The sequence below is a fragment of the Ilyomonas limi genome (assembly GCF_005233845.1).
Classification (GTDB): Bacteria; Bacteroidota; Bacteroidia; order Chitinophagales; family Chitinophagaceae; genus Ilyomonas; species Ilyomonas limi.
In genome coordinates this window covers 192843-308185 of the sequence record NZ_SZQL01000004.1, presented here as the reverse complement: position 1 = coordinate 308185, position 115343 = coordinate 192843, and the positions used below count along the sequence as shown (strand labels likewise).

The following is a 115343-nucleotide window of genomic DNA, read 5'->3' as shown; positions in this document are numbered from 1 at the left end:
CCGACAACTCTTATTTCTCAAAATTCTTTAAGAAATATGAAGGAATAACACCGGAAGTATTCAGAAAACAAATCATAAAAAAATAAAAACATGGAAACAATAACATTTCGTCAAACAAACAATATTGATATGCCACACAGCGAACCTAAACCCAGTGTCTTTAATCTCTTTTTGTGTAAATGCCCAAGGTGCAGGCGTGGAGATATGTTTCAGGATAAAAATCCGTGGCATTTAAAAAACACCATGAAAATGAATAAAGAATGTTCCGTTTGCCGTCAGCCTTTAGATATTGAAGTAGGCTTTTATTTTGGCTCCAGTTATGTGAGCTATGCGTTTACCGTTGCGTTGAGTGCAGCTACGTTTATTTTGTGGTGGCTTACTATTGGTTTTTCGCTCTATGATAACCGCATTTTTTACTGGCTTGCTTTTAACGCTGTATTCTTAATAGCCATGCAGCCTTACCTGATGAGAGTTGCACGTACAGGCTGGCTTTCTTTCTTTGCATGGTACGATAAAAACTGGAAAACAAATCTGCCACAGCCGCTTGAAAGAACCAATAAAGACCAACAGAATAACTGGTAAGTATCTCATAAATCAGTTTCAACTACAACTGCTGATACTACGTTCAACTAATCCATCCGGGAAACTTTAATAAATGGACAGTATTAGTTTTCACTAATGTAAAAATGGACTCCCGGGTAATATGAAATAAATGACAGGCTTTAGTTTGGGTAAATGCCCGTGCTAAAGCCTGTCATTTATTTTTCAGCTCCCATGCTCCTTCATCTCCCAATATTCCCCTTATTAATCGTTGTACATTACCAAGAAATAGTACGTTACAGCACTGCAGCAACAACCATTATACTACTGCTAACACCATGCTTTTTAGCCAACCTAATAACTATGAAAAATAGCATTGTGAAAATGATATCATTACCTTAATGATGCGCAATTACAAAGGAAAAAATATCCCTTGCATGCCAATACACCGCTTTCTGTAAACAGGCAGTCTTATAATTTCTACTTCGGCATATTAAGTAATCTAACAGGCTTATAACCAAGAATCATTTACAGCTGCAAATAAAATGGCTGCTACGCTAATTTGCATTGCAGCCGACAGTAACAGATAAATTTAATTTGTCAAATACTTTATCTACATTTGTTATCAAAGGAAGGAATCATTCCGAATTACAAGCCAGGATAAGCTGCACAACCAAAGTACACTTTCAGAAACATCATTGCTATAAACATACCTCCTCCCTTATTACCCCTATTATTGCAACTTCCGGTAATGGATTAAATGGCACTGTTACAAAAACATGAAGCAGCACTTATTTTTTCATCTGAAAGATAAGATTGCCTAAAAGAAGTATAGATGAGTTGCAAATGAAAGGTTGCGAATTTTCTTCATCCATACAAACCAATCATTATGAAAACAACACACTTTCTGCTGATGGCAGCTACTGCTATGCTTCTTTTTGTGCAACAGGCGCATGCCAAAATATGGCGTGTAAACAGCAACTCCAACTACAACGGCACTTCGCTGTGGGGCGATAACTTTGGCGGCACTTCTGCCAATCCGGTTTTTAAACAATTAAGTAATGCTAATAGTTCCAACCTGGTATCGGCTACTGCCGGCGATACGCTTTATATGGAAGGCGCTGCGATAGATTATTCTGCTGCTACGATTACCAAAAAGTTAGTTATCATCGGGCCGGGTTATTTATTAAACGAAAACCCGAATGTATCGAACGATGCACTTGCTGCACGGCTGGATAATATTGCATTTAATACCGGTTCTGCAGGCTCTCAGCTGATAGGCGTTTATGTGTATGGGTTTTATGGCATTACTATTAATGTAAGTAATATTACTATCAAAAGATGCAGAATAGACCGGTCTATCACCCTTGCTAATGCAATCTCAGATATTCTTGTGTTGCAGAACTTCTTTTCTAATTCCTATAATCCCAATGATGCAACCAGTGCTATATTACCTAACTTTTATGGCTTTCCTACCGATTTTGTATTTGATAATAATATTTGTAAAAAGACCCTTATTCTCAATTCTAATAATACGGTTCGTACAGCACAGGAAGTAAACAACAATACTTTTGACTGCCTGGCTATCAGCGGTAAGCCTTCTATTCAATTAAACACTGGTTCCTTTAAAAACAACATTCTAAAAACGCCAACCGCTACGGTGGATATAAATAACCATACCAATAATAATGTGAGTTTTTGTGTAAGCTCGTCGAGCACCGGGCAGTTTGGAACAAGCAATAACAACAAAGTAATCACTAGCATCAGCAGCATATTTGTAACATCGGGCACTACCGATGGCATATACCAGTTGAAGAGCGGCTCTGCAGCCAGCAACAATGGCTCCGATGGTACCGACAGAGGTGCATTTGGCGGAGCCATCACCAACCATTATACGCTTTCAGGCTTGGCGCCCGTGCCGGTCATTTACCAGCTTACAACTTCGGGTGTAGCTACTCCTGCTTCCGGCTTATCTGTTACTATTAAAGCAAGAACTATAAAATAAACCCTATGAAAACATGCATCATCACGCTGCTACTGGCGTGCGCCGGGCTGTTTTCGCTGGCGCAAAATATAATGCAGGCAGAGTACTTTATTGATAAGGATAAAGGCATAGGAAAGAATACAAAGCTAAATGTAACACTCGCTGCCGACAGCAGTTTTGCCTTTAAGATTAATCTTGCCGGCGTTGCTCCTGGTTATCATAAATTATACATACGCACTAAAACAAGCAATAACAAATGGAGTTTTCCGGTAAGAGCAAACATTGAAGTATTCCCTTCACAAACAACCGCAAACATTACTGCCGGAGAGTATTTTTTTGATACTGATCCTGGCGTTGGTAAAGGTAAAGCAATTGCCATAGGAAGTGCAAACACCACCTTAACACAAACGTTTACTGCCAAAACAACCGGCTTATCGCCCGGCTATCACAAGTTGTATATACGCATGCTGGATAGTGACGGGCACTGGGGATTGAATGTGAGAAGAAATATAGAAATCATTAAGAGCCTTGATACTGCAAAAATTACAAAGGCAGAATATTTCTTTAACAACGATCCGGGCTTTGGCAAAGCTACCGGACAGGTATTTGCGACGCCAAGCGCCAACGGAACATTTAAATTTACAATTCCTTACAACAAAATACCAGCGCGTGCAGATACCTTGTTTGTGCGTATGCAGGATGCAAACTTTACATGGTCGCTTACCAAACTTGCCCGTTTCTCGGGTGCACCCGCACTTGCACCGGTTATCAATAACCAGTCGCTGATAACAGATGCTAACAAGCTATCGTTACAGCAGTTCAATGTTTCGGTAAGCCCCAATCCGGTAAGTGGTAATGCGCTTACGCTAAATATTCAGCACACAAAACAAACTGGTTTGCAATTAATGGTTTATAGCCTTGATGGTAAAGCCATTCTATCCCAGCAGTTCGAAGGAGCAGGCAGTTTTAGCAGGCAAATAAATATTAGCACACTTGCAACAGGTACTTATGTTCTTCATATAAGTGATGGACTGGAAATACGTACTGTTCAATTTATAAAAGAGTAGTTTATTGCATTCATTTCTATGGCAAAGGTCTTCTGCTTAACCGTTGAAGACCTTTACTGTTATTGGTGGTGATGAACTACAATAAATTTATTTGTTGGCAAGCTTTAGAAATAGTTCTTCTTTATAAATCTTTGTGTATTTGCAAGAGCATGTTATACTGTTTTATAGAATGAAAGCCGCAAGCAGCAGTTTATCTGTTAGGCGGGATAGTGCTTCGTAAGGCAGCTTTTTTGGGGATACATCATTTGTATGCATTACTGCTGTTGTGTCTTGTTGAATATTGGATTCTAATTATATAATAAAATTACAAAAGTATTTATTGGCACTAAAAAGTATAATTGAATAAATACTCTTGCAGATGAGATACATAAAGGTTATGCAGCAGGAAAAAATGCTATAAAAGCGGCCGTAAAGTAACTTGTAGTTAAGTATATTTTGATTTGATTTTGGATTCCGGGAGTTATAAAACATACTGTATTAATTGCATTATTAAAGTGTTCTGCTTTGCTGCTTGCGGCTTTATAATATCTCTATTATTATGTAGTACAAAATAAAACAAAATACAAATAAGTAGCTATAACAGAACAACCTGATATTTTGTAGTATAAATACACCCTTTCTGTAATATTCTTTCTACAAAACTGATATTGGAACAGTCTTATTTATTGAATAATGGAAGCAACCAGCGCAGGTAATTTTTCAAAATCGTTCGATTTATCCAAAAAGTAGTGGGCACCTGATTCGAGACAGAGGTTTTTATAAAAATCATCACCCTGATTGGTAACCATAATGACGGTTGTGCCAGGATAAAGCGCTTTGATGTGTTTAAGTAAAACAATGCCGCTTTTATCGGGCAAATTAACATCCAGCAGTACTACTGCCGGCTTGCAAACAGCAAGCAAATCAACCGCCCGGGCATATGTGCCACAACTTTCGATAGAAGTAATACCCTCCACTTCTTCCAGCCATTCACTTATCTTTTTTACAATAAGCGGAGAATCGTCCACTATGAGCAATGGCTTAGCAGGTTTGCCGGTATAAGTGTTTGCAGGTGCCTCCTTTACATACAAAGTAAAATGTCCTGTACAATAATGTATATTCATAAGAGAAGTACACTAAACTCGATGAGGTTCAATAAAGCTGTGCTGATGCTTGTGCAGTAAAAATAAAAGTATATAACATAGCAAAATGTAGAAGGATTTTACAAAATGTGTAGTATCGCAACTACAACATACTGAGTGCTATATCAGTTTGTATTCCATAGCATACTGCGTAAGCTCAGCATTGGCTTTTACATTCATCTTTGCCAGTATCCTCGACCGGTAAGTACTTACGGTAGTTACACCCAAGTGCAATATATCACCAATCTCGGAAACTGACTTGCCCACAGCCAACATTTTAAATACTTCAAACTCGCGGTCGGACAAATGCTCGTGGGGTAATTTTTCGGAGTGAAAATCTACGGCAGATGCCAGCTTTTCGGCTACTACCGGCGTAATGTATTTTTTGCCCGAAAGCACCCTATTAATGGCAGTTACCAGTTCCTCGGGCGCCATATCTTTATTGAGGTAGCCGGCAGCCCCCGCCTTTAATACACGCACACCATATTGTTCTTCGGGATACACACTTAGTACCAGTACCGGCAACTTTGCATCGTATGCTTTAATCTGCTGCAGCGCTTCCAGGCCGCTACGCCCCGGCATAGAAAGGTCGGTAATAACAATATCGTATTGCTCCTTTATTACTTTTTGAACCAACTCTTCTGCATCGCACACCTCTGCTATGGCTGCCGTTGGAAAGGCATCCAGCAAAATATCTTTTAATCCCCTTCTTACAATTGCATGGTCGTCTGCAATTAATATTCTCAACATGCAAAAAAGTTTATCACAACAATCATGTGAGTAGTGAGTGATCAGTTGTGAGTTAGTGAATTGTCAATGGTGTAAGAAAAGTGTAGCGTGAGAAGTGAAAATAAGGATGTAACATAAACACTTTTTCATTCACCATTCACCGTTCACAAAAGTAGTATTTATCCGTCCACTTCCTGAATAGCTCCTATCTCAGGGGAATTTCAACCGACACTGTTGTTCCTTTGCCTGGGCGGCTTTCAATGCTGTATTTACCATTGAGCATAATGGCCCTTTCTTTCATGCCCAGCAAACCAAGTGTTTTTCTTTTAGCTTGCCCGTTTATGTCAAAGCCAACCCCATTATCTTTAACGGTAAGGCAAAGCAAATTATTTTTCTTCTGCAAATTGCATAACACTTCTGTTGCGTTGGCATGGCGTGCAATATTGGTGAGCGCCTCCTGAAAAATCCTGAAAATAGCAATGGAAATGGCAGGTGGAAATTTATCGTCCGGCACACCGGTAGAACAGGATACTACAATGCCCGTACGGCTGCTAAACTCGTGACTTTGCCAGGCGATAGCTTCTGCGAGTCCCAGATCGTCCAACATGCTGGGACGAAGCTGTGCAGCTATTCTTCTTACCGCACTAATGGTACTGTCTGTCAGTTCTATCGCAGTTTTGATTTTGTTGCGAATATTTTCGTCACCGGCAGTTAATTTTCTGCCAATCCACGAAATATCCATTTTTAATGCCGTAAGCTGTTGTCCCAATTCATCGTGTATCTCGCGTGCAATATTGGTTCGTTCTTCTTCGCGAATATCCTGCAGATGCGATGTCAGCTCGCGCAGTTGCTGCGTAGTGGCAATCAAAGCATCTTTGGCTTTTTCCTGTTCTGTGCGATCGAGCACGATTGCCATTCGCGCCAGCTTGTTTCCATACCAAATGGAGTTGGCAGTCACTTGCACTTTCATTAACTCTCCGCTTTTCTTTTTGTGAAGGGAGTAAAATTCCATTGTTTCGGGCCAATTTGTTTTGTTCATAGCAGCCAGTTCAAGCGCGTTTTTCTTTGGCCTAATCTCTAATAAACTCATAGAAAGAAACTCCTCCCGGCTATAGCCATATTGCTTAACCGCAGCAAGATTCACCTCCAAAAACCTTAGTGTCTCCTCGTCAAAAATCCAGTGTGGTAAAGGGCTTTTCTCAAACAAGGCACGGTATTTTTCTTTCGATTCAACCAACAGCCTTTCCCGTCTTTTCTGGCTGGTTATATCGGCACTTACACCTAATAACTGCGTTACGTTTCCCCTCTCATCTTTTATAGGACTTATAGTAAAATCAAAAATGGCTTCTTCGTTATTCATCCACAAGGTATTGGTAAACTTTTGCACTGCCCCGCTTTCCACACAGGCTTTGTACCGGGCGTAAACATTTTGATATTCGTTAGCGCTAAATATTTCATCTACCGAACGCCCAAGCAAATCTTCTTTATTCACGCCGCCGAGGTTTACAAAAGCCTCATTTACCAACAGTATACGAAAGTTATTGTTTGCTTCCACTTTCAGTAGCCACATGGCATTTTCGGTACTGTTGAATATGAGCGAAAGCTGTTGCTGTTTTTGCTGTAAACTTTGCCTATATAGCAGTTCCTGCGTAATGTCCCACCCGGCTGCCAGCCATACTGCTCTGGCATTATAAGTTATCAGGTTAGCATTTATTTTTACATATATAATATCCCCGTTCTTCTTCCTGTGCTGCACTACTTCTTCCAGCCGCTTTATGTCTTTGCCTCTCTGCTTTAGTATTTGCAAAAAAGGATGTTCTTCAGGTACTTTCAGGTCTTTTGCATTTAAGCCGATGAATGCATCTTTTGAATAGCCATATTGTGCAACGGCGGCATGATTTATATCTATAAATGCAAAAGTATCCGCATCGGTCATCCACAACGGAACCGGATTTTGTTCGAATAATAAACGATAGTTTTTTTGTGACAAAAACAAAGCCTCCTCCACCCGCTTCTGCTCGGTAACATCCTGTACCATACCGGCAAGTTTCACCAACTGGCCGCTTTTATCCCTTATTGCTTCTCCTACCTCGTGCATATAACGGATGGCGCCACTTTTTAAAACAACCCGGTAAAAAACATCAAAATACTTTGAATGCGAAATGGCAAGTGCAATTTCGCGCAGCAGGCGCTCTCTGTCGTCCGGATGTACAGCATTTATAAAAGTGTGATAATCTGGTTTGGTTGTTTCCGGGTTCAGTCCGTATATTTTATATATTTCATCAGACCAGAAGAATTGATTGGTAATTAAATCCCGCTCCCAATGTCCCAGCTTTCCGTGCGATTGTGCTCTTCTGTACCTTGCTTTACTTTCCCTTAACCTGTCCTCTATTCTTTTATACTCGGTAATGTCTGATGAAACCCCGATAATACCCGATAATTTTCCTTGTTCATTATAAATGGGTGTATGCGTTACAAACACGGGAAAAACAGTTTCATCTTTTCGCCGCACCTCCAACTCTCCCGACCAGGTGTTGCCTTGTTTCAGTACTTCTATTATTTGCATTGCCAGGTCCCTGCTTTGGTATGCGGGTGTAAGTTCAATAATATTTTTATCCATCGCTTCTGCTTCGCTCCAGCCATAGATGCTTTCAGCCGCTTTGTTCCAATACGTTACTATGCCCTGCAGGTCGGTAGCTATTACTGCCTGGCCAATAGTATTTAATAAATTGGCTTTAAACCTGTTTCTTTCTTCGGCCATTTTACGTTCACTTATATCTAATACTATTACCAGCGCTCCCTTGTACTTGCTTTTTTTAAATAATGGAACGGTTTGCAATAAAGTGTAAACAGGCGAGCCATCTTTTTTAATGAAAGTAAATTCGTGCTGCCGTGCTATTCCTTTTTTTCGTTCTTCCACCAGCTTCTGCGCCTGCTGTTTGGCTTCCTCACTCATAAACTGAAACATCGAAGCATTAATCAGTTCTTCTTTAGTATAACCTAATAAAGCAGTCATGAAATTGTTGACGAAAGCAGTGTTGCCCTTTTCATCAATCTGCCAGATGCCTTCGTGCACCGTTTCTACAATGGTCCGGTATTGCAATTCACTTTCTGCCAATGCCTGTTCTGCATTTTTTTTATCCGTAATATCATGAAAATACACCGACAGTCCCTGGGGTGAAGGATACAGCACGCCCTCAAACCACTTTTGAAAAATATCAACGTATTCCTCGGTACGAAAAACCTGTTGATCCTGCATGGTTTTATGATACTTATGGTATAAAGAAGTTCCAACTAATTCGGGAAATTCCTGCCATATATTTTTCCCGATCATTCCACTGGGATCACGACCAATAATTTCGGCGGCTTTTTTATTGATATAAGTATAATTCCAGTCAGCATCAAGCGCAGTAAATCCATCCGATATGCGGTTGAAAACATTAGTCAGTTCTTCCGTTTTGTGAATAATATGCTGTGCTGATTGCTCGTTGAAATCCTTTAATTGCTTTTCCAGTTGCTTTGTTTCGGTGATATCCCTTATTACAGAAACCGTCCCGGTCATTTTTCCATCCTCATCCTTTAATACACCAATAGAGATAATGGCAGGAAACGCATCGCCGTTTTTTTTATGTGTGGTGATTTCGCCCTTCCAGGAGCCTTTTTCAAACAGTTGCTGTTGCACTTGTTCCTGCATTGCATGAGAGAAAATTGTATTCGTCCATTCACGTGCATGTTTGCCTATCGCTTCCTCTTCCATCCATCCAAACATTTCCCGGGCATGCTGGTTATAACTCGTTATGCAAAATCGTGCATCGGTTGCAACAACAGCATCGGAAATACTGCTAAAAAGCGTAGCATGAAATTGTAGCTGCTCCTGTGTTTTTTTCAAAACAGAAGTATTAGCAGCAGAAGCCAGTATATAGGTTTTGTTGTTGTTGGTAAAGCAACTCAGGTATATCTCAATTTCGAAAGTGCTTCCATCTTTGCGGCGGTGCACTGCCGGAAATGAAGCATGTTGTTCTTTGCTTTTAATAATGCCATCAAATCCGGCTGCTATTACTTCGTTGCTAAATGAGGCATCAATATCCTGTGGTGTTTTGCTTAGCAATTCTTCCTTTGTATAACCTAAAGAGCGGAGTGCCGTTTGGTTGGCATTTACAAACCGCATTGCTGTTGGATCAATGATATAGATGCTGTTTGGCGAGCACTCGAAAGCCTGTTGTACCAACTGTGCATCTGCATTCTGACTGTTCACCAAATCTGTTGATATTGGCATATAAAACGTGTTATTCTAAAATAAAAAAATTACCGGCTGACAAGTAAACTGCGAGAAGAGAAAACATCTGCTGTAAAACCACTCTTTGCGTATTAGTATTTAATAAAGGTCCCGCATTTTACAGCCGGTTTTAATTTTCACCGGGGTTTAACCAAACCACTTTCTGGTCGGGCGTATGCGGCTGCCCAATGATGTCGCGGTATAAATCGGGCCTTCTTGCTTTTTTGTAGCGGTAGCCGCCGGCTTTGGTAAGTGCATCGGGGTTCAATACCGCCGTTTGCACTTCGTTACCCAGCTTCCGGCATTCGGCAATCACATCGCCATACGGATCAATAATCATTGAGCATCCATTCTTTAACTGGTCGTCATCCATACCTATTGGATTGGAAAAAACCACATATGCGGCATTGTCGTAAGCGCGGGCCGGCAACCATTTCATCAGCCAGTCACGCCCTTTCATACTATCAAATTCGAGGCGCAGTGAAGTAGGATCATTCTCCCGATTTTTCCATAATGCAGGATCAACAAATCCTGCCCCCGGGCGCGTAGAAGGCGTGCACATAGTAACGTGTGGCATAAAAATGATATCGGCACCAAGAAGGCTGGTTGCTCTTACATTTTCAATTACATTGTTATCATAGCAAATGAGAATACCGCATTTCCAGCCATACAATTCAAACACACAATATGCATTGCCGGGTGTAATATTAGGATTGATAAACGGGTGCAGCTTGCGGTATTTTGCTACCAACCCATTGCCATCCACGCATACACAGGCTTTATATATTTTGTTTTCGCTATCTTTTTCAAATAGTCCTGCAAGTACTGCAATGTCCAGTTTTTTGGCAATTGCTGTTAATCGTTTTATGCTATCGCCTTCGGGTATAACCTCCGATATATCCAGCAATTCTTCCTTGCTAAGATGCCTTGCAAAAGTATAGCCGGTGATAGAACATTCGTGAAATGCTACCACTCTGGCGCCTTCTTTAGCCGCCTGTTCACTCAGGCTTTCTATCACGCCCAGGTTGTACTGTTTATCATTGCTTTTATTTTCAAACTGTGCGGTTGCCACTTTTAGTTTTTGCATAAAAAAATGTATTTACTACTGTAAACAATTAAAGTTAAAGATAGAATAAGCTAATTAAAAACCAGTTTTGAGGATGTGATTGGATATGAAGTTTTTCGGGCAATAGTGTACATTTTGTACACTGTAATTTCTAAACAACTAAAAAGCCGCATATACGGGTAATTTAAAGCGGTATATTTAGGTTTATAGCACAAAAATTAGTAGCTTTATAGCAAAACGATTGATATGCTGGAAACAATAGATATACTAAGAAAAAAAGAGAGAAATATAATACATGCAGATAATCAATCAGCAATTGATTATCTGCATCTGCAGTATCCCTGGTACACGCAACACCAAATTAAAGAGGTAATTAAAACTGCCGGGCCGCTGTACACTAATATTGAAAGAGTATTAAGACAAAAACATGTTGTTACTACAGCTGAATAAAATGTTTTTCTTACTTAAATAATGTAATTTCTTCCGGGTGCCTGCCCGTGAAGTAATAGTTTTTTGTGCCATACCACTGCGTTAGTTATTGCAGTGGTTTTTTATTATAGAACAATATCTACCCATACTTCCTCGCTGCAAAAATTTAAGGTAAATAAAATCCTCATGCCTACCCTAAAATTCTGTAAATCATTTCCATAATTGTATAACAGTATCGCCTGATTATGAAGATAGCTTTGTACTATCGAAATAAATAATAAAAACACTCCTAACCAGAAGTGCTGTGTATACTAAAGATCAGTATGAATTTTGTACTTATTGCAATGGCTGTTGTTTATTGTTTATTAAAGCGTATAAAAGGTAACGTAACAGTACCGGCGTTACAACAGTTTTCAATGACATTATTTAAGTAAAAAGCTTTTTAAATGAAAAAATTGTTTACAGCCCTTATGCTGCTTGGCATTGCTGCAGGCAGTCGTGCGCAGGAGCACAATACGGATAGCATGAAAATGGATCACATGAATATGCACCATATGCACGATACTATGCCCATGTACGATTCTATGAAGAGCATGCACAACATGGATATGAATAGCGATATGAATATGCCTGGTATGACACATTCTTTTTCCCTTTCATTACCTATGAACCGCAATGGCTCGGGCACGTCCTGGTCGCCAGACAATAACCCGATGTATATGCTGATGGCTCACACCAAAAAAGGCATGTGGATGTTTCATGGAAGTGTATTTGTGCGCTACAATACGCAGCAATTAACCAAGAAAACTTCGCGCAGCGATGCACAGTTTGATGTGCCCAACTGGTTTATGGCAATGTACAACCGCAAAGTAGGCAAGAATGGCTTGTTCAACTTCTCTGCCATGCTCAGCCTCGACCCGTTGACCGTTACCGAACGTGGCTATCCGCTCCTGTTTCAATCGGGTGAATCGTATAAAGGCGAGCCGCTGGTAGACCGGCAACATCCACACGATTTTTTTACAGGATTAACAGTAAGCTATACGCAGCGGCTGAGCAACAAGGTAGATGTGTTTGGCTACTTGGGCTACCCCGGCGAGCCGGCCATCAGCGCACCTACTTTTATGCATCGCATCATTGCATTGAACGATCCGGACGCACCTTTAAGCCACCACTGGCAGGATGCAACGCATATTACATTTGGAGTGGCTACATTAGGTGTGCGCGTGGACAAATTCAAGCTGGAAATATCAGATTTTAACGGCAGCGAACCGGACGAAAACCGCTATGATTTTGATAAAATGAAATTCAACAGTTATACATGGCGGCTATCCTATAATCCAACGGAGGCGTGGGCTTTGCAATTTTCACAGGCATACATCAAAAGCCCCGAAGCATTGCATCCTGAGGAAAACATCTGGCGTTATACAGCTTCGGCAATGTATGCAACTCCGGTAGCTATGAACGGCAGCTATTTTGTTTCTACATTGGTGTGGGGCATGAATGATGCAGGTAAAAACCACCGCGAACATTCTGTATTGCTCGAAGGTGTACAGCAATTGCCTAAGCAGGCGGTGTATGGCAGGTATGAATTTGTGCAAAAGTCGGCAGAAGAATTGGTGCTGGAAGATGCGTATGACCATAAGTTATTTAATATTCACAAGCTTACGTTGGGCACTAACAGACGCCTGTTTAATGTAGGTCCCATAGAATTTTTAGCGGGTTTACAGGCATCTGTAAATGTGCCGCCCAAAAGCCTGCAAAGCCTCTACGGCAAAGCACCAATGAGCGGTCAAATTTATCTGGATATACGGCCACATTTGATGAAGCATACAATGCATGACATGCACAGTATGAAGCCATAAAGAACTATATCATTTTTAAAATAAATTACTATGAATACATATCAGTTTAAAACCAACATCATGTGCACCGGCTGTATTGAAAAAGTAACGCCTTACCTGGAGTCTAACAACGAAATAAGAAGCTGGCACATTGACATAAATGACAAGAACAAAATTCTTACGATTGAAACCGATAAGCTTTCATCGGAGATAGTAACGGAGATTATAAAAAATGCAGGGTACAGTGCAGTGCCGCTGCAGGAGCGCAGGTAAAAATTTGTGTGGCGCACTTATCTATCGGCAGAAAAGATTTTCGCAGCATAAAACTTTTTATGTAAACTTTGTTTCTTTAGCGCTCAACAATGAGAGAAATTTGCTTGTAAAAATTTTTATTTGCGTTATCTAATATTTGCGAATGATAAAAGGTAGTTTTTTTATTGCAGTCTTGCTCCTGTTGATTATCAGCGGCAGTGCCCAGGAAAAAACAGTGATTGCTGCCGGGCAAATGCCTTCTATTACAAAAGACAGCCATCAAAATATACATGTGGTGTATGGCAGTGGCGATAGTATTTTATACACTTTTTCAAACGACAAAGGTGCTTCTTTTGCGGCTTCACAATTGATTAGCATTTTACCCGGCTTGGTAGATTATGCTACGCGCGGACCACAGATAGCTGCTACCAACAATGGCGTTGTAGTAATTGCTGTAAACAAACAGGGCAATATTTTTTCTTATATAAAAAATACAGCAGGCAAATGGACTAAAGCGAGCAAAGTAAATGATACGGATACGACCAATAAAGAAGGTTTTTTAGGATTAAGCAGCGATAGTGAACATACATTGTTCGCCATTTGGCTGGATGTAAGAGGCACACATCACAATCAGGTATATGGCGCAAGGTCGGTAGATGGCGGTAAGTCGTGGCAAAAAAATGTATTGATTTATGCTTCTCCCGATGGACATGTGTGTGAGTGCTGCAAGCCTTCGGTAGCCATACAGGGCAACAATGTATTTGTAATGTTTAGAAACTGGCTGCAAGGCAACCGAGATTTATATCTTGTCCAATCTACCAATGGAGGACAAACTTTTGGGAACGCACAAAAACTGGGCAATGGCAATTGGCAATTAAATGCCTGCCCCATGGATGGCGGCGGTTTAGCCATTAATGATAAAGGCGTGGCAGAAACAGTCTGGCGCCGCGAAAATACCATTTATGCATGCGAACCGGGCAAAGCGGAAATAGCGTTAGGCATAGGAAAAGGCTGTTCCATAGCAACTGTAAATAACAAAAATGTGTATGCCTGGTCTGCCGGCGGCAACATTACTTGTCTGCTGCCCGATGGCACCGCAAAGGTTATCGGCAAAGGAGCCTTGCCACTCCTAAAATCTGTAAGCAACGATGCCGTTGTTTGTATATGGGAAAATAACAAGCAGATAGAAAGTTCAGTTCTGCACTTATAGTTCATTTTAAAAAATACAGGGTTAGTTTTTTATAGTAATTCAATTTAATCCAAGGCTTTAGATAAGCATACGCTTTAGCTAAAGCCTTTTGTTTTTTTGCCATTCCAAACCCAACACTCACTTATAACTTTCTTGCTCTACTTCTTTTCCCTTTGCGCCATAGCGTCTCCGTGGTAAAAGAAAATTGTATCAAAAGCAGACAGTTTTTGTTCGCTTTGGTACATTTTCTTTTAGCTACAATTAAACGCTTATCGTTTTACAAACTAAAGACTTAGCCACTCATATATCCGCTCACACCACTGCTCCTTCTTTTCCGCCACTCATCGCTCACATGCGGCATTGGCACCGGCTGATGGTACGCCTTTGTAATGTTATTAAGCATCATTACAAAAACAAAAAGTCATGAAAAAGCTTATCATTATACTCCCGGTTCTTATAGCAGTTATTATTTGTTTATCATTTGCTACAAAGCCCCACCCAACAGAACAGCCGGTTAGTAAGTCCATAAACCTGTCTATTTACAGCAATAACAATTATTCTTCGGCAGCATACGACAGCACCATAGCATCTGTACACATAACAGTTTACAAAGTAGTTGGTAACAAATACATCTCTGTTTATGAGAAAACATTAAACGGTATGCAGTTGAAACAATATCCGGATATGCAGAACGCCACTAACAGCAGCCTCACAATCCCTAATCTGTTAAACAGCAGAGAAAAGCTGCTCATCAATTATGCTGTTACTTACAATACACAGGGCAGTGAATTAACGCTCAATAATTATATGGTTACCAATGCTGCTAAAAAGGAAGATTTAAAAATTAATATTTAATACAACATTCATCAACATACTCCTAAAATATTCAACCATGAAAAAACTATTCATCTTCGCATCCATTTTATTGCTGGCAATATCCTGCAACACCGGCAAGTACATCAGCACATCAGCTATCGGATTGGTAAACTTACAAAACTATGCTGCAAAAAGTGCAATAGATTTACCCTACACCTACAATTATATGGTGATTACCAATCAGCAGGATTTTGACAACACGTTTGGCATTGCCAAATCGGGCAATATCAATATTACTTACCCGGGTTTTGCCGGACAAACAGTGATAGCTTGCGTTGCACAACCCACTACTAACAATGTAACCATTCATTTTGATAAGGCAGAAGTGGCAGGCAAAGAGCTTAATGTGTACTGCACTACTACCGAAGGCAGCGAACATCTTAAAAACGCTATCATTCCTGTAGCAGTAGCAACCGTGCCTAAAGTGATGGATGTAAAAAAAGTGGTTTTTTATACCAATGGCGAAAAGGTTATGACCAAAGCAGTATCGTTTAAAGAAAAGGAAGAGAAGGAAATAAATACTGCAAATGAAAATAATACCAATGATACAAAACCTGTAGTTTTAAAAAGAATGATGCGCAGACCGGCAGTGATATAAAAAAGTTTTTCTTTTTAAAACGAATTATTATATATTTACCAAAGGAAACGGCAAGCCCCGTAAGGCTTACGCTTCCTTTTTTGTTGTATATACCTTCGCAGCTTTTAACACTATTATTTCAATGTTTTGCAGCATTTTACACGCATGTTAAGAGTGTTTACCCTACTGGCTTTAAGTGTTGTTATGTGCCTGCACCTTTTTGCACAAAAAAAGAACGATAAACAATTGCAAAAAGCACAGGATGCGTACGATGCTGCCATGCTACAGTTGCGCGATGGTTTGGTGCGCGATGCTGTGCCGTTGCTGGGCAAAGCCATTGAATACAATCCGGCTTTTACCGATGCTTACCTCTCGCTTGCCGGTGTGTATGGCGAGATGAAAGACTATGCAAAAGCGGTGGGTTATTTTCGTAAGGCACAAGCCATAGATAGTGCTTACGCAAAATATTATTTACTCCCTTGCTCTATCAATCTGGCTGCTTTGGGTAAATTCAATGAAGCACTGGCTGCAGTTGATAGTTTTTTAATGATAAAAAATTTGGGTGAAAAAAGCATTAAGGCTGGTAATTACCGAAAGGAATGTTACCAGTTTGCCATTGATTATGCAGCTAAACATCCGAATACGAATTATGTTTTTGCACCGCAAAATTTAGGTGATAGCATCAACTCCAAACAATCGGAATATTATCCTTCTTTTACGATAGACGACAGCACGTTTGTATTCACGCGCCGTGGCGAAGGCATACGCGAAGACTTTATCGAAAGCACCAAAACAAAGGATGGCTATACTGCTTCGCAGGCTATTAATGGTGATATTAATATAGAGCCATCCAAAGGCGCCATCAACATTTCGCAGGATGGAGAATGGTTATTATTTGCAGGTAATTTTTCGGGTAAAGGCTTTGGCAATTTCGATATTTATCAATCATATAATACCCCCAAAGGCTGGAGTGAACCATTTAATTTGGGCACGAATATTAATACCGAATTTTGGGAAAGCGGACCAAGCTTAAGCCCCGATAAAAATGCATTGTATTTCAGCAGTGACCGCCCCGGCGGCTATGGTGGCAAAGATTTGTATGTGAGCTATCGCCAGTCCAACGGCAAGTGGGGAGCAGCACAAAATATGGGACCAAGCGTAAACACTGCCGGCGATGAATTAGCACCTTTTATTCATGCCGATAATCAAACGCTGTATTATACTTCCAATGGCTTGCCCGGCTATGGTGGCACTGATATTTATATGCTTCGGAAAAACGGCATTCAATGGAGCGCACCGGAAAACCTGGGCTTTCCAATCAACACAGTTGATAACGAAGGCAGCTTGTTTGTTGCAAGCGATGGAGTAACGGCTTACTATGCCAGCGATCGCGCCGATAGCCGCGGCGGACTTGACTTATACAAGTTTGAACTGGATAAAGCAATACAACCTGCTAAAACGTTGTATGTAAAAGGGTATGTAACCGATGCCGCTACCGGCAAAGGTTTACCTTCCGCTGTAGAGTTGACCGATGATAGCAATGAGCAGGTAATAAATAAAGTGCAAACCGATGGAACGGGCTTTTATTTTATTACATTGCCTGTTGGAAAAGATTACACCTTTACGGTGAACCGTAAAGGATATTTGTTTTATAGCGATGTGTTTCCATTGAGTAAAAAACAACCGGATAGTACGTACCAAAAAGATATTCAACTGCAGCCGCTACAACTAAATGCAGCAGTAACATTTAAAAACATACAGTTTCAAACAAACTCTTACCAGTTGGAACCGGTGAGTATGATAGAATTGAATAAGTTGCTGCAACTGATGACTGAAAACCCAACCATTAAAGTGCAGGTAAACGGGCATACAGATAATGTAGGCACACCGGCTGCTAACCTTAACTTATCTACCAATCGCGCAAAAGCCGTTGTGGATTATTTAATAAGCAAAGGCATTGATGCCAAGCGCCTGCAGTATAAAGGTTTTGGCGAAACAAAACCCATTGCAGATAACAACAGCGAAGAAGGTAAGGCAAAGAATAGAAGAACGGAGTTTGTGATAACAGGGTTATAATTGAATTTATTTAGGATAATACCTGATTTAGAATAATGGTTAAATTGATGTGAAGTGATGTTGCTGATAGGCTTATACAAAAGTAGTATCGGTATCAATTATAAAATAAAATAAGCCCTGCTTACTTCTGTAGCTCCAAGGGTGTCTTGCCGCTACATTACTACATTATAAATCGCACATCATAATTCGTAGATCTAAAAAATTAGCGCTTCAGTCTGTCTCATCCGTGTGTCATGCTGTGCTAATAATCAACCACCAAATAATAAAAAAGTTGAAAAAGCAATAAGCACAATCCTTTATCTTTCGCACTTTATTCATCATTTTAAAAAATCATTGCCATGAAAAGGTTTGCCGGCTTCTTATTGCCCGCATTGTTGCTCGCGTTTATATCGTGCAACAGCAACAGTACTTCTACTACCAGCGACAGTACTGCTACATCAGAAAATGACACCTCTGCCAGCAGCGGCAGCACTGCCAATTTTAAATTAGGGGTGCAAATGTGGACGTTCAGGATGTTTTCTTTTGCCGATGCCCTCAACAAAGTGGACAGTGCAGGCATTAAAAATATAGAAGCATACTGGGGTCAGGATTTAGGCGGTGGCATGACCGGCGCTTTTGGTGCCGACATGAATGCCGATACCCGCAACAAGCTGAAACAACTGCTGCAATCAAAAGGCATACAAATCGTTGCAATGGGTGTCATTACTCCTAAAGATAAGGCGGAATGGATAAAGGCATTTGACCTCGCCAAAGATTTCGGGTTAAGCTATATTACATCTGAACCCATCAAAACACAGTGGGATATGGTGGACAGCCTTGCCGGTGTGTACGGCATTAAAGTAGCCATACACGACCATCCAAAACCCAATCCATACTGGAGCCCCGACTCTGTGCTGGCCGCTGCACAAGGACATCCAAACATTGGCTCTTGCGCCGATATTGGGCACTGGGCACGCAACGGTATAGACCCGGTAGAAGCACTTAAAAAATTAGAAGGTCATGTAATTGGCGTTCACCTTAAAGATATTGTGAAGTTTAACGACACAGAAGCCGCAGACACCGTTGTAAGTAAAGGTGTAATTGATATTCCTGCCGTGCTTAGAGAGTTAAAGAGGCAGAACTTTAATGGCATGCTTTCCATTGAGCACGAATCTAACTGGTACCACAGTTTACCGGATATTATTCTTACCAGGAATTATTATGAAGAGCAGCTTAACAAGTTGCAATAACAACGTTGTTTGTTGTAATAAAAACGCATCATTTCTTTAGTGAAGTGATGCGTTTTTATTAGCAGTAAGAACCAAAGAGCGCATAAATACACTTCCTTTGTACGCCATAAGCTAAGTTTTACCAGATATAATTACAATCTATGAATAATCATCCGCCATTCACCAGCATGGGTTCTGTTGCTATACATGCAGCACATGCATTGTCTGCCGCACATGCACATCTTACACCTATTTTTGCTACTTCCACGTTTACATTTGATAGTGCTGGTCAAGGTATGGCCCGCTTTAGCGGCAATGAGCCGGGCTATATCTATTCGCGCTTTGGCAACCCCACCATAACTGCTGCCGAAGAAGTAATTGCCGCCCTCGAAGCATTCAACCTGACTGACGATGTTGGTAATCCTCTGCAATTAAAAGCATTACTACATGCCAGTGGTCAATCGGCTATGGCTACTATGTTTTTGTCGCTGCTGTCAGCAGACGATACGGTGTTGTCGCATTATTCATTGTACGGCGGTACACACGAGTTTGTATATGGCTTTTTGCCACAGTACAACATCAACGCATTGATAGCTGATTTAAGAGATCTGAACGCAGTAGAAAACATTATTCAGCAAACACCAACGCTAAAAGTTATACATCTTGAAACACCTGCCAACCCCATGATGCAGTGCTTTGATATAGAAAGCATTTGCAAACTGGCAAAACAGTATAATATACTGGTAACGGTAGATAACACTTTTGCCACCCCTTACCTGCAGCAGCCATTTAAATATGGGGCAGATTTTGTTTTTCATTCCACCACCAAGTTTCTCAATGGTCATGGCACTTCCATTGGAGGCGTATTGGTAGGTAAGGATATTTCTTTCATGAGAACAAAAGCTTACAATACCTATAAATTATTGGGTGGTACCAGCAGTCCTTTCGATGCATATCTGCTCATACAAGGCATGAAAACGTTGGAATTGAGAATGGAAGCACATTGCAGCAATGCGATGCGGGTAGCTCAATTTCTCCAGGATCACCCGGCGGTTGCGCAAGTTAATTATGCAGGTTTACCCTCGCACCCCGATGCAGCCACGGTGCAAAAGCAAATGCGGTTGCCCGGTGCGGTACTAAGTTTTGAATTGAAAGAAGGACTGGAAGGCGGCAAGCGTTTTATTGACAAATTAAATATGTGCGTGCGTGCCGTGTCACTTGGCACCGTAGATACATTGATTTCGCATCCGGCCTCTATGTCACATTCCGGTATGCTGCGCGAAGACCGGTACAAAGCCGGCATTACGGATGGACTGATACGTATGAGTGTGGGACTTGAAAATATTAATGATATACTGCAAGACCTCAGCAATGCTTTAGCATAAATAAAAACCAACAAAAAACCACCTATATATCAGGTGGTTTTTTGTTTAAATATATTCATTAACAATTTAAAAGATAATAAAAATACTACGAAAAAGGGAATCTGTAAATCTGCACACATTTACCAGTTTCCCATCTGCTCTTTCACTATGCGCTCAGGGTCTTGTATAGGATGCGCTTTCCAGTCAGGATCGTATTTTACAAACCAGCTCAGCCATAATGTGCGCGATAGCCGCATAAATACCGGCTGCAATAACACCAGTAATACTGCATTAATACCCAGCCACCAAAACAACCTGTTATCGTATATAGAAATACCTATCAACGCCCACCAGGCTATAAATGTAGCCACCGAAAACGCAACTGTAAGTGCATAACTTACATAGCTGGTGCCATAGTAAAATCCTACTTCTATTTCGGTTGGCTGCCCACATACCGGACAGTGATCGTACATTTTAATGTATTCGTGTTTTTTGAAAGCATACGGGTTATGGCTTTTGAACAGGTGACCTTCGCGGCAGCGGGGACATCTGTTACCAAGTACGCTTAACAGGTAACCAGGGTTATTTTTTTCTTCACTCATTGCATTGTATTTGCGCTACAAAGGTAACAAATGCGCGTGGCAAAAGCTCGTTAATTCGTTCAGCTTATCACTTTTTCCATCTGCATGGCACGCGAGCCTTTTACCAATATGGTGGCATGCGCTAATTGCTGCTGCAGCAGCCATTCTTTGGCAGCTTCTGCATCGGGCAAGTGTATATAATGATGGGGAATGTTGTTGAAATATTTGCCAACCAGCACTACACTTTTAAAAGGATATTGGTCAATCAGGGCAACCAGTTGTTGATGCTCCCGTTCACTGTCATTGCCCAGTTCTGCCATCCCGCCTAATAGCATTACTTTATTATCGCCCGGCATGACAGCAAAGTTTTCTATCGCCGCTTTCATGCTCGATGGGTTGGCATTGTAGGCGTCCAATATCACGGTATTGCTGCCCAGCATTATTAATTGCGAGCGGCTGTTGGAAGGCAAATAACTTTCAACAGCGTGTTTTATTTTCTCTTCGGGCACGCCAAAATATTTGCCTATCGCCACTGCACACAATACATTGGGCAGATTGTAAGTGCCCACAAGCTGTGTTTGCAGTTCCGCAAAGGAAACGCCTTTAGTAAAAGTAACACTTAAGAAAGCATCGTGCTTGCCTGCATGTCCAACGATGTTGCCGTTTTGCGTGCCGTACCAATATATTTTTTCAATACCGGCACTCATGCTGTGCAGATAATCATAATCATCAAAAGCAAAAATGCTTCCGCCATTAGCTCTTATGAAATCGTACAGTTCGCCTTTGCCTTTGCGCACGCCCTCGGCGCTTCCAAAACCCTCCAGGTGCGCTTTGCCGCAATTGGTGATAATACCATGTGTAGGTAAAGTGTATTGACAGTAGCCTGCAATTTCCTGCAGGTGATTCGCACCCATTTCTACCACTGCCATTTGCGCATCTCTTTTTACCTGCAGCAGCGTAAGCGGAATGCCTATGTGATTGTTGAGATTGCCTTTGGTGGTATACGTTTTATAATGGGATGATAACACAGCATGAACCAATTCTTTGGTGGTGGTTTTGCCATTGCTGCCGGTAATGGCGATGAACGGAATATCCAACTGCTCGCGGTGATATTTTGCCAATTGCTGCAAGGCAGTCAACACATCGGGTACCTGCAATAGCTGCTTATTATTTGCATCTATTTCCTCATCCACAATGGCGTAGGCAGCGCCTGCCTGTAAAGCCTGCAGGGCAAATTCATTGCCATTGAAATTAGCTCCTTTCAATGCAAAAAACAAGTCGCCGGGTTGCAGTTTACGGGTGTCGGTTTGCACCTGCGGATGCTGCAGGTAAATATCGTAGAGTTCGTTTATCGTAATCACAAAAGCTGAATTATTAATGTGCGCAAAGTAACAAAGATGTTGGCTGGCAGGTGTACAATTATTTAATAAACAGGATGACAATAACCTGCACCCGAATACATTAGAATCATCTTTATTATCTATCTTTTTGCAAAAGAGATATCTTAACTAAAATTTAAAAAAGAATAATTACACTTTATGAAAAGTACTACTTTAGGTGCGGGAATTCAATTTTTTTAGAATCTTAATATTATCTGCTGATATTTATTAAACAACCATCACTCAAATGTTTATGGAAGGGGATGTATTGTACGACAACGAGGATGCCGGCAAAATGTTTCGCTCGTTCAATCTTATATCCCAGCATTTTGAAAACCAGGAATCCGATTTGCACCAACACCTTTTTACGAAGCTGCCGGTCGCCATACTTGTTTTAAAGGGCGACCATTACATCATTGATGCCACCAACGATGTAAACCTGGCCATTTGGGGCAAAGGGCCCGAAGTAATCGGCAAGCCTTTGCTGGAAATAATGCCCGATTTTAGCGAACCAAATCATCTGCACATATTAAATGATGTATATAAAAAAGGGCAGTCTTTTTACTTTAAAGAATTACCTATTACACTTACCAGGGAAGGCAAACTCACCACAAGTTATTATACTGTAGAATACCAGCCCCTGCGCGATGTAGATGACAATATCACCGGCATTGTAGTAGCAGGTTTTGATGTAACCAGTCATGTGGTGGACCGGCAGCAACTGGCAAAAAGCGAACAGAAATTTAAGGACATGATTACGCATGCGCCGGTAAGCATTGCTATTTACAAGGGGCGTAATGCTGTGTTTGAATTTGTGAATGAAGATTACCTGAAAAGAGTAGATAAGCGCTATGATGAACTGATAGGTAAGCCCTTTTTTGAAGTATTACCAGAGTTTGCAGGTCAGGGACTCGAAGAAATATTTGAGGAGGTATTTACTACGGGCGAGCCTTACTATGCCAAAGCATTTTCGGCCAGTTTTACCCGCTATGGAAAGAAAGCCAACTACTATTCCAATTTTGTATATTATCCCATACGTAACGCTAATAAGGAAGTGGATGGCATAATGGTTATATTAAACGACATTAGTGATCTTGTTCAATCTGCCAAAGCCACTGAAGAAAGTGAGCAGCGTTTTCGCAATCTCGTTATGCAATCTCCTGTAGCTATGGGTTTTTTTAAGGGCCAGGATTTAATAGTAGATATGGTTAACGAAGCCATGCTAAAAATGTGGCAGCGTACCGATGCGGAAGTAATGGGAAGAAGGCTGGTGGATATTTTTCCGGAATTGAAAGATCAGCCTTTCCCGGCATTGCTGAATCAGGTATATGAAACAGGCAAAATTTACAAAGATGATGAAGCGATTACTTATGTAAGAACACCTACCGGAGAATTGCAGGAGAAGTATATGCAATTGCAATACCTGCCTTTGCAAGGCGCATATAAACAAACAACAGGAATTTTAATTACCATTAACGACATTACAGCGCAGGTAAGGGCGCGCAAGCAGGTAGAAGAAAACGAACAATATTTCCGCAAAATGGCAGATAATGTGCCGGTAATTATCTTTTTGTGGAAAAGTGATGGCTATAGCATTTACAAAAACAGGCAGTGGTACGAATATACCGGCGCCAGCGAAGAAGAAGCACAAGGCTTTAGCTGGCTGAATTATGTGGACATTAACAGCCGCCCCGAAGTGCAGCAAACGCTCTTTAATGCTATTAAGAATAAGACCAGCCTTAAGGTAGAGTTTCAATTAAGACGGAAAGATGGTAAGTACCGCTGGTTTGAAAAAGCTGTGACACCCCGCTTTGATAACAATGGGCAAATTGAAGGCTATATAGGTACGATGAGCGATATACATGAGCGTAAACTTGCCGAAGAACAGTTGAAAGATGCCGAAGAAAGATTACGCCTTGCAGCCGAAGCTACAGGCATGGCTACTTTCGATATGGACATGCAAACCTACAACATCATTTATTCGCCCCGCCTGCTCGAAATTTTTGGATATGCCAATACAGAAGATCAAAATGTAATGCCACGCTCTAAACTGTTCGAAAGGATACATCCCGATGACTTGGCTATCGCTGAAAATGCAATGAACCGGGCTTATCAAAACGGATCTTATACTTACGAAGCGAGAATAATATGGGCTGATAAGTCTATACACTGGATAAAAGTAGAAGGCAAAATTTTCTATAGCCCATCCAACAAGCCTATGCGTATGATAGGCATGGTAGAAGATATAACACGACGCAAACAACTGGAGCAGCATAAAGATGATTTCATGGGTATTGTAAGCCATGAGCTAAAGACACCCGTAACCACGCTTAAAGTTTATACACAATTGCTGCAGGAACAATTTAAATCGGTGAGTGATGCAATACCGGGTAATATGGTGCACCGGATGGACAGCCAGATAAATAAGCTAAGACTGCTGATAAAAGACCTGCTGGATACTGCACGCATAGATACCGGTACCCTGCAACTGGATTATCAGTTATTCGACCTGAATAAAATATTAAACGATGTAGTGGAAGAATTGTCTGTCACGAACCACACGCATCGCATCATTAAGCAAAGCAGCCAGTCTTTTATGATAGTGGGCGATGCCGCACGCACCTCGCAGGTTGTTTTTAATCTTATCAGCAATGCCATCAAGTACTCGCCCAATGCACAGGAAGTTATTATTAATGCTCAGCAAAAAGAAAAGTTTGTATGGTGTTCTATACAAGACTTTGGAGTAGGCATTATCCCCGATAATCTGCCCAATTTATTTGATAAGTATTTCCGCATCAACAACAAAATCCTGGGCACCTATCCAGGCTTAGGACTTGGCTTGTTTATTTCTGCCCAAATTATCCGTTTGCAGGGTGGCGATATATGGGCAGAGAGCGAAGAAGGCAAAGGCTCCACATTTTGGTTTAGCCTGCCACTGGCTAACATTCATAATGAGTAAGCATTTCCTTTCAAACGATAATTGTACATACAGGCTGCTAAATGTTATTTAAGCTAAAATGCAATACTGCTCCGTTACTGTTTATCATTTCAATGCAATAAGCCGCTTTGTACCGGCATTTCAATCAACAGGAAAAATCCCTGCAATAGTAACAAACTGAAGATGCGGGCTGCCTCCTGTCCTTGACAAGACAGATTTCAGATTCCAATTTATGCTGTACATTGCCAGCCTGCATTCCTTTTAGTGTAAAAACATTATTATCAAATCAGTGAATAATACCGTTTTCCTATGCAACTCAATCAATATATAGATCATACGATATTAAAACCTACTACTACCAGTGCCGACATAGAAAAACTGTGCAGCGAAGCCATACAATATAGCTTTGCAGCCGTATGTGTGCCGCCGCCTTTTATAAAAAAAGCTAAAGAACTTACCGCTGGTACGTTGGTACGCGTAGCTACGGTAATTGGTTTCCCGTTTGGCTATTCTGCTGTGGAGGCCAAGCTTGCGGAGATACTGCTCGCCATTGTGGATGGAGCCGATGAACTGGATGTTGTTATCAATCTGATTGCATTGAAGAATAACGACTGGGAATATTTAGCCAACGAAATAAACCATATTATGCCCATAGCCAAACAGCAGGATAAAGTGGTAAAAATTATTATTGAAAGCGGCGTATTGACTACCGAGGAGATTGCCAAATGTTGCGAGTTGTATGACGCTGCGGGCATAGATTATTTAAAAACCTCTACCGGCTATGCCGAAACAGGCGCCACACTGGCAGCTGTACAGCAAATGCGCGCAAACCTGCCTCCAGAGGTGCAAATTAAAGCTTCCGGCGGCATACGCACGTATGAATTTGCCAAACAATTGATAGAAGCTGGTGCTACACGCCTCGGTTGCAGCGCCAGCGTAGCTATTGTAAAAGGCGCACCGGCAGAAAATGAAGGATATTAAAATTAGACTGTTTTTATCGCAGAGCAATAAAAGCACTGGGTTTATACGGAGGACTTAAACATTGCAGAATGTGTATGTACCGCTTACCTTTTGTCTTTCCGGTAAATAAAACCAAATAAATCTCCGCGCAATCTCCATTCACTCCTGTTCGCCGCAGTGATTAAAACCAAATTAAACTTTCATTCCATTATTGCACTCTAACTTTGCCAAAAAGAAAGGTTGACTTAATGAAAGCAATTATCAGTTGTATTTTTTGTTTATATACCGTGTGTGCATTTTCGCAGGACAGCATTGTGGTGCGTAAAGACAGCAGGCTGGATATGCTTAATGCCAAGCAGGCGAGCCTCAATAAATTTGCATCTAAGTTTACCAGCAATGGGCTGTACCGTGGTTATCGCCTTCAGGTATTGAATACCCGGAGCCGCGATCAGGCTTACAAGATGAAAGCAGAACTGTTACAGCGCTTTCCCGAACAAAAATCGTATGTTTTATTTCAGGCACCTTATTTCAAAATTCGTTTTGGCAACTTTACAGATAAAGAAGATGCCTTACGTTACAAAAACATTTTAGCAGCTATTTATCCACAGGGTATTTACGTTGTAAATGACGAGGTGGAATATAAGCCACCCAGGGAAGAGGAAACAGATGCCCAATAAGCATCAGAAAAATCTGCATAAGAGGATTGCCATACAATCTGTTTAATACGCATCAGTAAAATATTTACGCTCTATTATTTATTACAACAGCAATATGCTGAAAGAAAAAATACAGGCACTTGCACAGCAATACGCTGATGAATGCCTTTCCATTCGCCATCACCTGCACGCCCACCCCGAGTTGAGCTATCAGGAATACCAAACCAGTGCTTTTGTACAGGCAAAGCTGCAAAGCTGGAACATATCTTTTACTACTATGGCGCAAACCGGCGTAGTAGCCATCATACAAGGCAAAGCGCCCGAAAGCCGCACCATAGCCTTGCGTGCCGATATGGATGCACTGCCTATTCAGGAGCAAAATGAAGTATCATATAAATCGCTTAATGCAGGCGTTATGCATGCGTGCGGGCACGATGTACACACCACCTGCCTGCTGGGTGCCGCCAGAATTTTACAAACCATCAGGCAAGATTTGCAGGGCACCATAAAACTTATTTTTCAGCCTGGCGAAGAGCGCAACCCCGGCGGCGCAAGTATTATGATAAAAGAAGGCGTGCTTACCAACCCGGTGCCGCAAGGCATTGTGGGCATGCATGTACATCCAGGTTTGCCTGCCGGCAAATTGAGCTTTAGAAAAGGCAGGGTAATGGCAAGTGCCGATGAATTGTATATTACTATTAAAAGCAAAGGCGGCCATGCAGCCGCGCCGCATCTTACAGCCGATACCATTTTGATAGCCTCACAGTTAATTGTAAGCCTGCAGCAGATTATCAGCCGCAACAACAACCCATTGTCACCTTCGGTACTGTCTATCTGTTCTATCCAGGGCGGACACACCACCAATGTTATTCCGAGCGAAGTGAAACTGATGGGCACTTTCAGGGCGATGGATGAAGCCTGGCGTTTTAAAGCGCACGAACTGATAAAAAAACAAACCAAAGGGTTGGTAGAGGCCATGGGCGCCGAAGTGGACGTGCATATAGATGTGGGTTATCCAACGGTGGACAACGATCCGCTGCTCACCGACGAAGCCTGGCAACTGGCTGCTGAATACATGGGCGATGAAAATGTGGAAGAAACAGAAGTGCGCATGGGTGCCGAAGATTTTGGCTATTATACGCAGCAGGTGCCGGGTTGTTTTTTCAGACTGGGCGTGCGCAACGAAGCGCAGGGCATTGTGCATAATGTGCATACACCTTACTTTAATATTGATGAATCGGCCATACCTACCGGCGCCGGCATTATGGCGTGGCTGGGTGCTACGCTAAAAAGCGCACTGCCATTGCAATAACACTCACATTAAGTATTAAATAAATAAACAGAGTGCGTATCTTTACACTTTGTCCGCTGCATACACTTAAAACTCACTGAAAGTATTTTGGATAATAATATGAAAAAGAGAGTGCTTATTTGCGATGATGATACAGATATTCTTTTTATCTGCAGCTACATCTTTGAAAAACAAGGTTGCGAAGTGCATACCCGTACCCACTGCAACAATATTATTGACATGGTAAAGGAAATAGGACCCGATGTTATACTAATGGACAACTGGATTCCTGATTCTGGCGGTATTGTGGCTTCGCGCACCATTAAAAGCGATGAAGCACTGCAACACATACCCATTGTTTATTTTTCTGCCAACAACGATATTAAAACACTGGCGCAGGAAGCCGGTGCCGATGCTTTTCTTGCCAAACCCTTCGACCTGGAAGAGTTGGAAAGAGTAATAGAAAGACTGATGGATAAAAGGACAGAAGCAGGTACCGTGTAAGCATTAACATATATTTTTTATTTACCATTATTAACAAAGCCACAGCAGTAAAACGTTGCGGCTTGTTGCTTTAGTAAAGAACCACATTCAATAATTTATCTGTTTTATCCGGTTTAATTCTACAATCCTTCTTTAGCATTGTTATCTCGCCATTTACGGGGCGCTGCATTTGAGCTTAACTATAAATCAAAGTTTTATCAAAAGTGACTTACTTGTAACTCACAGGTCTCTATGTTTTTTACTGCAACCTTTAATATCAGGAGCATTCTAAATTCTGTAAGCGCTGGTGCATTTTACTAATCTTGTAAAACTTATAACGTAAAACGTAAATGATAGAACCTTGCCCTTTCGTACCTTTGCACCCGAAATTTTATAAGACAGATGAGTGATGTAGCAACAGTACCGGAGGCAAAGCAAAAGCCTGCCGTTGCGCTTACAGCAAAAGATTTTGCCACCGACCAGGAAGTACGCTGGTGCCCCGGCTGTGGCGATTATTCCATATTGGCACAGATACAAAAGGTAATGCCTACACTGGGCATTCCAAAAGAAGATATTGTGATTATCAGCGGAATAGGTTGTAGCAGCCGTTTTCCGTATTACATGAATACGTATGGCATGCACTCCATTCACGGGCGTGCAACGGCAATTGCCAGCGGTTTAAAAGCCACGCGTCCTGAGTTGAGCATTTGGATTGTAACCGGTGATGGTGACTCGCTGAGCATTGGCGGCAATCACACCATCCACCTCCTGCGCCGCAACTTTGATGTGAATATTATGCTGTTTAACAATCAGATTTATGGCTTGACCAAAGGACAATATTCACCTACATCCGAAACGCAAAAGGTAACAAAAAGTACACCGTACGGCAGCATTGACCATCCGTTCAACCCACTGGCTTTGGCTATGGGTGCCGATGCTACTTTCATTGCCCGCAGCATGGACCGTGACCCTAAGCACCTGCAAAGCATGTTGCTGCGCAGCCATGCACATAAAGGTGCTTCCTTTTTAGAAATCTATCAAAACTGCAACATCTTTAACGATGGTGCTTTTGAGATTTTTACCGAAAAAAGTACCAAGCCCCAAGAAACATTATTCCTGGAACATGGCAAACCATTGGTATTTGGTACTAGGCAACAAAAAGGCATCAAACTGGATGGACTGAAGCCGGTAGTAGTAACCATTGGTGAAGAAGCGAGTGTAGATGATTTATGGATACATGATGAGCATGATTTTTACAAAGCCCAACTGCTCATCCGCATGTTTGACGACCCTCGCGTGGAAGGTCATTTTCCGCGCCCGTTTGGGGTATTTTACGAAACCGAACGCGCCTGCTACGAAGATATTATGCGCCTGCAGATAGAAGAAACCATTGCTACCAAAGGCAAAGGGGATCTTGATAAATTGCTGAGAGGTAAGGAAATTTGGGAAATTGCATAAGGTTTATCATTTACCAATAAAAACATCCGGTAAACTGTTTTGGTTGCCGGATGTTTTACTTTTTGGAAGAAAATTATTTCTTCAAAGCAGCCTGTGATGCTGCCACTTCCATCAGCAATTCAGGCTCATTGGTAGTAATAAAATTAAATCCATTATCCAGCAGCCACTGCATATCCTCCTTTTCATTTACAGTCCACGCATTCAGCACAATGTTGTTCTGTTTGGCACTTTGTATCCATTCCGGCTGCTTTCTGAAAACGGACAAATGATAATCAATCCCGTCAATCCCATCTGCCTTCACCTGCTCAGGCGACTTATCGCCATTCAGATATTGCGTAACAGCGCTTTTATCCAGCTCTTCTACCTTCTTCATAATATCGTAATCAAAACTGATATACACCACCATGGGTGCTGCCCCCAGTTGGTGTACCATTTTTACTACTTTTTCTGCCACCCGTTTGCCTCTTTCTCCACTGATGCGGGAGGGTTTAATTTCGAGCACCAGCCTTGTATGTTTGTTATTTTCTAATCCCGCTTTCAAATACCGGCGAAGGGTAGGCAATGGCTCGCCATTACTGAGCGGCACCGCAACCAATTGATTGTAATTCGTGGTTTCGATAGTTAAATGATTATAATCGGGATCGTGGTGAATGACCAAAGAGTCATCGGCGGTCATCCATACATCAAACTCCGATCCTGTACATTGCAGCCGGATGGCTTCTTTCAAAGAGGCAATGGAGTTTTCGGGAAAACTATTGTGCTTAAACGCACCGCGATGCGCTACTACAGGATTGGGAGAAAACTCCGGATTTATAATACTCTTTTTTGGTGTGGCACAGGAAGCGAGTAAGGAAAGGAGCATAAAAACAGGCAATTTTTTCATGGTGTACGATGTATTTGTTTGTAGGTTCGGACAAAAATAAGCAGGAAGCCCATTTGAGTAGCGCAATGCTGTTTTTCAATAGATACATAATATTTTTTGATGATTGGGCAAGCGCATCTGTTTAGTAAAATATTAGCACCCCGTGACTTCTACGAAGTATATCATACAATTCAGAAGTCATTTCTGGTTTTCTGCTATGGAGCAAAGAACGGCTGATGCAACATTCTTTTTTAAACAATCTCTCCTCCCCTTCCTCTTACAACCAGATAGGCAAACAATGGCCTTACTGTTTTGTTTTGTAAAACACGCTACATGTACGCTGCTGAATTATCTTTATTGCCCGATATGCATCTGTACAAAACACTTTACGATTGCTGCAGCTTGCATAGAGCAATACAATTTATTAAAAACGAGCAAGCCATTTCTTTTTACATAAAACACCAATAACAAACACATGCACCAAACCACCAATAGTATGCGAATGAAAGTAGTAACAATTTCTATTCTTCTTTTCACCATTCTCAACACCACCCTGGCACAAGCACAAAAAACGATTGCGATAACAACCAACAACAATGCACTCGTGCTGCAAACCGATGAGGACAACCGGCTGAATATTGTTCATTTTGGTCAGCGGCTTGCTGACCAGCAGGAGTATGGAGCAGTTGCCAGCCAATATAATCTGTTTGATAATAATGCGGGTATGTACAACAATGCTTATACACCTGCCGGTACATTCAACCTGTCTGAGCCGGCAATAGCCATAACCCATGCAGATGGTAATATGTCGCTGGAGTTGAAATATGTATCAAGCAATACTCAACAAATAGATGATAATACGTCGCTTACTGCTGTTGTATTAAAAGACCCGGTATATGCCACAGAGGTTACCTTGTTTTACAAGGCATGGAACAAAGAAAATGTAATAGAACAGTGGAGTGTAATTAAGAACAATGAAAAGAAACCAGTTAAACTGGAAAAATATGCTTCGGCTAATTTGTATTTTGTAGCAGGCAACTATTACCTCACCCATTATCATGGTGCCTGGGCACACGAAATGAACCCCGAAGAAGAACAGTTAACACATGGCATTAAAACTATTGATAGCAAGCTGGGCACCCGTACCAATTTGTTTGAGCCGCCTTCTTTTATGATCTCTTTTGATAAGCCTGCCGGAGAGGATGAAGGTAAAGTGCTGCTGGGACAACTGGCATGGTCAGGCAATTTTAAAATTGACTGTGAAGTAGATTCATACAACAATCTTCGATTGATTGCAGGTATTAATCCGTATGCTTCGGAATACCTGCTGGCTGCGGGGCAGGAGTTTCAAACACCCTCTTTTATTTATACTTATTCGCAGCATGGTAAGGGCGAAGCGAGCCGTAACCTGCACCGCTGGGCTACACGTTATCGCATTGTAAATGGCGAAGGCTCGCGGCTTACGTTGCTCAACAACTGGGAATCTACCTATTTTGATTTTGATGAAAACAAACTGGTTTCCCTGTTTAAAGGTGCGAAAGAATTGGGGGTTGATTTGTTTTTGCTGGATGATGGCTGGTTTGGCAACAAACACCCGCGCAATGCCGATACTGCCGGGCTGGGCGACTGGCAGGAAAATGTACAAAAACTGCCGCATGGCATTGGTTATTTGGTGAAAGAAGCAGCAGCGGCAGGCGTAAAATTTGGCATTTGGGTAGAGCCCGAAATGGTAAACCCTAAAAGTGAATTGTATGAGAAACATATTGATTGGGTGATACGGCAACCACAACGCCCCGAAATTTATTTCAGAAATCAGTTGGTGCTTGACCTTTCCAATCCTGAAGTACAAAACTTTGTGTTCCGCATTTTAGATTCTTTATTTATTAAAAACCCTGGTTTGGCTTACCTTAAGTGGGACTGCAATGCAGTTATTTACAATGCGCATTCGGCTTATTTGCAAAAGCAGGGTTTGCCGCAATCGCAATTGTATGTAGCGTATGTAAAAGGCTTGTATAATGTGATGAAAAGGTTTCGTGATAAATATCCCCAGGTGCCGGTAATGCTGTGCAGTGGTGGTGGCGGAAGAGTGGACTATGGTGCTTTACAATACTTTACCGAATACTGGCCCAGTGATAACACCGACCCGCTGGAACGAATTTTTATACAATGGGAGAACTCCTATTTTTATCCGGCTATAGCAAGCTGCAACCACGTAACAAACTGGAGCCATCTGCCCATTAAATACAGAACCGATGTAGCGATGATGGGCAAACTGGGCTATGATGTAGATGTAAGTAAACTGGAAAGCAAAGACTGGCAGTTTAGCAAGCAGGCTGTTGCCACATACGATAGCATCAAAGACGTGGTATGGCATGGCGATTTGTACCGGCTGGTAAACCCAAGGGAAAATAACATTGCTTCGCTAATGTTTGTGGACTCTGTAAAAAGCAAGGCGGTGATGTTTACCTATCTGGTATCGAGCCGCTTTGGGCAAACCAGCACGCCTTTGCCGGTAAAGTTGAAAGGACTGGATGCAACCAGGCGTTATCATATCAGAGAAATTAATTTATACCCTGATACAAAATCTTCCATAGATGCCTCGCGCACGTACTCCGGCGATTTTTTAATGACGGTGGGCTTCAACCCCGGTATAAGCCAGCGTCGCGCCAGTGTAGTGTTGGAGATTGCAGAAGAGAAATAATGGTAATATTATTTTTAAAGGGGTTGTATAAGCCGCAAGCTGCAAACCAGGCATTTGTATATCCTGCCACTTAATTGAAAGGCGCATAATAGAAAACCCTGTAAGCCCACACTTACAGGGTTTTACTTCTTTTCCCCACAAAAAGAAGTTTTACAACAGAACAAACTGTTGCTAATTATATACGAGGTTAGTAACAGATTGGTTTCAGCAACTGAAAAGATTTTAAATAAAAGCAGCATCCTTACTCTAACTTTTATAGCCCTATGGAGATCGAACACCGTACCTCTCACATCGTACATATCCACGCTCCTTCCCTGTTCGCTTAAATTATTCGTATAACTTCTGTAAAAACGGCCGATTGGTCTATTATCTGCTACCTAAAACATAAATTGGTGTATTTATGCGTTAATAAGCTGTTCTTATTTAAGTTTGAAAGAATTATTGGTACATCACCTAATTTGCACTCTTTTACAAATATTAGCTTATGAAACAACAACCTGCTGGTAATTGGCTGCCAATGGCAACAGTTATTTTCCTGCTTTGCGTAGGCTGCAGCCTCTCCTCTTTTGCGCAGTTCTCCATCGGGCTTGAGGGCGGCTACACCCGCAACTACCTGCAAACCAACAACGCCAACCGCGATTTTACCAACTATACACCGGCCAATGGATTCAACATTGGCATACCCGTGCAGTATAAAATTTCCAATTGGTTTGCCATCGCGCTTGATCCTACTTACATCCAAAAAAACTATGTGCAGCAGCGTTCTTCTTTTTATACAGGCACTTACCAGATAAGCACCAACTCGTATGCAGAACTGCCAATTATGGCGCATTTTATGTTTGGTGGCAAAAAACTGCAGGGCTTTTTTAACCTTGGTGCTTTTGGCGGTTACTGGCTTTCCGGCAATGTAAAAGGCAGGATGCCCAATGTGCTTAACCCGATAGACAGCGTAACGGCTACCAATACGGTGTATTATTATTCCACGCCTTACAACTACAACGAAAAATATACGTTTGATACACGCCGCGACAACCGCATAGAAGCGGGCTGGATAGCCGGCGCCGGCGTCAGTTATGCCATTACTGATAGATACAGTGTATTTGCCGAAGGCAGGATGAGGCAATCTATTACCGATATGCAAAAGAATTATATGATAAACCAGGTACCGAGATATAACAATACTTACAGTGCTAACCTGGGCATTATGGTAAGCTTTGGAAAAAATACAACCGATAATCAATAACCACCTTACGCAAATCTGATTATATATGAACCGCAAAACTATTGTATATATACCTGTTGTACTGCTTGTGCTTTTTATCAGTTCCTGTACAAAAAGTATTGAAAATGTTTCCCGCCCGGAGAACTATTATCCCGGCACTTTTAGTGATGTGTTTGAAGCCTTCTGGACTGGCATGAATAACAACTACATTTTTTGGGATATTGACACTACCGATTGGGATGCCATGTACAGGCGTTATCAGCCAGTGTTTGCCAGGCTGAATATCAATGACTCCGCTGATGTACGTAAATCCGTTAACTATTTCAGGCTGATGACACAAGGGCTGGTTGACTCGCATTATAATCTTAGCTTCGGCTACGGTGCTGTAGCTGACTCCAGCATAGACCCGGCGTATAGCCGCAAAATGGACACCATTCACCGTCATGTTTTTTATCCTCAATATGTGGTAGGTTATATGGATGATGGTGTAGATGGTATAGATAATTCGACGGATCCGAATGAAGTTCGCTATGCTATAGCGGGAACAATCAATAAAAATATTCTGTATTTCTATTGCAATATATTTGAGTTAAAATCCTCTTACGAGTCTTCTACAAACAATGATATAAAGAAAGTGCTTGATTACTTTTTTGCCAAGCTGGCAAATCCGGAGGGGTTGAAAGGCGTTATTATAGATGTGCGTGGCAATCCCGGTGGCGAAGTGACCGACCTTAATTTCCTGTTGGGCAAAATGGTAAGCTCGCCGCTTACATTTGGCTATACCCGTTATAAAAGCGGCAATGGCAGGCTCGATTATACCCCTTGGGCGCCGGCCGTCATTACGCCACAGGCAGGCTCCAAAGGCTTAAACATACCCGTTATTGCACTGGCAGATGCGTGGAGTGTAAGCCTTGCCGAATTGACTACCATGGCTATTCACACGATGCCTAATGGCAAGTTTATTGGTGAAACTACCTGGGGCGCTAATGGTCCGATTTCATCCAACCAGAATTATAATGGCGGACAATTTACAGCATCTGACTTTTTATACGCCTATACTTCCTCCAGCGAGTTTAAGTATTTGGATAATAACATTTATGAAGGCAAGGGTTTTCCACCGGATATTGCAGTTCCTTTCAACGAAAATTATTTAAGCCAAAAACGCGATGCTGCGTTGGAAGCTGCTATTACAGATATTTTGCAATAACTGCTATTAGATATAAATAGAGTGAGTGGTAATAAGTAAAAATTAAATACAAAAGGTGAGAGATAAAATGTAATACCATATGCTTTTTCTCTCACCTTTTACATTATGCCTGCACGCCTGTATTCTTATCTCCTTTATTCAGGCGGTCGAATAATGTTTCATCAAGGTCGTCTTCCGAAGCCTCTACTTTGGTGTTTTTGCCCGGATTTACCTGTTCATCGTGTTGTTTTTCTTCCGGTGTTTGCAAGGTATTATCCGCATCTAAGTAAACGGGTGTAAAAGTGGCATCCCCTGCGTTATCAGCATCGGTACGGTCAAGCCCCATTTCTTCTTTTTCCAAAAAATTAATGTGCTTTTCGCGGTTGGCTTCGCCGGGTGCCTGCAGGCTGATGTCTTGCTCGTTTTTATTTTGCTGTGTGTCCATAAGTTTCTGTTTTATGTAAAACAGCTTGCCAATATAGTGCCACCCATTCGCTGGCCTATATTACAAAATTGATAGGCTCTTCAAAATCCTTACTATCTTTTACAACAGTCTGGTGCTGGTGATACACTACACTATGTGCCGGTATGCTGTGTGTAAGCCAGGTATTACCACCAATAATACTGTCGTGACCAATAATAGTGCTGCCACCTAAGATGGTGCTCCCTGCATAAATTACCACATTATCCTGCACCGTTGGGTGGCGCTTGCGGGTAGCATCTTCTTTACGCACTGCCAGAGCACCGAGCGTTACGCCCTGGTAAATTTTTACATTATTGCCAATCACCGCCGTTTCGCCAATCACTACACCGGTGCCATGATCTATAAAAAAAGGAGAGCCAATGGTAGCACCGGGATTAATGTCTATACCGGTTTGACTGTGCACCCATTCATTCATCATACGGGGTAAAATGGGTACATTCATTTTGTACAACGGGTGTGATAGCCGATGTACGGTAATAGCCTGAAAGCCCGGGTAGCAGATAATAATTTCTTCGAGCGAAGTAGCAGCCGGATCGAAATCTAAAATCAACTGCGCATCCTTTAGCAGTGTATCTTTTATACCACAAAGGCTATCAAAATAAGTGGTAATAATTTCATCGTGCTGCAAGCTGTTGTTCTTATCAACCAATGCTAATAATCTGGTGAGTTGCGATTGTAATGAACCACATTGCTGCTCGTGATGCTGCAAAAAAGCCTGTGGTTCTTGTGTTACCGGAAAGACATAATGAGTGAGCCCTTCTATAAAACAATTTACCTGCTTTTTAGAGGGCAATGTATTATTTAAAATAAAGCCGGGATATTGATAGTGCATTGCTTACAAAAATTAAAAGTAGCTGCAAAAGTACAGTGGCTGTTGAATAGTTGACAATTGATAGTTGTTAGATGACAGTTGACAGACAATTGAGACGGAGAATGTGTAAGTGGTGAGTTTCTGAATTGTGAATAATGAATAGTGAATGAGAGGAAATAAAGTTGTAACTTAAATACTTTATCGTACATCGTACATCGTACATCGTACATCGTACATCGTACATCGTACATCGTACATCGTACATCGTACATCGTACATCGTACATCGTACATCGTACATCGTACATCGTACATCGTACATCGTTTCTTATTTTAGCCTCATGAAAATAACGCTCTGCAGTATTGGCAAACCGCATGAATCATACATCAAACAAGGTGTAGAAGATTTTACCAAACGCATTAACAATTACTTTACTGCAGAATGGCTCCTGGTACCGCCACCCAAAAACGCCGCTTCGCTGCCCGAAACGGAACTAAAGAAAACAGAAGGCAAAATGGTACTGCAACTGCTACAGCAAGATGATTTTTTAATACTGCTGGACGAACGGGGCAAACAAATAACCTCGCCACAATTGGCGCAACTAATACAGCAAAAAGCAAATGAAAGCTGCAAGCGCCTGGTATTCCTCATTGGTGGTGCTTATGGAGTGGATGACACCATTTTCAAAAGGGCTAATTATGTACTCAGCCTTTCGCAAATGGTATTTCCGCACATGCTGGTGCGGCTGATGCTGACCGAACAGGTATATCGCGCCTGTACGATTTTAAGAAATGAAAAATACCACCACGTGTAATTAACATTTATCTTGCCCTGCTATGGATGTAAATATTACGTTAGCAATAGTTATCATTACCTGTCTTGTTTCTATACCGGCATTCAGCAGTCAAAAGATGATTGACGACCTTATTTTTTATCCGCCTGCCATTTACCGGCGCAACCAGTGGTATCGTTTTTTTACCTGCGGTTTTATACATGCCGATTGGATGCACCTCGCATTTAACATGTATGCATTTTATGCATTTGGCAATTACATAGAAGGCGCTTTTGTACAGCTATTTGGCGGTATGGGCAGATTGATATACATCATTTTATATATCACGTCTTTGTTTTTTTGCCTGCTACCTACGTACATAAAACACCGCGACAATGCGTATTATCGTAGTCTTGGTGCATCGGGCGCGGTGTCAGCAATTGTGTTTGTGTTTATTTTTCTGTTCCCTACTGAGGGCATAGGACTTATTTTTATTCCGGGCTTGCATATACCCGGATTTATATTTGGTCTTATATACTTAATTATTTCTTCGGTGCTGGCAAAGCGCGGCGGCTCGCATATCAATCATTCCGCGCATTTTTGGGGCGCTGTATATGGTATTGTTTTTACGGTAATAGCAGCATTTGCGCTTACACCATACAACCTCCCGGCACTCTTTTTACAACAGGTACAGGACTATTTTAGTTCTTTCTAATGTTTTTGTATTAATAAAACAGTGGTTGCACCAGGTGTTATTTTAAAGCGGTCATCTATGCGATAGCCAATTACCCAGATAATTTTTTTATTCATCTCCAATACCCATATTTTTTCCTTGTCGGTTTTGGATAGTTTGAGGTCAATAAAAAACTTACTGAGCTTCTTTTTTTTCTTCATGCCTAAAGGATAAAAATAATCGCCCGGCTTCCATTTGCGCAGCAATAAAGGATAATGGATGTGTGCCGCATCGAGTGTAGCAACAGAAGAAGATGTTGACAGATGAGCGTTGACAGATGACAGTTTTTTAAAGCTTAACATACCATCCTCATACACTACTTCCTTATCTTCTTTTTCAATGAGAATATATGCAGCTACATCCGTTTGCAACGGCGCAATGATAAGCCAGTTGCGATTTTTGATGATGCGATGTGTAGGCGATGCTACATACTTTCCATTTTCTGCACCGAGCAGCTTTTTTACCTCGGCAATTTGTGCGGCTGCAAAATGAAAGTCTTTAATTATCTCCCAAATAATAGTGTTTAACGGCTCACTCTTTTGCAACTTTAATACAGGTATATGCACTTCATTGCCTTTAGCTTCCAGCAGCTTTTTTTTATGCAATGCAATTGCTTCGTTATACAACATTTCCACTTCGCCAAACCGCTGGATATTCTGCAACAAATTATCCTCCACATTGGCATACACTTCCTTAGTTGCAGGTATAATATGTTGCCTGAAAAAATTGCGCGTGTATTTATCCGAAGCATTGGAAGAATCTTCCGCCCAATTTAATCCATTATCCAATGCATACTGTTGTATCGCTTCTCTTTTTGCAAACAATAACGGACGAAGTATGTTTTTTTGTTTGGGTAAAATACCATGCAAACCGCTAATACCCGTGCCCCTGAAAAAGTTAATCAATAATGTTTCAATATTATCGTTGGCATGATGCGCAGTAACAATTCCACAGTTGACAGTTGACGGTTGATGGTTGACAAAAGAAACTTCTACACTGCCATCTGTCATCTTCCAACTATCATCTTTTTTTATCAGTTCCTCAAACCAGTCGTAGCGCAGTTTTCGCGCCGCTTCCTGAATGGCTATTTTGTGTTCAACAGCATATTCTTTGGTATTGAAATGTTGTACAACAATAGCTTTGTTGTAGTGCTGTGCCAATGCGTTTACAAAAGCTTCATCCCGCTCGCTTTCTTCGCCACGCAGTTTAAAATTGCAATGCGCTATGGTAAAATGAAAGCCACTTTTATATACCAAATCTGTAAGCACCACACTGTCTATACCACCGCTTACCGCCAGTAATAAATGGCAATTGGCAGTGGTTAACTGATTAAAATGCTCCTTCCAGTAAGCTTGAAATTGTTGCAGCAACATGCGGTAAAAGTAAGTAAATGAATGTTGTTAAAGTAAGGCGTTGTACGATAATAAAAGACAGGAATATAGTATCTTTAAAAGATTGATTATATCGTAAACAATGCAGCAGCGACTTACCAAAGAACAAGCCTGGCAAAAAATAAAACATTACTGCGCTTACCAGGAGCGCAGCCATTATGAAGCAAAACAAAAGTTATACAGTTTTGGCCTGTATAAAAATGAAGTGGAAGATTTGTTATCTAAACTGATAGAGGAAGACTACTTAAACGAAGAACGATTTGCCGAACAATTTGCCGGTGGTAAATTTCGCATGAAGCATTGGGGTAAAATAAAGATTACGCATGAATTAAAGCAAAAGCAGGTAAGTGCGTATAATATTCGCCGGGCTTTGCAAGCCATTGCAGATGCAGATTATGTTACTACGCTGTACAAACTTGCCGAAACCAAGTGGAAGCAGTTACAAGGCGAGCAATACATTGTACGGCAGGTAAAAGCTACCAATTATTTAATGCAAAAAGGCTTTGAACCGGCATTGATACAAAAAGCTATTCAGCAGCTAAAAAGCAAGGATGCGGTGTAGCTATACCATTGTGCTACGAATAAGCTTTTTTAAAATGACTATTTGTCCCAAATGATAATGAACATGTTCTACTGTACCCTGAAAGTTCTTATACGCACTGGATGTATGCGCTGCCATAGGCTCATATAATGCAGCTTCATCAAACTGCCTGATGGCAGCCGCTAATTCGTATGCAGATTGAATATTATCTTCCTTCAACTGCTGCCAATCTGCTTCGGTATTTAATGCCGGATGGTTAAAGCCGTTTGCTTCATCTACCTGCGTTACCATTCCCTTTGCACGCCGCATTATCTCACGGTTCCAGAAGGTGATGTGATGCAACAGTGCCGCAATGGTGTTTGGCGTTGCTGCTGTGCGCATGGTAGCTTCGCGCACCGATACATCTTTTACTATCGAACGGATATCAATCTCCGTCCAGTTGCCACCTTCGTGTACCTCTATCAGGTGCTGTGCAATGAGTTCTGTTATTTTCATAAGCGTATTTTTTTATTTGGCTACTAAGGCATAAAGTTTCAATCAACTTGTTTTAATTCTTTTCTCTACGTTTTAGCGCCTCAACAGTTTAATTCTTCAATAATATTTTTCCATCACCCCCAGCCCAAACAAGGCAAAATCATACTTCACCGGATCATCTGCATCCAACGTTCGTAAGTGTTGCGTGAGTTCTATTGCTGCACTCCAGTCGGTTTGTTTGCGTTGCAATAAGCCGAGGCGCTTTGCCACACGCGCCACATGCACATCTACCGGACAAATAAGTTGTGAAGGTTTTATAGTATTCCATATTCCAAAGTCCACACCATTATTGTCCTCGCGCACCATCCAGCGGAGAAACATATTAAGGCGTTTGCAATTGGAACCTTTTTCCGGTGTAGCAATATGTTTTTTTGTACGAATGGGCGCTTCTGCTAATGAAAAGAAATAATGGTGGAAATTTACTAATGCTTGCATTACCGGCTCTTCTTCATTACCATTTAAGTGCATTGTAAAAGCACTTTCCAGGCTTTGATATTTTGAATAATGATAGCGTAAAAAATGTATAAAATACAACAGGTCGGTAGCATTGAAGGTACGGTGTTTAAACATCAGTAACCGCTTCAGATCTTCTGTTGTATGATGCAGTATAAAATCGTGCGGTGCATTATCCATAAGCTGCATCAACTGCCTGCTTTTGTTGATGATAATGGTACGGTTGCCCCATGCAAAAACAGCCGCAAAGAAAGCCGCAATTTCTATGTCAGCCGGCTTGGTAAATAAGTGCGGAATACAGACAGGATCGCGCGGAATAAAGGCCGGCTGATCATACTGTTGTACCTTTCTATCAAGGAAATCTTTTAATATGAAAGCTGCCGCTGTTGACAATAATGACAAATATTTTATACACAAATTGTTGAAATACGGATTACACAAATTTGATAGCATAGAGATGACATAGATGCGGCAAGGATAAGAGGAATGTAAGTGAATGAATCAGTTTTATCAGCATTCCTCATCAGTTTAATCCTTATCCTAATTTCATCTATGCCTCAATCTGTGTCATCCATGTGCTATACCCAAAGCGTCGCCCAAAAAGTCTTTTATCAATACTTCAGCTTCAGCACAGGCTTTATCTAAATGTTGATTTACCACCACTGTATTAAAAGCATGACTGAAAGATAATTCATAAGCTGCTTTGCTGATGCGCGTTTGTACACTATCAGCACTTTCGGTACCACGACTCTCGAGGCGAGCACGCAATACTTCAATAGATGGTGGCTGTATAAAAATAGATAACGAAGTTTGCGGAAACTGCTGCTGCACATGTATGGCGCCCTGCACATCTATATCGAGCAGTGGCGTCTTGCCTTCGCTCCATATACGTTCTATCTCGCTTTTAAGTGTACCATAATATTTGCCTTCGTACACCATTTCCCATTCAATAAAAGCATCTTGCTGTATCTTTTTTTGAAACTCTTCTACGGATATAAAATAATAATCCACACCATGCTGCTCGGCACCGCGCGGGCAGCGGGTGGCAGCCGACACAGAAAATGCCAGCGATGGATATTTCTTTAATAAAAATCGCGTGATAGATGTTTTGCCCGCACCGGAAGGCGCTGTGATGATGATGATTTTATTTGTCGCCATAACAGATTAATTGGCAGCAAAAGTAGGGTAGTAAACAGAGCAAACAGGTATTTTTATCTTATTAAAGTAACTACACCTTTGATGCTGGTGATGGTTGTGCTGCCAGGCCTTTTATACTCGCAAAACCAAATATATGTGCCGGTGCCTGCCGGTCTTCCATTCATCATCCCATTCCAGCCTTTAGCTGGCATACCGGAGGTAAATACTTGCTGCCCCCAGCGATTAATTATTCTTAAGCGAAAATATTGCAGATTATAACCATTCACTACTTTAAATACATCATTTAATCCATCACCATTAGGCGTAAAGCCGGTGGGAAAAGCGATAGTACAAACCTGTTCTGTAATGTTAACTTGCTTCACAGCAGTACCGCATTGATTGCCAACAATCACGGTATAAACGCCACTTTTATGCACTACAAAGCTGCTTTGTGCAGAACCATCCTGCCATACATAAGTATCAAAAACACCGGGCGAAAGCACGATAGTATCGCCAGTGCAAAGCAATGTATCATTCCATACTTTTCTATTTATATCGGGCAATACATTCAGGTTGATTGTTTGTACCGAATCGCAGCCACTGGCAGCAGTAAATGTATGCGTATAAATACCGGAAGCTGTATATCCGTTGTAATTGCTGCCATAGCAAATGGTAGTATCTATGGTAATAGTTATTTTGTTTTTTACTGTTAAATTTAGAGTGCGTGTACTATCGCATCCGCTACTGCTTTTAAACACATCGGTATAAGTACCGGTTTGGCTATAACCTGCATAGTTTTCGCCTTCGCAGATAGATTGGTTGATAGTTGTAGTAACCGGCTTGCCAATTTTTACCGTTATACTATTAGATACTGCCGGAGTGTTACAAGGCAAGCTGCTGGTAAAAATGCAATTCACTACATCGCCGGTAAACAGGGTATTGCTGGTAAAAGTTGTGCTATTTATACCAACAGCTTTTCCGTTGAGTTGCCATTGATAAGCAGGCGCATTGCCCCCATTGGTAGTGGTGGCAGTAAAAGTTACCGGGCTTGCTCCGCAAATATAATCGGGTGATTGAGCGATGGTAATAGTACGCTGGTCTTTTGCATACACCAATATGGTGAATGGCTTTGATGTAACACGACACGATGTATTACCAATGCTGGTTGCCTGTGCAACTGCCAGCCGGTACATATAAACGCCGGCATTAACAGGCATGCTTGTATAATCAGCAGCAGTGGCGCCTGCAATATCGGTCCAGGTTGTGCCACCGTTTGTACTTTGCTGCCATTGATAGGCAGTAGATACATAGCATTCTTCAACCGATGATGAAAATTGTAAAGTATTGCTGTTGCTTTCGCAAAAGACAGCCGTATCTCTGGCAACATTAGCTGCGCTGATAGCAACGGAGGGACCAATAGGCCGAAAAGTAATATCATCCAATCCTACATCGTTGCCTACACCGCCAGGTGCATTATTGCGCATACGCAATACCACCTCCGATACCCCGGCGGGTGTTGTAAAATTAAACCCATATTGCTGCCAGGTAAGTGGATTGATAATAGGAATATCGCCGGTTTCTTTTTTTGCTAAAACAGTACCATCTGTTTTTTCTATGGTCATGGTGATGTTGGGTAGTGTGCCGGTAACACTGCACATATTGAGCAGCCAGGCAGCAAACTGATAGGTAGTGCCTTCGCATAAGCCGGTTACTTTTTGTATATAAAAATCACTGGGCTGGTACGAAGCATTGATAAGCATATAATACCCATTGCCGGTATGATCGGTGGCCGTATGCCACACTACATCGTACGGCCAGCAACCCGAGGTATAATTGAGGATAGCATAGTGACCATCGCCGGGACAATTATCAGCCTGAAAGTTCAAGCTGCTGGTTTTGCCAGGTCCGAGTGGTGGGCCAAAAGTGCTGGTGCCGGCACCAAAGGTTTCGTTTATGATAGCATCGCCCACGGAGCCGGTGCATATTTGAGCAAAGGTGAACTTAGTGATAAGGAGCAATAAAAAGGTGAAAAGAAATTTCAAGTAATCGTTTTTATGAATACAGGCTTTATTAAAAGCGTAGCTGATGATTTTGCTTCAAAAATAAAGGCTTATGGCAAACAAGACAGCATTAATCTTTATTATACAAGCTGCTTTGTATTTATAAATAGAAAATGGAATGGGTTAAAGCTATAAACTATTTACACATTTACTTCTTCCTGTACCGAAGAGAGGAGTGCCGGATTGATAGCCATCACCTTTTGTATAGAAGCCGGCAAGTAAAGAAGCTTTCTTTAATAATGCGCTTCGTATATCCATAAGAAAAGTAAGCTGTCAGACAAAAGCGTACATACTGCTGCTGTTTTGCAGAAGATAATAAAAGATTAATAAAAGTGAATAAACACTATTATTTAACCAATTTCTCCCTTCAAAAGCACACTACATTTACAATTTTATTGCTTCTTCTTATCTTCACAAAAAACGTTGCTTTTTTATGAAAAAACTATTGCCGATGACTGCTGTAATTGTGCTCATTACAAGTGTTCAGTTTAAAACGCTTGCTGCATTTAACCCTATACAAAAAGATACTGCCGAAAATACACTTACCCAACAAGAAAAAGCAGCCGGCTGGCAATTGCTTTTTGATGGTAAAACAATGCACGGCTGGCGCACGTATCAAAACAAACCGCAAAACGCATGGTATGTAAGTAATGGCGTATTAGGGTGTAAATATGACACCAGTCATACGTACCAGCATGCCGATCTGATGACAGATAAACAATATAAAAACTTTGAACTGGCACTCGACTGGAAAATAGAGCCACGAGCCAACAGCGGTATTGTTTATATGGTAAATGAAAAATATGAATATCCTTTTTTCAGCGGGCCGGAATACCAGTTGCTGGATGATGAATGGTATCTGAACAATGAGCATATTCACGCTTCGCAAAAAAGTGGCGCCAACTACGATATGGATGTCCCTGCCGTGGATGCATTGAAGCCTGTTGGTGAATGGAACCACACGGTAATAAAAGTAGATAACGGGCATGTAGAGCACTGGCTTAACGGACAAAAAACAGCCGATTATGTCATTGGCTCAGATAGCTGGAAAGCGCACAAAGCTGCCAGCAAATGGAAAGATGTAGCGGGCTATGCTGCCGACCCGGTGGGGCATATAGACTTGCAGGATCATGGCGGTGGCGTGAGTTTTAAAAATATTAAGATAAGAGAGCTATAGTATTTATTTACATTTAAATGGCTGATGCAACTACACACCAGCCATTTTGTTTTTTACAAAAACACGTTTATTCAATTAGTCGCTGCCTTTCAGGTTTCCTGTATTCAGTTCCGATTGTTCGTTATTGCTTGCCTTATCGCCATATTTTTGCTGTGTTTTTGCGATCCATATCGCCAATTCGGTCTTTGAATTTTCTATCAGCGTCTTGCTTCGAAGCTTTATCAGCTTCCGGCTTTGCACCTGTCTTACCTTCCAATGCTGTACCTGGCATAGCCGCTTAATTTAAGGTTAACAATACCATAGTTTTTGCAAACACCAGGCCAGCAAAGCACTGCATAGCGGAGTGCTTTTTTTAATTTTTCGCCTTCCGGTGTTCTTCAGCTACAAATTGCTAATGGTTATTGCTGTTGGTGAAGAACATCAATAGCAGCGAAAAATCCGACATCTCTGGTAACCTATCTATTGAATATTTGCCAAAGCAGTGTACCGGCAATTGCAGACTGCCATTTTTTCACCCTTTTACCCCATGGCATAATGATTGATAATTCTTGGCTATACATCAACTCAACTTACTTAAACGAATACAATTAAAATAAAGATATGGGAAAGATTATAGGAATAGACCTCGGTACAACCAACAGTTGCGTTGCCGTAATGGAAGGTAGCGAACCTGTGGTAATAGCCAACGATGAAGGCCGCCGTACAACGCCTTCGGTAGTGGCATTTTTAAAGAATGGTGAGCGTAAAGTAGGTGATCCGGCAAAGCGCCAGGCAATTACCAACCCGCACAATACCATTATGAGTGTGAAGCGTTTTATGGGTCGCCGCTACGATGAAGTAACGAACGAAATAAGCCACTGGAGCTACAAAGTAGTAAAAGGTGATAATAATACAGTACGTATAGATATTGACGGCCGTTTATATACGCCGCAGGAAATCTCTGCCATGATTTTGCAGAAAATGAAAAAAATTGCAGAAGATTATCTGGGTCAAGAAGTAAATGAAGCCGTTATTACCGTGCCGGCTTACTTCAACGATGCGCAACGCCAGGCCACCAAAGAAGCCGGTGAAATTGCAGGCTTGAATGTACGCCGTATCGTAAACGAACCTACTGCTGCCGCACTGGCTTATGGTTTGGATAAAAAACATGCCGACCAAAAAATAGCAGTGTTTGATCTTGGTGGTGGTACATTCGATATTTCCATTCTTGAATTGGGCGATGGCGTGTTTGAAGTAAAATCTACTAATGGGGATACGCACCTTGGTGGTGATGACTTTGATAAAGTGATTATGGACTGGCTGGCCGAAGAATTTAAGAAAGAAGAGAATATAGACCTCCGTAAAGATCCGATGGCTTTGCAGCGCCTGAAAGAAGCTGCTGAAAAAGCAAAAATTGAACTCAGCTCTTCCAGCGAAACAGAAATCAACCTGCCTTACATCACTGCGGTGGACGGCGTGCCTAAGCACTTAGTAAAAAAGCTCACACGCGCTAAGTTTGAGCAACTGGCAGATAATTTATTTGCCCGCTGCTTACAGCCTTGCGAAGCTGCTCTTAAAGATGCAGGCTACAGTAAGAATGATATTGACGAAGTAATATTGGTTGGTGGTAGCACCCGCATACCTAAAGTACAGGAAATAGTAGAAAAGTTCTTTGGTAAAAAGCCAAACAAAGGCGTAAACCCGGACGAAGTAGTAGCCGTAGGTGCTGCTATACAAGGTGCCGTATTGACCGGCGAAGTGAAAGATGTACTGCTGCTCGACGTTACGCCGTTAAGCCTTGGTATAGAAACAATGGGTGGTGTAATGACCACTATGATTCAAAGCAATACCACCATTCCTACCAAGAAAACAGAAGTATTCTCTACTGCCAGCGATAACCAGCCGGGCGTGCAGATACATGTTTTGCAGGGCGAGCGTCCAATGGCTAGCCAAAATAAAAGTCTTGGCGTCTTTAACTTAGATGGCATACCACCGGCTCCGCGCGGCGTACCGCAGATTGAAGTAACTTTTGATATTGATGCCAACGGTATCCTGCATGTAAGTGCAAAAGACAAAGGCACCGGTAAAGAACAAAAGATACGCATAGAAGCTGGTAGCGGCCTGAGCAAGGACGAAATTGAAAAGATGAAGAATGAAGCGAAGGTTAACGAAGCTGCTGACAAAGCTGCCCGCGAAAAGGTAGAAAAACTAAACCAGGCAGACAGCCTGATCTTCCAGACCGAAAAGCAGTTGAAAGAGTTTGGCGATAAAATACCTGCTGATAAAAAAGCGCCTATTGAAAGTGCATTAAATAAGCTAAAAGATGCGCATAAAAGCGGGGATGTAGCTGCAGTAGATGCTGCTATGGCAGAAATGAATACTGCCTGGACAGCCGCCAGCGAAGAACTATACAAAGCACAGGCTGCCGGTGGTGCACAACCGGGTGCTAATGGCGGTGCCCAGTCTTCGGCTAATAATGGTGGCACTGGTGGCGAAACGGTAACTGATGCCGAATTTGAAGAAGTAAAATAAGATAAGGTAATATTGTAAAAAGCCTTGCAGTGATGCAGGGCTTTTTTGTTTTGAACCATGAAGGCACAAAGGTGCGAAAGTATGAACCAGCATTTTATACTACTAGTAAGTTTAGCCAGATTGTTGAAAAAAATGATTGCTTTGTGCTCCTGCGTGTCTTAACCTCTTTGCGGTTTCATTGACGTATCCGCTTAAAAGTTCAAGGCAAGTACAGGCGTTGCAGTGAGTGATGGCGCTTTTAGAGCCACAGGCTACGCCAGCAGCTACATAGAGCACTATAGTTTGTTCCATAAAAATAAAAAACGCAGCTCTGGTGTTTTCTGTCAGTTTTGGGTAAATAGTAGTGTTAAGCTAAAACATATTGCTCCTACTATCAGTATGCTTTGGTAATATTGTTGCTATACATCTACACTATGTTTGGGGTTACTATTCTTGGCAACAATTCGGCACTTCCTGCTTACGACCGGCATCCAACCGCGCAAGTGATTACACTTAACGACGGGCTTTTTTTATTTGATTGCGGCGAAGGCACGCAGATGCAAATGAATAAATACAAAATCCGCCGCAGCCGCATACAACATATTTTTATCTCCCACCTGCATGGCGACCATTATTTTGGGCTTGCCGGTTTACTTACCTCTATGAGCCTGAGCGACCGCAAAGCGCCACTCCATGTGTATGCGCCGCAAGACCTGGAATTAATTTTAAAACTTCAGGTGATGGCTTACGATACAAAGCTGCCGTATGATTTGTTTTTTCACCCGATACAAGGCGCAGGTGTGCTGGTGGATGAACCGCAATTCAGCGTAAGTTGTTTTAAAGTGTATCACCGCATAGATGCATGGGGATTTTTAATAAAGGAAAAAAGAAAGCCCAGGAAAATTGATGCTGAAAAAGCAAGAGATTATCCTGCTATTCCGCTCCTTTTTTACGAGCATCTGCAAAATGGCGAAGACTACATTGCGCCGGATGGAACAGTTATTAAAAATGAAATGGTAACATATGCCAATATACCGCCTAAAAGTTATGCATATAGCGCCGATACTATTTTTTCGCCATCTATTGCAGAACATATTCAAGGTGTTACGATGCTGTACCATGAAGCTACCTATTTAAAAGATTTGGAAGAACGTGCTGCCAGCCGGCATCATTGCACTACGGTGCAGGCAGCTACTATTGCCAGGCTTGCCGGTGCACAAAAATTATTAATAGGCCATTTCAGCAGTCAATACGATAACGATAAATTATACCTGTTTGAAGAAGAAGCAAAAGAGGTTTTTCCCAGCGTGCAACTGGCTTTAGAAGGTGTGACGTATGAGGTGTGAGACTTGTAAGTGGATAGCTAATAAAGAGGCAAAAGCGGGAAATAGAAATAAATACAAGCATTCAATTTATTTCTATCTCCCGCCTTCTTTTATCTTTCAAGTTAAACAATGGCAGCTTAAAATTTAAGTCTTACATTCTTGTAGTATGTATCTTAAAAACTTACAGCTTTTCCAAATAATCTTTTACTTTTTGATGCAAACCTTCACTTAATGGCACCAGGGGCAATCGCAGGTTGTTTTCTATTATACCTAATTCGTTTAAAAATGCTTTTACACCGGCAGGATTGTTTTCGGCAAACAATAAATGGTAAACTTCCAGTAAAGGGTTGTTGAGTTGCTGTGCTGTTGTAAAGTCATATTGCAAGCCAGCACGTACCATCTCTGAAAATATCTTTGGAAAGCAATTGGCTGCCACACTTATTACGCCATCAATGCCACAGGCAAGTTGCGGCATCACGAGGTCGTCATCGCCACTCACTACTAAAAAATCCTTCGGACGGTTAGCCAGTATCTGCATGATTTGCACCATATTATTGCCGGCTTCTTTTATGCCGCCAATGTTTTCTACTTCGTGCGCCAGCCGCAACGTGGTAGCCGCTTCCATATTGCGGCCGGTACGCCCCGGCACATTGTACAAAACAATAGGCTTGGGCGATGCTGCAGCCAACGTTTTGTAGTGCTGGTAAATGCCTTCCTGCGAAGGTTTACTATAATACGGCGATGCACTTAACACCGCCGCAGCTTTATCTATAGGAAACGTTTCTAAATCCTTTACCAACTCGCGCGTATTATTGCCACCAATGCCTACTACTACCGGCACGCGGTTAGCCACTTTTTCAAACGTATAGTTTACAATGTCTTTCTTTTCCTGTTTATCCAGCGTTGGTGTTTCGCCTGTTGTGCCAAGGCTTACTACATATTCCACACCGCCATCAATCACAAAGTCTATCACTTTGCCCAGTGCATTAAAATCTATATTACTATTAGCATCAAAAGGCGTTACCAACGCCACTCCGGTTCCTCTGAGAATGTTTTGTAAAGACATGTTTTATCTTAATTTTCGGATTGCAGAATTACGAAATTTTACTGCAAATTGATGCATTGAATTTAAACGGAAGAAAATAGCATTACGTTTTAATGCCATGCAGCTACGGAAGAAATCGCCGGCAGCCAACCGTAAATTCCCGGTTCTACTACATGTTTATGCGGTTGTAAAGCGAAAATTCAAGTTGCAATTTTGTATCTATATTAATCCTAAACTTATCCTTATTTATGAAACAAACATTTAAACGCATTCAGTTCTTTGCTTTAACTGCCCTGTTATTAACTACACTTTTAGCCGGTTGCAGCAAAGATGGCGTTAATAAGCCAGGCAATACACCGCAAACAACTATTCCCACGCCATTTGCAGGCAATTGGTCAACTAATAGTATAGGACTTATAAGTTATTGGGATCAGGGTTCGTATGTGGGGTCCGATGGGGATATCATATTTACCGTTACGCTCAATAGCAATGGCTCTGCTGCTTTTTATGGCTATTATTCAGGTGTTTACAGCGGCACTTTCTTTTACCGCTACGCCTGCACCGCAGCTTACCAGGAAGAAAATGATGGCACGGTAACCATTACTGTTTATCCGTATGGTGGCGAACAGATGATTGCCAGCGGACCCAAACAACCGATCGGTTCCAATTCGTTGTATCCTAATAGGGTTTTTGTATTAACGCACTGTACTGTTTATACCGAAAATGGTAAGACTTACATTAGCTATTATGAGCTTGATGAAAATGGTCAGATGCCAGACGAGCCAACTGTACTAGAAAAATTATAGCTTTTGAATATCAGTGGTTTTAAACAGTAGAATGCTTTTGCAAATAGCGGGTGGTTATTGATTGGCATGATTTTACATTATAAATAAAAAATATTTTTGATGAAGAAAATAGCTTTCTGCTTCCTGCTTATGGTATTATTGGCTGAAACCGGTTGTGTAGTAAGAGTGAAACAAAGAGCAATACCTGCCCCGCAACAGCAACCTCAGCGCAGGATGTAGCACCAAGAGGAAACAGGTTAAAATATACGCAAAGAAAGTTTATATCGTACAAGTCTCAGAAGCAGAAAATATCTTATGAATTAATTAATATTAAAAATACACAAACAATCAATTAATTATTTTCAACAGAAAACGTTTAAACTTTAGATATAATTCACAAGAATTAGTGTTTTATTACAAATAATCCCGTTCATTAGCTATTTTAATGATGGCTTGTTCAAATTAAATTGTTGTTGTTTAGAAAATTCAACTACATTTAACAACTTTTTTGCTGCACATGTAGCAAAAAAACATACGAGCCTCTTCGATTGCAATGAACATAACAAACCTCCACCGGCCTCAGGTGGAGGTTTTATGTTATCATATGTTTCCAGATTGGGATGTCTGCTGATCATTTCCCCGATGAGACAGCGGAAGGGCGCTTATACCATTTCAAACTGAGTTGTGCGGATTAGTATTATTAAGCAGCTAATTTACCTCCACTGATTAACCGAGCCATCTACCTTGAAATAGTATAAGATTTATGAAGTTTTGTTTAGGAGAAAAGCGTTCGGGAATTTTAGGAAGTCCGGAAACCTTCTCCCAAACTTTTAATATCTTTTCTTTTTCCGCTTTGCCCGGCGCCTTTACTTAGCAATTTCATGGTTCAAAAAAAGTACCGTAAGCTATTATCTGTCCTTAATATCATACATATCCATCAGCTTCAGCAACACGCCGTTAGTCCAGCCAAAGCCATCCTGCGATTGATATTCGCCGCCACCGGCTTCTAAGTTGGTATCTACCACATTGTATTTTTCCATCAGCTTGCCTGTGCGATGAAATACTTTAATGTTGAGCGCCGCCCAGCGTACTGCCGCTTCTCTCGCAAGCTCGTGCTCCTCATAATTTTCCAGGCCCTTTATAGCCAGCCATTGCAGCGGCGCCCAGCCGTTGGGTGCATCCCATTGCTGACCAGTATTCTTGAGCGTGGTTATAAAGCCACCGCTTTTTAATAGTTGTGCTTTTGCAAATTGCGCTGCCGCGTGTGCCTGTTCGGTGGAAGCTACATTAAAAAACAAGGGTGAAATACCCATAATAGTTACTGCACTGCTCAGCTTTTTACCCGAAATATTATAATCGTAGTACCAGTTGTCTTTTGCATTCCACAGGTATTTATTGATTGCTTTTTTTCTTCTTTCTGCCAGTTGCGTATAGTAATTTGCCCGCAACAGGTTGCCCGTCTCTTTGTATGATTTGGCAAGTGTCAGTTCCAAATGATACAGCAAACCGTTTAAATCTACAGGTACAAAATTGGTAACTTCAACTGTGGAGAGGTGTTCGCCATCTGCAAACCAGCGGCTGCTAAAGTCTAAACCACTCTCGGCGCCCGAGCGTAAATTTTTGTACAGCATAGCGCGATTGCCTTTGTAATCAACAGCCACGGTAGAATCGTGGTAAAACGACTCCTGGCGCGGACGCGTGCCCTGATCCCAATAGCGGTTGAGGATGCTGCCATCGGGCATTGTTACTACATGCTTTGTATTGGCTGTTTTATCCATAAAATAGTTGTATTCTTTTAAGAGTACATTCTGATACAACGCATATACACTGTTGCCCTTTCTTTCTGCCAGCAAGTCGAGCATCATGGAGAAAAATGGTGGTTGCGAGCGGCTAAGGTAATACGTGCGGTTGCCATTAGGTATATGCCCGTATTTGTTGAGCATATAGGCAAAATTGTTAACCATATTCTCCAATACTTCATGCTCGCCGCTTTCCTGCAAACCCAGCATGGTAAAGTAAGAATCCCAATAATAAATTTCCCGGAAACGACCACCCGGCACAATATAAGCGTATGGTAGTGGCAGCAACGAACTGCCTTCTGCCGGCACATCAGGATTGCGCTTGAGTATGTTCCATAACTGCTGGATATGCACCTTTACGCTGGCAGCCGTATCCGATTTGTATTGGCTTGTTGGGCTTACCGGAATTTCAAAATTTTCTTCAACAAAACGCAACAAAGAAAAGCGTAAAGCAGGATTGTGCTTTGCTTTTAAATAATCGGCTACAATTGCTTTCGGGTCGCGCTTGGGAATGCAGTCCACAAAGGTTTTGTTATCAGGGAAAATCCGGTTCATCTGCACATCTACAAACAATTGCCCGTAAATCTGGTCGGGCGTTTTTGGTGTTTGTGCAAAAACAATAAGCAGTATAAACTGCATTACAACAAGCAAGAACGTTTTCTTCATTACAGCAATTTTAGATATTAGATAGCTGTAAAGTAAAAGATTTATTGAGAAAGGAAAATTATCTTTACTGCAAACCTGTCTGTTTGCACCAGGGTACGGTAAGATTCAAAGCACCATAAAGTAATTCCATACATTCTCCAATGTCATTAATCCGTTTAATCCAATAAAATCCCGGTCCACATCCTCGTTTAGAACCTTATTGCAAAGTCTTGCTTTACTTTATTTTCTTTCCTGAAATAAACAATACCGATGAAGAATAAATCTATCGTAAGTCTTACTTGTTCATGCGCTTTGATAGTGTTCCAGGCTTCTTCCATTTCGCCGCTCCAATGAATATCATCAAAAATAAGTACCGAATATTCATGCACTTTTGGAAGTAATTGGTTGAAGTAATCGAGCGTAGGTTGCAAGCGGTGGTTGCCATCAACAAAAGCAAAATCAATGCTTGCTAACTGCGCTATAGTGCCGGGCAATGTATCATTGAAATTGCCGGTAACAAGCTGTATATTTTTTAAACGCCATGATTTAAAATTTTGCTGCGCAATTGCTGCTACCGCTTTGGCACCTTCCATCGTAATCACTTGTGCATCGGCTTTTCCACAAGCTAAATAAGCAGTGGTAATGCCCAGCGAAGTGCCTAACTCGAGTATTGTTTCAGGTTGAAAATAATTAACCATGCGAAAGAGCAGCTGGCTGTATTTTTTAGGTTTAAGCGAAGAACTAGCAATATCTTTTACGCTTCTTTGCGTATGCGCATGAATGCGGGATCCGGCACCGAAGTCCTCTATCGTAAGTACAGTGTTATCGTTTTTTAATTCTTTGCGTGCGGCTTCTATTGTTTCATAACAATAAAAAAGACGTTTATCGTTGAGCACTTGGGTAATAAAGTTAAACACAAAAGGCGAATGTACTCCATGACCTTTGCTGTTGGAAGCACGCCACCAATACAGCATATATTTCTTTGCCAATTGCCACTTGCTATACATGCTGCAATGATAAAACATTTCGATGTGAGATGTGAGTTCTGTGGGATATATGACGTGGCATGTACGATGTGAAAAAAGCGTTTCAGGTACAAATTTGTACGTACTTCATTCACCATTCACAAACTCACAACCGGCAACTCACCACTCCTGTACTTCATTTTCTTTCCCACAGCTCAAAGCTGTAAGAATAGGCATGTTTGTCATCGGCATCAAAATCCTGTTTGCTCGTGCGTACCCATTTTGTTTCATCTATCGAAGGGAAAAAAGCATCGGCTTCGGGGAAAGAAGTGTGCACACGGGTAAGATAAATTTTAGTCGCTTTAGGCAGCAATTCTTTATATATCTCACCACCACCAATTACCATTGTTTCTTTATAATCGTTTTGCTCCGCAAAAAAAATAGCATCAGCTATATTATTTACAACCACAGCGCCTCCAGGCTTATAATCTTTTTTATGGGTGAGAATAATGTTAGCTCTGCCATTTAATGGTTTGCTGCCCAATGCTTCAAAGGTTTTGCGCCCCATGAGCACCGGCATTGCCCAGGTGATATTTTTAAAAAACTTTAAATCATTAGGCAAATGCCAAAGCATAGCATTGTCTTTACCAATGGCATCGTTTTCGGCAGCCGCAACTACAAAAGAAAAATTCATTTTAGCTTATTTATGTAAAAATAAAACCATCATTTTTGTCCGCTTACGGCAAGCAGATACATCGCCATAGATTGTGCGGTTGTAGCTGCCCATAACTGATAATCTTTCTCGGCATCTTCCCGCTCTTCTTCGCTTATATAACCATCACTTACCAATTGTTTTCCCCGCGTAGCGGCAACAATTGCCCAAATATTGATGTGTGTTGCAAAGTCTTTATCAGTGCTGTTCGTTATTTCTGAATAATCAGCTACCATAATATTCTTTAAGCCTGCTTCCTCAAACATAGCCGCAAGATGATCGGCTGTTTCATTATCCATGCCGGCATCTTCCCGCCATTGCAGAAAGGCCTTATAGAACCGTTGCATACTTGCCGGTATACCAGGCGACCATTGTATTTTTTTATGGTTATAATCCAATATAGAAACATATCCTCCAGGCTCTGATAAGGCTATCATTTGTATTAATATTTCTCCTGGGTTAGCAACCCACTGCAACACACGGGCAGCACTTACCACATCAAATCTTTTTTCGGGAACATATTGTGAAATATCTGCTCTTTCAAAGTGTATATTATTTACAGACTGATGATTTTCTTTAGCCAACTCAATAAGATGTTCACTGGTATCTATGCCCGTTACACCACCTGTACTACCAACCAGCAATGCTATGCCTGCAGTAATACCACCCGAGCCACAACCTACATCCAGCACGTGGTTGCCCGGCTTTACAACCGACAATAGATTTTGATTAGCATTGAAAACAGTACGATGTTCCAAAACGGCATGTGTACCTTTTGGCATCGTTGCACGTTCTGTAGCCTGGCTCATATAGTTTGGTGCTGATATTTAAAAGAAAAATTACTTTAGTTTAATAGTATTTTCCAAATCGTATGTCGTAAAACTAACATCTAAAAATTACGGCTACATCGTACATCACACATCAAACATTGTACATTATTTCACACGGCTACCGGCGCTTTTATATGCGGATGAAACTGATAATTCTCTAATTGAAAATCTTCGTACCGGAAACTGAAAATATCTTTTACCGCAGGATTGAGCTTCATTGTTGGTAGCGGGTAAGGCTCGCGGCTCAATTGCAACTTTGCCTGTTCTATATGGTTGCTGTACAAATGCACATCGCCAAATGTGTGTACAAAATCACCCGCTTCTAAATCGCACACCTGCGCCACCATCATGGTAAGCAAGGCATACGATGCAATGTTGAACGGAACACCCAAAAACACATCGGCGCTCCGCTGATACAACTGACAGCTTAATTTTCCATCCGCTACATAAAATTGAAACAGCGCATGGCAGGGCATCAGCGCCATTTTGGGGAGGTCTGCCACATTCCATGCACTTACAATAATGCGCCGGCTATCGGGTGTATTTTTTATTTGTTTAATAGCATCGCTTATCTGGTCAATTGCTTGTCCATCGGTTCCTTCCCAGCTACGCCATTGTTTGCCGTACACCGGTCCCAGTTCACCGTTTTCATCTGCCCATTCGTTCCAGATACTTACGTTGTGTTCAGTTAAATATCTGATGTTGGTTTCACCTTTTAGGAACCATAACAGTTCATAAATTATACTTTTTAGATGCAGTTTTTTAGTAGTGACTAATGGAAAGCCCTCACTCAGATTAAACCGCATTTGATAGCCAAAACAACTGATGGTGCCAGTGCCGGTGCGGTCTGTTTTTATAGCGCCGTTATCCAAAATATATTGCAGTAATTCGTGGTATTGTTGCATAAGCCTCCAGCCCTTAAAGGGGAGTTTTGAAGTTTGATTAAAATATTTTTTCTCTGTTGAATTTGCCTTCACCCTTTAGGATTGGGCATTGCCCTGCTCCCCTTTAGGGGATGGGGGCTTACTTCTCTCCTTCCTTCGCTTCAACTCTCTTTTTATTAAAGTCAATTCACGGCTCGTTTGCCCGTTGATGCTGCTGTTTTCTTGTGCGCGGCGCATAAGGTAAGGAATCACTTCGCGAATGGGGCCAAACGGCACATATTTACTCACCGAATAACCGGCTTTTGCAAGATTGAAAGTGATGTTGTCGCTCATGCCATACAACTGCGAAAAATGTACATGCGGGTGGCTATGCATAATACCTTTCATATCCAGTAGTTCGGCAGCATGGAGGTTGCTGTATTCGTTGTGCGTAGCAATCACCACTGCAATCGAATTTAAGTTATTGATGCAATATTCAACAGCCGCATTAAAATCACCATCAGTAAATGATTTATCCTGCTGTATGGGCGATGGATAACCTTTTTGCTGTGCACGCGCACGCTCTTTTTCCATATAGGCGCCACGCACCAGTTTTATGCCCAATATAAACCCTTTTTGCTGCGCAATTTGGTGCGATAACTTTAAAAAACTCAGCCTGTCTTGCCGGTACAATTGAATGGTATTATACACAATAGCCTTGTCTTTATTAAATGCTTCCATCATCTCCATTGTCAGGCGGTCTATCGGGTCTTGTATCCAGCTTTCTTCGGCATCTACAAGTACACCTATACCCCTTTCGGCAGCCACTTCACATATTCTATACATACGCTCCCGCACATTATCCCACTCCTCATTTTCCACCTCGTGGTCGTGTACGCCGCTGCGCAGGCGTGGCGCTTCATTTAAAGTTTGCAACAAACCAAAACGTGATAAACCTGTAATTTTTACGCTGATAAACGGGATATTTTTTTGCGTAGCAGCATAGTTGATTACGCGTATAAACTGCTCGGTAGTCTGCTCAAAGTTTGCTTCGCCTTCTTTGCCTTCCACTCCATAATCCAATATCACTTGTACGTGATAGTCGTTCAGTAGTTTAGCCACAGCAGCCGTTCGTTCCAGCGTTTCACCACCTACAAACTGCTTAAATATAGTGCTGCGGATAATACCATTAATAGGCAAGCCGGTCTTCATTAAAAATGGGGTAAGCCGCACGCCCATTGCCGAAAACCATGGATAGTTCATAGTAGTAAATAAAAAACGGGAAGCCTTCAGTTCCTTATCGCTTTTATAATCAAAAGCCACTTTTGTATTATCGAATGAAATATCCATAACTCAACGGGTTCGTACAGCGAATATCGGTAAGAGCACGCTAATTAAAAAGTATGTCTGCCAGATTGTGCGAAGATTGTAGGAAAAATAAATAAAGCGGCTGGTGAAATGGTACGAAAATAAACTAACTGTTTTACTGTTATTCCCTACAAATACTTCTGCATAATTTATGTATAAACGTACCCTTCGGCTTCACTTGTTTTTGTAGCCTGGGGTTATAGTATTGTAATATTTAGTCTTAGAACTTATCATTTTTACATCTTTTATCTTTCTTCAATTGCTTCTTAACTGCATTTTAAATGCGTACAGTTTACATTTTGCTATATTGCAAGCCCTTTTACCAAAAACATAACTATGAGTTTTAGAAACTTCCAGGTTCCTTACACAATTGACGATCGCTATACGAAAAGAGTTGCTTACTTCTCTATGGAGTATGCGGTGCAACAACCGCTTAAAATATACAGCGGTGGTTTAGGCTTTTTAGCCGGCTCGCACATGCGCAGTGCTTATGAGCTGCGCCAGAATTTAATTGGTATCGGCATTTTGTGGAAATATGGCTATTACGATCAGGCACGCAACCAGGACCAAACCTTGCAGGTAACCTGGATGGAAAAATTATATTCTTTTCTCGAAGACACAGGCATTAAGTTTCAGATATTAATACATGATGCACCGGTATGGGTAAAAGCATATTATTTAAATCCCGCCACTTTTAACACTGCACCGATGTTTTTATTAAGCACCGATCTGCCGGAGAATGACTATGTATCGCAAACCATATGTCACCGCCTGTACGATGCCAATGTGGCTACTAAAGTTGCGCAGTTTATCTTATTGGGCGTTGGTGGCGCCAAGCTGGTAGATGAACTGGGCTTTAAGCCTGATGTATATCATTTAAATGAAGCGCATGGGTTATCGGCTGCATTTTATTTGCTTAATAAATTCAAGAACATTGAAACGCTCCGCAAGCATTTAGTGTTTACCACACATACCCCCGAAGAAGCAGGCAATGAAAAACACGATCTTTACCTGTGTCACAAAATGAGTTATTTCTGCGGTTTAAGCATAGATGAAGTAAGGAAAATTACCGGCATTTATGATGATCAGTTCAATCACTCCTTAGTGGCATTGCGCTTTGCACGGATAGCGAATGGCGTATCTAAATTGCATGGTGAGGTATCGCGTGCAATGTGGAGCAAGTACGATAATATTTGTCCTATTATCTCCATTACCAATGCACAAAACTGGCGCTTTTGGGCAGATAAGCAGTTGTACAGAGCTATGGAAGAAGGTAATGATGTTGTATTTGACGACCGCAAAAAATACCTTAAAAAAAGAGCTTTTGATATAGTTGCCGACCAAACCGGGAAGCTGCTGGACCCGGATGTATTGACTATTGTATGGGCGCGCCGGTTTGCCGGGTATAAACGTGCCGATTTTCTGGTACAGGATAAAGAGCGATTTGAGCGGATGATGAGCAATAATATTCATCCGGTACAAATTGTTTGGGCGGGCAAGCCTTATCCGCTGGATTATGCAGCCATTTCTACCTTTAACAGCCTGGTGCAGTTGAGTAAAAATTATAAGAATGTAGCGGTGCTGATTGGTTATGAACTGGCATTGAGCAAGCGTTTGAAACAAGGCGCCGACATATGGCTCAATAACCCGCGTGTACCGCGCGAAGCATCCGGTACCAGTGGTATGACGGCTGCAATGAATGGAGCTGTTAACTTCTCTACCGATGATGGCTGGATTCCTGAATTTATTGACCAGGGGCATAATGGATTTGTAGTACCCAAAGCCGATTATCAAAACATGCATGTGCTGGAGCAGGATAAATACGACCTCGATACGATGTACGACATGCTGGAGAAGGAGATAATACCCATGTACTACGAGAGCAAAGACACCTGGCGCCAGATAATGAAAAATGGTATGCGGGATGTACGCTTTCAGTTTGACAGCAACCGTATGGCAAGTGAGTATTATGAATTGATGTATAAAAGTTAGTGTATTCTGACAGGCAAAACTTTAAGTTTAAAGATAAAAGCCCGTTTATTTAATAATAAGTGATGCCGCTAAGCGGCATCACTTATTTTATTTGGTGATGAACTATGATGCTATTGCTGAGCTTTTAAGCGAGTACATGTTTGCTAAATCACGAGCATTACAGGAGTAATTGCATAGAGAAACATGGCGATATACAGAGATTTGTTTATCAGGTAAATCGGAAAAATTGGAAAACATCGTGATCCGCTATCAGCTAAAAAATCAGTAAAATCATTATCCCGGGAATTGCCCTAAGTGTTTATTGCTTATACTTGCACACTTACTTAAAATCTATTCATGTATCCCAACTTATATTATCTCTTTAAAGATCTGTTTGGTGTAAGCCTGCCTTTTTTAAAGGTGTTCAACACTTTTGGTACGATGGTGGCTATTTCGTTTTTGGTGTGTGCCTGGATGCTTACCAAAGAACTAAAGCGCAAAGAAGCCAAAGGCCTGCTTACATATAAAGAAGTATCGATCACGGTAGGGCAGCCCGCCTCCATCGCTGACATTATCATCAACTTTATATTTGGGTTTATCTTCGGATACAAGTTCATAGGTTTGTTTTTAACACCCGGCGCATCAGCCGATCCCGCAGGTTACATCTTTTCTTCTGCCGGCAATATGCCTGCAGGTATTATATTGGGCCTGCTGATGGCTTTTTTAAAATGGCGGAGTAAAAACAAGCTAAAATTGGCCAAGCCCGAAAAACGTATTATTAAAATATGGCCGAGCGACAGAGTGGGAGACCTTGTGCTGATAGCGGCAGTTGCAGGTTTTGCAGGTGCTAAAGTATTTGACAACCTCGAAAACTGGGACCGCTTTATTCAAGACCCGATTGGCAATCTATTCTCGCGCAGCGGTCTCACTTTTTATGGGGGTTTGATTGTAGCAGCAATTAGTATTTATTATTATTTACGTAGTAATAAAATCTCCTTTATACATGTAGCCGATGCCATTGCACCGGGTTTGATGTTTGCTTATGGCTGGGGACGCGTAGGCTGCCAGGTGGCCGGCGATGGCGATTGGGGCATTATCAACAGTGCATACATCAGCAACTCCGATGGCCAAGCCTTGCTTGCAACACCGCAACAGTTTTCTTATAAACTGACACAATATCAAAGCATTTACGAAGAACATATTGCTGCTACCGGTGAGGTACAACATGCTGCAGTAAAAGCTTTTGCCGGCCTGCCCGACTGGTTGTTTGCCTTTACCTATACGCACAATGTAAACCGCGAAGGTGTTCCGCTGGCGCACTGCAACTGGGATGATTATTGCACTTATCTGCCACTGCCGGTTTTTCCTACCCCATTGTACGAAATAATGATGGGTTTGCTCTTGTGCCTGTTGTTGTGGCGCATTCGCAAAAAGTTTCATTTTGCAGGCCAACTGTTTGCAGTATATCTTTTTGTAAATGGTGTGGAGCGGTTTCTTATTGAAAAAATAAGAGTAAATACGAAGTACAATATTTTTGGTTATCACCCTACACAAGCGGAGCTTATCTCTTTTGCCTTAATTATTGCAGGTATTGTTTTGTACTGGTATGCGCCCAGGCTGAATGTAAATAAAACGAAATTGCAGAAAGTGCAGACAGACTAACATGGTTTTGTTTTAATACGAACTGAACCTGGCAACGTAACTCAGTAATGCTGCTATGCAACAGCGCCGCAGAGGGAGTCTTTGTCGCCCGTACGCAAGCGGTAAATTCCGTGTAAATAATAGCGGTCACATCCTGTTATTAACTGGGTTCCCGCTGGAAGCCCTGCTAATAACAAGCATCTAAACGTGCATTACAGAGTTATCTTTACACAATCCTATCTTACCAATACAATTGGTAATTTTTTATCAGCATTTTTGCTATACAAACTATTACCCATATTGTTTTATTAAAAGATCTTCATCATATAAGATGCCTTTTGCTTTAATAGCTACTTGCATTTATACATAGTTGCATTAAAATATTTCCTGAATAATAATGCAGGATAAATAATAAGAAAACTACAGATAGCTGCAGGCTGGAATTTGGTAAAAAGTTTAAAAAATTTTTTTTGTATAAAAAATAGTCTAATTTAGATTTCAGTAAATATATCCGACTTCATAAATAATCATAGCTGGCCATGCGTTTCCAATAGAAAGGATATTAACATTTGAAGGTTGCTTAACATATTTTCTGCTACGATTTCTTCAGCCATTGAAATGACATCCAATGCTAAGAACTGCATTAGAATTTTTGAGAGATGAACTGAATCTTTATATCAAACGTAAAGACCCGGTAAATTTTGCGGGTACAGCAGACAACGTAACGCTTTCCTCCTTAATGAAACCCGATGGAACCACCGCCATATCTATAGGCGATGCCGATGCCTTTAAAATTGTAATTACACTTATTAATTTAGAAGAAGACCGGATTGCGGAGTCGCAGATTTACCGCAAGGTAAATGATAAAATACAGGTTGTGAACCCGCCGGTAAATATTAATGCGTTTGTGCTGTTCTCTGTTTTTGCAAACAACTATTCAACCGCACTTCGTTTGTTATCGTATATCATTTCATTCTTCCAAACCAATGCTGTTTTTGATAGTGAGCAATTTCCGCAAATGAATGCGAATGCGGGTAAGCCGTGGGAGCAAATTGACAAATTGTTAGCAACAATGCACTCTACCACCTTTGAACAACAAAACAACCTATGGGCTGCATTGGGCGCTAAATATATGCCGAGCGTGATTTACAAAATCAGAACGATCAGCTTTACAGACTTTGAACCAAAGATGGAAGCGCCACCAATCACAGAAGTTACCATTTCGGATAATTAAACGATAAATAATTGAGGTAGCAGTGGCCAATGATATAAGTAAACAGATATCATTAGTTTAAATTAAAAGATAATAACCTAAGGCTTCAGCCCTGGGACTACATGCAAAGGGATGATTGGCTTTAGCCAAAGTAATTGCTTAGGTTAAAGTCATAAAGCCTTTCACTTTGGTTTCCCAAAGCTGAAGCCTTGGGTTATTGCAAACTAATCATGTTTAACTCCTTATTGATTTAGTCTTTAAGTAAATACTTCTCTTATGATTCAAATCAAGTATAAGGCATTGTTCGACCTTGAATTCCTGCATAGTTTTTATACTTCGGGTAAATGCCCGGATATAGAAATGGTGCCTACTGCTGAATGCACTTATACGATGCAACGGTTTGGTTTGAAGTTTTTACCAACAGACTTTGGAGGCAAGTTATTCGCAAAAGTAAAAACAGTCAATAATAAAGACCTTATCAACAATCCCTTACCAAACGGAGCTACATTTTCCTTTATCTTAAAACTAAAGACCAGTGTATTTGAAAATTTTACAGAGCTGAACCTGACCAAGCCAAGGACAAACCACTACTATTTTAATAACCTTGTTAATAATGTTTCGGCAGATGGCTTTCCGCTTTTGGTTGCTAATACGACCAGTAAAATAGTTTCGGATGCCGACCTGCTGCCTTTTATCAGTAACAGTTTTTCTTATACACACAGCAGTACCGTAGCAACAGTAAACAGCGAGTTGGATTTTATAGACAGCGGTGAACAATTTTCACAATCGCTCGATAATTATAATAATGTTTTCAACTTCACTTACGATCTTAAAACGGCAAAAGAAGGCAGGATAAAATTTTTTGTTGAAGGTGTGGAAAAGGCTGCTGCTTATGTGATAGCCCCTATTGATAATGCAGATGCTTTTGGCGTGGTAGAAATATTTTATAATGATGCGCTGCCGGCAGCTTACCAGTTTCAGCAAGCCGATAACGCCATCGAAACAAAATCTTATAAAATAACTTTTACCAACCGGGCTACCAAATGGAGATATATTGTTACAAAACAATTCAACCAGGCTATTACAGGAATAAGTATTGGTAAAACAAATGGAACACCCATCAATTTTACAGCTCAGCCAGGTGCGCCAGCGGGGCAATTCGTTATGGCATCCAACAACGCCTTGCCATTAAAAGAAGCGCCGGTTGCGGGTATTAAACTAAGAGATCAGGCAAATAAGCTGATTATAGCTAACCTGCCAAATCCTTCATTCAATCTTGTTAAACGGGAAGGTGCCGATACTTTCTCGGATATACTTATAACTATCTAACAATTTAAACCCATTTATATGGCAGATGTATTTAAAACCCCCGGTGTTTACATAAAGGAAATCCCTTTATTCCCCCCCTCCATTGCAGAGGTAGAAACAGCCATTCCGGCCTTTATAGGCTATACGGAAACAGCAACTATTAATGGACTAGATTTAGACCTTACACCAACACGCATCAGCTCGCTGCTGGAATATGAAAGCATATTTGGCGCTGCCCAAAAAGAAAATGCAATTGTTGTTACCATTACCGATTCGCTTAACGGTACTGCACTCAATCAGCGGACCATTACCGCCGATATTACTCCCGCAAAGCGTTCCCGCTTTAAAATGTACTATTCTTTGCAAATGTTCTTTGCAAACGGCGGCGGGCCATGCTACATTGTATCTACGGGTACTTACGGCAATACGCCTACAACCAACACATACGCCGATACAGATATTGACAGAGGTAAACTTTCTGCCGGCCTTGCTGAGGTAGCAAAATTTGATGAACCTACGTTGCTCGTTTTCCCAGATGCTACCTCGCTCAGCGATTCGGATTATAATGCGCTGATGGGTGAAGCCTTATCGCAATGTGCCGATCTGCAGGACCGTTTTGCGATAATGGATGTAAAACCGGTAACGGTTATCAATACCATCCGCGATTCAATGGATAGCTTTCGCAATGCACAGTTAATGGAAAGCAGCATTGATAAACTAAAATATGGTGCAGCCTATTTTCCTTTTCTGGAGACAGCCCTTATCTATCGTTACGACTTAGGCGATGTTTCCATTGTTTATCAAACTGTTTCAGGCACTACCACCACTACACTTACCGATCCTGCTACTGCTTCTAAAAACCTAAAGCTGGCTGATATACTCACACCACCTTCAGGTTTGGATGCCGGCATTCGCGATGGTCTTAATCTGAAGAAAAATACCCCACTCACCTCTCCCCCATCGCCTCCCGTGCTGGCCGGAAATACAGAGTTATATAATCTTATAAAAGCAGAGTTAAATAAAGTAACGGTAGAGTTACCGCCATCAGGGGCAGTAGTGGGCGTGTATGCTGCGGTGGATAGTAGCCGCGGTGTATGGAAAGCACCGGCAAATGTTTCGCTTGCTTATGTAAATGCGCCATCGGTAAAGATTTCTCACAACGACCAAATGGATCTGAATGTGGATGCCACCTCCGGTAAATCTATCAATGCTATCCGTTCTTTTGTTGGGCAGGGCAACAAAATATGGGGCGCAAGAACCCTGGCTGGTAACGATAATGAATGGCGGTATATTTCTGTACGCCGCTTTTTCAACTACGCCGAGGAATCTATTAAAAAAGGTACCGAATGGGTGGTATTCGAGCCCAATGACGCCAATACCTGGATTAGGGTAAAAGCAATGATTGAAAACTTTTTAACCAAGCAATGGCGTGCAGGTGCCCTTGCTGGCGAAAAACCTGAACAGGCATTCTTTGTAAAGGTAGGATTAGGACTAACCATGACTGCTTTGGACATACTGGAAGGCAGAATGAATGTAGAAATTGGTATGGCAGTAGTTCGTCCTGCAGAATTTATTATTCTTAAGTTCTCGCATAAACTACAAGAGTCGTGAGATACTATAAAGACAGTACAGCTGAAGCTAAACAGATAAAGGTTAGCTAACTAAAAATCACAACACAAATTCTTTTCAATCATGGCAAATACATATCCTTTACCAAAGTTTCACTTCCGCGTAGAGTGGGGTGGAGCAAATATGGGCTTTACGGAAGTAAGCGGACTAAATATAGAAAATAAAGTAATTGAATACCGCGATGGCTTATTGCCGGAATACAGCAAGATAAAAATGCCCGGCATGCGCGAATTCAGTAACATCACCCTGAAACGTGGTGTTTTTAATGGGGATAATGAATTTTACGACTGGCTGAATACCATTTCGCTGAATAATGTTGCCCGCAGAGACATTACCATTAGTTTATTAAACGAAAAGCACGAGCCGGTAGTAGTATGGAAGGTGCATAACGCTTTCCCGGTAAAAGTGCAGAGCACCGATTTGAAAGGCGATGGCAATGAAGTGGCTATTGAACAACTGGATATTGCACATGAAGGCTTAACGATAGAAAACCGCGGTTAAGCAGTTGCATATTTTCAACCTTTCAAATTAATGCTATATGAGTGTACTTGATGGATTAATATATCCACCTCTGGGTTTTCATTTTTCGGTATTGATAGAAATGTTTCCGCAAACACCACAGGATCTGCGCTTTCAAAGTGTTACCGGATTGAGCGTAAATATTCAACCCGAAACAGTAGCCGAAGGTGGAGAAAACCACTTTAAGCACCAATTCCCTACAGTGCCGCAATACGATAAAATTGTCTTAAAAAGAGGCTTATTCAATGGCTCGTTTATCGCCAGTTGGTGTAAAAATGCCATTGAGGATTTTGAATTTGAACCGCACAACGTACTCATATCGCTGCTCAATAATTTGCATGTGCCCGTTGCCACGTGGCATGTATTTAATGCGTATCCGGTTAAAGTGAGTATTTCGGAGTTTAATGCAGAGCAAAATACACTTGTAATAGAAACACTGGAGTTGGCTTATCAATATTACAAAACCATCGGTCTGGATGTATCAATAGCCGGGGGCATTGGTGCAGCCACTTCTGTAGCCGGCGGTTTAGCTGCAGCCTTATAAATTTTTATATATGCCTATCATTATAAACGAAATAGAAATAGCCGTGGAAGTTGCGCCGGGCAATAATACGCAAAGCAATACTTCAACAACTGCTGATGCGTTGCAGCGGGAAGAAATCATTAAAGAATGTGTAGAAAAAGTAATGGAAATTATTAACCAGAAAAACGAACGATAATGGCAGATGTACTTGGTGCAATAGGTGATACATTGGGATTAACCAAAGGCGGAGAAGTAACAAAACTGCTCATTGAATCATATAGTGATGTGGGTAGAGGTAAGGATAAAAAAACATTTGAAGCTTTTATCAATCCGGATGAATATTCACTCAATTACAATGTAGTGGTTGATAATACTTTTAAACCCGGAAGAAGTACAAATGACCAGGGTAATTTTCTGCAGATACAACCACTGGAGGTAACGCTTAAATTTTTCCTCGACGGCACCAATATAATCCCTGATAAAGCAACCGGTAAAAAGCTGGATGTGCCTCAAAAAATAGGTCAGTTTCACGATGCGATAGGATATGACGGGAATGTGCATCGTCCCAGATATTTAAGACTTATCTGGGGCAGGGCAGCATGGCTAAGAGCCAACCAGCTATCTTTTGATTGTTATTTAAAGTCGGCTTCTTTTCAATATAAATTGTTCGACAAAAATGGCACACCACTGAGGGTTATTATCAATGCAACATTTACAGAAGTATTAAGCGCACCTGCTGCCCAGGCCACAGATGGGAAAAAGTCTCCCGACTTAACACATATACGCACAGTTAAAGAGGGTGATACCTTACCCGCTATGTCTTTTGATATTTATGGAGATAAAAAATATTATCTGGAAGTAGCAAGGATAAATAAGTTAACCAACTTTAGAAATCTGCAACCGGGACAAAAGATTTTGTTTCCACCTTTTGATAAAAATACGAGTAAAAAGTAATGCCGGAAGAAACAACCATACCATCTGTTGAAACTGTTGCCAACTTCGTTATTAAAGTAAACGGAACAGAAATTCCTGTAACCGTTCCGGTGCTTTCTGTAAACGTTATGAAGATAATAAATAAGATTTCTTCTGCATTAATCGTATTGCAGGATGGTGATGCAGCTACCGGGGATTTTCCGTTGAGCAATGGCGAACTGTTTATTCCCGGCAATGAAATAGCAATTGCCGCCGGCGACCCGGATAATACACAGAATATTTTCAAAGGCATTATTATAAAGCACTCTTTAAGAATAAGAAATAACAGGAGTCCGCAACTGGTAATTGAATGTAAACACAAAGCAGTAAAAACAACTGTTGGAAGAAAAAACGCCTCTTTTAGCGATAGCACCGATTCGGATGCTTTTGAAAAGATGTTGCGTAATGCTGGTTTTGCATCTAACGAAATGGATATAGAATCCTCTTCCTTACAGCACGAAGAATTGGTGCAATACAATTGTACCGACTGGGATTTTATATTGAGCCGTACAGAAGCCATCGGCAAAGTGATACTCACCAACGATGAAAAAATAACCATTAAAACACCTACCGTTTCGGGCGATGCGGCGCTGTCCCTTTTATATGGCGCAACCATTATTGAACTGGATACGGAAATGGATAGCCGTAATGAATACAGCGCCGTGAAAGCTTATTCGTGGAGCATGGCAGACCAGGAAGTAGCAGCATCGGAAGCTACTGCACCGTCTCAACTGGAAGAAGAAGGCAACTTATCGGTTGATGAACTGGCAGATGTAATTGGTTTGGACGAGCTGGCATTGCAACATGCTGCAACACTTACGGCAGATGAACGTAAAGCCTGGGCGGATGCACAACTGCTGAAAGCAAGACTCTCTAAAATAAGAGGCAGAGCAAAGTTTGATGGCATTGCTGCCATCAACCCCGGAGACGTACTGGAGTTGCATGGACTGGGAAAGCGCTTCAACGGAAAAGCCTTTGTAAGCGGCGTAAGGCAGGATTATGACGGTATCAGCGGCTGGAAAACACAGGCGCAGTTTGGTCACTCACCGGAGTGGTTTGCAGAGGAAAATGCGGTTAATGCACCAAAAGCAGGCGCATTAATACCGGGCGTATCTGGCTTATATACAGGCATTGTTACCGACAATGAAGATCCTACCGGTGAAATGCGGGTAAGAGTAAAATTCCCTTTTATTAGTCCCGACGATGATGGCGGATGGGCAAGAATGGCTTTGGCGGATGCAGGAAATGAAAGAGGATTATTTTTTCGTCCGGAGATTGGCGACGAAGTAGTAGCAGGCTTTTTACAAGATGATCCGCGTCATCCGGTGATTGTAGGCATGTTAAATAGTTCTGCCAATCCATCGCCGCTGCAGCCTTCCAACGATAACCATCTGAAAGGATATACTTCCAGAGAAAAATTAATACTGCAGTTTGATGATGATAAAAAAGAAATAACGATAAAAACGCCTGCAGCAAATACAATAACCATCAGCGATGATAAAAAGGCGATTACTATTGAAGATCAAAATGGCAATAAAATAGAGACCAACGAAGATGGCATTACCTTAAACGATAGCAACGGCAGCGAAATAGTAACCATTGAAACAAAAGGGGGAAAAATAAGGATTAAAGGAAGCACCAAAGTAGTAGTGGAAGCGCCGCAAATAGAGCTGGTTGAAAACGGTGCACACCCACTGGTGTTTGGCGATGATTTATTAAACTATCTTAACCAGTTGGTGCAAATGTTCAATTCACACATGCACCCAGGGCAAATGGCTTTAATACCCGTAACACCGGCGCCGCCTGTGCCGCCTTTTCCACCTCCTACACCAGCACTACTTTCTTTTAAAGTTAAAACCGGATAAATAATATGTCATTAAAAGCAGGCTCAACAGCAGACTTTAGAAACAGCATGGCAGAGGCTATACAAACAGCATGGGACAGGGTGAGAGGTGATACGCCCACTTCAGACCAGATGAAACTGATGTTTATAGCCATTGCACAAGGCGTAGTGCAGCATCTGGTAGCACATCCTGAAGCATTTATTGTAAAACCTGAAACAGAGCTTGATTATAAGTTTGATGTGGAGATAGAAGGATCATAAATGTTAAAATGACCATTAATTGAAAAGCTGTTCAAATTTTTCAATGCTCCTCTCCAAAGGAGGGGAGCCGGGATAAGGTCAGGATAAAAAACTTAAGCATTTTAATCAGTATAACGACGAGGTAAAATGGCTACAACTGATAACAATTTATCTTTTCTTGGAAGGGGCTGGAGCTTCCCGCCCACCTTTTCTAAAACCACCAGAGAAGTGGCATTGGTTGCCGATGAAGAGGACATCAAAGAGAGCCTGGAGATTCTGTTGAGTACTACCATAGGCGAAAGATTTCTGCAACCGGAATATGGATGCAACCTGGACAACTATGTGTTTGAACCCATGAATGCCACCATCGAAACTTCTATCAAAATCGCCGTTAAAAATGCTATACTCTTATATGAACCCCGATTGCGGTTGATAAGTGTAAAACTGGATACCACATTTCTCACTGAAGGCAGAGCCGACATTATAGTAGAGTATGATATTATCACTACGAATTCAAGATTCAATCTGGTATATCCGTTTTATTTGAATGAAGCTAACAACAAAACAGCATGAGCAGCAAAGCCATTGATTATAAAATACTACTAAAACGGGATGGACAAACCCAACAGCAACGATATTCGCAGTGGCTCAATCCTGCTTTGGTTCCTGTTGACGGCAGAACAAAAGAAGACTTTTTTAATTACTTAAAACAAATAGCAAAAGCGGTCAATTTTTATGATATAAACAGACTTGGTTCAACAGGAGATTTTCTAAAGGATTATCAGAATGGTACCTGGGAAGATTTTTTCAACCTGAGCATGGATGAATATAACGCACTTATAGCCAACGCTTCATTGCCGCCGCATCTTGCTTTGTGGGATACATTCATGAAAGTATATGAATACCCGCAGCAGGTAATGAATACACTTACACAGCGGCATCTTGATTTTTACTACGGCGAGGTGTTGGCGCTGGATAAAAATAATGCAGTGCCCGATAAAGCACATGTGGTTTTTGAGTTAAAGAAAAATACGGCTGATACATTGTTGCCATCAGGAACTGTATTGCTCGCTGGTAAAGACAACACAAAAAAAGATTTACACTACCAGCTAACGCATGATATTGTAGTAAATAATGCAAAAATAGCCCAATTAAAATCGGTGTATGTTTCGCCGGTAAATAAAAATATTATCCGCTTTGCGCCGGTAGCCAATTCTTCAGATGGTTTGGGTGCAACTTTAGATGCAAACAATCCAAAATGGAGTGCTTTTGGCAATGCGGCACTCCCGCCAGCACAAATTGGTTTTTGCCTCGCAAGCCCCGTTTTGCGAATGAAAGAAGGCGACAGAACGGTGAATGTTTCACTAACATTAAAAGGCTTGCAGGAGAAAGCTAAAAGCATCAATTTTACAAGAAACCTTTTTAAAATCAGCATTACCGGTGAAAAAGGATGGATAGGTCCAAAGAATACCAGTGCTACTATCACTTCTGCTGATAATATTACTTTTATTGCTGCCTTTTCTTTTCTCATTACCAAAGACGATCCATCCGTTGTTAATTATAGCGCTGCCATTCACGGGCAAAGTTTCAGCACCATATATCCATTGATGCAAATTATGATTAATAATGAAAAAACAGATTTTGGTTATGATGATCTGAAAAATTGTGAATTGGTAGATGCAACCATCGAGGTGCAGGTGAATGGAATGAAAGACCTGCAGTTGGAGAATGATCTTGGATCGGTAAACAACAAAAAACCTTTCTTTCCATTTGGCCCTGCGGCAGATGTAAATGCCAACTTTATAATTGATTGTGAAGAAGCGTTTTCAAAACGGCTCAAAAACTTCTCGGTTAATGCAAGCTGGAAAAATATTCCTAAGGCAAGTTTGAGTGATTATTTTAGTGGCTATCCAAATACAACCAATACAAATGATTCTTTTACAGCGTTGGCCAATTTTAGTGATGGCTTCAATTGGAATGGAACGCAAACAATACAGCTCTTTAATGCATCCGATGCAAGAACAGATGTTAAATGGGAATTTAATAATCCTAATTTCCCATCTAAAATTATTTTTTACCCGCTTCCTTATATAAAAACAGGTTTTATAACACCGGGTCAAACGCTTGCTCAAAAGGTCAGTTCCGACATTAGTTATTTATCACCCAATTTTAGTGTTCTCCGGGTAAATAAAACTGTTTTTTCTGTTCTCCCTTACATACAAACACTGCTTAATACTTATCGCGACAGCCGGAAAGGGGTATTAAATATAAGACTGAATCATACCTTTTATTTTAGGGAATTTCCTGGCGTATATGCCAATGCAGTTCTGCAGTCGGTTAAACCCGGTGCTGCCATTTCTGTTCCTGCTCAACCCTTTGCACCCGAGATACAATCTGTCGCGTTTAACTATACGGCTACCACTGCCAAAACACCTTTTAACGGACTTACATTAAACGACTATGTAGATGAAGAGATTGAATTTTTCCATTATGGTGTTTTTGGGCAAATGCGGGAACATGCTTATACAAAAAGCCAGCATCCATTTCTTAATAATTCCATCGTTAAGTTATTACCATCTTATTTGAATGAAGGCGAATTTTTTATAGGTTTTAATGGCTTAGCTCCCGAAGACTCTACTTGCGTATTGTTTCAGATGGCAGAAGGCAGCGCCAATCCCGATAAGCCAAAAGCAGCTATAGGCTGGAGCGTGTTGTGCGACAACTACTGGAAAGAATTGACCAATGCAGATTTTATTTTTGATACTACCAATAGTTTTCTCACCAGTGGTGTGATAAAGTTTTTGATACCGAAAGAAGCTACTGTACAAAACACCATCATGCCCGATGGATTGCTGTGGCTAAAAGGGAGCATACAGGCAGACCCCGATGCAGTTTGCAGCCTGGTAGATGTGCAAGCCGGTGCAGCTATTGCTATATTCGAAGATGAAGCCAATGATCCCGCACATCTTGCTACCCCATTGCCGGCTAATACGATCAATAAACTGGAAAACAGCAATGCAGCTATCAAAAGCGTTAAGCAACCGTATGCTTCTTTTGGCGGGCGAATGCAGGAGGATGATGAAGATTATTATATACGCATAAGTGAACGGTTGCGCCATAAAGAAAGAAGCATCAGCCTGTGGGATTATGAAAGATTGATACTGCAACATTTTCCATCGGTGCATAAAATAAAATGTATCAATCACGCTACTGAAAACTCTTTTTATGCACCTGGCAATGTATTGGTTATTCTCGTTCCTGATTTAACCAATAAAAACGCCGTTAATCCTTTACAGCCACGGGTTGATAAAAACACGCTGGATGAAGTAACTATTTTTTTACAGGAACATACCACCAGCTGGACGCAATTGCATGTTAGCAATCCGTATTACGAAACGGTAAGCATTTCCGTTCAGCTAAAACTGAAAACAGGTTTTGAATTCAATTATTATCAAGGTGTAATTGACCAGAAGCTTAAAGAGTTTTTATCTCCATGGATAAGTGATACAAGCAGCGATATTCATTTTGGAGGAAAAGTAACCAAGTCAATGATTGTAAAATTTTTGGAAGAGCTGGAAGCCGTTGATTTTATTGCCAGCCTCCGTTTACATCACTCACTTAACAGCAGGACGCTGTTTGTTAAAGACGTAGAAGTGGTAGAAGCCTCCAATCCAGCCGCCATTCTTGTGTCAGCCGATCACCACCAAATAACCAGTTATTGAGTATGCAGGCGCCTGTGACCATATCAACGCAAAAACCGGAAAATCCTGCCTTCGATTATGAAGCATTGAGGGAAATAGGCATTGCGCATATTGAACAAACTGCCTCTTCCATCTGGACAGATTACAACATTCATGACCCCGGTATTACCTCGCTTGAATTGTTGTGTTATGCTATTACCGATTTAAGTTATCGCGCCAATTATTCTATCCCTGATCTACTGGCAACCAAAGAAAATACAGTTCAGAATATTCATGATCATTTCTTTTCTGCCAAACAAATTTTTCCGAATAAAGCGGTTACGCTCAACGATTATCGAAAATTAATTATTGATATTGATGGCGTACAAAATGCATGGCTAAAAAAGAGAAGTGAAACTGTTTTTGCAGACATCACCCATAAAAAACTAACACACCTGCAGCCCGAAAGTAAAAAGTGGGAAACGGTTGCTATAAACGGCTATTACGATGTATTGCTGGAATATGATACAGACATTCCCGACAGCGAAAGGGAAGCCACTAAAAACAAAGCCCGCGCATTGCTGATGGCAAACCGCAACCTGTGCGAAGACTTTACCAACATCGATGAAGTTGCCAAGCAAGACTTCCGTATATGCAGTGAAATAGAAATTAAATCAAACGCCAATCCCTTTGACACGCTGGCGCAGATCTTCTTTAATATTCAATTGCATCTCACGCCATTAATCCGCTTTTATTCACTAAAAGAATTGCTGGATGATAAAGTTAGTGCTGATAGAATTTTTGAAGGTACACTGCTGGAGCATGGATTTATTAAAGAAGAAGAATTGAAAGCATCGGAGCTAAAAACCGAGTTGCATTTGTCGGATATAATGGAAGCAATACTGAAGGTAGAGGGTGTGGTAAACATACTGGATATTATTTTTAATCCGGTTGACCAAATAAAGAGCTTGCCCAACAAATGGATTATTGATGTAACGGATGGTATGCAGCCAATACTAAACATTGCGGCATCCAATGTACTGCTATATAAAGATGGTATTCCCTTTCGTCCGGACCTGGGAGATTTGGGACAGGTAAAAATGAAGTTCGATACTTTAATGTCCAACTACATTACAGCCAATGATTTGGTAACAACCGAAGACATTACTTACCCTACAGGCAGCTTTCAAAACGTAGAAGCGTATTATTCTGTTCAAAACGAGTACCCCAAAAATTACGGCATTGGTCTTTGGGGATTGCCCGCCAATGCTTCGGATGCACGAAAAGTACAGGCTAAACAATTACAAGCTTATCTGTTATTCTTCGATCAGCAACTCGCTAATTATTTATCGCAACTGACTCACTTACGCAACCTGTTTTCTTTGCGCGACGAGCAGCACACTTATTTTACGCAGGTGGTAAATACCATTAAAGATGCAAACGAGCTGTTCAGTAATCCTTCAACAATTGCTGATAGCATCCAAACTGCTGCCGAAACAACGGCTTCAAGTTCTTATTACCAGCGAAGGAACCTGTTTCTCGACCATTTATTGTCGCGCTTTGCAGAGTCCTTTTTTGATTACGTCAACATATTGCAATTTGTTTTTCCAAATGCCGATCCAAAAGCAACAGTTGATGTCAAAATGCAGTTTCTGAAAAACTATCCTGAATACAGCAGCCAACGTTTTGCAGCTTACAATTATACTGATGCTTTAGCATTATGGGATACGGATAATATGAGTGGGTTGGAAAAAAGGCTGGAAAGATTATTAGGTTTTAAAAATATTAAACGCCGCAACCTTGTGAATGTGTACACTGCTATCCTGCAAGAGGTGAATGAAAGTAATGTTACCGTTTTTTGGTTTGAAATCATTGACAACAGAAGTAATCAGATATTATTAAAATCAAGTGAAACTTTTGATAGTGAGGAAACAGCAGCAAACAACCTGGAAGCTGCATTTGAATATGTAAACAACATTGCTAATTTCTCCATTATCGAAGACACTGCTGCTCACACGTTCACTTATCAGTTAAAAGACAAAGCCGGAAACATTATTGGCGTTAGTAACAATACTTTTACTTCCACCATTTTGGCACAAACAGCCATAAACAACTTCGTCACTTTGATGCTCGAAAATCAGTCGGAAGAAGGAATGTTTGTCGTTGAAAATTTATTACTATTTGATAAAGCGGGAACTGCACTGCCTTCATCTCCTCCTGCATCGCCCGTAGAACCTCCAACCATTACAGATGAAGATTTATTGCCAATTTGTGTAGATGATAATTGTGATGAATGTAACGACACTGATCCTTACTCATTCAGAATAAGTATTGTACTGCCTGCCTATGCAAAACGGTTTTTAAACATGGATTTCCGGCGTTATTGCGAAAGAGTAATCAGGACAGAAACACCTGCACACCTTTTTCCAAAAATATGCTGGGTAAGTAATGAAGACCTGCGGGAATTTGAAATGGCTTATAAGGATTGGCTGCAAGTAAAAGCAGGCATATTGGAGGATATTAATAAAGCAATCACCATACGATTTATAAAAATACTTACCGCACTTAAAACGGTGTATCCGAAAGCACGTTTGGAAGACTGCAAAAACACAGAAGAGCGTAAGCTATTTTTATTGAATCAGAACACTTTAGGCTCACTTAAAACCTAACATTATGGCTAACGTATTAGCTGCTGCCACTAAAGATAATACCCGGTTTACCATTTTTGAAAACGACCAGGTATTAACGGCTGACCAGTTGAACGATTTGTTCAACTACCTGGATGTACAAACCAGATTAACACGTACCAGAGGGCTTGGTATTGGCATTATTTGCGGGCTGGAAATTGGTCAGTTGGAAAACAAACAAATTGCAGTATCAAAAGGAACTGCCATTACCAGCGATGGCGACCTGCTGCATATAGATGCAGACCAGGCGTTTGACCGATATGCCCTTTTTGAAGATAACAATGCCAGGTATCCTTATTTCCGCATGGATAATGAGCAAGTGGTTACTATTTATCAGTTAAGCAGCAGTACAACAGATACCGACACCGGTGACGATTTTACAAAGTTTGAAGAAGTAACCAATACGTTAGTAAAGGATTATGTAGGTGTATTATACCTCGAGGATTACCAGAATGATCCTGATGTATGCACCGGTACCGATTGTGATAACAAAGGCGCACAAGCTGTAAGAGAACTCAAAGTTTTACTGATACATAAAGACAATCTGAGCGCATTATTGCAAAGCATTCCACCACTGAACAAAAATTATTTTGCACTGGATGATATAGCTATGCCAAGGGCTATTATAACTACGGCCATCTCGCAATATGCTGAACTGAACACTTCTTTTACCAATACATTCAGCATTAGATCGGAAATTAAAGAAAAACTGGTGAAAGCTTATCAAACCTGTCAGGTTGTTTTACAGGATGAATTTGACGGAGTAGACCCAACAAGCGAATGGAACCAGTTGCTTGACACGCATTTCAATATAGGCACATCCATTTATGCCCAATACGTGTATGATTTTGCAAGAGATCTTACCTGTGCATATAACGAAATGCGCGAAGTGCTTTTTGGCGATAACATGATGTGCTGCCCCGATGTTGCCCTCTTTCCTAAACATGTTTTATTAGGAACTATCAGAACCGCAGCGGTTGCGAATGATACAGGAGGAAATATTCCGGCTTCGCCGCCTGTTTCTTTGCCACGTCCACCCATATTTCTTCCTCCTGTTATAGGGCGCTTACGGTTTGATATTGGTTTACTAATAAAACGGTTTACCCCTATACTGATAGATAATCAATATCGTCATTCATTTTATGAATCACCGGTATTAAATAACAAAGAGGAGAATATGGAGAAGATAAAATTTTGTTTCATGCGCATTCATTCCATGATACACAATTTTAAAATTCCAACCACCGCTACACTGCCTCCTGTAACTGAAAGTATTAAAATAACACCAGGCTATTTTGAAGACCAACCTTTGGGAAAAAGAAGTCTGCCTTTCTACTATGACATTAATACCAATCTTCCTGCAAACTTATATTGGAGCTACGATGCCAATGTGCGAAAAAAAGAGAACGAAATATTGTCGTATGCTGCTAATAAATATGCAAGTAAATCTTCTGTTTTTTCTCCATTGTCGTTCAATATATTGCCTTATACTTTCTTTAGGATTGAAGGGCATATCGGCTTCAAATACCAGGATGTGGAGAGAGTGTTGAATGATTTGATTGTAAATAATAACCTGCCTATTAACCTTATAACAGTACAAGTTGAACGCGATATTAACACCATTCCAATAAGACCCTGGAACTTCCCTTACCTGAATCTTCATGAAGCTTTTGTACGAAACACATTAAACGATCACATGAACCAGGTAGACCTGGTGAATTCGGGTATGTTGAGCCAGATTAGTGATACTGAAACTACAAAGCCTATTATTGCCTCGGCAGCCAATGGTTTCACAAATGCTAAAAATAAAGTGCTTGCAGATGGAGCTATCACCGGCACAGGTTTCAACTTAGAAACGTATAAAACTGATGTACAAAATGCTATCACCTCTGCCAATTTTTTCAAACAAAATACCCAGCAATTTACATTCTCCAATACGGCGCCGCCCCACGATTTTGTTATCAATACAGATGTGATATATAAAGCTGATTTGATTGATGATTTGTTCAAACAACATTTTGACCAAAAAAGGCAAGGTTTGATGCTTGGAAATTATCTCGCCAAAAACCCGGGTTTGGAACACGCCGGCGGTGTATTGCGTGGCGGTACTTTTGTATTGGTATATACGGCTAATGACAGTGCAGTAGTTGCCGATTTTATGCTGCCTTATGCCAACATTGATAATGATATTGTACCTGATCCTATTGTTGTAAAACCACTGCCATTACCTCAGATTCCCCAATTTGATGTACCCAAATTGTTCGAAAAAATTCCTACTTATCAAAAATTGTTCAAGGCTCAATTAGATCCTATTGCAGAAAGCCTGAATACAACCATCACACAAACCGATGTAAAAATACCGCCTATAGTAAAAATTCCGATTAATACTACAGCAGACATAGGTAATATCTTAAGAAATACCACTGGTATTGGTTCTGTAGTGTTCACCGGCGGAGGCACTACCAATCCTGCAGATACCACTGGCTCTAATCCCGTCGTAAATGTTGCCGGAGCAGATGTTTCAGCAGTGCTGGAAGATTTTCGTAATAAGCAGGAGGAGGTAGCAAAGTTGCCCGCCGATGCGCCAGACAGGCAGGCAAAAGAACAGGCATTGCTGCAGGCTGCTTCCGCTTTAACAGAACAGCTCAACAAACCGGAGGTAACAAATAATCCCAATAACGCTTTGGTTGTAAAAAGTATATTATCGGATGTACACTCAAGCACAGGTCTTGTACAAACAGAAGCCCTGAAATCGGAGGCTGCTAATGTTACTACTATAGCAAATACTATTAACAGAGGGTTTAACCTAAGGCAATGATATGACAATTGATGTAACCATACGAAAGCAAAAGATAAAAGTAGTAACTACCAGCGAGCAGTATGCACTTCAGATACGCAAGCACTTGAATGATCGGTTGCAATACGATTTGATAACCGTTTTAGAGACCATTTTTTCGGGCAAACTTTCATCAGATGAGTACATTACTATTGATAAATTAAAGATTGATTTGGGAACGATAACACCCGATGTTTTTGAGCAACATTTTGTAGAGCTAATAGCGCCAAAGCTGAAAACAGCATTGCAAAAACTGGCAGAACAAAATGGAAGTTCATTATTTAATGAGGAAACAAATGCAGCAATTGCTGGTTTACATTCCAATTCAAAACAAGCGCAGGAAATAAAAGCATTGTTGTATTTTTTGGAACATGGCATTTATCCGTGGTGGTATAAAAAAGAGGAGCAAGAAACTCCAACCACATTGCTCGCTAACTTATCAAAAGAAGCAACAGATACGTTATTGCTGAGTATCTTATCAATACAAAAAAGCAGTTCCGATGCCGGAAGAAAGGTTATTGAACGCCTTTTCATTCACTTGTCAGAAACCCGAAATGAAAGTATTATTCATCAACTTTTGAGTCTGTATCATAGTAGTGCGCTTACCAATAATGTTGAAGCATTAATCGACAACAAACAGGACCTCATCCAACTGTTTTCAATTACAGTAAAAGAATTTTATAAAAATGTCTTTCAATTAATAATAGATGAAAACACCGAAAAGGATCGAAATGCTATTAATAGTTTTATAGACCAGTTAAGTAAACGCTATAAAATTTTCACTGAAGAATCAAGGCGTGAAGTTGATTTATCAAATTCAACAAATACTTTAAAAGATACCCTTGACTTAAATAAAAAGAAACAAGCATCTACATCTTCTAAAACAGAGCAGGAAGGCATTTATATATCTAATGCCGGACTGGTTTTATTACATCCGTTTTTACCACCTTTTTTCAAAGCATCAGGTTTATTAAATACACAAGATCAGTTTATCTCTGTAGCTGCCCGGCAAAAAGCTGCCGTTTTGTTGTACTATCTGCAATGCAATGATGAGCAGTATAAAGAATGGGAAATGGCTTTCAACAAAATCATTTGTGGTATTCCTGTTGAGGATATACTTCCTGCTGGGATAGCAATTGCTAAGAATGAGCAGGAAGAATGTAGAGCCTTGTTGCAAAGCATGGTAGATTATTGGGATGCTTTAAAAGGAGCAAGCATAGAAGCAGTGCAAAACACCTTTATACTTCGCGAGGGAAAAATTACACTTAAGGAAGATCATTGGTTATTGCAGGTGGAAAGAACAGGTGTAGATATTTTGCTGGAAAGGTTGCCCTGGAGTTACAGCACTACCAAACTACCCTGGTTAAACCAGTTAATATATACTGAATGGTAACTGCAAACAACATATTAAAAAAAGAGTTGCATTATTTGAATGCAGTGGACTTACTCAAAGAAATAGAGTGGTTTAACAACGTATTGGATACAAGAATAAAATTACATTTAGCACAAGAATGCGCTTATACAAGTATTTACGAAATAGCCTGTCCGGATTATACAGCATCGGAATCAGTATTTGCAGAATTTATTAATTTTTACCAGTTAACATTTAGTGAACGCATTGTATTGATGCTTGCATTGGCACCACATGTTTACCCGCAAATGCTGGATGTATTTTTCTCACGTAATCAACATACCGAAAGAGGTTACACCGAATTTGGCGGACTAAAAGGTGCAGCGCACAGCGGCTTTTTGCCAACGGGCGAAACGGTGTTATTCATACTGGCTGGCAACGATTTGAGCAAGCGCTTTAAAGTGCAGCAGTTGTTTGATGCAGAGCACATTTTCAGGCAGCATAACATCCTTTATCTCACTGCTGCACCGGCTAACGAACCCTTTTTTAGCGGGCAGTTATTAATTAACGAAGAGTATGTAGATTTCTTTACCGGCGGGCAATTACGTAAGCCGGTATTTAGTATGGATTTCCCTGCTAAAAGAATAAAAACCACCCTTGACTGGGATGATTTAGTGCTCGATGAACATACAATGGAACAATTAAACGAAATTAAAATCTGGCTGGAACAAGGTAATAAGTTGATGAATGACTGGGAAATGAAGAACAGGTTGAAGCCGGGTTATAAAGCCTTGTTTCATGGCTCTCCGGGTACTGGTAAAACCTTAACAGCCGGATTGTTTGGCAAACTGGCAAACCTGGATGTTTACCGGATAGACCTGTCCATGGTGATCTCAAAATACATTGGCGAAACAGAAAAAAATCTGGAGAAGGTTTTTAAAAAAGCAGAACACAAAAACTGGATATTATTCTTTGATGAGGCTGATGCTTTGTTTGGCAAGCGCACTTCCATTTCGGATGCGCACGATAAATATGCTAACCAGGAAATTGCTTACTTATTGCAACGACTGGAAGATTATAACGGCTTAGTTATTCTATCGTCCAATATGCGTAGCAATGTGGATGAAGCTTTTGGCAGAAGGCTGCAAAGCATCATTCATTTTCCTATCCCAAAAGCGTCCGAACGCTTAAGGTTATGGCAGCAATCATTCAGTAAACATTGTGTTTTGGCAAATGATATAGACATAGAATATGTGGCGGAAAAATACGAATTGGCTGGCGGCTCTATCATCAATATTGTTCAATATGCCTCGCTCATGGCTTTACACCGTAATGAAAATAGTATTCGTTATAAAGATATTCTGGAAGGCGTTAAAAAAGAATTGAGAAAAGAAGGTAAAACGATATGAGTGAATGTTTTTGAATGGCACTGATAGCATAAATACAACTCGGGTTAGATATTCAAAGCGAAAGAATAAAACAAAAACCAGTAAAAGTTAAGTATTCATGAAGGCTTGTATTGCAAAGGAAAATAAGCATGCTCATTCTGCTTCATCTTACAGCAGCAAGCCATCGTTTGTGGTGCAAACAAAGCTGGAAGTAGGGCAACCGAATGATACATACGAGCAAGAAGCCGATGCAGTTGCAGCTAAAGTAATGCGCATGCCTGATCCCGACTTTGTACAGCGAAAATGTGCCAAATGTGAGCAAGAGGATAAAGAAAAAATACAGCGCAAAACCATTACTTCCGTTCAAAGTAAAAGTGATGGCAACACTGCTATTAACAATACCGTAGCCAGTTCCATTCAATTCTCAAAAGGTAAAGGCGCATCGCTCGATACAACCACCAACTCCTTCATGAGCAGCCGTTTTGGAAGCGATTTTAGTACTGTAAAAATTCATACGGATGGCGAAGCCGTTCAAATGAACCGGGAGTTGAATGCAAAAGCTTTTACCGTTGGCAATGATATTTATTTTAATGAAGGACAATATCAACCAAATTCAATTGAAGGAAAACAATTGCTGGCACATGAGCTGACGCATGTAGTGCAGCAGAACAAATTTGGCAAAATGATTTCTGCCAAATATATCACATGCGCTACACGATATAAAAATCTAACGGATCGTATTCAGGATAGGGAGAATTTTGAAACAAGGTTGGCCGGAAATATTGATTCTTGGACACCCTATTTAATAGACAAGATTAATCCGATGGTGGACGAAATATTTGATACAAAGGATGAAATCGGCTGGCTTGGAAAAATCGGTGATCTTGTATTGGGCACAATTACTGATCTTGTAGAAAAAGCATTACCAATAATAGGTTTGCATGTCCTAGGAGCATTGATTGATGTTTGCAAGGATCTTTATTCATCAAGTTCAGAAGATGATCTCAAAACTCAAAAAAAGTTAGTTTCAGAAAGTACAATTAAAGCGTTAGTCTCTTATAAAGACTCGGAGTTAAAAAATGGCAAGGATTATATTAAAGATGAGTTTGAGAAAATGAAAAAAAACAATAAAGATGCTTGCTGGCTAAAATCCCAGGAAATGTTTAATAATATAGATGATAAATTTCCAAGAATATCGGAAACGAATTTTTCTAAGGTTGCAGATATTGCAGGCGGGTTAGTAAATAAAGTCATGTATTTGAAAAGTGTATTTGAAAACTTTCAAAGTACCGGTCTGCTTCCATCTGAACAAAGGCAAAAACAGTACGAGGATTGCAAACGTAGGTATTACCCTGAAAATGGTATGCCTACGCAAGCACAAATAGACAATGCATCTGAAAAATGTTATTATTTAACTTTCCCCTATGAGTATGAAACCGAAGCAGACACGCTTGTAAAACAGATTAAACAGTAAGAGCATTACATAGCAATAAGAATCAATTTTTATCGGATAATTACCAGTAGGTGGAATTTCGGTTTTCAAACGCAACTGCAAAAAATAGGATTAGATATTAAAACCCTTATAGATGGCGCTGCAGAAAAAGAAAATAAATGCTAATGATAGAGAAGCAGTAATAAAGAGATTGATGATTTTTGACGAAAGAAATAGCTCCAAAATATTTCTGGATAATATAAAAGGGACACAATAAGAGTCAATGGATTGAAAGAAATATCCTGATTCAGTAAAAAATTAAAATACCTCAAAGTAGAGGGATAGGTAATTCAAGCTAAATTAACAGTTTAGTGCACTTAATAACTTTTATGAAAATGAAGTAGATGCTGTTGCGGATAGAGCAATGCGAATACCGGAAGTAATTTTGTAAATTTTACGAGGATTTATAAAAAAAGAAAGATCATTATAAGGCATATTCATTTCATCTAATATGTGTTTGTTAATAGTTAATTATATTTAAATAACATTATATGTCATTTAAATCTGTAAATACTGCTACAAGTAAATCAGCCTCTCCAGCAGTAGATACAGTTTTATTGCCTACACAAAACGGTTTTTCGCAAAAGGAAAACTCAGCTAACAAGTCACAAATAACAGGAATTTATATTCAACCCAAACTCACCGTAGGCGCACCCGACGATCCTTATGAAAAAGAAGCCGATGTGGTTGCAGACAAAGTAATGCGAATGCCGGAACGGCCTTTTATACAGCGCAAATGTGCAACATGTGAAAAAGAAGAAAAGATACAAAGACAGGAAGCTGATGATGAGGAAGAGGAACTGATACAAACAAAACCAATAAATAATGTTTTAAGTGTTCAGCGTAAATGTGAAGAATGCAAAAAAGAGGAAGAAAAACCTTTGCAGAGAAAACCACTTCATAGCGGGATGCCTGCTTTTCTTCAGGCTAAATCTACAAGTGCTGCGCCCGAAGTATCTAACGATCTGGAAACATCCATACAAGCTTCAAGGGCAAGCGGCGGTAGCATGGATGTGCATACAAAATCCTTCATGCAAAATCGCTTCCAAACCGGATTTGAAGATGTTAGAATCCACTCCGATAGCAGTGCCGCGCAAATGAATAAGCAACTGAATGCAAAAGCATTTACCGTAGGCAATAATATTTATTTTAATGAAGGGCAATATCAGCCACATACAAGCGAAGGCAAAACACTGCTGGCACATGAGCTGACACATGTAATACAGCAAAACAAAAGTCTGCCGCTTGCTCAACCTGTACAGCGCCAGGAAGCAAGTACCGATACTGCTGTAACAGACAGTGTTTGCAGTGCGTATAATCAACCTGTTACATCGGCAGCCACTCCAACTGAAGAAAGTAAAACACCTGAAGCACCGGCAGAACCATCGCCTGAAGTAAAACCGGCAGCCACAAAACCAGCAGCAGCAAAACCTGTAGCTAATAAAAGCACAAAGCCCGTTAATAAAGCAGAAGAGAACAAGGCAACAACAGCATCGCCCGATGAAAATGAAAAAAAGAAAGTACCTGATGATCCTGCATTTAATGCAGTAATCAATGAAACACATAAAAAAGCCAAAAAGCAAAAGCAACATGAAGGAGCGGATATAAAGGTACAGCATGCTGAAGATGCTGCTAACGTTAAGGATGAACAGGCCATTGCATCGGGCGCAACGGTGCTGGCGGTAGATGAAAAAGTAAATGAAGAAAAGCAAAAACCAAAGGAGTTTAATGCAAATGAATTCAAACAGCAATTAAAAGAAAAAATAAGCAGCGGCGTACCCAATGAAGAAGCAGGCGCAAGGGAATTTATAAAAGATGATAAACAGGTAAATGCGATAACAGAGGGCACAAAAAATAATGTCACCAAAGCTCAGGACGAGGTTGTAAGTGACGCTAAAAGAATTAATGCTCCAACGGAAGGGGGTGATAAGAAAAGCGAAATTTTCACAAGTCCCGGAATTGAATATAAGGCAGAGCAAACCGGGCCAAAACCAGTAATTACGAACCCGGAGAGAGCTATACCTAAACCAGTGAGTGAGGAGGAACTGCAGATGGATAAGGAACATGATGCAGACTCTCTTGACAAAACAATGGAAGAAAATGATCTTACAGATAATCAGTTAGCAGAGTCGGAAGAACCAAAATTTATTGACACTTTACAGGAAAAACAAAACTCGCAAAAAGAATTATGTAAAATACCTAACAAGCTGAAAGCTACAGAAGATACCCAGTTGCAGCAAAGTACCGGTGTTGCACAGCTTGCGCTGAATAGTGGCATGAACAATATGTACTTAAACAGAGATGGTAAATTAAAAAGTGTTGAACAGGGGCAGCATAACGTACAATCCGAGGAAGAATTACGGCTGCAGGATTATTATAATAAAATAAAACTTATTTATGCTACTACTGAATTAAATGTAAAAAACAGTTTAGCCTATCTTGAATGCATTGTAAGCTGCACATTTGAAGAAGCCATTGCAGCAGCATTTGAAACCTTCAAAGACCATGTTACGAAACGGTTAGATTATTATTATGACTGGCATATTATTAACCCGGATTATGAGAAGGAAGATAAAATGACCCGGGCTTTTGTAAATGTGCCTCTGGATGAAAAAATAGCTGCACTGGAATACCGCATGCTTTTCTTGCCACCCAATAGCCCGGAAAAAGCCGGACTCCAAACAAAAATTGATGATCTCAAAAGCAAGCGGACCAAGCTAAAAATTGAGCTGATATTTGAAGAGGAAAAAGCACTCTTTATCAGCACCATGGATATTGCTATTGATAAAATAGCTGATATGGTTGCTGCAGGCTTAAATGAAGCCAAAGCGATCATCAGTAAAGGTAAAGCTGCCGTAGAAGAAGAATTCTGTTGCCTGGATGATGCTACTAAAGCAAAAGCCAAAGAAACTACCGATGATTTTATTTCAAAGTTCAGCGACCTTAACGACAAAGTAAATGATAAGGAAACAGAACTAAGTGATACCCTTGCCAAGCAATACAATGAAACGGCTTCGAAACTAAAAGACACATTTGAAACAATAAGAAAAGAAGCTGCCCTTAGCTGGTGGGAAAAAGCATGGAGAAAAATTAAAGAGATAGCACTCATCATTTATGATTTAGGCAAAACATTATTAAATATTCTTATCAAAGCAGCCAGTGTAATTGGCGATATTATCAGGCATCCTATTCGCTTTTTTGAAAATCTGATAGAAGGTATTACGAGAGGCTTCAAAAATTTTGTAAAAAATTTACCGAGGCATCTGGAAGAGATTATTTTCAGGCTCATCATGGGCGTGGTACCACCGGAAATTACCTTACCTGCACAATGGGATGTAAAAGGCATATTTTCTTTTGTGCTGGATATTTTAGGGTTATCAAAAGCAAATATCCGCAAACAAGCTGTGGATAGATTTGGCGCGCCGATAGTAGAAAAGCTGGAACAAACATTTGAGCTGTTTGTTATCTTCCGCAACGAAGGTTTTGCCGGTCTTTGGGAATACATAAAAGAAAAAATCGGCAACCTCAAAGATGCCATTATTGAAGAGGTTAAAACATTCTTCAAAGAGTCCATTATCCAGGCCGCTGTTGAATTTTTAATCAGTGCGCTTACCCCGGCTTCGGGTTTTATCAAAGTATGTAAGTCCATCATCAACATTGTAATATTCTTGGTAAAAAACCTGCAAAATTTATTAAAGCTGCTGGATAACATTCTTGATTCGCTGGCAGACATTGCTGTTGGTAAAGTAGATAAGGCAGCAAACAAAGTAGAGAATGCTATCACCGATATTTTGTTGGTAGGCATTAAATTCTTGGCTGCATTGGTAGGCATTAACCTCGATAAGATACAGGCTAAAATTTCGAAGATTATTAATGCTGTTCGCAACCCCGTTAATCGTGCCTTAAAATGGCTGTTTGATAAGGCGGAAGCATTTGCAAGAAAAACCGGCTTACTTACATTAATTGCAAAAGGAAAAGAAAAGTTTGAAGCGGGTAAAGAATGGGCAAAAGAAAAAGTGGAAAAAGGAAAAGAGATGGCTATCGGAGCAGGTAAGAAAGTGTTAGGATGGCTGGGAATAAGAAAGACGTTTAAAGATGATAAAGGCGAAAACCATCAAATTTATTTTAAAGGAAAAGCAGCATCAGCCGATCTGTATGTTGCATCTAAAAACCCGAAAACTGTTCCCACGCTTTTAGCTGCTATTTCTAAGTTTTTTGCTAAGCCTGGTAATGCTTATTCACAACAATACAGCACTGCTGTAAAATTGAATAAGGAAATTGAAGTTTTAAAGAGTAGGCTAACCAACGCGCAAAATACAAATGCAGATAAAGACAATGTAGATATGAATGAAAAAATGGAACAGTTAGCAGCAACATTACCTCCGTTAATGACACTCACCGGAGGAACAGAACCGCCGCCATTGGTAAAGCCTGCGTTTGCCAACGGCGTGAAAGCAAACAACTTTGAGGTGTTTTTTATAAAGAAGGGAAGAACAGGTGGCGGAAGCACTGCAAACACCAATTCCGGGGCAACATTAGCTGGCTGGATGAAGATTCAGCAGGCAGGGCTTTCCGATGAGGCAGCATGGGTTAAAATGCACTTGTTAACCGAGCAGTTGGGTGGTCCTGCATTGGACTCAAACTTAACTCCGGCGAGGCGTGAAACAAACACCTTCTTTTACAATAAAATAGAAAAGCATGCTATTGATGCGGTTTCGGATAATAAAGTTATCTGGTATAAGATTGCTATAACTTATCATGGTGCTCCTGACAATGATTACCCTAATCATGTATCAATGGAGTGGGGACCTTACCAGTTTAATGAAGATAACAGCCAATGGGAAAAGAAAGCGCAGGGCACTCTTATAGATGGAGAAAAAGTGGGCGGATCTGACAGCCAGGATCCCGCGGTACCCGATTTTTCGGGAAGTGCTATTATTCCCAATCTGAACGATCCCTTAATTGGAAGAGTAAAAATTGAAAAATTGGCAACAGGATTAAGCAGACAGTTTGCTGAATTTGTGCAGCAGGTGCGATCAGAGGCAACTTTCAAAAACGAAAATACAATGCAAAAGAGATTGAAGGATGCTTATAAACAGCGAACTATTCCTATTGATAATTTTGAAGAACAGGTTGACGCTTTAGTTTCCCAGGCCAATAAAACTTATACAATACAAAGAGTTTGATTATGGATTATCAAAAAGAATTTAATGAAATGCTAAACTCCTTAAAAGCTTGTCCAAATGTTACAGTTACTGAGGAGGACTTTTTTGTGAAAGAAGAAATTATTCCTTCCTTTTTTAAAAAGTATAAACATTTAAAAATTATTGAAGAGGAGATAAAAGTTTTAAACGATAATAAGATAGTTTGGGGCTACACTCAAGCCTCTGGAAACACGCTTCCAATGGGAGAGACACATCTTATTAGTATTGAAAAAATAATTTCAACCAAATCGAAATTAGAAGTAAGAATCCGGAATAGTGAAGCGGAAGAAATTCTTGCAGAGCTACTTCCTTTTGACGATCATCCTAATGCTGGTGATGGTATTATGGGATGCCTGAGATGGATGAATGACCAATATGAAATATGGTTGTGCGATGCGCATTTAAATTGTTTTAAAATGAATTTCGGGCTTTCCGAATATTTAAAAAAGCTCATCGAATTAAAAGCTATGTATGGCTGGCAATATCTCTTTGCTGAGCTGGATATTAAAAGCGATGCTTTCAAGGTTATTCGTAAAGAACTTAAAAACAGACTTACAATTTTACATAAATGTTTTCCCAATTTGCCTGTAGACAGTTACTTGAAAAAATTATAAACTATTCTCTTTTATAAATAAGACCAGACAAAGCCTTAATCAGCATTTACCAGAAGTATTTCACTAAAACCTTCTATAAAAAAATTATAAAAGTAGCGTTGCGCAGATGTGATCTTGTTTACTGTTATTTTCTTTAATCATCATATTTTATGCTCCAGCAAAAGCACTATTTTTTTCCATCTAAGCTGATTAACATCCGTTACTGCTTCTCTATTCGTGTACTCCAGTACTTTATACATATTATATGAAAAAGGTGGCTTGGTCAAATCCAAATAATGGAAATCACCCTCATGTATATCGTGATTATCTGTTGCATCTTCCGGGTTGATGCAGTTAGTAATGAGCGCAAATTTATACTTCTCAATTTTTGGTATAAATGATATGATGGTTTGATTTGGCCAATGCTGTAAAACATCTTTAATAAGGATTAAATCAGCATCCGGAAGTTCATCAGGAATACCATCAAGAGATTGGAATTGAATATTGTTTGAACGGTATGTTTTGTTATGATTATCAATTAGTGAATCCACTACATCCAATCCTAAATATTGTACATTGCCCCAATTCACCAATCGTGAAAACTGCCAGTCACCACAACCATAATCTATCACACTTTTAATCTCTTTATCACGAATAAATTGTTCCAAAAACTGCCGGTATATTTCCGTATTTTCAGGCAATGAGCCTTCGCCTGAGCCTTGTCCCCAACCATGATTGACGTAAATGCCAGTGAAAATATTTTTCATGTTTATAGCGTGTTAGGTAGTTACGGAATAATGGAAATAGAATCTTATTGAGTGCTTATATGCGATGAGTGGAAGGCTGGCTTTTTACCAGTTGTGCGTCCAAAAGGTAAGGCAATAAGCTTTTGGAAATACGGCTGCAATTTCTTCTATACTTTTGTTTTGAAGTGTTTGTGCCAGTTGCTGCCTGTCTTCTTTAAAATATTTTCCATTGTTCCAGCCCGTAAAATGAATCCAGTCAAAAGGATAAATTAAATCATGCTCATACACAATGGAATGCTCAGGCTGGTATTTATAAAAAGCCCACTGCAACCGGAATGGCCCTGCATGTTTTTCTACGGTTTGTTCTGCCGGAGGTGCATTTTTTGCATCAGTTGCCGCTTTGAGCCAAAAGTCAAGCCCGGGACGTGATGCCATAAAGGCATTGGGAATTTTATAATAATCATTGTCCAATGACGTGCTGCCTAATACCAGTTCGTATTCTTTTAATAAAGGAGAAAAATTTTTTAAACAAATAAAATCCAGATCCACATATATACCACCATATTTATGCATGTACAAAAACCTGCAAAAATCAGCCTTTTTTATATTGGGTGATAAAGAGGCGTAGAAGTCGTAAAAATCCGGATAATACTCTTTCACCAAATCTGTATTTTGGGCATCCGTCCAAAACATTTTTTCCCAATCAGGATGGCATATTTGCCATGAATCAATCCAGCTTTTTTTGTACACATCAAAAGGAATATGTTCATCTTTCCACGACTGATGAATGATGTTGGGTATTTTGCTGATCATAGGAAATGCTTTCAGTTACGATGAATAGTTTAGCAATGATTACTCACCTTTTTTGCAACACTATCAAACTCTCCGCCTGCTTTATTTTCTGGTATGTTCCTGTATGTAAAAGTTCATCCACAAATGCAATCACACCGGGAAAATAATGAGCATAATCATGAAAGGCAACATATCCGCGACTTACTATCCATGCTTCAAAATGCCAGAAATCTTTTGCAACGCTTGGATAGTCATGCAGTCCATCAATGAACAATAAGGAAATGGGTTGCTTCCATTCCACATCATAGGAGTATTCTTTTATTGGTTCAACCAGTTCAGCTATGCCTGCATTTTGGATGTTTCTGTTAAAGCTTTCCAATGAAGAAGGAACAGATTCAAGCCCCTGATCTACTGCGCCCAACTTGCCATCATGGGGATCGATAGCATACACTTTCGCATCTATACCCAATGCTTTTATAATATTCCCAAAAAGAATAGTAGATTTTCCATGATAACTGCCAATTTCTACAATAGCATAAAAAGGTTGTAATTCTTTAAGTGCTTTACCGGTAATAGCAATCAGCAGGTCTGCCTCGTGGTCAGTTAGCCAGCCTTCAATTTTTTTTATTTGTTCTATTAATGATAATGCAAGCACTAATGCGCTGGATGAATCATCTTCGCAATGTTCCTTTTTACTTTCAATAAAGTAATGATTATTATGCTCCCTGATGTATTTGCGCAAAGGATGTTCATATTTTCGTTCAACGGGGTGAATCCAGTATGCATCTGTTTTATTGAAAGCGCAAGCCGCATCTTGTAAAGTATATGACTTCTTATATTTTACAAAGTCGTAGCTACAGGGATTTGCAACAATATCATACCCCATCAGTTTGACGAGCGTAGGTAAAATCACTTCTTCTGTAGCCCATATTGTTGTCTTCGTCATTATTTCCTGCAACTGCTTATTTTCTTTAAACAGTTTAATCAGATCCCGCACCGCATCTGCCATAAATACCGATGAAGGCCAAAAGGTCCAGTGTACAAATTGAGATTCACCTTTAGGAAATTGCTTTAAAAAAGGCTTCCATAAGTCATATTCCTGAAAAGCCTGAATAGCCGGCCATACATCCGAATCAGTAGCATCATCAGTTGATATCCTTTTAGGTTTATTAGAAAACATGCCAATGTCAGATGCGGAAGATAGAAATGCTCCAACATATTCCCGATATCCTGAACGTATCAGCAACTGGTCGGAATCAACACAGGTAAATGTATCAAACGATAAATTTTCCAGGGCAAATTGCATACAATCCAATGCAAACGGATGGAGGTAACCATGTTTTACGGGGCAAGGTTTGGGATGTATGATTGCCCCAAACCGGTTATATGGAAATTGGCTTTTAAAAAGGTTCGTATTTTCACCGCCATTATACAGCAGAATGACCGATGCCCGATCGTGATAATGCAGATTGCGTACAAGATCAATAATACAATTTTCATCTTCATGTACGAGGCATGCATATACATTTTTTATTGTTTTTGCAGGAGTGTGTATAAGACGCTCTTGTATAGGATGCCCGTTTATTTTTAAGTGCGCTGCTTCGTCATTCTGGTTATGATAGCACACCCAATCGCCATCAATAATTGTACGTATTGTTTCTGTAGGATAGCTATGCCACCATCCGCCGTCTGTTTTTTTAGGGCTCACATTGTTGTCGTGAATCATGTGTACGGCAATGCTGCTATCACTTAATACCTTTACACGGTCGGGAGGTGTTGCCCATACAAATAAACCATCCATGCCTACATTCACATCTGCAAACGGATGCTCATTCCACAATTCCTTTTTATAACATAGCGAACTCCCTAACAACCAGGTGCGCTGGTCGGGTGGATAAACGTATTGGTAGGCATCACCATTGCGGAGATCATAATAGAGTAGTTGATTAATACCACAAAGATCCTTTCCTTCCGTTAGTAACGTATTCACCTGATAAGCTAAACGCCTTGGGGCATACCAGTCATCATCGTCCCAATTAGCAATGATACTTCCCAACGCGTATTCACACGCAAGATTTAGCTTAGCGCCAAGACTAATTTTATAGTCTAAACGATAGTATTTGACAGATGGAGTATCCGGTATTAAGTCCTTAACTGCATCAGTACCATCATCAATAATTATCAATTCTTTATGCGCATATTCCTGCCTTAAGAAATACCGTATAGCCTGAGGCACAAACCTTCTCCTGTTGTATGTAGGCATGATGCAGGATACAAGCAGTGGAGCAGTATTATTCATATACAATCTTTTTAGGTTACAGGTATGATAGTATAAGAAAACTGTATAGTTGTCGAAGACAGATAGTATAAAGCAAACAGCGAATACAAGCTATTTACCGGGCATATACTCTTCTGCAGTAAGTTTTATTCCAGTCTTTTAAATCTGTTTTAGCTTTTGTATTACTCCGGACTATGGTTGTAATGTTATCAGTCTGTATGTATATATACTTAAATAATGAAGCTTGGGATAAATCATTATCAATAGCACCTTAAAGATAAAGGAATAAATTATCGTCTGTTAACCCGTATTCAAATATACGGCCTATCTACTAAGTACAGGCAATGTATTTAATTATATGAAAAGCTATATAAAACAAGAACTACAGGTTCCGTGCAAAGGAGTTAAGCGCTTGCTATAACAATAGCAATATGCAGCATTCAACACTTCTGTTCATCCTTAGCAATCGCTGTGCAGCCACTTACTCTTTCAAAAAACGTGTCACTTTTTCTGCAAATGCTTTAGTGCTCCAGGCAGTATTATGCTCGCCGGGAACCGTCATAAATGTTGCGCCGGGTATCATAGCCGCCAGTGTTGCACCATTGCCATTTGCGCTGTCTTTATCTCCGCAAATAACAGCTACCGGAATATGAATTTGCTGTAGCTCGGCAGCACTGGTGGACGGCTGCTCTTTTTGTTGAAAAGCCAGTGCCTGTATGTCCAATCCGTTCTTTTTTGCATTATTTACCATATCGTGTAATGCGGCTACCGTATCGGCAGCCAGCGCATGGTAAAACTGTATGCGGCGTGGCCATTGCGGATTGGTAAATTGCTCGCCCATGCCACCAATTACTGCTTTGGTAATGCGTTTATCCAATACTAATAATCTTGCTGTAATAATAGAACCGCGCGAATAACCAATCACATCATACGTTGGCAGTTGAAGCAGCGTTGCAAGCTGCATGACATCTTTTGCCTCTGCATCGTTGGCATACGCTTCAGCAGTATGTGGTTTATCGGAGCGCCCGTTGCCACGAAGGTCTAAGATAATTACTTTATAGCCGGTTTTTACCAATGTATCGTACAGCAAAGTATGCTTCCAGTTGTTGCCCGTATTCATAAAACCATGCACTAAAATCACTGGTGCGCCGCTACCCTGCACTTCGTAATAAATGTGTGTACCGTCGGATGCTGTAAAGTAGTTGCCATTCGAAGCTAAATTACCCTGCTGTGCTAATAAATAAAGCGGCAGTAAAAAGATAAAAAGCAGTAAGTATTTCATGGATGTGGTTATTGTAAACAAATGTAGCAGTTTATTGCATCTTTGCTTTCACCGCGGAGAGCAGGAGCAAATGAAGTTTACGCAGCGTTTCATAAATATTTTGCTTTCCCGCTTTACTACAAACAAAAGAGTGAGGTACTGACATAAACGTTGAAGATTCTACAAAAAACGCGCTGCGAGAAACTCTATTTACTCCTGCTCTCCGCGACGGAATTCCTTTTTTTTGCTCCCTTTCTTTTTACTTCTTTTGCATAATATTATTTTGTATGCCAAATGAAAATAACATTCACGTAAGTTCCGAATTAGGTGCGCTGCAGCGTATTATTATTCATAGCCCTGATGGTGGTATTGGCAAAATTGTACCTAGCAAATTTAAAGACTGGTTGTACGATGATACCGTTTTTTTGAAACAAATGCGGAAAGAGTACAACGATTACGTAAAGCTATTGCTGTACTTTTTAGACCCCGAAAAAATACCACATATCCAGGCCTGCGAAAAGCAACAAACAGATGACAGCCAGCTCGATTGTTTTAAGCCTGGCAACCCGGCTTATTTCAACAGCGATAAGGTGTTGGATGTAGAATACCTGCTTGCAAAAGTGCTGCGCGACAGCCACTTGCGCGACCGCATTATTGCTTCGGTTTGCGCTATTGAAGGTTGCAGCTATGCCACCGAAAAACAACTGTGCGAAATAGCAGATGAACACGAGTTGGCCAAAGTGCTCATCACCGGCGTATTACCGCAAAAGAATCCTAATAAAGTACAATTTGTTTTTCAGCCGTTACCCAACTTTATTTTTACCAGAGACATCAGCATAGTTATCAACAATTATTTATTGCTAAGCAAAGCAGCCACCGAAGCGCGCGAAAGGGAATCCTTGCTTATGCGCTACATTGCCTATCATGAGTTGTTTACCGATAAGCAGGAGTATGTAATTGAGATTAATGAATCGAATGATTTTTTCTTGTTGGATGAAGTACAGCAACAGCAGCGCAAAACATCGCTGGAAGGTGGCGATATTATGATGATTGCACCTAACCACATATTGGTAGGTTGTAGTGCGCGTACTACACCTAGCGCTGTAAATAAAATTGTACATGCTGTATTTAAAAATAAAACCGGTATTGAAAAAGTAACAGTCATAAAAATACCAAGCCAGCGTGCCATTATGCACATAGACACGGTGTTTACGCATGTGCGCAAAGACGTGTGGGTACTGTTTGGCCGCTTTTCGGAAGTGCTAATGCGGGAGCGCAATGAACAAAAATTTTCTTATTACGACGACTTTACCAATAACGATGAAACGTTTGAAGAAGTAGAGATTATCCGTTTTTACAAGCCGGCACACATCACCTACAACCCCGCTGCGGATTACCGGCAGGATATTGTATTTAAAGGCATGGAAGATTTGCTGCGCAACATTAGTATTAAGGATTTTGATGTGCCGGAAAACGAAGTAAAAATTGTGTATAGCGGGAATAATATTTTTCCGTATGATGAGCGGGAACAATGGACTGATTCCTGCAATTTATTAGCGCTTAAAGATGGAGTAGCTATTGCTTACGACCGCAACGAAGAAACACTAAAGGCTTTCAAAGAGGCTGGTTTTAGCATTAAAAAAGCAGAAGAGTTGTTTAATGATTTTGAAAGCAGCGAGCTCACGCCCGAAAAGGTAAAGGATACGATTATTATTTTATCGAGTAATGAATTGTCTCGTGCACGTGGTGGTGCGCATTGCATGAGTTTGCCGTTGTTAAGAGCAGAGCTGTAGTTCTTTCTGAACCACAGAGCCATGGAGACACAGAGAAGCGCAGGGAAAATTTATTAAATAGCTCGGAGATAATTTTATGTATTGCGAGGAAATATTGCGGACTTCATCATTCCCAACTTTAAACATTAAACAAAAAAACAATGAAACAAACCGCCACTACCCTACTCATGATACGTCCTGCCTCGTTTGGATTTAACGCCGAAACGGCGGCCAGCAATGTGTTTCAGGGCAGTGTGCCGATGAGCGAACACCAAGTGCAGGTAAAAGCAGTAGAGGAGTTTGACCGCTTTACCAATACATTAAAAGTGCATGGTATTGATGTATTGGTAATTGAAGACACGCCCTACCCGGTAAAGCCGGATGCCGTATTTCCCAACAACTGGTTTTGCACTTTGCAGGATGGCACTGTTGCAACTTTTCCCATGCACACTGCCAACCGGCGCATAGAAGTGCGTAACGATCTAATACAAACTTTAAAAGATAATTATATTGTAACCAACACCGAAGACTGGACCACTTACGATGCCGACAACTTGTTTTTGGAAGGCACCGGCAGCATGATCATAGACCATGAAAACAAGATAATTTATGCCTGCCTTTCGCCCCGCACCAATAAAACTTTGCTGGAACAATTTGCACAAGCGCATGGCTACACAGCAGTGAGTTTTCATGCTATGGATGAAAAAGGTATTGAAGTATATCATACCAACGTAATGATGCATATAGGAGTGGATTATACAGTAATATGTTTAGACACAATTAAAGATGAAACAGAGCGAAAACAAGTAGTGGATTCACTTAATAAAACAGGACATAAAATTATAAACATCAGTATGGAGCAGGTGCATCATTATGCCGGCAATATGCTGCAGGTAAAGAGTAATGATGGTGTACTTTATACCATACTTAGCCAGCAAGCTTACAATAGTCTGGACGGGCAGCAAAAGCAACAACTACAGGAGCACACCAATTTATTGCCTGTAAATATTGATACTATTGAGACCGTTGGCGGCGGCAGTGTACGTTGCATGATGGCCGAAATCTTTCTGCATAAAAAAAGAGTTGCAACAGCATGATACACCAGTAAGCTTCTCCTCCGAATCTTTCTTTATGCAAGTTGTTTTTGCTGTAACATGTAATTAATCTCAAACAGATAAAAATATTCCTTTGAAAAAGCTATTCATTGTTTTTGCATTAGGTGTTTTTGCCTCCTGCAGTAATGGCACTTCAACCAGCAATGCGCAGGATTCTGCTTCAAATGCAGTTGATTCTGCACAAACACAACAAAAAGATGTGGTAGATTCTGTTGCCAGTGCACAAAAAAGTAAGATTGATTCTATCAACCAACAGGAAGATGCATCTGTTGACTCTATTGCAGCAGCTAAGAAAGATTCCACTAAAAAATAAGCAATTAAATTTTTACTGCTGTTTTCTGTAAACAGAAAAACAGCAGTAAGTGGTTTTTTCAATAAGGCAAGCAACCGTTAGAGGCAGCCTTTATTTTTGAGAGGTTTTTTATTGTATATTGTTTATGCTTAATGGTGATATTGTAATGATGATGGTAATAAAACTTAATTAACGCTCCTATCCTACTTATTCCATTCTTTCTTAAATTGCCCTTTTATACCCAACACGCCGTTTATGAGAGTTGTGCCATTTTTTATTTGTGCTGTTATTACCATTGCATTAATAGTATTATTCAACATACAACTGCCGGTTGGCAGCAGCAAAACACCACGTCTGGGCTTTTTCTTATCACCACAAACCGGCTTTTGGCAAAATGCCGAAGATGTAAGTAAACGCTATGACGCCAACATCCAATCTGCCGGTTTGAGAGGCTATACAGAAGTGTATCTGGACAGCAATCTGATTCCGCATATTTATGCCGACAACGATGCCGATGCCTACTTTGCGCAAGGGTATTTACATGCAAAGTTTCGTTTGTGGCAAATGGAATTTCAAACCTATGCAGCAGGTGGCAGGCTGAGTGAAATAATGGGTGATTCTGCATCGGGTAAAAATTTTTTGGCAATAGATAAATTTTTCCGGCGCATGGGAATGGTATATGCTGCTGAAAATTCGTTGAAAGTAATAGAAAGTGACCCATCTTACAAAGCGGCACTCGATGCTTATACAGCCGGTGTTAACAGCTACATCAACAGTTTATCGGAGAAAAATTATCCTTTAGAATACAAGCTTCTCAACTATGCGCCCGAGCCGTGGACAAACATGAAAACGGCGTTGTTTTTAAAATTTATGGCGTACGATTTAGCCGGTTACGAGCAGGACTTTGAGATGACCAACGCCAGAAATTATTTTACGCAGCTACAATTCAACAAACTCTTTCCTTACGGGCAGGACTCATTAGAACCAATCATTCCCAAGGGCACTGCTTTTGCACCACCCGCAATTACACCAAAACCACCCGCCGATGCCGATTCGTTGTATTTTCATTTTAATGACAGCGTAGGTGTACCTCTAAAGCCTATTGTTCCCAATAAAAATAATGGCAGCAACAACTGGGCTGTTGCCGGCAGCAAAACAGCAAGCGGCAGTCCCATTCTTTGCAACGATCCGCATCTTGGTCTCAACCTGCCTTCGCTTTGGTTTGAAGTGCAGATCTCCACACCGGAGTATAATGTATATGGCGTAAGCTTCCCTGGTTCGCCTTCGGTTATCATAGGCTTTAATGATAGTTGTGCATGGGGCGTTACCAATGCTTCGCGCGATGTGAAAGATTATTACGAAGTGCATTTTAAAGACAGTACAATGCGTGAATATTGGTATAATGGCAAATGGCAGCCCACTACTTTTAGAAAAGAAGTAATTAAAATAAAAGGAAAGCCCGATGCAATAGAAAATATAGCGATGACCGTATGGGGACCGGTAATGTATGACCATAGTTATGGCGATAAAATGCACGATAATAAATACTATGCAATAAAATGGAGCGCACACGCAGGCAGCAACGAAGGCAAAACTTTTATGCTGCTCGACAGAGCAAAAAATTATAACGATTATGTAAATGCTATTTCCTTTTTCCAAACACCCGGACAAAACTTTGCGTTTGCTTCTAAAAAAGGCAACATTGCTATTTCGCAGCAAGGTGCTTTCCCGGCCAAATGGAAGCGGCAAGGACAGTTTATAATGGAAGGGAATAATGATGAATATGCGTGGCAGGGTACTGTTCCGCGTAACGAAAATGTGATTATGCTCAATCCTGCACGCGGCTTCGTAAGCAGTGCCAATCAATATCCTTACGATACGTCTTACCCCTATTACATGGGCGGCTCTTACGAGATGTATCGCGGCTTTATCCTCAACCGGCGGTTACGTGCCATGCAAAATATTACAGTTGATGATATGATGCATTTGCAGAATTACAATTACAACGTTTTTGCGGAAATGGCGCGGCCTGTATTGTTAAAGAATATGGATGAAACAAAGCTGAACAGTATTGAAAAAAAATATTTTGATATATACAAATCCTGGAATTTAAGCAGTGATGCCGATGCACCCGGCGCCAGCATTTTTGTAACGTGGTGGGACAGTTTGATGCAGTGTATGTACCGGGATGAATTTTCACGCACTACTTTGCCAATGCCGAATGTTGAGCACAGCACGTTATTAGAAGGCCTCTTAAAAGATACGGCTTACGAATTTGCCGATGACATTACTACTCCGCAAAAAGAAACTGTTTCGGACGAAGTGATGAAAGCGTTTAAAAAAATAATGCCGGTAATACAACATGCAGAGGAGAAAGATTCATTGGCCTGGGGCAAATTTAAAGATGGTGGCGTTAAGCATTTACTGGGCATACCGGCATTGAGCGATTTACATATCAATGCAGGCGGCGGCGTACACATTTTAAATGCCTTTTATAAAGATCACGGGCCAAGCTGGCGCATGATTGTAGAGCTTACGGATGAAACGAATGCATACGGTATTTATCCCGGCGGACAGAGTGGTAATCCAGGCAGTCCTTACTACGATAATATGGTTGATGATTGGGCAACGGGTAAATACCGCAGGCTGCAAATACTGCCAAAAAACCATTTTTCTACACAAAACACCAAAGGAAAAATTACTTTCACCCACTCTTAAATACACCATATGAAGTTTATTGTTGCGTTGCTGTTTACCGCTTTATTTGGTTATTTTTTACCACTATTTTTACCTTGGTGGTCGTTTGTCATTGCTTCTTTTATAGTGGCTGTTTTTATTCATCAAAAACCCTGGAAAGCTTTCCTGGCAGGCTTTATAGCCTTGTTGCTGCTGTGGGGTATTTACGCGGTTGTACTGGATAATCCCAACCAGCATATTCTTTCTACCAAAGTGGCGCAAATATTGCCTTTTAACGGCTCGTACATGGCGCTGATTATTACAACAGCTATTATCGGCGGCTTACTATCGGGCATGGCAGCATTGACGGGAAGCTACCTGAAAGAGGGGAAGGTCTGAACCGGAATTCCCGGGATGAATAGGATGATGAGGAAAATTAGAGAAGTTTATAAATTTAAAAATAAAAGAGAGCTAATCTATTTACGCTGTGCATCTCTGTGCTCTTCCCGTCTTTGTAGTTCAAAAGCCCGCAATACAATTACTTTTGGCAGCTAAACGGCGTTATTGAGATAATGATATGAAGCAAAGAGATTATAAAAAAGTTCCTTTATTATTAGTTTATTTATTGATGACACTTGCCGTAGCTGCACAAAAAATAACCGGGCGCATTACCGGCGAATTAGGTCAGCCACTTCCATTTGCGTCTGTTACTATCAAAGGCACCACTACCGGCGTAGTTGCCAATGCCGAGGGTGTTTTTAGCATAGAAGTGCAACCCGGAAAATACACTTTAGCATGCCAGCATATTGGGTATTTTTCAAGCGAAGTAGAAGTAAGTGTTGGCAATGCCGATGTAAATATCAACATCAATCTGCCGTTGCAGCAATACAATCTTTCCGGCGTTACCGTACATTCCGGTGGCGAAAATCCGGCGTATGCCATTATTCGCAAAGCAATACAAAAACGTCCGGAATATGAACACGAAATAAAGGCATTGCAATGCGATGTGTACATCAAAGGGAGGCTGCAGCTGCGTAGTCATCCGCAGCGTTTTTTAGGACAAAAAGTAGATTTACCCGATACGGCTCAAAATCAAACCCTTTTTTTATCCGAAACGGTTGCGCGCTATTCAAAAAGCGAGCCGGATAAAGAAAAAGTGGAAGTGATTTCCACCCGCGTAAGCGGCAACAGTAGTGGTTATGGTTTAAGTTTTCCTCAAATCATTTCTTTTTACAACAACAATATACAGATTGGCGAAAACCTTAACCCACGTGGCTTTGTATCGCCTATTGGCGATAACGCACTTGACTTTTATGATTATAAACTGAATGGAACTTTTTACGATAATGGATTAATGATTAATCATATCCGTGTTATTCCAAAACATGCTTATGAGCCAACTTTTAACGGTTACATCAACATTATTGAAGATAGCTGGCGCATTTACAGTGTGCAGCTTACCATTCTCAAAGAACAGCAAATGCAACTGCTGGATACATTGAAAATAGACCAGCAATACATACCGGTTGGCAATACGTGGATGGTAAAGCAACAGGTAATTTATCCATCTATGAATTTGTTTGGCTTTTCGGGGTATGGCGATTTTGTGCAGGTGTACAGCAACTACAATTTAAACCCACATTTTGATAAAAACTTTTTCAACAATGTCATTATTAAATATCCCGACAGTAGCAACAAAAAGCCTGCGCCATATTGGGATACCATTCGCCCGGTGCCTTTAAATGCGATTGAAAAAGAAGATTATCGAAAAAAGGACAGTTTAGAAATATTGAGGCAAAGTCCGCACTATATAGATTCTGTAGATAGAAAAAAGAATAAGCCTAAGGTGATTCCATTAATCCTTACCGGACAAACATTTATTCACACCAGAGAAAAGCTCACTTATACTTTCGATCCGCTTATTAATGTACTTAACTACAACACGGTAGAAGGTGCAGATATTATATTCTCGCCCGACATTACCAAGCGCTGGGGCACTGGCAGAAGGTCGTTATTTATCAGCCCCACATTAAGATATGGTTTTAGCAACGAACACTTTAATGCGCACCTTACCGGCAATTACAACTGGGGAAAACGATATGCCAACTCCTTTTATTTCTCCGGTGGCAGGCGCGTGTTTCAGTTCAACAACAATCAGCCAATTACTTCTTTCAGCAATACTCTCGGCTCTTTACTTTTCAGGCGGAATTATATGAAAATATATGAAGCGGCTTTTGGCAAGCTGGCATTTACCAAAGGTATTGGCAATGGTTTTACAGTGGGCATTTCCGGCGAGTTTCAGGACCGCTATCCGCTGCAAAACACTACTGATTACCACATGTTTAATTTAGCTAAAGAAAGGGTACATTTTACACCTAATTATCCTTTCGAGATTTCCAATAGTAACATTCTGCATCACCAGGCAGCAATTGCTTCGGTAAATATAAGTTGGCAACCCGGTGCAAAATACATTGAACTGCCTTCGGGAAAAATAAACATCGGCTCTGATTATCCCGCCTTTGGCGCATCGCTTACACAAGGCATTCACGGCCTTGCCGGCAGCGATGTAAACTATACCAAATGGACAGGAAATGTAACCGATGATGTGGATTTAAAGCTTGCCGGTACGTTTAGCTATCGCGTGATGGCAGGTGGTTTTTTAAACCGCAAAAGCGTCTTTCTTCCCGATTATCAATACTATTATGCCAACCGCGGTGTTGCTGCAACGGAGTATTTAAATAGTTTTCAGTTAATGCCATATTATGCGTTTGGCAACACCAATAAATTTTATACCGAAGCGCATGTAGAATATCATTTGAATGGATTACTCACGAATAAAATTCCGCTGATGCGACGCTGGAACTGGTTTTTTGTAGTGGGTGGCAATGCGTTGTACTTGAAAGACAAACAATACTATGAATACTTTTTGGCAATAGATAATATACTTAAAATATTCCGCATTAATTTCATTCAAACCTACGAACCGCAAGGGCACAATACCAGCGGCATTACATTTTCTGCGGCAGGATTGCTAACGAGCAAAAAGGAAGATTGATAAGATTTTAAAATGATGAATCTGATGTATTTACTGATATTGCTGATGAATGTTTTCAAAAGAACGCATATAGCACACTTCTAACATAGCAAGCAACAGATCTGAGGAAATTTTATTTTGTTAGCATAAATTGAAGTTTGTATCAGTTTCATCAGTAAGCAATCAGTATAATTATTATTTTAAATGCTATACTTATCTTCGCACCCACAAAAATTTCGCCCGTCCTGCAAACGGGTCTGTTTGTAAAATAGAACATTGGCAATGTTATTTGTCCTGATGTCTTGAAATTTAAAATTATGGCAGTATTACACAACCGTGTTTCGGCAGAAGAGCTGAAGAAGCGTTTATACGAGGAAAAAGAACCGCGTACCACCGTTAGTTTTTACCACTATTTTGAAATTCAAAATCCGCTGGATTTTCGCAATGAATTGTATAAGCAACTGGAAGCACTGAAAGTATTTGGTCGCATTTATGTAGCCAAAGAAGGTATCAATGCGCAAATAAGTGTACCACAAAGCCATTATGAAACATTCAAAAATTATCTCTATTCCATTGAGCCGTTAAACGGTGTTAGGCTGAATATTGCTGTAGATGACGATGGTAAATCGTTTTGGGTATTAAAGATAAAAGTGCGTGACAAGATTGTAGCAGATGGCATTACCGATGAAACCTTTTCCATGCAGCGCAAAGGCAGGTATGTAAACGCCGCGCAGATGAATGAACTGCTGCAACGCGGAGGTACTATTGTAGTGGACATGCGCAATCATTATGAGTATGAAGTAGGACATTTTGCAAATGCACTCGAGGTACCTTCTGATACCTTCAGAGACCAATTGCCAATGGCAGTGGAGATGCTGAAGGGAAAGGAATCGGAGAATATTATTATGTATTGCACGGGTGGTATCCGTTGCGAAAAAGCAAGTGCTTATTTATTACACAAAGGCTTTAAAAATGTGTACCATTTGGAAGGCGGCATCATCAACTATGCCAGGCAGGTAAAAGAGCAGCAATTGAAAAGTGAGTTTATAGGTAAAAACTTTGTTTTTGATAACCGCCTGGGCGAGCGCATTACGGATGATGTGATAGCTCGTTGCCACCAATGCGGCAAGCAGTGCGATACACATGTGAACTGCAAAAACGATGGCTGTCATTTACTCTTTATTCAATGCGAAGAATGTGCCGAAAAATACGCAGGTTGCTGTAGTGTGGAATGCAAAGACACCATTCACATGCCGGTAGAGCGGCAAAAAGAAATAAGAAAAGGTATAGATAAAGGACAGAATATCTTTAATAAATCGAAAGTGCGATTGAGACCGGGATTGAGAGAGAAAAGTTGACAAAATATAGAATAACTTCTAACAGTAAGTTGCAATTGAAGTTGGTTCCAATCTGTCATCTATATCCCAATAACTATCATCTATTTTTTAAATAGGCTTCCACCCTTTCATACACTTCTTCATCGCTCATATCAACAGGTGTAAAAGGTTCTCCAATTACCTGTTCATACAGTTCTATATAGCGCTTACTGATAGTGTTTACCCACTCATCGCTCATAGGCGGAACGGTTTGTCCTTCTTTGCCCATGAAGTTGTTTGCAATCAGCCACTCGCGCACAAACTCTTTGCTCAATTGTTTTTGACGTTCCCCTTTCGCCTGTCTTTCCTCAAAGCCATCTGCATAAAAATAGCGCGACGAATCGGGCGTGTGTACTTCATCCATTAAATATATTTCATCACCTATTTTACCAAACTCATACTTCGTATCTACCAATATCAAACCACGCTGTGCAGCTATTTGTTTGCCACGTTCAAACAGTTGCAGCGCATAGTTTTGGAGCGTGTTCCATTCTTCTTCAGTAGCCAGTGCGGTCTTAATAATTTCCTCTTTGGCAATATCCTCATCATGCCCTTCGGCAGCTTTGGTAGAAGGGGTGATGATAGGTGTTGGGAAAAAACCGTTCTCTTTCATTCCATCAGGCAATGGCACGCCACAAAGTGTACGCTTACCGCTGCTGTAAGTGCGCCATGCATGGCCGGTAAGATTACCACGAACAACCATTTCTATTTTAAAAGGTTCGCATCTTTTGCCCACAGCAGCCGTGGGTGCCGGTGTAGCTATTAGCCAGTTGGGGCAAATGTCTTTCGTTGCATTCAGCATATATGCAGCAACCTGATTGAGCACCTGCCCTTTGTAAGGAATTGGTCGCGGCAGTATTACATCAAAAGCAGAAATACGGTTGCTGGCAATCATTACCAGCCGGTCGTTGCCTATGTAATATACGTCTCTTACTTTGCCTTTGTAAAAGGCCGTTTGATTGGTAAACTGGTGGGACATCATACTGCAAAAGTAAAGCGCCGCCACGTATTTCACTTTTATTTACAGAAAGGAAATTTCAACCAATTATCTACATAATCCGGGTATGCAATTATGCTATAAATAAGCCAGGTAAATAATGAGAAAATATAACTAATTTGCTTATCAAATTACCAACAATCCCTATTTTGCTTAACATATAAAAACTGCTTTATGAGATTAGTACACGCATGTTTGTTTTTTGTACTGTTTATTTCTGCAAAAGCAATTGCTCAAAACACCAATACAATATCTGGCACCATCAAAAGCGAAGCAAGTAACGAATCACTTTCGGCTGTATCGGTATTGCTAAAAGGCACCACCATCGGTACTTATACTGATGATAAAGGCTTTTTCAAACTATCTTTTACGCAAGCATTACCAATAACCCTTGTTATTTCATCTATCAGCTACGAAAGCAAAGAGGTAACAGTGAGCAGTACTGCCGAGCCACTATCTATTACACTTACACCTTCTTACGCATTAGGACAAGAGATTGTAGTAGGCGCCAGCCGTGTGCCGGAGCGTATTATGGAATCGCCGGTATCTATCGAAAGAGTAAATGCTACTGCCATCCGCAATACGCCAGCTACTTCGTATTACGATATGCTGGGCAATCTCAAAGGTGTGGACATCACTACTTCTTCTTTTACCTTTAAAACACCCAGCACACGCGGGTTTAATGGCAGCGGCAATCTGCGATTCAACCAGTTTGTAGATGGTATGGATAATGCAGCACCGGCACTTAACTTTTCGGTAGGCAGCATCATTGGGCTTACCGAATTGGATGTGGATAATATGGAATTGTTGCCTGGCTCCTCATCTGCACTGTATGGCTCCGGCGGTATGAATGGCACACTGTTGATTACCAGCAAAAACCCATTCAAATACCAGGGTTTTAGTGCACAGGTAAAAGAGGGCATTATGCACGTTGGCGATCCGCGGCATAAGGCTACGCCATATCATGATATTAGCTTCAGGTGGGGCAAAAAAGTATCTGACAAGTTTGCTTTTAAAATCGGCAGCCAGTTTATAAAAGCAAACGATTGGGTAGCGAATGACAAAACCAACCTGGCCCGCAACAATGTATTGAGTAATACAAAAGCGGGTAACCGGACTACCGACCCCAACTATGATGGTGTAAATGTGTTTGGCGATGAAGCCAGCGCAAGTATGAATGCGTTTGCGCAGGCTGTGGTGTTTGGTCCGTCAAATCCGGCATTAGCGCCGGTTACAGCCGCGCTTACACAGGCTTATGGACGTCCGCCTACACAAGCCGAGATAATCAACTATTTTGCCACATCAACAGACCCCAGCCTTGCGCCGCTCAGACCATTTGCGGCTGGCCTTGAAAACAATATTTATGTTGATGCACAAGGAAATCCGCAGAATGTAAGCCGCACCGGTTATGATGAAGTTGATTTGGTGGACTACAATACGTATAATGTAAAAGTGTCCGGTGGTTTATATTACAAATTGAATAGCAACACCGAAGCTTCTTTAACCGGCAACTGGGGTATGGGCTCAACAGTGTACACCGGCGCAGACCGTTACTCACTTAAAAACTTTACAATGGGTCAGTACCGCCTGGAAGTAAGAAGCAGCAACTGGTTTGTGAGAGCTTATACCACGCAGGAAAATTCGGGAGATTCTTATGCCTCTACTATTGCCGCACTTACCGTTAACAATGCGTGGAAACCTGATGCAGATTGGTTTGCACAATATGTCGGCAATTATTCTGGTGCCGTTCTCCAGGGAACACCTGCAGATCAAGCCCATGCTTACGCACGCTCCAAAGCCGATTCTGGCCGCTTTTTGCCGGGCAGTACCAATTTCAATCAGGCTTTTGATAAAGCTAAGTCATTACCTATTGGCCATGGCGGCGCTCAATTTGCCGACCAATCTGACTTGTACCAGGCGGAAGGGCAATTAAATGTAAGTCAATATGTAAAAGTGATTGACGTATTAGTTGGCGCCAGCTACCGGCTGTACAATCTCGATTCCAAAGGAACCATATTTGCCGATACCGCTGGGCCAATCAAGATAAATGAATACGGCGCTTACCTGCAATTGCAAAAGCAGTTATTTAAAGATGTATTGAAGCTGACAGCCAGCGGACGGTATGATAAGAACGAAAATTTCAAAGGCCGGTTTACACCACGCTTTGCAGCTTCCATAAAAGTAGCTACCGACAACAATATTCGCTTATCTTACCAGCAGGCATATCGTTTTCCTGATAATCAAGATCAATATATCAACCTCAATTCGCCCGGCAGCAAGCTGATTGGTGGTTTGCCTTCTTTTGCCGCTTTTTATCATTTCGATACCAATCCGGTATATACTGCCACCAGTATAGCAGCCTTCCGTAGTACCGGCGATCCAACCAAATTGCAGGCTTATCAGTTTACCACCGTAAAGCCCGAAACAGTAGAATCTTTTGAAATAGGTTATCGCGGTGTTATTGCCAAACAATTACTCATTGATGCTTATTTCTACAGCAGCAAATACAACGATTTTATTGCACGTGTAGCTGTGGCCAGAGGTGCAAGCGGCAATCCTGCCACTTCGGTTGTTGAGTTGGCAAGTCCTTTTACTTCATCCAACTTTTCGTTTGTTACCAACAGCAATACCCCCGTTAAAGCTACTGGCTGGGGTATTGGTTTGGATTATAAATTTAATAAAGGCTACCTGTTAAGCGGTAATGTTTATTCAGATGAGTTGCACGACGTTCCGGCAGGATTAGTTACTTTTTTTAATACGCCAAAATACCGCTACAACATTGGTTTTTCCAACGATAACGTGTTTAAAGGTTTAGGATATAATATTATTTACAAGTGGCAGGATAAAGTATTTTGGCAAGGCACTTTTGGCACCGGCACTATACCGGCATTTGGTACTTTGGATGCACAAATCAGCTATAAATTGATTAAAGCCAAAAGCATGTTGAAGCTGGGCGCTACCAACCTTACCAATCATTACTATCGCAATGCATTTGGCAATCCTTATGTAGGTGGGTTGTATTATGTAAGTATCGGTTTTAATGTTTTATAAAAAGAATATTAATAACCAAAAAAGCGCTTCCTTGCAGAAGCGCTTTTTTGGTTATTAATGAGTGTATGGAATATACAGGATAATGACAACCGCTTATAAACCTGACAAATAAAGTTTACTTTTGAAAAAGGCATTTTATGAAAACAATGAGCATAGGTGAATTGAAAACACACCTTTTAGAAGCCTTGAAGTATGTAGAAAAAGGTGAAAAAACAGGCATTACATATTGCAGGAAAAAAGAAATAAAAGCCTTATTGGTACCAAAAGATGAAAATGTACCTCAGCGGAAATTAGGAATTTTAGAAGGGAAGGAATACTTTATGTCGGACGATTTTAATATTACAACCGAAGAAGAATTTGAAATATGATTTATCTGTTGGATACACATGTTATTATCTGGTTGTTGTTTGAACCTGAAAAGCTATCTCAAACAGTTCAGCAAATTCTTTCTGATACGCAGACACGATAATTACAAGTGCAGTCAACTTGTAGGAAATTTCAATAAAATACAACTCCAATAAACTTGGTTTGGGCAATCTGCAGCCGGATGATTTACCTCAGTTAATTATTGATCCCGGCTTTAGACTTGAAAACCTTTCTATAAATGACAGTAGTTCGCTTTTTCACCTCACCGCTATCCATCACAAAGATCCTTTTGACCGTATGCTGATATGGATTGCTATCAATAACAACTACACACTAATAAGCAACAATCAAAATATACAACTGTATAAAGAAGATGGTTTGAAAGTAATCTGGTAGTTTACTTTCAGGTTGAATAACCTGCAATAGTTTGTTTATAGCCCAAAGCCTTTACATAGCAACCTTATTGACTTTAGCATACCACTAATATCCTTCTTCGTCTTCGGCTTTGCTGCACTCCATGGTACAAAAACGGCTGTACAATTCTTCGTACTGCGGTACAATGTTGTGAATATCATATTTGCAGGCATTATCGAATGCTTGTTGCTTAAAGGTGTTTAGCAATTCATCATCACTCAACAATTTAATAGCATACTTACTCATTGTAGCAGTATCACCCACATCTGCCAGATAGCCGGTTACGCCATCTATATTAATCTCCGGCAAGCCACCCGCATTAGAGCTTATCACCGGCATGTGCGCCGCCATGGCTTCCAATGCAGCTAAGCCAAAGCTTTCGTATTCCGAAGGCAACAAAAACAAATCGGATACTGCAAATATCTCTTCCATTTGCTCCTGCTTGCCCAAAAAACGTATGTCATCATGCACCTTTAACCGCCTTGCCAGTGTTTCGCAGCCGGGGCGCTCGGGGCCATCGCCAATCATCAACAATTTAGCAGGTATTTGCTTGCGTACCGCTGCAAATATTTTTATCACATCCTCCACCCTTTTTATTTTACGAAAGTTGGAAGCGTGCACCAGTACTTTTTCGCCATGCGGCGAAATAACTTTCCGGAAAGCATCAATAGGTTTTTTACTAAAACGGCTTACATCTACAAAGTTGTAAATGACATCTATTTCTTTGGTGATAGTAAAAGAAGAATATGTTTCCTGCCGCAAGTTTTGCGATACCGCCGTAATAGCATCACTTTCATTAATAGAGAAAGTAACTACCGGCTCGTAGGTTTTATCTCTGCCCACCAGCGTAATGTCGGTGCCATGCAGCGTAGTAATCACCGGAATATCGCGACCACTTTTTCTTACAATTTGCTTAGCCATAAAAGCCGCCGAAGCATGTGGTATGGCATAATGCACGTGCAGCAAATCGAGATCGTGATTCATAATTACATCTACCATACTGCTGGCAAGTGCTACTTCGTATGGCGGATAATCAAACAATGGATACGTAGGCACATGCACTTCGTGGTAAAAAATATTGGTATTAAAAACATTCAACCGCACCGGTTGCTGGTAAGTAATAAAATGTACATGGTGTCCTTTATCGGCAAGTGCTTTACCAAGCTCTGTTGCCAGTACACCACTGCCGCCAAAAGTAGGATAACAAACAATTCCTATTCGCATCAGGTAAATTTAGAACCGCAAAGAAACAACGATTATTCCGATGGAAAAATGGAATAAATCTATAAATAATATTTGCGGTGGTTTTAAAGGATAAAATGATATTTCTATGATAATTAGGCTTTTATCCTGCGAAATGCTTATGCCCCAGGGTTTATCATTTCACCATTACAGGATTTAAAGTACATTCATTTAAATCTTCTGCTACAATCATGGCAGGCTTCGAGGCATAAAATACCAAAGCGATAACAGCGTTATTGAAGTTATATAAACTAATAAATACAGCTTAATCCTGAAGGAGCCAAATACTACTTAAAATAGCACTCCCTTTTAACTAAGTGTTGTTGGTTTTAAACCACGAGCATTTTAGTAATAAAACTCTGTTTTATACGGGTAACGAATGCGGTACATTGCTCTTACTTTATTTAAGATCATATCGCGCAAGGCATCAATATTCATACGCTCAGTTGCCGAAATAAAGATGCAGTTGCCATCTGTTGCACGTTCCCATTTCTCCTTTAAATCGCGCAGTATTTCTTCCTTGATATCGTCGTTCAGCCATTCGTCAAATGTTTTTTGCTCATACAAATCCATCTTGTTGAAGATGGTTAGTATTGGCTTGTCAAAAGCATGTAACTCCTGCAAGGTTTTGTTTACTACGCCCATGTGCTCTTCAAACTGCGGATGCGAAATATCTACTACATGCAGCAAAATATCCGCTTCACGCACTTCGTCCAGCGTGCTTTTAAAACTTTCTACCAAATGGTGTGGCAACTTGCGGATGAAGCCCACCGTATCGCTCAGCAAAAAAGGGGTGCCTTCATAAACAATCTTACGCGTAGTCGTATCCAGCGTAGCAAAAAGTTTATTTTCAGCAAAAACCTCACTCTTACTTAATAAATTCATGATGGTGCTTTTGCCCACATTGGTATAGCCCACGAGCGATACGCGGATTAATTCGCCACGCTCCTTGCGCTGCGTAGAAGATTGTTTATCTATTTCTATGAGTCTTTTACGGAGCAGCGAAATCTTATCTTTTACAATACGGCGGTCGGTTTCAATTTCTGTTTCACCAGGGCCGCGCGAACCAATACCACCGCCCTGCCGCTCCAGGTGCTGCCACATACCACGCAATCTGGGAAGAATGTATTGATATTGTGCCAGTTCCACCTGCACCTTAGCTTGCGCGGTGCGGGCACGGCGGGCAAAGATGTCCAGAATCAAGTCGCTGCGGTCTATAGTTTTAATACCCAGTTCTTTTTCGATGTTGGCTATCTGCGAGCCGGTCAGCTCATCGTCAAAAATGGCAATATCTATGTGCTTGCTGGCAACATAATTTTTTATCTCTTCCAGCTTGCCGCGGCCTACAAACGTGCGGCTGTCGGGGTGTGCCAGCCGTTGCGTAAAGCGTTTAACAGCCTTTGCGCCAGCCGTTTCAGCAAGAAAAGCCAGCTCATCCATATATTCATGCGCCTGCACATCGGTTTGGTCTTTTTGTATCAATCCAACCAAAATGGCTCTTTCTGCGTGTTTTACTTTTTGTTGTTTATCTATCAAGGCGTAATTATTTTTTTATAAAAGCAAAATCATTTTTGAAATAAAATCAAATGCCAAAATTGAACCGAAAAAAGGAATAAAGCAAGAAGGGATTAAGGGCAAGAAGCAGGGAATACAGTTTAAGGCTTAATGCCTGATGTTTAAAGTTGTTGTTTGGTTGCGAATGGACAGATATGCACAAATGGGTACTATGCTTATGAAAAGCAAATAAAAATGCCACTGCATGTATTCGTATGCAGTGGCACCGGGTATATTTATACAAAACTTATAATCCGCTGATTGTAAGCCCGATAGAATACGGGTGAATGACCGGGCCAACGCCTGTTTTGAGGAAATTGGTAACCTGGTATGCTCCGTCTATGGAGAAATTGCCAATGCCAATACGGCCGGTAACCGCTACGCGCGTAGAATTGACAAAACGTTTGTCTTTTTCCTTCACAATGTACTTGGTGCCGTAGATGGTGTTACCGCTACTATTTATGGCATTTTTGCCTTTGGTATGCTGGTCGAGCAGTGTACCCACTTTAACCCCTAATGCCGCTTTAAAACCTTTATCGGGCATTACGGGGTTGCCCACCAGGCGCAATTCTACCGGCAGTTCTGCATACACCGTAGTAAGTTTAAACTTCTTATAATGGTTGGCATCGCTGAGCGTTACATTGGTAAATGGCAATGTAGTGGTTGGCGATTTTAGATTGACATACGTATCGCTGAAAAAAATATTGCTGCTACCAATGCCTAAGCCAACACCTATACTCATGTGCGGATTGTTTTTGAAAGGCTTGTCAATCATAGCATATATATTGAAGTGACGCGAAAAGCCAGACGTGTTAATGCTATCAGGTACATTTCCCCAGCTATCCATACCGTACTGAATCATCAAATGATCGTTGGGACGGTTGCTAAGGTCGAGCTTTTGCCAGGCCTTTTTCTTTTTTACAGGCGTAGTAGTATCAGCAAGCATCTTAGCGGCAGCTGTTGTATCTTGCTGGGCATGCACCAAAAAAGCCGGAATTATAAATAGCGTAGCGAGCAAAAAATTTTTTATTACGCAGTTGTTCATATCCTGTTGGTTCCTTAAATATTTAATTTTAAGGCGAGCAAAAATAACTGAATTGGTTAAGCAGGTGGTTAAAAAATAGCCAAAACAGTTGGTCGCGTGAGAATTGAGGATAAGTGTACAGGAATTACCCATAAATAAAACTGGCAGCAGGGAGTTATGCTTATATTTGAACAACCGAAAACAGCAGTATGAAACGTGTGATTACCAAAATAGATTTTACCTCCGATGAAGACTATTTTTTGTTTGAAGAAAAGAGCGAGGTACGGCATGAATTAATTAATGGCAACTTATATGAAATGCGTGGAATATCTATTTTTCACAACAATATTGTATTGCAGTTTATCTTGCTGTTTAGCGGGGTTTTGAATAAGGATAACTATTTTATTACTTTTGAAAGCTACAAAGTACGTACACCCGACGGTAATTATTTTTATCCTGATGTAATGGTGTGCGAAAAGGATGCAAAACGCTATTATGCTGAAAAACCTGTTTTGATTGTGGAAGTATTATCTGAATCAACAAGAAAATTTAGTCTTGTAGATAAATTCATTCAGTATCAAAAACTGGAAACACTGCAATATTATTTGTGCGTAGAACCAGAGCAGCAAATGATAATATTTTACCATAAAACCGAAGACGGCGAATGGATAACCGATGCTTTTACACAGGACAATGACACCATTGATTTTAAACAATTACAATTATCTTTTACTTTAAAAGACATTTATAAGCCGGCATGAGTGCGCTCGTTTTTACTAATACCACAACACCACGCCTGCAATATATTGTTGCTTTTGTAAGCGATACTTTTTTTAATAAACAACTACAACTCACCAACAATTCCGCTCTTTATCAAAGCCATTCCGGCTTTAAAATCAATTACTCGGCAGAACGCATTTCAGCGTCAGAATTGCACATTCAACCTGTTGATTTATTATTTGAAAAAAACATTACACAGCAAATAATCGAATGTTTTGACTGGCAGGGATTGAAAGTTTTTTTCAGAACCG

At 40.8% G+C, this 115343-nt stretch carries 91 protein-coding genes (2 of these 91 cut by a window edge); 61 read left to right on the top strand and 30 right to left on the bottom strand.

The window, feature by feature from the left end; genetic code table 11:
* From FC093_RS07655 to FC093_RS07640, 4 genes are all read left to right on the top strand, one after another.
* On the top strand, nucleotides 1–86 hold the 3' end of the coding sequence (locus FC093_RS07655; protein ID WP_137261161.1) for an AraC family transcriptional regulator. 799 nt of this gene lie to the left of the window's left edge; the window shows 86 of its 885 coding nt (coding positions 800–885); its start codon lies beyond the left edge, outside the window; it ends in the stop codon at nucleotides 84–86.
* 4 nt (nucleotides 87–90) lie between these two features.
* A complete protein-coding gene (locus FC093_RS07650; protein ID WP_240743235.1) occupies nucleotides 91–582 on the top strand; it encodes a DUF983 domain-containing protein in 492 nt (163 codons plus the stop codon).
* Between the two features lie 847 nt (nucleotides 583–1429).
* Nucleotides 1430–2545 (top strand): hypothetical protein, encoded by a 1116-nt coding sequence (locus tag FC093_RS07645; RefSeq protein WP_137261160.1) that lies wholly within the window; start codon nucleotides 1430–1432, stop codon nucleotides 2543–2545.
* A gap of 5 nt (nucleotides 2546–2550) precedes the next feature.
* Nucleotides 2551–3591, top strand: coding sequence for a T9SS type A sorting domain-containing protein (locus FC093_RS07640; RefSeq protein ID WP_137261159.1), 1041 nt, complete (start codon nucleotides 2551–2553; stop codon nucleotides 3589–3591).
* Between the two features lie 662 nt (nucleotides 3592–4253).
* On the opposite strand, the gene FC093_RS07635 is transcribed toward FC093_RS07640, so the two are convergent.
* From FC093_RS07635 to FC093_RS07620, 4 genes are all read right to left on the bottom strand, one after another.
* Nucleotides 4254–4694, bottom strand: a complete 441-nt coding sequence (locus tag FC093_RS07635) for a response regulator (protein ID WP_137261158.1) — start codon at nucleotides 4692–4694, stop codon at nucleotides 4254–4256.
* 138 nt (nucleotides 4695–4832) lie between these two features.
* Nucleotides 4833–5462 (bottom strand): response regulator, encoded by a 630-nt coding sequence (locus tag FC093_RS07630; RefSeq protein WP_137261157.1) that lies wholly within the window; start codon nucleotides 5460–5462, stop codon nucleotides 4833–4835.
* Nucleotides 5463–5646: 184 nt separating this feature from the next.
* The gene (locus FC093_RS07625; protein ID WP_137261156.1) at nucleotides 5647–9717 is read right to left on the bottom strand and encodes a PAS domain S-box protein; all 4071 of its coding nucleotides are present in this window, start codon (nucleotides 9715–9717) and stop codon (nucleotides 5647–5649) included.
* Nucleotides 9718–9847: 130 nt separating this feature from the next.
* Nucleotides 9848–10804 (bottom strand): nitrilase family protein, encoded by a 957-nt coding sequence (locus FC093_RS07620; protein ID WP_137261155.1) that lies wholly within the window; start codon nucleotides 10802–10804, stop codon nucleotides 9848–9850.
* A 225-nt stretch (nucleotides 10805–11029) separates the two neighbouring features.
* On the opposite strand from FC093_RS07620, the gene FC093_RS07615 reads away from it, so the two are divergent.
* The 9 genes from FC093_RS07615 (at nucleotide 11030) to FC093_RS07575 (ending at nucleotide 20616) form a co-directional block, all read left to right on the top strand.
* Nucleotides 11030–11233, top strand: a complete 204-nt coding sequence (locus FC093_RS07615; RefSeq protein WP_137261154.1) for a hypothetical protein — start codon at nucleotides 11030–11032, stop codon at nucleotides 11231–11233.
* Nucleotides 11234–11658: 425 nt separating this feature from the next.
* Nucleotides 11659–13074: a hypothetical protein gene (locus FC093_RS07610; RefSeq protein ID WP_137261153.1), complete on the top strand. Its 1416-nt coding sequence runs from the start codon at nucleotides 11659–11661 to the stop codon at nucleotides 13072–13074.
* A gap of 30 nt (nucleotides 13075–13104) precedes the next feature.
* On the top strand, nucleotides 13105–13326 hold the full coding sequence (locus FC093_RS07605) for a heavy-metal-associated domain-containing protein (RefSeq protein WP_137261152.1): 222 nt from the start codon (nucleotides 13105–13107) through the stop codon (nucleotides 13324–13326).
* 142 nt (nucleotides 13327–13468) lie between these two features.
* Complete coding sequence (locus tag FC093_RS07600; RefSeq protein WP_137261151.1) at nucleotides 13469–14515, top strand: sialidase family protein; 1047 nt, start codon at nucleotides 13469–13471, stop codon at nucleotides 14513–14515.
* A gap of 402 nt (nucleotides 14516–14917) precedes the next feature.
* The gene (locus tag FC093_RS07595; RefSeq protein WP_137261150.1) at nucleotides 14918–15349 is read left to right on the top strand and encodes a hypothetical protein; all 432 of its coding nucleotides are present in this window, start codon (nucleotides 14918–14920) and stop codon (nucleotides 15347–15349) included.
* A 37-nt stretch (nucleotides 15350–15386) separates the two neighbouring features.
* The gene (locus FC093_RS07590; protein WP_137261149.1) at nucleotides 15387–15968 is read left to right on the top strand and encodes a hypothetical protein; all 582 of its coding nucleotides are present in this window, start codon (nucleotides 15387–15389) and stop codon (nucleotides 15966–15968) included.
* 183 nt (nucleotides 15969–16151) lie between these two features.
* Nucleotides 16152–18023 (top strand): OmpA family protein, encoded by a 1872-nt coding sequence (locus tag FC093_RS07585; RefSeq protein WP_137261148.1) that lies wholly within the window; start codon nucleotides 16152–16154, stop codon nucleotides 18021–18023.
* A gap of 338 nt (nucleotides 18024–18361) precedes the next feature.
* Nucleotides 18362–19252 (top strand): sugar phosphate isomerase/epimerase family protein, encoded by an 891-nt coding sequence (locus FC093_RS07580; protein WP_137261147.1) that lies wholly within the window; start codon nucleotides 18362–18364, stop codon nucleotides 19250–19252.
* A 140-nt stretch (nucleotides 19253–19392) separates the two neighbouring features.
* Nucleotides 19393–20616, top strand: a complete 1224-nt coding sequence (locus tag FC093_RS07575; RefSeq protein ID WP_137261146.1) for a trans-sulfuration enzyme family protein — start codon at nucleotides 19393–19395, stop codon at nucleotides 20614–20616.
* Nucleotides 20617–20735: 119 nt separating this feature from the next.
* Here the strand turns inward: FC093_RS07575 and FC093_RS07570 are convergent, their stop codons facing one another.
* Both FC093_RS07570 and FC093_RS07565 read right to left on the bottom strand, forming a co-directional pair.
* Complete coding sequence (locus tag FC093_RS07570; protein ID WP_137261145.1) at nucleotides 20736–21197, bottom strand: DUF983 domain-containing protein; 462 nt, start codon at nucleotides 21195–21197, stop codon at nucleotides 20736–20738.
* 59 nt (nucleotides 21198–21256) lie between these two features.
* The gene (locus FC093_RS07565; protein WP_240743234.1) at nucleotides 21257–22537 is read right to left on the bottom strand and encodes a UDP-N-acetylmuramoyl-tripeptide--D-alanyl-D-alanine ligase; all 1281 of its coding nucleotides are present in this window, start codon (nucleotides 22535–22537) and stop codon (nucleotides 21257–21259) included.
* A 265-nt stretch (nucleotides 22538–22802) separates the two neighbouring features.
* On the opposite strand from FC093_RS07565, the gene FC093_RS07560 reads away from it, so the two are divergent.
* The 6 genes from FC093_RS07560 to FC093_RS07535 all read left to right on the top strand — a co-directional run bounded on the left by FC093_RS07560 (nucleotide 22803) and on the right by FC093_RS07535 (nucleotide 30341).
* On the top strand, nucleotides 22803–25514 hold the full coding sequence (locus FC093_RS07560; protein ID WP_137261144.1) for a PAS domain S-box protein: 2712 nt from the start codon (nucleotides 22803–22805) through the stop codon (nucleotides 25512–25514).
* A 288-nt stretch (nucleotides 25515–25802) separates the two neighbouring features.
* Nucleotides 25803–26474 carry a deoxyribose-phosphate aldolase gene (gene deoC / locus FC093_RS07555; protein WP_137261143.1) on the top strand — a complete coding sequence of 224 codons (672 nt, stop codon included), beginning with the start codon at nucleotides 25803–25805 and terminating at the stop codon, nucleotides 26472–26474.
* Between the two features lie 227 nt (nucleotides 26475–26701).
* Nucleotides 26702–27130 carry an SPOR domain-containing protein gene (locus tag FC093_RS07550; protein WP_137261142.1) on the top strand — a complete coding sequence of 143 codons (429 nt, stop codon included), beginning with the start codon at nucleotides 26702–26704 and terminating at the stop codon, nucleotides 27128–27130.
* A gap of 94 nt (nucleotides 27131–27224) precedes the next feature.
* Nucleotides 27225–28421, top strand: a complete 1197-nt coding sequence (locus FC093_RS07545) for a M20 metallopeptidase family protein (RefSeq protein WP_137261141.1) — start codon at nucleotides 27225–27227, stop codon at nucleotides 28419–28421.
* 99 nt (nucleotides 28422–28520) lie between these two features.
* The gene (locus tag FC093_RS07540) at nucleotides 28521–28904 is read left to right on the top strand and encodes a response regulator (protein ID WP_137261140.1); all 384 of its coding nucleotides are present in this window, start codon (nucleotides 28521–28523) and stop codon (nucleotides 28902–28904) included.
* Nucleotides 28905–29285: 381 nt separating this feature from the next.
* A complete protein-coding gene (locus FC093_RS07535; RefSeq protein ID WP_137261139.1) occupies nucleotides 29286–30341 on the top strand; it encodes a 2-oxoacid:ferredoxin oxidoreductase subunit beta in 1056 nt (351 codons plus the stop codon).
* 73 nt (nucleotides 30342–30414) lie between these two features.
* Here the strand turns inward: FC093_RS07535 and FC093_RS07530 are convergent, their stop codons facing one another.
* Nucleotides 30415–31224: a glycerophosphodiester phosphodiesterase family protein gene (locus FC093_RS07530; RefSeq protein ID WP_137261138.1), complete on the bottom strand. Its 810-nt coding sequence runs from the start codon at nucleotides 31222–31224 to the stop codon at nucleotides 30415–30417.
* 481 nt (nucleotides 31225–31705) lie between these two features.
* Between FC093_RS07530 and FC093_RS07525 the strand changes: the two genes are divergently transcribed.
* The 3 genes from FC093_RS07525 (at nucleotide 31706) to FC093_RS07515 (ending at nucleotide 36333) form a co-directional block, all read left to right on the top strand.
* A complete protein-coding gene (locus FC093_RS07525) occupies nucleotides 31706–33904 on the top strand; it encodes an alpha-galactosidase (protein WP_240743232.1) in 2199 nt (732 codons plus the stop codon).
* Nucleotides 33905–34388: 484 nt separating this feature from the next.
* Nucleotides 34389–35147 carry a porin family protein gene (locus FC093_RS07520; protein WP_137261137.1) on the top strand — a complete coding sequence of 253 codons (759 nt, stop codon included), beginning with the start codon at nucleotides 34389–34391 and terminating at the stop codon, nucleotides 35145–35147.
* Nucleotides 35148–35172: 25 nt separating this feature from the next.
* Nucleotides 35173–36333: a S41 family peptidase gene (locus FC093_RS07515; RefSeq protein ID WP_137261136.1), complete on the top strand. Its 1161-nt coding sequence runs from the start codon at nucleotides 35173–35175 to the stop codon at nucleotides 36331–36333.
* A 103-nt stretch (nucleotides 36334–36436) separates the two neighbouring features.
* Here the strand turns inward: FC093_RS07515 and FC093_RS07510 are convergent, their stop codons facing one another.
* From FC093_RS07510 to FC093_RS24355, 3 genes are all read right to left on the bottom strand, one after another.
* The gene (locus FC093_RS07510; RefSeq protein ID WP_137261135.1) at nucleotides 36437–36757 is read right to left on the bottom strand and encodes a hypothetical protein; all 321 of its coding nucleotides are present in this window, start codon (nucleotides 36755–36757) and stop codon (nucleotides 36437–36439) included.
* 55 nt (nucleotides 36758–36812) lie between these two features.
* Nucleotides 36813–37628 carry a serine O-acetyltransferase EpsC gene (gene epsC / locus FC093_RS07505; protein ID WP_137261134.1) on the bottom strand — a complete coding sequence of 272 codons (816 nt, stop codon included), beginning with the start codon at nucleotides 37626–37628 and terminating at the stop codon, nucleotides 36813–36815.
* Nucleotides 37629–37805: 177 nt separating this feature from the next.
* Nucleotides 37806–37928, bottom strand: coding sequence for a hypothetical protein (locus tag FC093_RS24355; protein WP_262711016.1), 123 nt, complete (start codon nucleotides 37926–37928; stop codon nucleotides 37806–37808).
* A 19-nt stretch (nucleotides 37929–37947) separates the two neighbouring features.
* On the opposite strand from FC093_RS24355, the gene FC093_RS07495 reads away from it, so the two are divergent.
* Both FC093_RS07495 and FC093_RS07490 read left to right on the top strand, forming a co-directional pair.
* The gene (locus tag FC093_RS07495) at nucleotides 37948–38421 is read left to right on the top strand and encodes a 23S rRNA (pseudouridine(1915)-N(3))-methyltransferase RlmH (RefSeq protein WP_137261133.1); all 474 of its coding nucleotides are present in this window, start codon (nucleotides 37948–37950) and stop codon (nucleotides 38419–38421) included.
* Between the two features lie 22 nt (nucleotides 38422–38443).
* Nucleotides 38444–39094, top strand: a complete 651-nt coding sequence (locus FC093_RS07490) for a rhomboid family intramembrane serine protease (protein WP_137261132.1) — start codon at nucleotides 38444–38446, stop codon at nucleotides 39092–39094.
* Here FC093_RS07490 and tilS read toward each other — a convergent pair.
* Nucleotides 39091–40485, bottom strand: coding sequence for a tRNA lysidine(34) synthetase TilS (tilS, locus tag FC093_RS07485; protein ID WP_137261131.1), 1395 nt, complete (start codon nucleotides 40483–40485; stop codon nucleotides 39091–39093). The genes FC093_RS07490 and tilS overlap by 4 nt on opposite strands.
* 100 nt (nucleotides 40486–40585) lie before the next feature.
* On the opposite strand from tilS, the gene FC093_RS07480 reads away from it, so the two are divergent.
* Entirely contained in the window at nucleotides 40586–41065 is a 480-nt protein-coding gene (locus FC093_RS07480; RefSeq protein ID WP_137261130.1) for a regulatory protein RecX, read from the top strand.
* Here the strand turns inward: FC093_RS07480 and FC093_RS07475 are convergent, their stop codons facing one another.
* From FC093_RS07475 to FC093_RS07460, 4 genes are all read right to left on the bottom strand, one after another.
* Nucleotides 41066–41539 carry a DinB family protein gene (locus FC093_RS07475; RefSeq protein ID WP_137261129.1) on the bottom strand — a complete coding sequence of 158 codons (474 nt, stop codon included), beginning with the start codon at nucleotides 41537–41539 and terminating at the stop codon, nucleotides 41066–41068.
* Nucleotides 41540–41635: 96 nt separating this feature from the next.
* Nucleotides 41636–42424, bottom strand: a complete 789-nt coding sequence (locus FC093_RS07470; RefSeq protein ID WP_240743231.1) for a TIGR02757 family protein — start codon at nucleotides 42422–42424, stop codon at nucleotides 41636–41638.
* A 174-nt stretch (nucleotides 42425–42598) separates the two neighbouring features.
* Nucleotides 42599–43189 (bottom strand): guanylate kinase, encoded by a 591-nt coding sequence (gene gmk, locus FC093_RS07465; RefSeq protein ID WP_137261127.1) that lies wholly within the window; start codon nucleotides 43187–43189, stop codon nucleotides 42599–42601.
* A 53-nt stretch (nucleotides 43190–43242) separates the two neighbouring features.
* Nucleotides 43243–45210 carry a T9SS type B sorting domain-containing protein gene (locus FC093_RS07460; protein WP_137261126.1) on the bottom strand — a complete coding sequence of 656 codons (1968 nt, stop codon included), beginning with the start codon at nucleotides 45208–45210 and terminating at the stop codon, nucleotides 43243–43245.
* A 451-nt stretch (nucleotides 45211–45661) separates the two neighbouring features.
* Between FC093_RS07460 and FC093_RS07455 the strand changes: the two genes are divergently transcribed.
* From FC093_RS07455 to FC093_RS07445, 3 genes are all read left to right on the top strand, one after another.
* Nucleotides 45662–46405 (top strand): 3-keto-disaccharide hydrolase, encoded by a 744-nt coding sequence (locus FC093_RS07455; protein ID WP_137261125.1) that lies wholly within the window; start codon nucleotides 45662–45664, stop codon nucleotides 46403–46405.
* 600 nt (nucleotides 46406–47005) lie between these two features.
* Nucleotides 47006–48916 (top strand): molecular chaperone DnaK, encoded by a 1911-nt coding sequence (gene dnaK, locus FC093_RS07450; RefSeq protein WP_137261124.1) that lies wholly within the window; start codon nucleotides 47006–47008, stop codon nucleotides 48914–48916.
* A gap of 413 nt (nucleotides 48917–49329) precedes the next feature.
* On the top strand, nucleotides 49330–50241 hold the full coding sequence (locus FC093_RS07445) for a ribonuclease Z (RefSeq protein WP_137261123.1): 912 nt from the start codon (nucleotides 49330–49332) through the stop codon (nucleotides 50239–50241).
* A 160-nt stretch (nucleotides 50242–50401) separates the two neighbouring features.
* On the opposite strand, the gene dapA is transcribed toward FC093_RS07445, so the two are convergent.
* Nucleotides 50402–51286, bottom strand: a complete 885-nt coding sequence (dapA, locus tag FC093_RS07440; protein WP_137261122.1) for a 4-hydroxy-tetrahydrodipicolinate synthase — start codon at nucleotides 51284–51286, stop codon at nucleotides 50402–50404.
* Nucleotides 51287–51513: 227 nt separating this feature from the next.
* On the opposite strand from dapA, the gene FC093_RS07435 reads away from it, so the two are divergent.
* The gene (locus FC093_RS07435) at nucleotides 51514–52071 is read left to right on the top strand and encodes a hypothetical protein (RefSeq protein ID WP_137261121.1); all 558 of its coding nucleotides are present in this window, start codon (nucleotides 51514–51516) and stop codon (nucleotides 52069–52071) included.
* A gap of 887 nt (nucleotides 52072–52958) precedes the next feature.
* Here the strand turns inward: FC093_RS07435 and treA are convergent.
* The 6 genes from treA to FC093_RS07405 form a co-directional block, all read right to left on the bottom strand.
* Complete coding sequence (gene treA / locus FC093_RS07430; RefSeq protein ID WP_262711017.1) at nucleotides 52959–54524, bottom strand: alpha,alpha-trehalase TreA; 1566 nt, start codon at nucleotides 54522–54524, stop codon at nucleotides 52959–52961.
* Nucleotides 54525–54703: 179 nt separating this feature from the next.
* Nucleotides 54704–55501, bottom strand: coding sequence for an O-methyltransferase (locus FC093_RS07425; RefSeq protein WP_137261119.1), 798 nt, complete (start codon nucleotides 55499–55501; stop codon nucleotides 54704–54706).
* Nucleotides 55502–55655: 154 nt separating this feature from the next.
* A complete protein-coding gene (locus FC093_RS07420; RefSeq protein WP_137261118.1) occupies nucleotides 55656–56153 on the bottom strand; it encodes a dihydrofolate reductase in 498 nt (165 codons plus the stop codon).
* 29 nt (nucleotides 56154–56182) lie between these two features.
* Nucleotides 56183–56980 (bottom strand): methyltransferase domain-containing protein, encoded by a 798-nt coding sequence (locus FC093_RS07415; RefSeq protein WP_137261117.1) that lies wholly within the window; start codon nucleotides 56978–56980, stop codon nucleotides 56183–56185.
* Between the two features lie 131 nt (nucleotides 56981–57111).
* Complete coding sequence (locus FC093_RS07410) at nucleotides 57112–57906, bottom strand: thymidylate synthase (protein WP_137261116.1); 795 nt, start codon at nucleotides 57904–57906, stop codon at nucleotides 57112–57114.
* Nucleotides 57907–57981: 75 nt separating this feature from the next.
* A complete protein-coding gene (locus FC093_RS07405; protein ID WP_137261115.1) occupies nucleotides 57982–59214 on the bottom strand; it encodes a proline dehydrogenase family protein in 1233 nt (410 codons plus the stop codon).
* 354 nt (nucleotides 59215–59568) lie between these two features.
* On the opposite strand from FC093_RS07405, the gene glgP reads away from it, so the two are divergent.
* From glgP to FC093_RS07310, 20 genes are all read left to right on the top strand, one after another.
* Entirely contained in the window at nucleotides 59569–61224 is a 1656-nt protein-coding gene (gene glgP, locus FC093_RS07400; RefSeq protein WP_137261114.1) for an alpha-glucan family phosphorylase, read from the top strand.
* Between the two features lie 336 nt (nucleotides 61225–61560).
* Nucleotides 61561–62865, top strand: a complete 1305-nt coding sequence (locus FC093_RS07395) for a prolipoprotein diacylglyceryl transferase (RefSeq protein WP_137261113.1) — start codon at nucleotides 61561–61563, stop codon at nucleotides 62863–62865.
* A 607-nt stretch (nucleotides 62866–63472) separates the two neighbouring features.
* Nucleotides 63473–64078, top strand: a complete 606-nt coding sequence (locus FC093_RS07390; RefSeq protein ID WP_137261112.1) for a DUF4255 domain-containing protein — start codon at nucleotides 63473–63475, stop codon at nucleotides 64076–64078.
* 255 nt (nucleotides 64079–64333) lie between these two features.
* Nucleotides 64334–65386 carry a hypothetical protein gene (locus tag FC093_RS07385; protein WP_137261111.1) on the top strand — a complete coding sequence of 351 codons (1053 nt, stop codon included), beginning with the start codon at nucleotides 64334–64336 and terminating at the stop codon, nucleotides 65384–65386.
* An 18-nt stretch (nucleotides 65387–65404) separates the two neighbouring features.
* Nucleotides 65405–66976: a phage tail sheath family protein gene (locus FC093_RS07380; RefSeq protein ID WP_137261110.1), complete on the top strand. Its 1572-nt coding sequence runs from the start codon at nucleotides 65405–65407 to the stop codon at nucleotides 66974–66976.
* An 81-nt stretch (nucleotides 66977–67057) separates the two neighbouring features.
* A complete protein-coding gene (locus FC093_RS07375) occupies nucleotides 67058–67495 on the top strand; it encodes a phage tail protein (RefSeq protein WP_137261109.1) in 438 nt (145 codons plus the stop codon).
* Nucleotides 67496–67532: 37 nt separating this feature from the next.
* The gene (locus FC093_RS07370) at nucleotides 67533–68057 is read left to right on the top strand and encodes a phage tail protein (protein ID WP_137261108.1); all 525 of its coding nucleotides are present in this window, start codon (nucleotides 67533–67535) and stop codon (nucleotides 68055–68057) included.
* Nucleotides 68058–68067: 10 nt separating this feature from the next.
* A complete protein-coding gene (locus FC093_RS23705) occupies nucleotides 68068–68232 on the top strand; it encodes a DUF5908 family protein (protein ID WP_170971022.1) in 165 nt (54 codons plus the stop codon).
* Nucleotides 68232–68990, top strand: a complete 759-nt coding sequence (locus FC093_RS07365) for a CIS tube protein (RefSeq protein WP_137261107.1) — start codon at nucleotides 68232–68234, stop codon at nucleotides 68988–68990. The genes FC093_RS23705 and FC093_RS07365 overlap by 1 nt, the downstream gene beginning before the upstream one ends.
* Nucleotides 68990–70873 carry a type VI secretion system tip protein VgrG gene (vgrG, locus tag FC093_RS07360; RefSeq protein WP_137261106.1) on the top strand — a complete coding sequence of 628 codons (1884 nt, stop codon included), beginning with the start codon at nucleotides 68990–68992 and terminating at the stop codon, nucleotides 70871–70873. The genes FC093_RS07365 and vgrG overlap by 1 nt, the downstream gene beginning before the upstream one ends.
* Nucleotides 70874–70878: 5 nt before the next feature.
* Nucleotides 70879–71112, top strand: a complete 234-nt coding sequence (locus FC093_RS07355) for a hypothetical protein (protein ID WP_137261105.1) — start codon at nucleotides 70879–70881, stop codon at nucleotides 71110–71112.
* A 126-nt stretch (nucleotides 71113–71238) separates the two neighbouring features.
* Nucleotides 71239–71664, top strand: a complete 426-nt coding sequence (locus FC093_RS07350) for a GPW/gp25 family protein (protein ID WP_137261104.1) — start codon at nucleotides 71239–71241, stop codon at nucleotides 71662–71664.
* Nucleotides 71661–74813, top strand: coding sequence for a baseplate J/gp47 family protein (locus FC093_RS07345; RefSeq protein WP_137261103.1), 3153 nt, complete (start codon nucleotides 71661–71663; stop codon nucleotides 74811–74813). Before FC093_RS07350 ends, FC093_RS07345 begins: the two co-directional genes overlap by 4 nt.
* A 2-nt stretch (nucleotides 74814–74815) precedes the next feature.
* On the top strand, nucleotides 74816–77440 hold the full coding sequence (locus tag FC093_RS07340) for a baseplate J/gp47 family protein (RefSeq protein WP_137261102.1): 2625 nt from the start codon (nucleotides 74816–74818) through the stop codon (nucleotides 77438–77440).
* A 4-nt stretch (nucleotides 77441–77444) separates the two neighbouring features.
* Nucleotides 77445–80276: a hypothetical protein gene (locus FC093_RS07335; RefSeq protein WP_137261101.1), complete on the top strand. Its 2832-nt coding sequence runs from the start codon at nucleotides 77445–77447 to the stop codon at nucleotides 80274–80276.
* A 1-nt stretch (nucleotide 80277) separates the two neighbouring features.
* Complete coding sequence (locus FC093_RS07330) at nucleotides 80278–81687, top strand: contractile injection system tape measure protein (protein WP_137261100.1); 1410 nt, start codon at nucleotides 80278–80280, stop codon at nucleotides 81685–81687.
* Nucleotides 81681–83054: an ATP-binding protein gene (locus FC093_RS07325; protein ID WP_137261099.1), complete on the top strand. Its 1374-nt coding sequence runs from the start codon at nucleotides 81681–81683 to the stop codon at nucleotides 83052–83054. Before FC093_RS07330 ends, FC093_RS07325 begins: the two co-directional genes overlap by 7 nt.
* A gap of 97 nt (nucleotides 83055–83151) precedes the next feature.
* A complete protein-coding gene (locus tag FC093_RS07320) occupies nucleotides 83152–84507 on the top strand; it encodes an eCIS core domain-containing protein (protein ID WP_137261098.1) in 1356 nt (451 codons plus the stop codon).
* A gap of 509 nt (nucleotides 84508–85016) precedes the next feature.
* Entirely contained in the window at nucleotides 85017–89711 is a 4695-nt protein-coding gene (locus FC093_RS07315) for an eCIS core domain-containing protein (protein ID WP_137261097.1), read from the top strand.
* 2 nt (nucleotides 89712–89713) lie between these two features.
* Nucleotides 89714–90343, top strand: a complete 630-nt coding sequence (locus tag FC093_RS07310) for a hypothetical protein (protein WP_137261096.1) — start codon at nucleotides 89714–89716, stop codon at nucleotides 90341–90343.
* 140 nt (nucleotides 90344–90483) lie between these two features.
* On the opposite strand, the gene FC093_RS07305 is transcribed toward FC093_RS07310, so the two are convergent.
* The 4 genes from FC093_RS07305 to FC093_RS07290 form a co-directional block, all read right to left on the bottom strand.
* A complete protein-coding gene (locus FC093_RS07305) occupies nucleotides 90484–91089 on the bottom strand; it encodes a methyltransferase domain-containing protein (RefSeq protein WP_137261095.1) in 606 nt (201 codons plus the stop codon).
* An 84-nt stretch (nucleotides 91090–91173) separates the two neighbouring features.
* The gene (locus FC093_RS07300) at nucleotides 91174–91881 is read right to left on the bottom strand and encodes a glycosyltransferase family 32 protein (RefSeq protein ID WP_137261094.1); all 708 of its coding nucleotides are present in this window, start codon (nucleotides 91879–91881) and stop codon (nucleotides 91174–91176) included.
* A gap of 43 nt (nucleotides 91882–91924) precedes the next feature.
* Entirely contained in the window at nucleotides 91925–94159 is a 2235-nt protein-coding gene (locus FC093_RS07295; RefSeq protein WP_137261093.1) for a glycosyltransferase, read from the bottom strand.
* 460 nt (nucleotides 94160–94619) lie between these two features.
* The gene (locus FC093_RS07290) at nucleotides 94620–95420 is read right to left on the bottom strand and encodes an alpha/beta fold hydrolase (protein ID WP_137261092.1); all 801 of its coding nucleotides are present in this window, start codon (nucleotides 95418–95420) and stop codon (nucleotides 94620–94622) included.
* A 266-nt stretch (nucleotides 95421–95686) separates the two neighbouring features.
* Here FC093_RS07290 and FC093_RS07285 point away from each other — a divergent pair, with 266 nt between their 5' ends.
* From FC093_RS07285 to trhO, 7 genes are all read left to right on the top strand, one after another.
* Nucleotides 95687–97192, top strand: a complete 1506-nt coding sequence (locus FC093_RS07285; RefSeq protein ID WP_137261091.1) for an arginine deiminase family protein — start codon at nucleotides 95687–95689, stop codon at nucleotides 97190–97192.
* A gap of 140 nt (nucleotides 97193–97332) precedes the next feature.
* Nucleotides 97333–98268 (top strand): citrulline utilization hydrolase CtlX, encoded by a 936-nt coding sequence (ctlX, locus tag FC093_RS07280; RefSeq protein ID WP_137261090.1) that lies wholly within the window; start codon nucleotides 97333–97335, stop codon nucleotides 98266–98268.
* Nucleotides 98269–98359: 91 nt separating this feature from the next.
* A complete protein-coding gene (locus FC093_RS07275; RefSeq protein ID WP_137261089.1) occupies nucleotides 98360–98599 on the top strand; it encodes a hypothetical protein in 240 nt (79 codons plus the stop codon).
* A gap of 234 nt (nucleotides 98600–98833) precedes the next feature.
* The gene (locus FC093_RS07270; protein ID WP_137261088.1) at nucleotides 98834–101296 is read left to right on the top strand and encodes a penicillin acylase family protein; all 2463 of its coding nucleotides are present in this window, start codon (nucleotides 98834–98836) and stop codon (nucleotides 101294–101296) included.
* A gap of 9 nt (nucleotides 101297–101305) precedes the next feature.
* On the top strand, nucleotides 101306–101653 hold the full coding sequence (locus tag FC093_RS07265) for a hypothetical protein (protein ID WP_137261087.1): 348 nt from the start codon (nucleotides 101306–101308) through the stop codon (nucleotides 101651–101653).
* A gap of 178 nt (nucleotides 101654–101831) precedes the next feature.
* Nucleotides 101832–104309 (top strand): DUF5686 and carboxypeptidase regulatory-like domain-containing protein, encoded by a 2478-nt coding sequence (locus FC093_RS07260; RefSeq protein ID WP_137261086.1) that lies wholly within the window; start codon nucleotides 101832–101834, stop codon nucleotides 104307–104309.
* A 296-nt stretch (nucleotides 104310–104605) separates the two neighbouring features.
* Entirely contained in the window at nucleotides 104606–105646 is a 1041-nt protein-coding gene (trhO, locus tag FC093_RS07255; protein ID WP_137261085.1) for an oxygen-dependent tRNA uridine(34) hydroxylase TrhO, read from the top strand.
* A 76-nt stretch (nucleotides 105647–105722) separates the two neighbouring features.
* Here the strand turns inward: trhO and FC093_RS07250 are convergent, their stop codons facing one another.
* On the bottom strand, nucleotides 105723–106646 hold the full coding sequence (locus FC093_RS07250; protein WP_137261084.1) for a phosphoribosylaminoimidazolesuccinocarboxamide synthase: 924 nt from the start codon (nucleotides 106644–106646) through the stop codon (nucleotides 105723–105725).
* A gap of 189 nt (nucleotides 106647–106835) precedes the next feature.
* Between FC093_RS07250 and FC093_RS07245 the strand changes: the two genes are divergently transcribed.
* The 3 genes from FC093_RS07245 (at nucleotide 106836) to FC093_RS07235 (ending at nucleotide 110474) form a co-directional block, all read left to right on the top strand.
* A complete protein-coding gene (locus FC093_RS07245; protein WP_137261083.1) occupies nucleotides 106836–109712 on the top strand; it encodes a TonB-dependent receptor in 2877 nt (958 codons plus the stop codon).
* A gap of 137 nt (nucleotides 109713–109849) precedes the next feature.
* Nucleotides 109850–110080 carry a type II toxin-antitoxin system Phd/YefM family antitoxin gene (locus tag FC093_RS07240; protein WP_137261082.1) on the top strand — a complete coding sequence of 77 codons (231 nt, stop codon included), beginning with the start codon at nucleotides 109850–109852 and terminating at the stop codon, nucleotides 110078–110080.
* Between the two features lie 160 nt (nucleotides 110081–110240).
* Entirely contained in the window at nucleotides 110241–110474 is a 234-nt protein-coding gene (locus FC093_RS07235; RefSeq protein ID WP_137261081.1) for a PIN domain-containing protein, read from the top strand.
* 84 nt (nucleotides 110475–110558) lie between these two features.
* On the opposite strand, the gene bshA is transcribed toward FC093_RS07235, so the two are convergent.
* From bshA to FC093_RS07220, 3 genes are all read right to left on the bottom strand, one after another.
* On the bottom strand, nucleotides 110559–111716 hold the full coding sequence (gene bshA, locus FC093_RS07230; RefSeq protein WP_137261080.1) for an N-acetyl-alpha-D-glucosaminyl L-malate synthase BshA: 1158 nt from the start codon (nucleotides 111714–111716) through the stop codon (nucleotides 110559–110561).
* Between the two features lie 363 nt (nucleotides 111717–112079).
* On the bottom strand, nucleotides 112080–113270 hold the full coding sequence (gene hflX / locus FC093_RS07225) for a GTPase HflX (RefSeq protein WP_137261079.1): 1191 nt from the start codon (nucleotides 113268–113270) through the stop codon (nucleotides 112080–112082).
* A gap of 265 nt (nucleotides 113271–113535) precedes the next feature.
* On the bottom strand, nucleotides 113536–114333 hold the full coding sequence (locus FC093_RS07220) for an outer membrane beta-barrel protein (RefSeq protein WP_170971021.1): 798 nt from the start codon (nucleotides 114331–114333) through the stop codon (nucleotides 113536–113538).
* Nucleotides 114334–114521: 188 nt separating this feature from the next.
* Here FC093_RS07220 and FC093_RS07215 point away from each other — a divergent pair, with 188 nt between their 5' ends.
* Both FC093_RS07215 and FC093_RS07210 read left to right on the top strand, forming a co-directional pair.
* Nucleotides 114522–115073, top strand: coding sequence for a Uma2 family endonuclease (locus tag FC093_RS07215; protein WP_137261077.1), 552 nt, complete (start codon nucleotides 114522–114524; stop codon nucleotides 115071–115073).
* On the top strand, nucleotides 115070–115343 hold the start of the coding sequence (locus FC093_RS07210; protein ID WP_137261076.1) for a polysaccharide deacetylase family protein. 1037 nt of this gene lie beyond the right edge of the window; the window shows 274 of its 1311 coding nt (coding positions 1–274); the start codon lies at nucleotides 115070–115072; its stop codon lies beyond the right edge, outside the window. The genes FC093_RS07215 and FC093_RS07210 overlap by 4 nt, the downstream gene beginning before the upstream one ends.

Coding starts and splice junctions, on each gene's coding strand:
- FC093_RS07650 (WP_240743235.1), top strand. CDS start 91: ATGGAAACAATAACATTTCGTCAAACAAACAATATTGATATGCCACAC.
- FC093_RS07645 (WP_137261160.1), top strand. CDS start 1,430: ATGAAAACAACACACTTTCTGCTGATGGCAGCTACTGCTATGCTTCTT.
- FC093_RS07640 (WP_137261159.1), top strand. CDS start 2,551: ATGAAAACATGCATCATCACGCTGCTACTGGCGTGCGCCGGGCTGTTT.
- FC093_RS07635 (WP_137261158.1), bottom strand. CDS start 4,694: ATGAATATACATTATTGTACAGGACATTTTACTTTGTATGTAAAGGAG.
- FC093_RS07630 (WP_137261157.1), bottom strand. CDS start 5,462: ATGTTGAGAATATTAATTGCAGACGACCATGCAATTGTAAGAAGGGGA.
- FC093_RS07625 (WP_137261156.1), bottom strand. CDS start 9,717: ATGCCAATATCAACAGATTTGGTGAACAGTCAGAATGCAGATGCACAG.
- FC093_RS07620 (WP_137261155.1), bottom strand. CDS start 10,804: ATGCAAAAACTAAAAGTGGCAACCGCACAGTTTGAAAATAAAAGCAAT.
- FC093_RS07615 (WP_137261154.1), top strand. CDS start 11,030: ATGCTGGAAACAATAGATATACTAAGAAAAAAAGAGAGAAATATAATA.
- FC093_RS07610 (WP_137261153.1), top strand. CDS start 11,659: ATGAAAAAATTGTTTACAGCCCTTATGCTGCTTGGCATTGCTGCAGGC.
- FC093_RS07605 (WP_137261152.1), top strand. CDS start 13,105: ATGAATACATATCAGTTTAAAACCAACATCATGTGCACCGGCTGTATT.
- FC093_RS07600 (WP_137261151.1), top strand. CDS start 13,469: ATGATAAAAGGTAGTTTTTTTATTGCAGTCTTGCTCCTGTTGATTATC.
- FC093_RS07595 (WP_137261150.1), top strand. CDS start 14,918: ATGAAAAAGCTTATCATTATACTCCCGGTTCTTATAGCAGTTATTATT.
- FC093_RS07590 (WP_137261149.1), top strand. CDS start 15,387: ATGAAAAAACTATTCATCTTCGCATCCATTTTATTGCTGGCAATATCC.
- FC093_RS07585 (WP_137261148.1), top strand. CDS start 16,152: ATGTGCCTGCACCTTTTTGCACAAAAAAAGAACGATAAACAATTGCAA.
- FC093_RS07580 (WP_137261147.1), top strand. CDS start 18,362: ATGAAAAGGTTTGCCGGCTTCTTATTGCCCGCATTGTTGCTCGCGTTT.
- FC093_RS07575 (WP_137261146.1), top strand. CDS start 19,393: ATGAATAATCATCCGCCATTCACCAGCATGGGTTCTGTTGCTATACAT.
- FC093_RS07570 (WP_137261145.1), bottom strand. CDS start 21,197: ATGAGTGAAGAAAAAAATAACCCTGGTTACCTGTTAAGCGTACTTGGT.
- FC093_RS07560 (WP_137261144.1), top strand. CDS start 22,803: ATGTTTATGGAAGGGGATGTATTGTACGACAACGAGGATGCCGGCAAA.
- deoC (WP_137261143.1), top strand. CDS start 25,803: ATGCAACTCAATCAATATATAGATCATACGATATTAAAACCTACTACT.
- FC093_RS07550 (WP_137261142.1), top strand. CDS start 26,702: ATGAAAGCAATTATCAGTTGTATTTTTTGTTTATATACCGTGTGTGCA.
- FC093_RS07545 (WP_137261141.1), top strand. CDS start 27,225: ATGCTGAAAGAAAAAATACAGGCACTTGCACAGCAATACGCTGATGAA.
- FC093_RS07540 (WP_137261140.1), top strand. CDS start 28,521: ATGAAAAAGAGAGTGCTTATTTGCGATGATGATACAGATATTCTTTTT.
- FC093_RS07535 (WP_137261139.1), top strand. CDS start 29,286: ATGAGTGATGTAGCAACAGTACCGGAGGCAAAGCAAAAGCCTGCCGTT.
- FC093_RS07530 (WP_137261138.1), bottom strand. CDS start 31,224: ATGAAAAAATTGCCTGTTTTTATGCTCCTTTCCTTACTCGCTTCCTGT.
- FC093_RS07525 (WP_240743232.1), top strand. CDS start 31,706: ATGAAAGTAGTAACAATTTCTATTCTTCTTTTCACCATTCTCAACACC.
- FC093_RS07520 (WP_137261137.1), top strand. CDS start 34,389: ATGAAACAACAACCTGCTGGTAATTGGCTGCCAATGGCAACAGTTATT.
- FC093_RS07515 (WP_137261136.1), top strand. CDS start 35,173: ATGAACCGCAAAACTATTGTATATATACCTGTTGTACTGCTTGTGCTT.
- FC093_RS07510 (WP_137261135.1), bottom strand. CDS start 36,757: ATGGACACACAGCAAAATAAAAACGAGCAAGACATCAGCCTGCAGGCA.
- epsC (WP_137261134.1), bottom strand. CDS start 37,628: ATGCACTATCAATATCCCGGCTTTATTTTAAATAATACATTGCCCTCT.
- FC093_RS24355 (WP_262711016.1), bottom strand. CDS start 37,928: ATGTACGATGTACGATGTACGATGTACGATGTACGATGTACGATGTAC.
- FC093_RS07495 (WP_137261133.1), top strand. CDS start 37,948: ATGAAAATAACGCTCTGCAGTATTGGCAAACCGCATGAATCATACATC.
- FC093_RS07490 (WP_137261132.1), top strand. CDS start 38,444: ATGGATGTAAATATTACGTTAGCAATAGTTATCATTACCTGTCTTGTT.
- tilS (WP_137261131.1), bottom strand. CDS start 40,485: ATGTTGCTGCAACAATTTCAAGCTTACTGGAAGGAGCATTTTAATCAG.
- FC093_RS07480 (WP_137261130.1), top strand. CDS start 40,586: ATGCAGCAGCGACTTACCAAAGAACAAGCCTGGCAAAAAATAAAACAT.
- FC093_RS07475 (WP_137261129.1), bottom strand. CDS start 41,539: ATGAAAATAACAGAACTCATTGCACAGCACCTGATAGAGGTACACGAA.
- gmk (WP_137261127.1), bottom strand. CDS start 43,189: ATGGCGACAAATAAAATCATCATCATCACAGCGCCTTCCGGTGCGGGC.
- FC093_RS07455 (WP_137261125.1), top strand. CDS start 45,662: ATGAAAAAACTATTGCCGATGACTGCTGTAATTGTGCTCATTACAAGT.
- dnaK (WP_137261124.1), top strand. CDS start 47,006: ATGGGAAAGATTATAGGAATAGACCTCGGTACAACCAACAGTTGCGTT.
- FC093_RS07445 (WP_137261123.1), top strand. CDS start 49,330: ATGTTTGGGGTTACTATTCTTGGCAACAATTCGGCACTTCCTGCTTAC.
- dapA (WP_137261122.1), bottom strand. CDS start 51,286: ATGTCTTTACAAAACATTCTCAGAGGAACCGGAGTGGCGTTGGTAACG.
- FC093_RS07435 (WP_137261121.1), top strand. CDS start 51,514: ATGAAACAAACATTTAAACGCATTCAGTTCTTTGCTTTAACTGCCCTG.
- FC093_RS07425 (WP_137261119.1), bottom strand. CDS start 55,501: ATGTATAGCAAGTGGCAATTGGCAAAGAAATATATGCTGTATTGGTGG.
- FC093_RS07420 (WP_137261118.1), bottom strand. CDS start 56,153: ATGAATTTTTCTTTTGTAGTTGCGGCTGCCGAAAACGATGCCATTGGT.
- FC093_RS07415 (WP_137261117.1), bottom strand. CDS start 56,980: ATGAGCCAGGCTACAGAACGTGCAACGATGCCAAAAGGTACACATGCC.
- FC093_RS07410 (WP_137261116.1), bottom strand. CDS start 57,906: ATGCAACAATACCACGAATTACTGCAATATATTTTGGATAACGGCGCT.
- FC093_RS07405 (WP_137261115.1), bottom strand. CDS start 59,214: ATGGATATTTCATTCGATAATACAAAAGTGGCTTTTGATTATAAAAGC.
- glgP (WP_137261114.1), top strand. CDS start 59,569: ATGAGTTTTAGAAACTTCCAGGTTCCTTACACAATTGACGATCGCTAT.
- FC093_RS07395 (WP_137261113.1), top strand. CDS start 61,561: ATGTATCCCAACTTATATTATCTCTTTAAAGATCTGTTTGGTGTAAGC.
- FC093_RS07390 (WP_137261112.1), top strand. CDS start 63,473: ATGCTAAGAACTGCATTAGAATTTTTGAGAGATGAACTGAATCTTTAT.
- FC093_RS07385 (WP_137261111.1), top strand. CDS start 64,334: ATGATTCAAATCAAGTATAAGGCATTGTTCGACCTTGAATTCCTGCAT.
- FC093_RS07380 (WP_137261110.1), top strand. CDS start 65,405: ATGGCAGATGTATTTAAAACCCCCGGTGTTTACATAAAGGAAATCCCT.
- FC093_RS07375 (WP_137261109.1), top strand. CDS start 67,058: ATGGCAAATACATATCCTTTACCAAAGTTTCACTTCCGCGTAGAGTGG.
- FC093_RS07370 (WP_137261108.1), top strand. CDS start 67,533: ATGAGTGTACTTGATGGATTAATATATCCACCTCTGGGTTTTCATTTT.
- FC093_RS23705 (WP_170971022.1), top strand. CDS start 68,068: ATGCCTATCATTATAAACGAAATAGAAATAGCCGTGGAAGTTGCGCCG.
- FC093_RS07365 (WP_137261107.1), top strand. CDS start 68,232: ATGGCAGATGTACTTGGTGCAATAGGTGATACATTGGGATTAACCAAA.
- vgrG (WP_137261106.1), top strand. CDS start 68,990: ATGCCGGAAGAAACAACCATACCATCTGTTGAAACTGTTGCCAACTTC.
- FC093_RS07355 (WP_137261105.1), top strand. CDS start 70,879: ATGTCATTAAAAGCAGGCTCAACAGCAGACTTTAGAAACAGCATGGCA.
- FC093_RS07350 (WP_137261104.1), top strand. CDS start 71,239: ATGGCTACAACTGATAACAATTTATCTTTTCTTGGAAGGGGCTGGAGC.
- FC093_RS07345 (WP_137261103.1), top strand. CDS start 71,661: ATGAGCAGCAAAGCCATTGATTATAAAATACTACTAAAACGGGATGGA.
- FC093_RS07340 (WP_137261102.1), top strand. CDS start 74,816: ATGCAGGCGCCTGTGACCATATCAACGCAAAAACCGGAAAATCCTGCC.
- FC093_RS07335 (WP_137261101.1), top strand. CDS start 77,445: ATGGCTAACGTATTAGCTGCTGCCACTAAAGATAATACCCGGTTTACC.
- FC093_RS07330 (WP_137261100.1), top strand. CDS start 80,278: ATGACAATTGATGTAACCATACGAAAGCAAAAGATAAAAGTAGTAACT.
- FC093_RS07325 (WP_137261099.1), top strand. CDS start 81,681: ATGGTAACTGCAAACAACATATTAAAAAAAGAGTTGCATTATTTGAAT.
- FC093_RS07320 (WP_137261098.1), top strand. CDS start 83,152: ATGAAGGCTTGTATTGCAAAGGAAAATAAGCATGCTCATTCTGCTTCA.
- FC093_RS07315 (WP_137261097.1), top strand. CDS start 85,017: ATGTCATTTAAATCTGTAAATACTGCTACAAGTAAATCAGCCTCTCCA.
- FC093_RS07310 (WP_137261096.1), top strand. CDS start 89,714: ATGGATTATCAAAAAGAATTTAATGAAATGCTAAACTCCTTAAAAGCT.
- FC093_RS07305 (WP_137261095.1), bottom strand. CDS start 91,089: ATGAAAAATATTTTCACTGGCATTTACGTCAATCATGGTTGGGGACAA.
- FC093_RS07300 (WP_137261094.1), bottom strand. CDS start 91,881: ATGATCAGCAAAATACCCAACATCATTCATCAGTCGTGGAAAGATGAA.
- FC093_RS07295 (WP_137261093.1), bottom strand. CDS start 94,159: ATGAATAATACTGCTCCACTGCTTGTATCCTGCATCATGCCTACATAC.
- FC093_RS07290 (WP_137261092.1), bottom strand. CDS start 95,420: ATGAAATACTTACTGCTTTTTATCTTTTTACTGCCGCTTTATTTATTA.
- FC093_RS07285 (WP_137261091.1), top strand. CDS start 95,687: ATGCCAAATGAAAATAACATTCACGTAAGTTCCGAATTAGGTGCGCTG.
- ctlX (WP_137261090.1), top strand. CDS start 97,333: ATGAAACAAACCGCCACTACCCTACTCATGATACGTCCTGCCTCGTTT.
- FC093_RS07270 (WP_137261088.1), top strand. CDS start 98,834: ATGAGAGTTGTGCCATTTTTTATTTGTGCTGTTATTACCATTGCATTA.
- FC093_RS07265 (WP_137261087.1), top strand. CDS start 101,306: ATGAAGTTTATTGTTGCGTTGCTGTTTACCGCTTTATTTGGTTATTTT.
- FC093_RS07260 (WP_137261086.1), top strand. CDS start 101,832: ATGAAGCAAAGAGATTATAAAAAAGTTCCTTTATTATTAGTTTATTTA.
- trhO (WP_137261085.1), top strand. CDS start 104,606: ATGGCAGTATTACACAACCGTGTTTCGGCAGAAGAGCTGAAGAAGCGT.
- FC093_RS07250 (WP_137261084.1), bottom strand. CDS start 106,646: ATGATGTCCCACCAGTTTACCAATCAAACGGCCTTTTACAAAGGCAAA.
- FC093_RS07245 (WP_137261083.1), top strand. CDS start 106,836: ATGAGATTAGTACACGCATGTTTGTTTTTTGTACTGTTTATTTCTGCA.
- FC093_RS07240 (WP_137261082.1), top strand. CDS start 109,850: ATGAAAACAATGAGCATAGGTGAATTGAAAACACACCTTTTAGAAGCC.
- bshA (WP_137261080.1), bottom strand. CDS start 111,716: ATGCGAATAGGAATTGTTTGTTATCCTACTTTTGGCGGCAGTGGTGTA.
- FC093_RS07220 (WP_170971021.1), bottom strand. CDS start 114,333: ATGAACAACTGCGTAATAAAAAATTTTTTGCTCGCTACGCTATTTATA.
- FC093_RS07215 (WP_137261077.1), top strand. CDS start 114,522: ATGAAACGTGTGATTACCAAAATAGATTTTACCTCCGATGAAGACTAT.